Origin of the sequence: Pseudomonas sp. TH39(2020) (assembly GCF_016650715.1) — a bacterium.
Classification (GTDB): domain Bacteria; phylum Pseudomonadota; class Gammaproteobacteria; order Pseudomonadales; family Pseudomonadaceae; genus Aquipseudomonas; species Aquipseudomonas mandelii_C.
In genome coordinates, this window is sequence record NZ_JAEKFF010000007.1 from 5001 (window position 1) to 119051 (window position 114051).

Sequence of the window (114051 nt, forward strand, 5' to 3'; positions counted from 1 at the left end):
CAACGGATAAAAGGTACTCCGGGGATAACAGGCTGATACCGCCCAAGAGTTCATATCGACGGCGGTGTTTGGCACCTCGATGTCGGCTCATCACATCCTGGGGCTGAAGCCGGTCCCAAGGGTATGGCTGTTCGCCATTTAAAGTGGTACGCGAGCTGGGTTTAGAACGTCGTGAGACAGTTCGGTCCCTATCTGCCGTGGACGTTTGAGATTTGAGAGGGGCTGCTCCTAGTACGAGAGGACCGGAGTGGACGAACCTCTGGTGTTCCGGTTGTCACGCCAGTGGCATTGCCGGGTAGCTATGTTCGGAATAGATAACCGCTGAAAGCATCTAAGCGGGAAACTAGCCTCAAGATGAGATCTCACTGGGACCTTGAGTCCCCTGAAGGGCCGTCGAAGACTACGACGTTGATAGGTTGGGTGTGTAAGCGCTGTGAGGCGTTGAGCTAACCAATACTAATTGCCCGTGAGGCTTGACCATATAACACCCAAGCAATTTGTGAACTCGAAAGAGGCCAGATTGCGGTGTGTGAAGACGATACAAGTCGAAAATTCGAAACGAAACACACAAATCTATCGCATACCCATTCGCTGGAGCGTGAACCTGAAAAGGCCCACGACCTGGCTACCGAATTTCTTGACGACCATAGAGCATTGGAACCACCTGATCCCATCCCGAACTCAGCAGTGAAACGATGCATCGCCGATGGTAGTGTGGGGTTTCCCCATGTGAGAGTAGGTCATCGTCAAGATTAAATTCCGAAACCCCTATCTGCGTATGCAGGTAGGGGTTTTGTTTTGTCCGCAGGAAAACTGACCTGTAGGGTTTCTATGCAATGGCGCGGGGCATGGCTATCATGCGGCCTCATTGTGAGGCGAGACTTGCATGCTGACATTGTTAAAGCTTCTTAAAGATGGCCGATTCCATTCGGGTCAGGCCTTGGGCGTCGCCTTGGGTGTCAGTCGTAGTGCCGTTTGGAAGCAGCTTCAGCATTTAGAGGCTGAGCTGGGATTATCTATTCATAAGGTGCGGGGGCGCGGCTATCAACTGGCTGCGCCATTGACGCTGCTTGATCCTGTCGAGATAAGAGAGCTGGCGCCTTCTTGTGATTGGCCCATCCTGGTTTTCGATTCAATTGACTCCACTAATGCCGAGGCTTTGCGCGCCATAGAGCGAGGGCAGGCGGCACCCTTTCTGGTGCTTGCCGAACGGCAAACTGCAGGTCGTGGGCGGCGTGGACGTAAATGGGCGAGTCCATTCGCGGAAAACATCTATTACAGCCTCGTGCTGCGTATTGAAGGTGGAATGCGTCAGCTGGAAGGCTTGAGTCTTGTTGTTGGGCTTGCGGTCATGCAGGCCCTGCGTGAACTCGGTATTTCGGGGGCTGGATTGAAGTGGCCCAACGATGTTCTGGTTGGTCAGAAGAAGATTGCCGGGATATTGCTCGAGCTGGTGGGAGATCCTGCTGATGTGTGTCACGTTGTGCTGGGTGTGGGAATTAATGTGAACATGCAGATTACCGATGAGGTAGATCAGCAGTGGACGTCCATGCGGCTAGAGTCGGGCAAGGTGTTTGATCGAAATCACTTGGTCGGGGAGTTGGGCGCGATGCTCCAGGCATATCTGTGTCGTCATCAAGTCGACGGATTTTCAGCTATCCAGGAAGAGTGGGAGCAAAATCATCTCTGGCAGGGGCGGGCCGTGTCGTTGATCGCAGGTGTTAACCATATAGAAGGCGAAGTGCTGGGTATTGATAGTCAGGGTGCTCTGCGCTTGAAGGTGGGTGGTGTGGAAAAAGTCTTTAGTGGTGGTGAGCTCAGTCTGAGGTTGCGTGATGATTCTTGAGCTCGACTGCGGAAACAGTTTTATCAAGTGGCGTGTGCTCGACGCGGATGTTCGGCGGGTGGTTGGCGAGGGTGTCGTTGATTCGGATCTCGCTTTGTTGGAGAGTTTGAAAACGCTCAAGGGTCTCACGCTCAAGTTTTGTCGGTTGGTCAGTGTCAGGACCGCCGAAGAAACCAGTGCACTGATTTCTCTGCTGACAGAAGCTTTTGGTGTTTCGGTGGTATGTGCAGCGCCGTCCCGCGAAATGTCTGGGGTTCGCAATGGTTATGAGGAGTTCGAGCGGTTAGGGCTCGACCGTTGGCTGGCGATGCTTGGGGGATTCCAACTGGCTTCGGGTGCGTGCCTTGTGCTTGATTTTGGTACGGCTGTTACTGCGGACTTCATCTCTACAGATGGAGAGCACCTCGGAGGATTTATATGCCCAGGAATGCCTCTGATGCGTAACCAATTGCGTACCCACACCCGTAGAATTCGTTATGGCGATCTAGCAGCCGAGCGCGCACTGGAAAGTCTCGTTCCTGGTCGGACAACTGTCGAAGCGGTCGAGCGGGGATGCTCGTTGATGCTGAGAGGCTTTGTCCTGACACAGCTAGAGTTGGCGCGTAGTTATTGGGGGGATGATTTTGCTGTGTTCCTCACTGGAGGAGATGCAGACCTGGTTTCCGGGATCGTGCCTGAGGCCAGGGTGGTTCCAGATCTGGTGTTTGTAGGTTTGGCTATGGCGTGTCCCTTGTCGTGAGGTTTTTATGCGTTGGTTGTTTCTGCTGCTGCTTGTTCTCAATGTGTTCTATTACATCTGGCACCAACAAGAGGCTCCTCTGCGCGCAAAGGATGTAACCCCTTTGAGTTTGTATCGGGGTTCGCAGCAGGACATTCGCTTGTTGAGTGAAACGACTGACGCGGCTCGTGATAAAGGAAAGCCTGTCCAGGCAGACGATGGATGTCTCTATCTTGGCGGTTTTACTCGTCAGGAAGCGGCTCAGGCGGTTGAGCGGCGATTGAGTGGCATGGAAATCAAGTTCGAGTCCTTGCTGAGGGCCCCCGCCGGGTCTGATGGTTACTGGGTGCGTGTGGCACCAGAAAGCCGGCGTTGGCTAGATGACTCGCAGCTGAAAAACCTTTCTAGAGAATTCAATGAGTTAAAACATAAAATAATGCCGTGCGAGGGGGTTGCACCCGCCGAATAGTTTGCATAGAATGGCGCCCGCTTCGCAGTGAAGACCTTTGATGGTTGACACCGCAAAGTGATGTCAACGCAGCTAACCTCAGGTTTTTAATGAGAAAATGCTTGACAGAAGGCTGGCATGATATAGAATGCCGGCTCGCTTAGGAGGGGTTCCCGAGCGGCCAAAGGGATCAGACTGTAAATCTGACGTCTACGACTTCGAAGGTTCGAATCCTTCCCCCTCCACCATTTTTAGCGAGAGCTGCAAGCTCCGCGGGTATAGTTTAGTGGTAGAACCTCAGCCTTCCAAGCTGATGATGCGGGTTCGATTCCCGCTACCCGCTCCAAGTTTGCAGATCCTGCATAGCGTTACGCTCTTGTAGCTCAGTTGGTAGAGCACACCCTTGGTAAGGGTGAGGTCAGCGGTTCAAATCCGCTCAAGAGCTCCATATAACAAGGCAGATATGAAAATATCTGCCTTTGTTTTAATGGCTTGTTTGACCTGCTCAATTCTTCTCCTAGGGGTGATTTTGATGGCTAAGGAAAAGTTCGAACGTAATAAGCCTCACGTCAACGTTGGTACCATTGGTCACGTCGATCACGGTAAAACCACTCTGACTGCTGCTTTGACCCGTGTCTGCTCCGAAGTTTTCGGTTCGGCAAAGGTTGACTTCGACAAGATCGATAGCGCCCCTGAAGAAAAAGCTCGTGGTATCACCATCAACACCGCTCACGTTGAATACGATTCGGCCGTGCGTCACTACGCACATGTTGACTGTCCAGGTCACGCTGACTACGTAAAAAACATGATTACCGGTGCTGCCCAGATGGATGGTGCGATTCTGGTTTGCTCGGCCGCTGATGGTCCGATGCCGCAAACCCGTGAGCACATCTTGCTGTCCCGCCAGGTTGGCGTTCCGTACATCGTTGTCTTCCTGAACAAGGCTGACATGGTTGACGACGCTGAGCTGCTGGAACTGGTTGAGATGGAAGTGCGCGATCTGCTGAGCACTTATGATTTTCCAGGTGATGACACTCCCATCATCATTGGTTCTGCGCTGATGGCGTTGAACGGTCAAGACGACAACGAGATGGGTACTACTGCCGTCAAGAAGTTGGTTGAGACGCTGGATAGCTACATTCCGCAGCCTGAGCGTGCTATTGATAAGCCGTTCCTGATGCCGATCGAGGATGTTTTCTCGATCTCCGGTCGCGGTACTGTTGTGACTGGTCGTGTTGAGCGTGGCATTGTCCGCATTCAGGAAGAAGTTGAGATTGTTGGTCTTCGTGACACTGTCAAAACTACTTGCACTGGTGTTGAGATGTTCCGCAAGCTGCTCGATGAAGGTCGTGCTGGCGAGAACTGCGGCGTATTGCTGCGTGGTACCAAGCGTGATGATGTTGAGCGTGGCCAGGTTCTGGTCAAGCCGGGCACTGTCAAGCCGCATACCAAGTTCACTGCAGAGGTTTACGTTCTGAGCAAGGAAGAAGGCGGTCGTCATACTCCGTTCTTCAAGGGTTACCGTCCACAGTTCTACTTCCGTACCACGGACGTGACCGGTAACTGCGAATTGCCAGAAGGCGTTGAAATGGTAATGCCGGGTGATAACGTTCAGATGACTGTCACCCTGATCAAAACCATCGCGATGGAAGATGGGCTTCGCTTCGCTATCCGTGAGGGCGGTCGTACCGTCGGCGCCGGTGTCGTAGCTAAAGTCATCGAGTAAGTTGTTGTAATGTCTTTTTCGGGCCGGCATAATGGTCGGCCTGATTTTGTTTTAGGTCAGTAGCTCAATTGGCAGAGCGACGGTCTCCAAAACCGTAGGTTGGGGGTTCGATTCCCTCCTGACCTGCCAGATTCACTTGGTGTGTCTGGCTTTCTTTTCACAGGATCTTCATAGATGACTCCTAAAGCTGAAGCTCAAGGCTCTCGCTTCGATCTGCTCAAGTGGCTAGTAGTAGTCGCTTTGGTGGTTGTTGGCGTTGTTGGCAATCAGTATTACTCTGCTTCGCCGATCCTGTACCGCGTACTAGCTTTGCTCGCCATTGCTGCTGTAGCTGCCTTTGTAGGCCTGCAAACAGTCAAGGGCAAGTCTTTCTTTGTACTGGTTAAGGAAGCTCGCACCGAGATTCGTAAAGTCGTATGGCCAACTCGCCAAGAAACCACGCAGACCACGTTGATCGTTGTGGCTGTTGTACTGGTTATGGCGTTGCTGTTGTGGGGGCTTGATTCCCTGCTCGGCTGGCTTGTTTCCTTGATTGTCGGCTAAGGGTGTCCCGTGGCTAAGCGTTGGTACGTTGTGCATGCTTACTCCGGTTACGAGAAGCATGTCATGCGCTCGTTGGTAGAGCGCGTAAAGCTGGCTGGCATGGAAGATGGCTTTGGCGAAATTCTGGTTCCCACTGAAGAAGTGGTTGAAATGCGTAATGGCCAGAAACGCAAAAGCGAGCGCAAGTTCTTCCCAGGTTATGTGCTGGTTCAGATGGACATGAATGAGGGTACTTGGCACTTAGTCAAGGATACTCCTCGGGTGATGGGTTTTATCGGCGGTACTGCTGATAAGCCTGCACCTATCACAGATAAAGAGGCAGAAGCGATTCTGCGTCGCGTTGCTGATGGTAGCGACAAGCCGAAGCCGAAGACGTTGTTCGAGCCAGGTGAGTCGGTACGTGTCAATGACGGTCCGTTTGCCGACTTTACTGGCACGGTCGAAGAAGTTAACTACGAAAAGAGCCGGATCCAAGTGGCAGTGCTCATTTTCGGTCGCTCTACTCCGGTAGAGCTAGAGTTCAGCCAGGTCGAAAAAGTCTAGCTGAACAAGCATCCCAACCCCGCAGCCCTAGGCTGTGGGGTTTTGTCGTCACTGGGATAAACGCGCAAGTAACCGGGGAGCCTTTCGAGGCGTTTGAACCCGTAATTGGAGTGCCTCATGGCCAAGAAAATTACCGCTTACATCAAGCTGCAAGTGAAGGCCGCTCAGGCTAACCCAAGCCCACCTGTTGGTCCTGCTCTGGGTCAGCATGGCGTGAACATCATGGAATTCTGCAAGGCTTTCAACGCCCGTACTCAGGGTATTGAGCCAGGTCTGCCGACTCCAGTGATCATCACTGTCTACAGCGACCGTAGCTTCACTTTCGAAACCAAATCCACACCTGCTTCGGTTCTGCTGAAGAAAGCTGCTGGTCTGACTAGCGGTTCCGCTCGTCCGAACACCGTTAAGGTTGGCACCGTTACCCGTGCTCAGCTGGAAGAAATCGCGAAAACCAAAAACGCGGATCTGACTGCAGCTGATATGGACGCGGCCGTGCGTACTATCGCCGGTTCTGCTCGTAGCATGGGCCTTAACGTGGAGGGTGTGTAATGGCTAAGTTGACCAAGCGTCAAAAGGCTATCGCCGGCAAAATTGAAGCAGGCAAGTCCTACAACTTTGTAGACGCGGCTGCTCTGCTGGCTGAGCTGTCGACCGTCAAGTTCAGCGAGTCGTTTGACGTTGCTGTAAACTTGGGTGTTGACCCGCGTAAATCCGACCAGGTCGTTCGTAGCGCTACTGTGCTGCCACACGGCACTGGCAAGACCGTTCGCGTTGCTGTGTTCACCCAAGGTCCAGCTGCTGAGGCCGCTTTGGCTGCCGGCGCTGACCGTGTAGGTATGGACGATCTGGCTGCCGAAATGAAAGGCGGCGACCTGAACTATGACGTAGTTATCGCATCCCCGGATGCAATGCGCGTTGTTGGTCAGTTGGGTCAGATCCTGGGCCCGCGTGGCCTGATGCCTAACCCTAAAGTCGGCACCGTAACGCCAGACGTAGCTACCGCGGTTAAGAACGCCAAGGCTGGTCAGGTTCGTTATCGCACCGACAAAAACGGCATCATCCACACCTCCGTTGGCAAGGTTGGCTTCGACGCCGTCAAGCTGAAGGAAAACGTTGAAGCCCTGATCGCTGATCTGAAGCGTATCAAGCCAGCTTCCTCGAAAGGTATTTACGTCAAGCGCGTTACCCTGAGCACCACCATGGGTCCAGGCCTGGTCATCGACCAAGGCTCGCTCGACGCGTAAGACGCAGGTTGGCGCAAGCGATTGCGCCAATTGAAAGATTGGGGTCCCTGCCTGGCGGGGGCTATCCAAGACCGTAGGCGACGCAAGTCTTAAACCTCAAGCCTACGCAGATGGTGCTCCCGGTTCCTTACCGAATCAGACACCAAAACGACATCTGGCCTCGGTTGGATGAAACGGTAACAAGCAGGAGTTTTTCCCGTGGCAATTAAACTTGAAGACAAGAAGGCCATCGTCGCTGAAGTCAACAAGGCTGCCCAAGTTGCTCTGTCCGCTGTCGTGGCTGATGCCCGTGGCGTAACAGTAGGCGCTATGACCGGACTCCGTAAAGAGGCTCGTGAAGCTGGCGTTTACGTACGTGTTGTACGTAACACCCTGCTCAAGCGCGCCGTTGCTGGCACTCAATATGACGTGCTCAACGACGTGTTCACCGGCCCGACCTTGATTGCATTCTCCAAAGAACATCCGGGCGCTGCTGCTCGTATCTTCAAAGAGTTCGCAAAAGGTCAGGATAAGTTCGAGATCAAGGCAGCTGCGTTCGAGGGCAAGTTCCTCGCAGCTAATCAGATCGACGTACTGGCAAGCCTGCCGACCCGTGACGAAGCAATTTCTCAGCTGATGAGCGTGATTCAAGGCGCAACCAGCAAATTGGCTCGTACTCTGGCGGCTCTTCGCGACCAGAAAGAAGCTGCCGCAGCCTAAGGCTGAGCGACTCCTTTCAGCGTTTATTGTTTATTTCGATGGCCGCGTAGGCTGTCACCCCAATACAGGAATTTATAGTCATGTCTCTGACTAACGACCAAATCATCGAAGCAATCGGCGAAAAATCCGTTCTGGAAATCGTTGAGCTGATCAAGGCCATGGAAGAGAAGTTCGGCGTTTCCGCTGCCGCTGCTTCCGCTGGTCCAGCTGCTGTCGCTGCCGTTGTTGAAGAACAAACTGAATTCAACGTCATGCTGCTGGAAGCTGGCGAGAAGAAAGTTAACGTGATCAAGGCAGTACGTGAACTGACCGGTCTGGGCCTGAAAGAAGCCAAGGCTGTAGTTGACGGCGCTCCTGGCGTTGTTCTGGAAGCTGTTTCGAAAGACGCAGCTGACAAAGCAAAAGCCACTCTGGAAGAAGCAGGCGCTAAAGTCGAGCTGAAGTAAGCATCGACTTTGCGTCTCCAGCCCGAGCGTTAAGCGAAAGGCTGATGGCTGGTGGCTCTTGCCACCGGCCTTTTTCCGTTATTGGCAGCCGACTGGGTCGGTGCTGATAACGAGCTGTAACCACCCGATGCGGTGGCGCAAACCATGGGGTTTGCACGATTTTCTGGCTGCTCCCGTCGGGAGGGGCCAAACAAGCAGGTGACCAAGCTGGGGAACGCTGATGGCTTACTCATATACTGAGAAAAAACGTATCCGCAAGGACTTTAGCAAGTTGCCGGACGTCATGGATGTGCCGTACCTCCTGGCCATCCAGCTGGATTCGTATCGTGAATTCTTGCAAGCGGGAGCGACTAAAGATCAGTTCCGCGACGTGGGCCTGCATGCGGCCTTCAAATCCGTTTTCCCGATCATCAGCTACTCCGGCAATGCTGCGCTGGAGTACGTCGGTTATCGCCTGGGCGAACCGGCATTTGATGTCAAAGAATGCGTATTGCGCGGTGTAACTTACGCCGTACCTTTGCGGGTAAAAGTGCGCCTGATCATTTTCGACAAAGAATCGTCGAACAAAGCGATCAAGGACATCAAAGAGCAAGAAGTCTACATGGGTGAAATCCCCCTGATGACTGAGAACGGTACCTTTGTAATCAACGGTACCGAGCGTGTAATCGTTTCCCAGCTGCACCGTTCCCCGGGCGTGTTCTTCGACCACGACCGTGGCAAGACGCACAGCTCCGGCAAACTGTTGTACTCGGCGCGTATCATTCCTTACCGCGGTTCGTGGTTGGACTTCGAGTTCGACCCGAAAGACTGCGTATTCGTGCGTATCGACCGTCGTCGCAAGCTGCCTGCATCGGTACTGCTGCGCGCGCTCGGCTATACCACTGAAGAAGTGCTCGACGCGTTCTACACCACCAACGTCTTCCACGTGCAAGGTGAAAACCTCAGCCTGGAACTGGTGCCTCACCGCCTGCGTGGTGAAATTGCTGTCCTGGATATCCTGGATGACAAAGGCAAGGTTATTGTCGAGCAAGGTCGTCGTATCACTGCTCGCCACATCAACCAGCTGGAAAAAGCCGGGATCAAAGAGCTGCAAGTGCCTCTGGACTACGTCCTGGGTCGCACTACCGCCAAGGTCATCGTGCATCCGGCAACCGGCGAAATCCTGGCAGAGTGCAACACCGAGCTGAACACCGAGATCCTGGCAAAAATCGCCAAGTCCCAGGTTGTTCGCATCGAAACTCTGTACACCAACGATATCGACTGCGGTCCGTTCGTCTCCGACACTCTGAAGATCGACTCCACCAGCAACCAATTGGAAGCGCTGGTCGAGATCTATCGCATGATGCGTCCAGGCGAGCCGCCAACCAAAGACGCTGCCGAGACTCTGTTCAACAACCTGTTCTTCAGTCCTGAGCGCTATGACCTGTCTGCGGTCGGCCGGATGAAGTTCAACCGTCGTATCGGTCGTACCGAGATCGAAGGTTCGGGCGTGTTGTGCAAAGAAGACATCGTTGCGGTGCTGAAGACTCTGGTCGACATCCGTAACGGTAAAGGCATCGTCGATGACATCGACCACCTGGGTAACCGTCGTGTTCGCTGCGTAGGCGAAATGGCTGAGAACCAGTTCCGCGTTGGCCTGGTACGTGTTGAGCGTGCGGTCAAAGAGCGTCTGTCGATGGCTGAAAGCGAAGGCTTGATGCCACAAGACCTGATCAACGCCAAGCCAGTGGCTGCGGCGGTGAAAGAGTTCTTCGGTTCCAGCCAGCTTTCCCAGTTCATGGACCAGAACAACCCGCTGTCCGAGATCACCCACAAGCGTCGTGTTTCTGCACTCGGCCCTGGCGGTTTGACTCGTGAGCGTGCTGGCTTTGAAGTTCGTGACGTACACCCGACTCACTATGGTCGTGTATGCCCGATTGAAACGCCGGAAGGTCCGAACATCGGTCTGATCAACTCCCTGGCCGCCTATGCGCGCACCAACCAGTACGGCTTCCTCGAAAGCCCGTACCGTGTGGTGAAAGACGCTCTGGTCACCGACGAGATCGTATTCCTGTCCGCCATCGAAGAAGCTGATCATGTGATCGCTCAGGCTTCGGCCACGATGAACGACAAGAAAATGCTGATCGACGAGCTGGTAGCTGTTCGTCACTTGAACGAGTTCACCGTCAAGGCGCCGGAAGACGTCACCTTGATGGACGTTTCTCCGAAGCAGGTAGTTTCGGTTGCAGCGTCGCTGATCCCGTTCCTCGAGCACGATGACGCCAACCGTGCGTTGATGGGTTCGAACATGCAGCGTCAAGCTGTACCAACCCTGCGCGCTGACAAGCCGCTGGTCGGTACTGGCATGGAGCGTAACGTAGCTCGTGACTCCGGCGTTTGCGTCGTGGCTCGTCGTGGTGGCGTTATCGATTCCGTCGACGCCAGCCGTATCGTGGTTCGTGTTGCTGATGATGAAGTTGAAACCGGTGAAGCTGGTGTCGACATCTACAACCTGACCAAATACACCCGCTCCAACCAGAACACCTGCATCAACCAGCGTCCGCTGGTGCGTAAAGGTGATCGGGTTCAGCGTAGCGACATCATGGCTGACGGCCCGTCCACCGACATGGGTGAACTGGCGCTGGGTCAGAACATGCGCATCGCGTTCATGGCCTGGAACGGTTACAACTTCGAAGACTCCATCTGCCTGTCGGAACGAGTTGTTCAAGAAGACCGCTTTACCACGATCCACATTCAGGAACTGACCTGTGTGGCACGTGACACCAAGCTTGGGCCAGAGGAAATCACTGCAGACATCCCGAACGTGGGTGAGGCTGCACTGAACAAACTGGACGAAGCCGGTATCGTTTACGTAGGTGCTGAAGTTGGCGCAGGCGACATCCTGGTTGGTAAGGTCACTCCGAAAGGCGAGACTCAACTGACTCCGGAAGAAAAACTGCTGCGTGCCATCTTCGGTGAAAAAGCCAGCGACGTTAAAGACACGTCCCTGCGTGTGCCTACCGGCACCAAGGGTACCGTCATCGACGTACAGGTCTTCACCCGCGACGGCGTTGAGCGTGATGCTCGTGCACTGTCGATCGAGAAGACTCAACTCGACGAGATCCGCAAGGATCTGAACGAAGAGTTCCGTATCGTAGAAGGCGCAACTTTCGAACGTCTGCGTTCCGCTTTGGTCGGCCACAAAGCCGAAGGCGGCGCCGGTCTGAAGAAAGGTCAGGACATCACCGACGAAGTTCTCGACGGTCTTGAGCATGGTCAGTGGTTCAAACTGCGCATGGCTGAAGATGCGCTGAACGAGCAGCTCGAGAAGGCTCAGGCCTACATCGTTGATCGCCGCCGTCTGCTGGACGACAAGTTCGAAGACAAGAAACGCAAACTGCAGCAGGGCGATGACCTGGCTCCAGGCGTGCTGAAAATCGTCAAGGTTTACCTGGCAATCCGTCGCCGCATCCAGCCGGGCGACAAGATGGCCGGTCGTCACGGTAACAAAGGTGTGGTCTCCGTGATCATGCCGGTTGAAGACATGCCGCACGATGCCAATGGCACCCCGGTCGACGTCGTCCTCAACCCGTTGGGCGTACCTTCGCGTATGAACGTTGGTCAGATCCTTGAAACCCACCTGGGCCTCGCGGCTAAAGGTTTGGGCGAGAAGATCAATCGGATGATCGAAGAGCAGCGCAAAGTCGCTGAGCTTCGTAAATTCCTCGACGAGATATACAACCAGATTGGCGGTCGTAACGAAGATCTGGATAGCTTCTCTGACCAGGAAATCCTGGATCTGGCGAAGAACCTGCGTGGCGGCGTTCCAATGGCCACTCCAGTGTTCGACGGCGCCAAGGAAAGCGAAATCAAGGCCATGCTGAAACTGGCTGACCTGCCAGAAAGCGGCCAGATGCAGCTGACCGACGGCCGTACCGGCAACAAGTTCGAGCGCCCGGTTACTGTTGGCTACATGTACATGCTGAAGCTGAACCACTTGGTAGACGACAAGATGCACGCTCGTTCTACCGGTTCGTACAGCCTGGTTACCCAGCAGCCGCTGGGTGGTAAGGCGCAGTTCGGTGGTCAGCGTTTCGGGGAGATGGAGGTCTGGGCACTGGAAGCATACGGTGCCGCTTACACTCTGCAAGAAATGCTCACAGTGAAGTCGGACGATGTGAACGGCCGTACCAAGATGTACAAAAACATCGTGGATGGCGATCACCGTATGGAGCCGGGCATGCCCGAGTCTTTCAACGTGTTGATCAAGGAAATTCGTTCCCTCGGCATCGATATCGATCTGGAAACCGAATAACACGTGACGCGAATCGAGAGCGGGGCAGGATTGCCCGCTCTCTGCTCCGCCAGGAGGAAAGGCCTTGAAAGACCTACTGAATTTGCTGAAAAACCAGGGTCAAGTCGAAGAGTTCGACGCCATCCGTATTGGATTGGCATCGCCTGAGATGATCCGTTCGTGGTCGTTCGGTGAAGTTAAAAAGCCGGAAACCATCAACTACCGTACGTTCAAACCAGAGCGTGACGGCCTGTTCTGCGCCAAGATTTTTGGCCCGGTAAAGGATTACGAGTGCCTGTGCGGTAAGTACAAGCGCTTGAAGCACCGCGGTGTGATCTGCGAGAAGTGCGGCGTTGAAGTCGCACTGGCAAAAGTTCGTCGTGAGCGCATGGCGCACATCGAACTGGCCTCGCCAGTTGCCCACATCTGGTTCCTGAAATCGCTGCCGTCCCGTATCGGCTTGCTGATGGACATGACCCTGCGTGATATCGAACGCGTTCTCTACTTCGAGAGCTATGTCGTTATCGATCCAGGCATGACCACCCTTGAAAAAGGTCAGCTGCTGAACGACGAGCAGTACTTCGAAGCGCTGGAAGAGTTCGGCGACGATTTCGATGCCCGCATGGGTGCCGAAGCTGTCCGTGAACTGCTGCACGCTATCGACCTGGAACACGAGATTGGCCGTCTGCGTGAAGAAATTCCGCAAACCAACTCCGAAACCAAAATCAAGAAGCTGTCCAAGCGTCTGAAGTTGATGGAGGCCTTCCAGGGTTCCGGCAACCTTCCAGAATGGATGGTGCTGACCGTTCTGCCGGTTCTGCCGCCAGATCTGCGTCCACTGGTCCCGCTGGATGGCGGTCGCTTCGCGACTTCCGACCTCAACGATCTGTATCGTCGAGTGATCAACCGTAACAACCGCTTGAAGCGTCTGCTCGATCTGTCCGCTCCGGACATCATCGTGCGCAACGAAAAGCGTATGTTGCAGGAAGCCGTCGATGCACTGCTCGACAACGGTCGTCGTGGCCGCGCTATCACTGGTTCCAACAAGCGTCCTCTGAAATCCCTGGCTGACATGATCAAGGGTAAACAAGGTCGTTTCCGTCAGAACTTGCTCGGTAAGCGTGTTGACTACTCCGGCCGTTCGGTAATTACCGTAGGTCCGACCCTGCGTCTGCACCAGTGCGGTCTGCCGAAGAAAATGGCTCTCGAGCTGTTCAAGCCGTTCATTTTCGGCAAGCTGGAAATGCGTGGTCTCGCGACCACCATCAAAGCTGCCAAGAAGATGGTCGAGCGCGAGCTGCCTGAGGTTTGGGACGTTCTCGCTGAAGTGATCCGTGAACACCCGGTTCTCCTCAACCGTGCACCGACCCTTCACCGTCTGGGTATCCAGGCGTTTGAACCGGTACTGATCGAAGGTAAGGCTATCCAGCTGCACCCGTTGGTCTGTGCTGCGTACAACGCCGACTTCGACGGCGACCAAATGGCCGTGCACGTACCGCTGACACTGGAAGCCCAGTTGGAAGCGCGTGCGTTGATGATGTCGACCAACAACATTCTGTCGCCAGCCAACGGTGAGCCAATCATCGTTCCTTCGCAGGACGTTGTATTGGGTCTGTACTACATGACTCGTGAAGCGATCAACGCCAAAGGCGAAGGTCGTGTGTTCGCGGATCTGCAAGAAGTTGACCGTGTGTTCCGTGCAGGCGAAGCCGCACTGCACGCTAAAGTCAAAGTGCGGATCCACGAAACCGTTAACGATCGTGATGGCGGCAGCGTCAAGAACACCCGTATCGTCGACACCACTGTCGGCCGTGCGCTGCTGTTCCAGGTTGTTCCACCTGGCCTGTCGTACGACGTCGTCAACCAGCCGATGAAGAAAAAAGCGATCTCCAAGCTGATCAACCAGTGCTACCGCGTGGTTGGTTTGAAAGAGACCGTGATCTTCGCTGACCAGTTGATGTACACCGGTTTTGCCTATTCGACCATTTCCGGCGTTTCCATCGGCGTTAACGACTTCGTTATCCCTGATGAAAAAGCCCGCATCATCAATGCTGCTACTGATGAAGTGAAAGAGATCGAAAGTCAGTACGCCTCCGGCCTGGTAACCCAGGGCGAGAAGTACAACAAAGTGATCGACCTTTGGTCCAAGGCGAACGACGAAGTTTCCAAGGCGATGATGGCCAACCTCTCGAAAGAGAAAGTCATCGATCGTCATGGCGTCGAAGTCGACCAGGAATCCTTCAACTCGATGTACATGATGGCCGACTCGGGCGCACGGGGTTCTGCTGCGCAGATCCGTCAGCTCGCCGGTATGCGTGGCCTGATGGCCAAGCCGGACGGTTCCATCATTGAAACGCCGATTACTGCGAACTTCCGTGAAGGTTTGAGCGTACTTCAGTACTTCATTTCCACTCACGGTGCTCGTAAAGGTTTGGCGGATACCGCGTTGAAAACTGCGAACTCCGGTTACCTGACTCGTCGTCTGGTAGACGTGGCGCAGGATCTGGTAGTAACCGAGATCGACTGCGGCACCGAACATGGCCTGGTAATGACTCCGCACATTGAAGGCGGTGACGTTGTTGAGCCGCTGGGTGAGCGCGTATTGGGTCGTGTCATTGCCCGTGACGTGTTCAAGCCAGGTACCGAAGAAATCATCGTTCCTGCCGGCACATTGGTAGACGAGAAGTGGGTCGAGTTCATCGAGCTGAACAGCATCGATGAAGTGATCGTGCGTTCGCCGATCAGCTGCGAAACCCGCTACGGCATTTGCGCCAAGTGCTACGGCCGTGACTTGGCTCGTGGTCACCAGGTGAACATCGGTGAAGCGGTCGGCGTTATCGCTGCCCAGTCCATCGGTGAGCCGGGTACCCAGCTGACCATGCGTACGTTCCACATCGGTGGTGCGGCAAGCCGGACCTCCGCAGCCGACAGCGTTCAGGTGAAGAATGGCGGTACCGTCCGTCTGCACAACCTGAAGCACGTTGAGCGAGTGGATGGTTGCCTGGTTGCTGTGTCCCGTTCCGGTGAGCTGGCGATCGCTGATGACTTCGGTCGTGAGCGCGAGCGTTACAAGCTGCCGTACGGTGCTGTGATTTCGGTTAAAGAAGGTGACAAGGTCGACGCTGGCGCAATCGTGGCCAAGTGGGATCCGCACACTCACCCAATCGTTACCGAAATGAAAGGTACCGTGACCTACGTGGGCATGGAAGAAGGCATCACGATCAAGCGTCAGACTGACGAATTGACCGGTATGACCAACATTGAAGTACTCGACGCCAAAGACCGTCCAGCTGCCGGTAAAGATATCCGTCCTGCTGTGAAGATGGTTGATGACAACGGCAAGGATCTCTTGCTGCCGGGTACCGACGTAATTGCTCAGTACTTCCTGCCTGCTAACGCCCTGGTCGGTGTAGCGGACGGTGCGAAAATCGCGATCGGTGATGTTATCGCTCGTATCCCGCAAGAAACTTCGAAAACTCGCGACATCACCGGTGGTCTGCCGCGTGTTGCCGACTTGTTCGAAGCCCGTCGTCCGAAAGAAGCCTCGATCCTGGCTGAAGTCAGCGGCACCATCGCGTTCGGTAAAGAGACCAAAGGCAAGCGCCGTCTGGTCATTACCCCGAACGACGGTAGCGATCCGTACGAAGAGCTGATTCCGAAGTGGCGTCACCTGAACGTCTTCGAAGGCGAACAGGTAAACCGCGGCGAAGTTATCTCCGACGGCCCGAGTGATCCACACGACATCCTGCGTCTGCTGGGTGTGAGTGCGCTGGCCAAGTACATCGTGAACGAGATCCAGGACGTTTATCGTCTGCAAGGCGTGAAGATCAACGACAAGCACATCGAGACCATCCTGCGTCAGATGTTGCGTAAGGTTGAAATCGCTGAGTCCGGCGATTCAACTTTCATCAAGGGCGACCAGATGGAATTGACTCACGTTCTGGTAGAGAACGAGCGTCTGGCTGGCGACGAGAAATTCGTTTCCAAGTTCACTCGCGTGCTGTTGGGTATCACCAAGGCGTCGTTGTCCACCGAATCGTTCATCTCGGCGGCTTCCTTCCAGGAAACCACTCGCGTACTGACCGAAGCGGCGGTAACCGGCAAGCGCGATTACCTGCGCGGCCTGAAAGAAAACGTGGTCGTGGGTCGTTTGATCCCGGCGGGTACCGGTCTGGCTTATCACAGCGAGCGTAAGCGCCGCCGTGATGCTGACAAACCGTTGCGCGTAAGCGCCAGTGAAGTGGAAGCTGCACTGACCGAAGCATTGAACTCGAGCGGTAACTGAGTTCTGCGGTAAATGAGCGTGGGGCCCCGGCCGTTCCGTTCATCGAATCGAGACAAATTGTCGAGGTTGGATGAGCGGGGAGGTCGGGGCCTTGCCTTGACTGGGGACAAGATCCTCTTTAGACTCTTGTACCCCTAAATTTGGCGGGAATTCGTTCCTGCCATTTTGCTTTTCTTGCAAGACAATAGCGTCGCAAGACAACAGTGGAGCTAGTAGATGGCAACTATCAACCAGCTGGTACGTCAGCCGCGTAAGCGTATCGTCGAGAAATCCGACGTGCCTGCGCTGCAGAACTGCCCGCAACGTCGTGGCGTATGCACCCGTGTGTATACCACCACGCCGAAAAAACCTAACTCGGCACTGCGTAAAGTATGCCGTGTGCGTCTGACCAACGGTTTCGAGGTTTCCTCGTACATCGGCGGTGAAGGCCACAACCTGCAAGAGCACAGCGTGGTACTGATCCGCGGCGGTCGTGTAAAAGACTTGCCAGGTGTTCGTTACCACACCGTACGCGGTTCTTTGGATACTTCCGGCGTTAAAGGTCGTAACCAGGGTCGTTCGAAGTACGGTACCAAGAAGCCTAAGTAGTAGCGGCTTTTTGTAAAAACTGATTTTCTATTTTTCTGAGTCGATAAGAGTAAGGTCGGAGGCGTCCCGAAAGGGCACCGATTCCGAGCGAACCTGAAGACCGTTTGAGGGCTTATCCATGCCAAGAAGACGCGTAGCAGCCAAGCGCGAAGTGCTTGACGATCCAAAATACGGAAGCCAAATCCTGGCCAAGTTCATGAACCACGTGATGGAAAGCGGCAAAAAAGCCGTTGCCGAGCGTATCGTTTATGGCGCGCTGGAGAAGGTTAAAGAACGCAAGAACAGCGACCCCCTGGAAATCTTCGAGAAAGCTCTCGACGCCATCGCTCCGCTGGTCGAAGTAAAGTCGCGCCGTGTAGGCGGTGCTACTTACCAGGTTCCGGTTGAAGTTCGTCCGTCCCGTCGTAACGCCCTGGCAATGCGCTGGTTGGTAGACTTCGCCCGCAAGCGCGGCGAGAAGTCTATGGCTCTGCGTTTGGCTGGCGAACTGTTGGACGCTGCCGAAGGTAAAGGTGCTGCAGTTAAGAAGCGTGAAGACGTGCACCGTATGGCTGAAGCCAACAAGGCTTTCTCGCACTACCGCTTCTAATTTTAGCGTCACTAATTTTGCGAGGGCTTTATGGCTCGTACTACACCGATTAATCGCTACCGTAACATTGGTATCGTTGCTCACGTGGATGCTGGTAAAACCACCACCACCGAGCGCGTCCTTTTTTACACTGGCAAAAGTCACAAGATGGGCGAGGTGCATGACGGCGCCGCGACCACAGACTGGATGGTGCAGGAGCAGGAGCGTGGTATTACCATTACTTCTGCTGCTATTACCGCCTTCTGGCAGGGTTCCGAGAAGCAGCACAAAGACCAATACCGCTTCAACGTTATTGATACCCCGGGCCACGTTGACTTCACTATTGAAGTTGAACGTTCCCTGCGTGTACTCGATGGCGCGGTCGTTGTGTTCTGCGGCACCTCGGGTGTTGAGCCTCAGTCGGAAACCGTATGGCGTCAAGCCAACAAGTACGGCGTTCCACGTCTTGTTTACGTAAACAAGATGGACCGTGCTGGCGCCAACTTCCTGCGCGTGATCGGTCAGATCAAGCAGCGTCTGGGTCACACTCCGGTTCCAATCCAGTTGGCTATCGGTTCCGAAGACAACTTCCAGGGTCAGATCGATCTGATGGCCATGGAAGCTGTTTACTGGAATGACGCTGACAAAGGCATGGTTCCAGTTCGCAAGCCTATCCCTGCTGAACTGCAGGAACTGGCTGACGAGTGGCGCGGCAACATGGTTGAGGCTGCGGCCGAAGCCAGCGAAGAGCTGATGAACAAGTACCTCGAAGGTGAAGAACTCACCAACGACGAAATCAAGGCCGCTCTGCGTCAGCGTACTATCGCTGGTGAGATCGTTCTGGCTGTTTGCGGTTCTTCCTTCAAGAACAAGGGTGTTCCCCTGGTTCTCGATGCCGTTATCGACTACCTGCCTGCTCCAAGCGACATTCCTGCCATCAAGGGTACTGACCCGGATGATGAGACCCAGGAAATGGAGCGTCACGCAGACGACAGCGAGCCGTTCTCGGCTCTGGCGTTCAAGATCGCTACTGACCCATTCGTGGGTACCTTGACCTTTGTTCGAGTTTACTCGGGCGTGTTGGCATCCGGCGACGGCGTGATCAACTCGGTTAAAGGCAAGAAAGAGCGCGTGGGTCGTATGGTGCAAATGCACGCAAACGCCCGTGAAGAAATCAAGGAAGTTCGCGCTGGTGACATCGCGGCCTTGATCGGCATGAAGGACGTCACCACTGGTGAAACTTTGTGCAACGCTGACAAGCCAATTATCCTGGTTCGCATGGACTTCCCGGAGCCGGTTATTTCGGTTGCCGTAGAGCCTAAGACCAAGGACGACCAGGAAAAAATGGGTATCGCTCTGGGCAAACTTGCTCAGGAAGACCCGTCTTTCCGCGTCAAGACTGATGAAGAGACTGGTCAAACGATCATCTCCGGCATGGGCGAGTTGCACCTGGACATCCTGGTTGACCGGATGCGCCGTGAGTTCAACGTCGAAGCCAACATCGGTAAGCCTCAAGTTTCGTACCGTGAGCGCATCACGAAGAGCTGCGAAATTGAAGGCAAATTCGTTCGCCAATCCGGCGGTCGTGGCCAGTTCGGTCATTGCTGGATTCGTTTTGCTCCTGCTGACGAAGGTCAAGAAGGTCTGCAATTCGTGAACGAAGTAGTGGGTGGTGTGGTTCCTAAGGAATACATCCCGGCTATCCAGAAGGGTATCGAAGAGCAGATGAAGAACGGCGTTGTGGCCGGCTATCCGCTGATCGGCCTGAAGGCTACCGTGTTTGATGGTTCCTACCACGACGTCGACTCCAACGAGATGGCGTTTAAGGTGGCTGCTTCCATGGCGACCAAGCAACTGGCCCAGAAGGGTGGTGGTGAGTTGCTTGAGCCGATCATGGCGGTAGAGGTTGTTACGCCTGAAGACTATATGGGTGACGTGATGGGCGACCTTAACCGTCGTCGCGGCATGATCCTGGGTATGGAAGACACGGTTTCCGGCAAGGTGATTCGCGCCGAGGTTCCGCTGGGTGAGATGTTCGGTTATGCGACCGACGTCCGTTCCATGTCCCAAGGTCGCGCAAGCTACTCTATGGAATTCAAAAAATACAATACGGCTCCGTCGCACATCGTCGAAACCGTTACCAAAAAACAAGGCTGATTCAGCCCCTTTAGGCTAGGAGTTAATTGTCGTGGCTAAAGAAAAATTTGACCGTACCCTCCCGCACGTCAACGTTGGCACCATCGGTCACGTCGACCACGGTAAAACCACGCTGACCGCTGCTCTGACTCGCGTCTGCTCCGAAGTTTTCGGTTCGGCTGCTGTTGCTTTCGATAAAATCGACAGCGCTCCAGAAGAAAAGGCTCGTGGTATCACCATCAACACCGCACACGTTGAATACAACTCGCTGATCCGTCACTACGCTCACGTTGACTGCCCAGGTCACGCTGACTATGTGAAGAACATGATCACCGGTGCTGCTCAAATGGACGGCGCCATCCTGGTTTGTTCGGCCGCTGATGGTCCGATGCCACAAACCCGTGAGCACATCCTGCTGTCCCGTCAGGTTGGCGTTCCGTACATCGTTGTCTTCCTGAACAAGGCTGACATGGTTGACGACGCTGAGCTGCTGGAACTGGTTGAGATGGAAGTGCGCGACCTGCTGAGCACTTACGACTTCCCGGGTGACGACACTCCGATCATCATCGGTTCGGCTCTGATGGCTCTGAACGGCCAAGACGACAACGAAATGGGCACCACTGCCGTTCGTAAACTGGTTGAGACTCTGGACAGCTACATCCCAGATCCAGTCCGTGTTATCGACAAGCCGTTCCTGATGCCAATCGAAGACGTATTCTCGATCTCCGGTCGCGGTACTGTTGTAACTGGCCGTATCGAGCGCGGTATCGTCAAGGTTCAGGATTCGCTGGAAATCGTTGGTCTGCGTGACACTGTTGTCACCACCTGCACTGGCGTTGAAATGTTCCGTAAGCTGCTCGACGAAGGTCGTGCTGGCGAGAACTGCGGCGTGCTGCTGCGCGGCACCAAGCGTGACGACGTTGAGCGTGGCCAGGTTCTGGTCAAGCCAGGTTCGGTTAAGCCGCACACTACCTTCGAAGCTGAAGTGTACGTGTTGAGCAAAGAAGAAGGCGGTCGCCACACTCCGTTCTTCAAAGGCTACCGTCCACAGTTCTACTTCCGGACCACTGACGTGACCGGTAACTGCGAACTGCCGGAAGGCGTTGAAATGGTAATGCCGGGCGACAACATCAAAATGGTTGTCACCCTGATCAAAACCATCGCAATGGAAGATGGTCTGCGTTTCGCTATTCGTGAAGGCGGTCGTACCGTCGGCGCTGGCGTCGTAGCCAAAATCATCGCTTAATAAGTGATGACTTGAAAAAGCCCCCGCCTAGCGGGGGCTTTTTTATTGGGTTGACACTGTAGTAGCCCGTCTATAGAATTGCGCCTCCTTTTAACGGGCGTATTGCGCTCGCTGGGAATAGCAGCCGGAGTCTGAAATCCAATGCAAAATCAGCAAATCCGTATCAGGTTGAAGGCTTTTGACCATCGCCTGATCGACCAATCCACCCAGGAAATCGTGGAAACCGCGAAACGTACTGGTGCTCAAGTGCGTGGTCCAATTCCACTGCCTACCCGTAAAGAGCGGTTCACCGTTCTGGTCTCCCCGCACGTCAACAAAGACGCGCGTGACCAGTATGAGATCCGTACTCATAAGCGCGTTCTGGACATCGTCCAGCCAACGGATAAAACCGTTGATGCTCTTATGAAGCTTGATCTTGCGGCCGGTGTGGAAGTGCAGATCAGCCTCGGCTAAGACTCGGTCTTAGTCGTGTAACGCTCTGAAATGGGCGGCCATAGCGGGTGAAAGCCCCGTACACTCATGAGGTTTACAACATGACTATTGGTGTAGTCGGTCGTAAATGCGGTATGACCCGTATTTTCACCGAAGAAGGTGTCTCCATTCCGGTCACGGTCATTGAGATCGAACCGAATCGCGTCACCCAGTTCAAAACTGAAGAGACCGATGGCTATCGTGCAGTGCAAGTCACTGTAGGCGAGCGTCGTGCTTCGCGTGTTACAGCTGCTCAAGCTGGCCACTTCGCTAAAGCGAACGTTGCCGCTGGTCGTACCGTAATGGAATTCCGCCTTGAAGAAGGCGAGTACCAGGCCGGCGATCTGATCAACGCTGAAATCTTCGCCGCTGGTCAACTGGTTGATGTAACCGGTCAGTCCAAAGGTAAAGGCTTCCAGGGTACGATCAAGCGTTGGAATTTCCGCGGGCAAGATAATACCCACGGTAACTCCGTATCCCACCGCGTTCCAGGTTCTATCGGCCAGTGCCAGACTCCTGGTCGTGTATTCAAGGGCAAAAAAATGTCCGGTCATATGGGCGCTGAGCGCGTGACCGTGCAGTCCCTCGAAGTAGTGCGCGTGGACGCTGAACGCAATCTGTTGTTGGTCAAGGGCGCTGTTCCTGGCGCTACTGGCGGCAACTTGGTTGTACGTCCAGCAGCCAAGGCTCGCGGTTAAGGGGAAGCTGACATGCAATTAAATGTAAATGACGCTCAAGCGATCGAAGTTTCCGAACTGACATTTGGCGGCGAATTCAACGAGACGCTGGTTCACCAAGCAGTCGTGGCCTACATGGCCGGCGGCCGTCAAGGTAGCAAGCAGCAAAAGACCCGTTCCGACGTTCGTGGTGGCGGTAAGCGCCCATGGCGTCAGAAAGGTACTGGCCGTGCTCGTGCCGGTACTATCCGTAGCCCAATCTGGCGTGGCGGCGGTACCACTTTCGCAGCTCGTCCTCAGGATCACACCCAGAAGCTGAACAAGAAGATGTATCGCGCAGCAATGCGTTCCATCCTTGCTGAGCTGGTGCGTACTGATCGTCTGGTTGTGGTTCAGGACTTCGCTGTTGATGCACCGAAGACCAAAGATCTGCTGAACAAACTGACCGGCATGGGCCTGACTGACGTCTTGATCGTGTCTGAAGTAGTTGATCAGAACCTGTACCTGGCTGCTCGTAACCTGCCACACGTTGATGTACGTGACGTGCAAGGTTCCGATCCAGTTAGTCTGATCGCATACGACAAGGTGTTGATCACCGTGTCGGCCGTGAAGAAATTCGAGGAGCTGCTGGGATGAACCAGGAACGCGTATTTAAAGTTCTGCTTGGCCCGCACGTTTCCGAGAAGGCTACGGTTCTGGCTGACAAGAAAGGCCAGTTCGTTTTCAAGGTTGCAACTGACGCAACCAAGCTGGAAATCAAGAAGGCCGTCGAAAGCCTGTTCAGCGTGAAAGTAGAGCGTGTTACTACCCTGAATGTTCTGGGTAAGAGCAAGCGCACTGCTCGCGGTCTGGGCAAGCGTAATGACTGGAAGAAGGCAGTTATCTCCCTTCAGCCAGGCCAAGATCTCGATTTCAGCAGCAGTGCTGAGTAAGGAAGGGGTGCATCATGGCAATCGTTAAATGCAAACCGACTTCCCCTGGCCGCCGTTTTGTGGTCAAGGTGGTCAACCAGGAGCTGCATAAAGGCGCTCCTCACGCACCGCTGCTCGAGAAAAAATCGAAGACTGGTGGTCGTAACAACAATGGTCGTATTACCACTCGTCACATCGGTGGTGGCCATAAGCAGCATTATCGTCTGGTCGATTTCCGTCGCAACGACAAAGATGGCATCTCTGCCACTGTCGAGCGTATTGAATACGATCCCAACCGTACTGCTCACATCGCTCTGCTGCTGTACGCAGATGGCGAGCGTCGCTACATCATCGCCCCTAAAGGCGTGAGTGCTGGCGACCAGCTGATCGCAGGTGCTCTGGCACCGATCAAGCCGGGCAACGCTCTGCAACTGCGTAACATTCCAGTTGGTAGCACCGTACACGGCATCGAATTGAAGCCAGGTAAAGGCGCGCAAATCGCTCGTTCCGCTGGTGCTTCGGCTCAGCTGATCGCTCGTGAAGGTGTCTACGTGACCCTGCGTCTGCGTTCTGGTGAGATGCGTAAAGTGCTGGCTGAATGCCGCGCGACCTTGGGTGAAGTCTCGAACTCCGAGCACAGCCTGCGTTCGCTGGGTAAAGCTGGTGCCAAACGCTGGCGTGGCGTTCGCCCAACCGTTCGTGGTGTTGCCATGAACCCGGTTGACCACCCACATGGTGGTGGTGAAGGTCGTACCTCTGGTGGTCGTCATCCGGTATCGCCATGGGGCTTCCCGACTAAGGGCGCGAAGACTCGTGGTAATAAGCGTACCGACAAAATGATCGTCCGTCGTCGCAAGTAAATAGAGGGATACGACAGTGCCACGTTCTCTGAAAAAAGGTCCTTTTATTGATCTTCACCTACTGAAGAAGATCGAAGTGGCGGCGGAAAAGAACGATCGCAAACCAGTTAAAACCTGGTCGCGTCGTTCGATGATCCTGCCACAAATGGTCGGTTTGACCATTGCAGTGCATAACGGTCGTCAACATGTTCCAGTTCTCGTGAACGAAGACATGGTCGGCCACAAACTAGGCGAGTTTGCCGGTACCCGCACATATCGTGGGCACGTGGCAGACAAGAAAGCCAAGCGTTAAGGGGTAAGGAACGATGGAAGTAGCCGCTAAGTTGTCGGGCGCTCGAATCTCCGCCCAGAAAGCCCGCTTGGTCGCCGACCAGATCCGCGGGAAGAAGGTGGGCGAAGCGCTCAACCTGTTGGCTTTCAGCAGTAAGAAAGCCGCCGAGATCATGAAGAAAGTGCTGGAGTCGGCCGTAGCCAACGCCGAGCATAACGAAGGCGCAGACGTTGATGACCTTAAAGTCAGCACCGTTTTCGTCAACGAAGGGCGTTCGCTGAAGCGAATCATGCCACGTGCCAAAGGCCGTGCTGATCGCATCGTCAAGCGGTCTTGCCATATCACTGTCAAGGTTGCTGACAAGTAACGGAGTCGAAGAGATGGGTCAGAAAGTACATCCCATTGGCATTCGCCTGGGAATCGTCAAGGAGCACACCTCCGTCTGGTACGCAGACGGTCGGACTTATGCGGACTATTTGTTCGCTGATCTGAAGGTGCGTGAGTATCTCCAAGACAAACTAAAAAGCGCGTCCGTAAGCCGTATCGATATCCATCGTCCGGCTCAGACTGCACGTATCACCATCCACACCGCTCGTCCAGGTATTGTTATCGGGAAGAAAGGTGAAGATGTTGAGAAACTGCGTCAGGACCTGACCAAACAAATGGGTGTGCCTGTGCACATCAATATCGAAGAAATCCGCAAGCCGGAACTCGACGGTATGTTGGTTGCGCAGAGCGTAGCTCAGCAGCTGGAGCGTCGCGTAATGTTCCGTCGCGCTATGAAGCGCGCTGTACAGAACGCCATGCGCATTGGTGCCAAAGGCATCAAAATCCAAGTGAGCGGTCGTCTCGGCGGTGCTGAAATCGCACGTACTGAATGGTATCGCGAAGGTCGTGTGCCACTGCACACCCTGCGTGCCGACATCGACTATGCCAACTACGAAGCTCACACCACTTACGGTGTGATCGGTGTAAAGGTTTGGATCTTCAAAGGCGAAGTAATTGGTGGTCGCCAAGAAGAACTGAAACCACAAGCACCAGCGCCTCGTAAAAAAGCTGCTAAGTAAGGGGTACGCCAAATGTTGCAACCAAAGCGTACGAAGTTCCGCAAGCAGATGACAGGCCACAACCGTGGTCTGGCACAGCGCGGTAGCAAAGTCAGCTTCGGCGAGTTCGCGCTGAAGTCTGTAGCTCGTGGTCGTCTCACCGCTCGTCAGATCGAGTCAGCGCGTCGTGCTCTGACCCGTCACGTTAAACGTGGCGGCAAGATCTGGATCCGTGTATTCCCGGACAAGCCTATTTCCAAAAAGCCACTCGAAGTTCGGATGGGTAAAGGTAAGGGTAGTGTGGAGTACTGGGTTGCCCAGATTCAGCCAGGTAAAGTCCTGTATGAAATCGAGGGTGTTACTGAAGAGCTGGCGCGTGAGGCTTTTGCCTTGGCTGCTGCAAAGCTGCCGCTCGCCACTGCCTTCGTTAAACGGACGGTGATGTGATGAAAGCGAACGAACTTCGTGAAAAAGACGCGCCGCAGCTTAACGAGCAACTGCTCGGCCTGCTGCGCGACCAGTTCAATCTGCGCATGCAGAAAGCAACTGGCCAGTTGGGGCAGTCTCACCTGCTCCGGCAAGTTAAGCGTGACATCGCTCGCGTGAAGACTGTGCTCAAACAGCAGGCAGGTAAGTAATCATGGCTGAAGCCGAAAAAACCGTCCGTACGCTGACTGGCCGTGTTGTCAGCGACAAAATGGACAAGACCATCACCGTTCTGATCGAGCGTCGCGTTAAGCACCCGATCTACGGTAAATACGTTAAGCGTTCGACTAAGCTGCACGCGCACGACGAAACCAATCAGTGCCACATCGGCGACAAAGTCACTATTCGTGAAACTCGTCCTTTGGCCAAGACAAAGTCTTGGGCGCTGGTTGATGTTCTCGAACGCGCTGTGGAAGTCTAAGGACTAGGGGTCGGAGAAATTATATGATTCAGACTCAATCCATGCTCGATGTGGCCGATAACAGCGGCGCTCGCCGTGTTATGTGCATCAAGGTGCTGGGTGGCTCCCATCGTCGTTACGCTGGTATCGGTGACATCATCAAAGTTACCGTGAAGGAAGCAATTCCTCGCGGTAAAGTGAAAAAAGGCCAAGTGATGACTGCTGTTGTAGTCCGCACTCGTCACGGCGTACGTCGTGCTGATGGCTCCATTATCCGCTTTGATGGCAACGCTGCTGTTCTTCTGAACAACAAGCAAGAGCCGATCGGCACCCGTATCTTTGGGCCAGTGACCCGTGAACTTCGTACTGAGAAGTTCATGAAGATCGTCTCGCTCGCCCCAGAAGTGCTGTAAGGAGATCCGACATGCAAAAGATTCGTCGTGACGACGAGATCATCGTGATCGCCGGCAAAGACAAAGGTAAGCGCGGTAAGGTGCTTAAGGTTCTCGCTAATAACCGTCTGGTTATTGGTGGTCTGAACCTGGTTAAGCGTCATACCAAGCCTAACCCGGCGTCGGGCGTACAAGGCGGTATCGTCGAAAAAGAAGCTCCACTGGACGCTTCTAACGTCGCCATTTTCAACGGCGAAACCAACAAGGCTGACCGCGTTGGTTTCAAAGTAGAAGACGGCAAGAAAATTCGTGTCTTCAAGTCGACCCAAAAAGCGGTTGATGCTTGAACACTGCTAGGTAGAAGACCATGGCACGACTAAAAGAGATTTACTGGAAGGAAATCGCACCGAAGCTTAAGGAAGAACTTAAGCTTTCGAACGTGATGGAAGTTCCACGCGTTACAAAAATCACCCTGAACATGGGTCTGGGCGAAGCGGTCGGTGACAAGAAAGTCATCGAGCACGCTGTTGCCGACCTGGAAAAGATCACCGGTCAGAAAGTCGTTGTGACTTACGCTCGGAAATCCATCGCTGGCTTTAAAGTCCGTGAAGGTTGGCCGATCGGCGTCAAAGTGACTCTGCGCCGTGAGCGTATGTACGAATTCCTGGATCGTCTGCTGTCGATCTCCCTGCCTCGGGTCCGCGACTTCCGCGGCCTGAATGCCAAGTCCTTCGATGGTCGTGGTAACTACAGCATGGGCGTTAAAGAGCAGATCATCTTCCCGGAAATCGACTACGACAAGATCGATGCTCTCCGCGGTCTGGACATTACCCTGACCACCACTGCCAAGAACGATGATGAAGGTCGCGCGCTGCTGCGTGCTTTCAAATTCCCGTTCCGCAACTGATTGGAGTAGGAAAATGGCCAAGATGAGCATGAAAAACCGCGAGCTGAAGCGTCAGCTCACGGTTGCCAAGTACGCCAAAAAGCGTGCAGCACTGAAAGCTATCATCGTTGATCTGAACGCAAGTCCAGAAGCGCGTTGGGAAGCTACAGTAGCTCTGCAGAAGCAGCCACGTGACGCAAGCGCTTCGCGCATGCGTAACCGCTGCCGCCTGACCGGTCGTCCACACGGCGTTTACCGCAAGTTCGGCCTCGGCCGTAACAAATTGCGTGAAGCTGCAATGCGTGGTGACGTACCTGGTCTGGTTAAAGCCAGCTGGTAAGCACTATCAAAGTCTCGGTGCTCGGGATCGCAAGATCCTGACCACCGGTGACCTTGAACTTGAATCAAGCCCCTTTTGGGGCTTGATTCATTTGTGGGGTGTGTCTAGAATACCCGGCTCGCCTGAGCCCGTGCTTTTTCCGCATGGATGAGCTCGGCGACAAGTAGTAGCCGCAAGGCTAATTTTTTTGTATTAGGAGCGTCTAGCCCATGAGTATGCAGGACCCGTTAGCGGACATGCTAACTCGAATCCGTAATGCCCAGATGGCTGAAAAGTCCGTCGTAAGCATGCCATCTTCTACTTTGAAGGTAGCTGTTGCCAAAGTCCTGAAGGACGAAGGTTACATTGCGGGTTATCAGATCAGCAGCGAAATCAAACCACTGCTGTCCATCGAGCTGAAGTACTTCGAAGGCCGTCCGGTTATCGAAGAAGTGAAGCGCGTTAGCCGTCCAGGCCTGCGTCAGTACAAGTCCGTCGATGATCTGCCAAAAGTTCGTGGCGGTCTCGGTGTGTCTATCGTCTCCACCAACAAAGGTGTGATGACGGATCGTGCTGCGCGCGCTGCCGGTGTCGGCGGCGAAGTTCTTTGCACTGTGTTCTAAGGGGGGATAAGCATGTCACGCGTCGCTAAGAACCCCGTTAAGCTGCCAGCCGGTGTCGAAGTAAAATTCGCAGGCCAACAGCTTTCGGTGAAGGGTGCCAAGGGCACTCTCGAACTGAACATCCATTCGTCCGTTGAGATCGTTGAAGAAGCTGGTGAGCTGCGTTTCGCTGCTCGCAATGGCGATCAACAAACTCGCGCAATGGCTGGTACCACTCGTGCGTTGGTAAACAACATGGTCCAAGGCGTAAGCCAAGGCTTCGAGCGCAAGCTCCAGCTGGTCGGTGTTGGTTACAAAGCGCAAGCAAAAGGCACAGTGCTGAACCTGGCTCTTGGCTTCTCGCACCCAGTGGATTATGAACTGCCGGAAGGCATCACCGCTGAGACTCCTAGCCAGACCGACATCCTGATCCGGGGTATCGATAAGCAGCTGGTAGGTCAAGTGGCCGCCGAGATCCGCGACTTCCGTCCACCAGAGCCGTACAAAGGCAAAGGTGTGCGCTACGCGGACGAAGTCGTCCGTCGTAAAGAAGCCAAGAAGAAGTAGGGCATAGCAAATGACCGACAAAAAAGTTACTCGACTGCGTCGCGCTCGCAAAGCACGCCTGAAAATGCACGAACTCGAAGTCGTGCGTCTCTGCGTGTTCCGCTCGTCGCAGCACATCTACGCCCAGGTCATTTCGGCCGACGGCAACAAAGTCCTGGCATCTGCCTCGACTTTGGATAAAGAACTGCGTGATGGCGCCACTGGCAACATCGACGCGGCCACTAAGGTTGGCCAGCTGGTCGCTACGCGTGCTAAAGCCGCTGGCGTCTCGCAGGTGGCTTTCGACCGCTCTGGCTTCAAGTACCATGGCCGCGTCAAGGCGCTGGCTGATGCTGCTCGTGAAGCTGGGCTGGAGTTCTAAGTTATGTCAAATAACGACCAAAAGCGCGACGAAGGCTACATTGAGAAGCTGGTTCAAGTTAACCGCGTAGCCAAAACCGTTAAAGGCGGCCGTATCTTCACTTTCACCGCGTTGACCGTGGTGGGTGATGGTAAAGGGCGTGTTGGCTTCGGCCGTGGCAAGTCACGTGAAGTGCCTGCTGCGATCCAGAAGGCAATGGAAGCTGCTCGTCGCAATATGATCCAAGTTGATCTGAACGGCACCACTCTGCAGTACGCAATGAAGTCCGGTCACGGCGCTTCGAAGGTGTACATGCAGCCTGCTTCTGAAGGTACCGGTATCATCGCTGGCGGCGCTATGCGTGCTGTCCTCGAAGTTGCTGGCGTTCAGAACGTTCTGGCCAAGTGCTACGGCTCGACTAACCCGGTAAACGTGGTTCACGCCACTTTCAAAGGTTTGAAAGCTATGCAGTCTCCTGAATCCATTGCCGCCAAGCGTGGCAAAAGCGTCAAGGAGATCTTCTGATCATGGCTACCGTTAAAGTTACGCTGATCAAAAGCATGACCGGCCGCATCCCTAACCACAAACTGTGCGTTAAGGGTTTGGGTCTGCGTCGCATCGGTCACACTGTAGAAGTACTTGATACTCCCGAGAATCGCGGGATGATCAATAAGGCTTACTACATGCTGCGTGTCGAGGGTTAATCGATGAAACTCAATGATCTGAGTCCAGCGCCGGGTTCCCGTCGCGAAAAGCATCGTCCGGGCCGTGGTATCGGTAGCGGTTTGGGTAAGACCGGTGGCCGTGGCCACAAAGGTCAGTCCTCCCGCTCCGGTGGCACCATTGCTCCAGGCTTTGAAGGCGGTCAACAGCCGCTGCATCGTCGCCTGCCGAAATTCGGTTTCGTTTCCCTGAAAGCCATGGATCGCGCAGAAGTGCGTTTGTCCGAGCTGGCTAAAGTGGAAGGCGACATCGTCACCGTGCAGTCCTTGAAAGATGCCAACGTGATCAACGTCAACGTTCAGCGTGTGAAAATCATGCTGTCCGGCGAAGTTACTCGCGCTGTCACCATCGGAAAGGGAATCGGCGCCACCAAAGGTGCGCGTGCGGCTATCGAAGCAGCTGGCGGCAAGTTCGAGGAATAAATGGCTAAGCAAGGTGCTCTCTCTGCGCTCGGCAAAGGCGGTATGTCTGAACTCTGGGCTCGTCTGCGTTTTCTGTTCCTGGCGATTATCGTCTACCGAATAGGCGCACACATCCCGGTTCCAGGTATTAACCCGGACCGACTCGCGGACCTGTTTCGACAGAATGAGGGGACCATTCTTAGCTTGTTCAACATGTTTTCCGGCGGCGCGCTGGAACGGATGAGCATCTTTGCACTGGGGATCATGCCGTACATTTCGGCATCGATCATCATGCAGCTGATGACCGCCGTGAGCCCGCAGCTGGAACAGTTGAAGAAGGAAGGTGAAGCTGGCCGTCGCAAGATTAGCCAGTACACCCGCTACGGCACTGTCGTCCTCGCTCTCGTTCAGGCAATTGGCATGTCCATTGGTCTGGCGGGGCAGGGCGTTGCGTTCACTGGTGACTTTGGCTTCCATTTCGTCGCGGTATCCACTTTTGTGGCTGGTGCGATGTTCATGATGTGGCTGGGTGAGCAGATTACTGAGCGTGGTGTTGGCAACGGTATCTCGATGTTGATTTTTTCGGGTATCGTCGCCGGTCTTCCGAGAGCGATCGGGCAGTCTTTCGAGTCTGCGCGTCAGGGTGATATCAACATCTTCGCCCTGGTTGCCATCGGTTTGCTGGCAGTAGCGATTATCGGTTTCGTGGTGTTCATTGAGCGTGGTCAGCGTCGTATTGCTGTTCACTACGCCAAGCGTCAGCAGGGCCGCAAGGTCTTCGCTGCGCAGACTAGCCACTTGCCGCTGAAGGTGAACATGGCCGGTGTTATTCCGGCCATTTTCGCGAGCAGCATTTTGCTGTTCCCGGCTTCGTTGGGTGCCTGGTTCGGCCAGTCTGAAGGTATGGGCTGGTTACAGGACATCTCGCAGTCGATCGCTCCTGGTCAGCCGTTGAATATTCTGCTGTTTAGTGCAGGGATTATTTTCTTCTGCTTCTTCTATACGGCGTTGATGTTCAATCCGAAAGACGTAGCGGAAAACCTGAAGAAGTCCGGTGCCTTTATTCCGGGCATCCGTCCAGGTGAGCAGTCTGCGCGCTATATTGATGGCGTTCTGACTCGCTTGACCATGTTCGGTGCTCTTTACATGACGGCCGTGTGCTTGCTGCCCCAGTTCCTGGTGGTTGCAGCAAACGTACCGTTCTACCTTGGCGGGACCTCGTTGCTGATCGTCGTCGTGGTTGTGATGGACTTCATGTCCCAAGTACAATCGCACCTCGTTTCGCACCAGTACGAATCCCTGATGAAGAAAGCCAACCTGAAGGGTTACGGCAGCGGCATGTTGCGCTGAGTACCCATAAGGTTCGAGGAGTTGGTGATGAAAGTTCGTGCATCGGTGAAAAAGCTGTGCCGTAACTGCAAGATTATTCGCCGCGAAGGTGTTGTTCGAGTAATTTGCAGCGCGGAACCGCGTCACAAACAGCGCCAAGGCTGAGTGTGATTGTGCTTCAAGCCCGGTAGCTAGTGCGCTACCGGGTTGATTATTTGTTATTACAGCGATATTATCTCGCGCCCTATTTCTTGGCTTCCGGGGCGTAGGTAGCTGTCAATTGGAGTCCCACTGAATGGCCCGTATTGCAGGCGTTAACATTCCAGATAACAAGCATACTGTTATCTCGCTGACCTACATCTATGGTGTTGGTCGCACTACTGCACAGAAGATCTGTGCAGTGACTGGGGTAAACCCAGCCGCAAAGATCAAAGATCTGAGCGACGAGCAGATTGAACAGCTGCGTGGCGAAGTGGCGAAGTTCACCACTGAAGGTGACCTGCGTCGCGAAATCAACATGAAAATCAAGCGTTTGATGGACCTCGGTTGCTATCGCGGTCTGCGTCATCGTCGTGGTCTTCCAGTGCGCGGTCAGCGTACCAAGACTAACGCGCGTACCCGTAAAGGTCCGCGTAAGCCGATCCGCAAGTAATCGCCCCAGCGAATCGACAGGAAATTAATCATGGCTAAACCTGCTGCTCGTCCTCGTAAAAAAGTCAAAAAGACAGTGGTTGATGGCATCGCCCACATCCACGCGTCTTTTAACAACACAATCGTGACCATCACCGACCGTCAAGGTAACGCTCTTTCCTGGGCTACCTCCGGTGGTTCGGGTTTCCGCGGTTCCCGCAAGTCCACCCCGTTTGCTGCTCAAGTAGCTGCTGAACGTGCTGGTCAAGCTGCGCTGGAATACGGCCTGAAAAACCTCGACGTCAACGTCAAAGGTCCAGGCCCAGGTCGTGAATCTGCAGTCCGCGCTTTGAACGGCTGTGGCTACAAGATCGCCAGCATCACCGACGTGACGCCAATCCCGCACAACGGGTGCCGTCCGCCGAAGAAGCGCCGCGTGTAATCCAGGAGATTGTAAAGAATGGCTCGTTACATTGGTCCAAAATGCAAACTCGCTCGTCGCGAAGGCACCGATCTCTTCTTGAAGAGCGGCGTGCGCGCGATCGAATCGAAGTGCAACATTGAAGCAGCACCTGGTATCCACGGCCAACGCCGCGGTCGCCAATCCGATTACGGCACCCAACTGCGTGAAAAGCAGAAGGTCCGTCGTATCTACGGCGTTCTCGAGCGTCAATTCAGCGGCTACTACAAAGAAGCTGCTGGCAAGAAAGGTGCAACTGGCGAAAACCTGTTGCAACTGCTCGAATGCCGTCTGGACAACGTTGTATACCGTATGGGTTTTGGCTCTACTCGTGCCGAATCCCGTCAGCTGGTATCGCACAAATCCGTAAGCGTTAACGGTCAGACCGTAAACGTGCCGTCGTACCAGGTTCGTGCTGGTGACGTGGTCGCGATTCGCGAGAAAGCAAAGAACCAACTTCGCATTGTCCAAGCTCTCGATCTGTGTGCCCAACGTGGCCGCGTAGAATGGGTAGAAGTAGACACTGAGAAGAAGTCGGGCGTTTTCAAGAACGTTCCAGCTCGCAGTGATCTGTCCGCCGACATCAACGAAAGCCTGATTGTCGAGCTCTACTCCAAGTAAGGGCTAGAAAATAGGTGCATCCATGCAGATTTCGGTAAATGAGTTCCTGACACCCCGCCATATTGATGTGCAGGTTGTCAGTCCAACCCGCGCCAAGATCACTCTCGAGCCTCTCGAGCGTGGTTTCGGCCACACCCTGGGCAACGCGCTGCGACGCATCCTGTTGTCCTCAATGCCCGGCTGCGCAGTAGTCGAGGCCGAGATTGACGGTGTGCTCCATGAGTACAGCGCCATCGAAGGTGTACAGGAAGACGTAATTGAAATCCTGTTGAACCTTAAAGGTCTGGCTATCAAGCTGCACGGCCGTGACGAAGTTACGCTGACCTTGTCGAAGAAGGGTTCGGGGGTGGTTACCGCTGCCGATATTCAGCTGGATCATGATGTCGAGATCGTTAACCCCGATCACGTAATCGCTAACCTGGCGTCTAACGGCGCCCTGAACATGAAGCTCACCGTAGCTCGTGGTCGTGGTTATGAACCGGCAGACTCGCGTCAGAGCGATGAAGACGAAAGCCGCAGCATCGGTCGCTTGCAGCTTGACTCTTCGTTCAGCCCGGTTCGCCGTATCGCATACGTGGTGGAAAACGCCCGTGTCGAACAGCGTACTAACCTGGACAAGCTGGTTATTGATCTGGAAACCAACGGTACTCTGGATCCTGAAGAGGCAATTCGCCGCGCTGCAACCATTCTGCAACAGCAGTTGGCTGCGTTCGTCGACCTCAAAGGTGACAGTGAGCCAGTGGTTGTCGAGCAGGAAGACGAGATCGATCCGATCCTGCTTCGCCCGGTTGACGATCTGGAACTGACTGTACGTTCGGCTAACTGCCTTAAGGCGGAAAACATCTACTACATCGGTGACCTGATTCAGCGTACCGAAGTAGAGCTGTTGAAGACTCCGAACCTTGGCAAGAAATCCTTGACTGAAATCAAGGACGTTCTGGCCTCCCGCGGTCTGTCCCTCGGCATGCGCCTCGACAACTGGCCGCCTGCAAGTCTTAAGAAGGACGACAAGGCGACTGCCTGATCGTCGTAATCACCGAACGTTGTGTTTGGTAAGGAATGAACCATGCGTCATCGTAAAAGTGGTCGTCACCTGAGCCGCACTAGCTCGCACCGCAAGGCCATGTTTCAAAACATGGCAGTGTCGCTGTTCGAGCACGAGCTGATCAAAACTACACTGCCGAAAGCTAAAGAACTGCGTCGCGTTGCTGAGCCGCTGATCACTTTGGCCAAGACAGACAGCCTGGCTAACCGCCGTCTGGCTTTCGACCGTACTCGTTCGAAGGCTATCGTTGGTAAGCTCTTCAACGACCTGGGCAAGCGTTACGCTACCCGTGAGGGTGGCTACCTGCGCATCCTCAAGTGCGGTTTCCGCACTGGCGACAACGCGCCTATGGCGTACGTCGAGTTGGTTGATCGTCCTGCCGGTGGTGAAGCTGTATCCGCTGAGTAAGACGTCAGTCTGAAACGAAGAACCGGGCCTAGTGCCCGGTTTTTTGTGCCTGTAAGAAAACGCACTGTTTATACAAGCTTCCCTGCGGTTCATGCCGTCATGATGCGAACGGGATTGTTGGTAGTATTTTTCTATTGATCTCCACAAATTAATGAATTTGTAGCCTTCCTGATCAATGGTCAATACTCCGTCCCAAGCCGATTAGCCGGCAGTTCCAAAACTGACAGAGGAAGAAGATCGCATGAGCCAAAATAAAACGCTTACGACCGCCAGTGGCGCTCCTGTCGCCGACAACCAGAATTCCCGTTCCGCCGGTCCTCGTGGCCCGCTGCTGCTCGACGACTTTCACCTGATCGAGAAGCTTGCCCACTTCAACCGTGAAAACATTCCTGAGCGCCGCGTACACGCCAAAGGTTCGGGTGCTTTCGGTACGTTCACCGTAACTCGGGACATCACCGAGTACTCCAGTGCCAAACTGTTTGAATCTGTTGGTAAGCAAACCCCAACCTTCCTGCGGTTTTCCACCGTGGGCGGTGAGCGTGGTTCGGCCGACACCGAGCGCGATCCACGTGGCTTTGCCCTGAAGTTCTACACCGAAGAAGGTAACTGGGACATCGTCGGCAACAACACGCCAGTGTTCTTCATTCGCGATCCGCTCAAATTCCCGGACTTTATTCACACCCAAAAACGTCTTCCGCAAAGCAATCTGAAAAGCGCACAAATGATGTGGGACTTCTGGTCGCACTCACCTGAGGCGTTGCATCAGGTCACTATTCTGTTCTCGGACCGTGGCATCCCCGATGGCTACCGTCACATGCACGGCTTCGGCAGCCACACCTACAGCCTGATCAACGCCAATGGCGAACGTCACTGGGTGAAATGGCACTACAAGACCAAGCAAGGGATCAAAAACCTGGCGCCAGCAGAAGCGGCGCGCCTGGCTGGTACCGATCCAGATTACGCACAGCGTGATCTGTTCGGCGCGATCGAGCGCGGTGATTTCCCGAAATGGCGCGTGTGCATCCAGATCATGACCGAGGCTCAGGCCGCAGCGCACTACGAGAACCCGTTTGACGTGACCAAAACCTGGTCGCAGAAAGAGTTTCCGCTGATCGAAGTGGGCGAGTTGGAGCTTAACCGCAACCCGCAGAACTATTTTGCTGAAGTCGAGCAAGCGGCGTTCGGGCCAAGCAACATGGTTCCGGGTGTCGGTTTGTCGCCGGATCGCATGCTGCAAGGTCGAGTGTTCGCTTACGCCGATGCTCACCGCTACCGTATTGGCACCAACCACCAGCAATTGCCGGTGAACGCGCCTCGCAGCCCGGTGAACAGCTATCAGCGCGACGGTTCGATGGCGTTTGGCAGCAATGGCGGTGCGACACCTAACTATGAGCCGAACAGCTACGTTGACTCGCCGAAACAAGCGCCTCGCTACGCAGAGCCAGCGCTCGCGCTGAGTGGTGCAGCTGATCGTTACGATCATCGCGAAGATACTGACTACTACAGTCACGCGGGTGCGCTGTTCCGTCTGATGAGCGATGCGCAGAAAACGCTGCTGATCAACAACATTGCCGGCGCCATGGCAGGGGTTTCCAGCGACGTGATTGATCGTCAATTGCAGCATTTTTTCAGGGCCGACCCGGCGTACGGAGAAGCAATCGCAACGGCGTTGGACGTACAGCTTAACGAAGTCTAAACGAGAAGCAGAACCGCCCTTATTTGGGCGGTTTTTGCGTTATTTAAGCCACATTTCTCAGGATTTCTTCGCTTTTATCGCGCAAACGAAGTGACCAGGCAGCCGGCTTGGTTCAAACTGCTGACTTTCAAGCAGGGAGATGTAGGGCGATGCAAGGTCACCCAGACGTAATCGATTACCTCAACACGTTGCTGACCGGCGAACTGGCGGCGCGTGATCAATATTTCATCCATTCGCGGATGTACGAGGACTGGGGTTTCACTGAGCTCTACGAACGTATCAACCACGAAATGGAAGAAGAGGCGCAGCACGCTGACGCCCTGATGCGCCGGATCCTCATGCTCGAAGGCACGCCGCGGATGCGTCCGGACGACCTGGATGTCGGCACCACCGTGCCTGAGATGCTCGCCGCTGACCTACGCCTGGAATACAAAGTCCGCGCCGCACTCTGCAAGGGCATCGAGCTCTGCGAGCTGCACAAGGACTACGTCAGCCGCGAGATGCTGCGTATTCAGCTGAACGACACCGAAGAAGATCACACCTACTGGCTCGAGAAACAGTTGGGTCTGATCAAGTTGATCGGTCTGGAGAATTACCTGCAATCGCAGTTCTAATTCCGGCGGCTACAAAAAAGCCCCTGTCACCGATGAAGTGACAGGGGCTTTTTCGTGGGCCTGATTCAGGCTTTGTCGCGAGCCAGCAGCGGCTTGAGGTAGAAGCCCGTGTGAGATTGCTTCATTTCCGACACTTCTTCCGGCGTACCAACTGCAATGATCTGGCCACCCTTGGAACCACCTTCCGGTCCCAGGTCCACCAACCAGTCAGCGGTTTTGATCACATCGAGGTTGTGTTCGATCACCACCACGGTGTTGCCGTGGTCGCGCAGGCGATGCAGCACGTCGAGCAGTTGCTGAATATCCGCGAAGTGCAGGCCGGTCGTCGGCTCATCGAGGATATACAGCGTCTTGCCGGTATCGCGCTTGGACAGTTCACGGGACAGTTTCACCCGCTGGGCTTCACCACCCGACAGCGTGGTCGCTGATTGCCCGAGCTTGATGTACGACAGGCCGACATCCATCAGCGTCTGAAGCTTGCGCGCCAGGGCCGGAACTGCGTCGAAGAACACTCGCGCCTCCTCGATCGTCATCTCGAGGGTTTCGTGGATGCTCTTGCCCTTGTACTTGATCTCCAGGGTTTCGCGGTTATAGCGCTTGCTCTTGCAGACGTCACACGGGACATAGATGTCCGGCAGGAAGTGCATTTCCACCTTGATCAGACCATCGCCCTGACAAGCTTCGCAACGTCCGCCCTTCACGTTGAAGGAGAAGCGTCCAGGACCATAACCGCGGGAGCGGGACTCCGGCACACCGGCGAACAGTTCGCGAATCGGAGTGAATAACCCGGTGTAGGTCGCCGGGTTGGAGCGTGGCGTTCGACCGATCGGGCTTTGGTCGATGTCGACAACCTTGTCCAGATGCTCCAGACCTTTGATGCTGTCGTGAGCGGCCGCTTCGAGCGTCGTCGCACCGTTCAAAGCTGTAGCGCTAAGCGGGAACAAAGTGTTGTTGATCAGCGTCGACTTGCCCGAGCCGGACACGCCGGTTACACAGGTCAGCAGGCCGATCGGAATATCCAGATCGACATCGCGCAAGTTGTTGCCACGAGCGCCCTTGAGGGACAGCGACAATTTCTTGTTACGCGGCGTGCGTTTGGCTGGGACTGCAATCTTCACCCGGCCCGACAAGTATTTGCCGGTCAGCGAATCCGGGTGAGCCATGACCTCGGCCGGCGTACCTTCAGCGACGATATGCCCGCCGTGTACACCCGCGCCCGGACCGATGTCCACCACGTAGTCAGCCAGGCGAATCGCATCTTCGTCGTGCTCGACCACGATCACCGTGTTGCCGATATCCCGAAGGTGCTTGAGCGTACCGAGCAGCCGGTCGTTGTCCCGCTGGTGCAAACCAATCGACGGTTCGTCGAGAATGTACAGAACGCCAACCAGGCCTGCGCCGATCTGGCTGGCCAGACGGATACGCTGCGCTTCACCACCGGACAACGTGTCGGCACTGCGATCCAGCGACAAATAGTCCAGGCCAACGTTGACCAGGAACTGCAGTCGCTCGCGAATTTCCTTGAGAATCTTGTCGGCAATTTCACCGCGACGGCCGGTGAGTTTCAGCACGCCAAAATATTCACAGGCATCGCCAATCGGCAGATTGGTCACCGCCGGCAGCGTCTTCTCGCCCACCCACACATGCCGCGCCTCACGCCGCAGGCGAGTACCTCGGCAATCCGGGCAAGGTTGTGTGCTGAGGAACTTGGCCAGCTCTTCACGCACCGAGGCGGATTCGGTTTCGCGGTAGCGTCGTTCCAGGTTCGGCACGATGCCTTCGAACGGGTGCGAACGTTTGACGATGTCGCCACGGTCGTTCAGGTATTTGAAGTCGACGTTCTGCGACCCGCTGCCGTGCAAGATGAACTTCTGCTGATCGGCCGGCAGTTCGTTGAACGGCACTTCCAGGCTGAACTTGTAGTGCGAAGCCAACGAGCCGAGCATCTGGAAGTAATAGACGTTGCGCCGGTCCCAGCCACGAATCGCGCCTTCCGCGAGCGTCAGTTCGCCATTGACCAATCGCTTGATGTCGAAGAACTGCTTAACACCCAGTCCATCGCAAGTCGGGCAAGCGCCAGCCGGGTTGTTGAAGGAGAACAGCTTGGGTTCCAGCTCGCTGATGGCATGACCGCAGATCGGGCAGGCGAAGCGCGCGGAGAAGATGATTTCTTCGCCGGGCTCGTCGTCCATCGGCGCGACCAGGGCGATGCCGTCTGCCAGCTTCAGCGCGGTCTCGAACGACTCGGCCAGACGCTGTTGCAGGTCGGCGCGCACCTTGAAGCGGTCGACTACCACATCGATCGAGTGCTTCTTCTGCTTATCCAGCTTCGGCAATTCGTCCAGCTCACAGAGCCTGCCGTTGACCCGGGCTCGCACAAAGCCCTGGGCGCGCAGTTCTTCGAAGACCGAAAGGTGTTCGCCTTTACGCTCGCGGATCACCGGGGCCAGCAGCATGAGTTTGCTGCCCTCCGGTTGGGCGAGGACCAGGTCGACCATTTGGCTGACGGTCTGCGCTTCCAGCGGAATGTCGTGATCTGGGCAACGCGGAATACCCACGCGGGCATAAAGCAGGCGCAGGTAGTCGTAGATTTCGGTGATGGTGCCGACCGTCGAGCGCGGGTTGTGCGAGGTCGACTTCTGTTCGATGGAAATGGCTGGCGACAGACCTTCGATGGTGTCGACGTCAGGCTTTTCCATCATCGACAGGAACTGCCGGGCATAGGCCGACAGCGATTCGACGTAGCGGCGCTGGCCTTCGGCGTACAGCGTGTCGAACGCCAGGGACGATTTGCCGGATCCGGACAGGCCGGTGATGACGATCAGTTTGTCCCGTGGCAGGGTCAGGTCGATGTTCTTCAGGTTGTGGGTTCGGGCCCCACGAATCAGGATCTTGTCCAAAGTGGCCTCGCTTGGCGGGCGTCGAAAACGTAGGAGTATACGGCCAAATACTGGATGGATGCACACTATCAAACGAGCGGATGGGTGTCTTACATGAAGAGTCTGTCAGCGGAGCGCGTCAAAGCGTCGCGATATACCCCGTCAATCGATGGGACTGGTAGAATCGCCGCCGGTTCACATGAGGTTTTTCCATGCACGATCCCCACAGCGAACGCATGAGTGGCAGCGAGACCCGCGCAGCAAGCGGTCTGGCCCTGGTGTTCGCCTTCCGTATGCTTGGCATGTTCATGGTGTTGCCGGTACTGGCGACCTATGGGATGGATCTGGCAGGAGCGACCCCGGCCCTCATCGGGCTGGCGATTGGCGCTTACGGCCTGACCCAGGCGATCTTCCAGATTCCTTTCGGCTTCATTTCCGACCGCATCGGTCGTCGTCCGGTGATTTACCTGGGGCTGATCGTCTTCGCCCTCGGTAGCGTGCTGGCGGCCAACGCCGACTCGATCTGGGGCGTGATCGCCGGACGAATCCTGCAAGGCGCCGGAGCGATTTCCGCGGCGGTGATGGCATTGCTGTCAGACCTGACCCGCGAACAGCACCGGACCAAAGCCATGGCCATGATCGGCATGACGATCGGTCTGTCGTTCGCTGTCGCCATGGTTGTAGGACCGTTGCTGACTCGTGCGTTCGGTCTGTCCGGGTTGTTCCTCGCCACGGGTGGCATGGCGTTGTTCGGCATCGTGATCGTCATGTTCATGGTGCCGCGCTCGACAGGGCCGTTGCAGCACCGTGAGTCCGGCGTCGCCCGTTCGGCGCTGATGCCGACGCTCAAGCATCCGGACCTGCTGCGCCTGGACCTGGGCATTTTTGTGTTGCACGCGATGTTGATGTCGAGCTTCGTTGCATTGCCCCTGGCCCTGGTCGAAAAAGCCGGGCTGCCCAAAGAACAGCACTGGTGGGTCTACCTCACCGCGCTGCTGATCTCCTTCTTCGCCATGATCCCGTTCATCATCTACGGCGAGAAGAAACGCAAAATGAAACGAGTTTTACTCGGCGCCGTCGCGACGCTGATGCTCACTGAGCTATTCTTCTGGCAGTTCGGCGATAGCCTGCGGGCTCTGGTGATCGGGACGGTGGTGTTCTTTACCGCGTTCAACTTGCTGGAAGCTTCATTGCCATCGCTGATCAGCAAGGTTTCACCGGCAGGCGGCAAGGGCACGGCGATGGGGGTTTATTCCACCAGCCAGTTCCTCGGTTCGGCGCTCGGAGGGATCCTCGGCGGCTGGATGTTCCAGCACGGCGGTTTGTCGGTTGTATTCCTCGGATGCGCCGGCCTGGCTGCCCTCTGGCTGGCCTTTGCTGTTACCATGCGTGAACCACCTTATGTCACGAGCCTGCGCTTGCCGTTGTCGCCCGAGGCGATCCGCGAAGCGGGTCTGGTTGAGCGCCTGAAGGCCGTCGTAGGGGTAACAGATGCGGTAATCGTTGCTGATGAGGCGGCGATTTACATCAAATTGGACACAGAACTATTGGATCGCACCACCCTTGAGCGCCTGGTGAACAACCCGGCCGGGGCAGCGTGCGTAGCCTAGGAGAACGTTATGGCCCGTGGGGTTAACAAAGTCATATTGGTCGGCACTTGCGGCCAGGATCCCGAAGTTCGCTACTTGCCTAACGGTAACGCCGTGACCAACCTGAGTCTGGCGACCAGCGAACAATGGACCGACAAGCAAACCGGTCAGAAGGTCGAGAAGACCGAATGGCACCGTGTGTCGATGTTCGGCAAGGTGGCCGAGATCGCCGGTGAATACCTGCGTAAAGGTTCGCAGGTCTACATCGAAGGAAAGCTGCAGACCCGCGAGTGGGAAAAAGACGGTATCAAGCGTTACACCACTGAAATCGTGGTCGACATGCAAGGCACCATGCAACTGCTCGGCGGCCGTCCACAGCAGGGCGACCAACAAGGCGGGGGCAATAACTACCAGCAGTCCGCCCCGGCTCCACGCCAGCAGGCTCCGCGCCCGCAGCAGTCGGCACCGCAGCAGTCGCGTCAGGCTCCAGCTCCACAGCAGGCCGCTCCGCAGCCGGCTCCGGATTTCGACAGCTTTGATGACGATATCCCGTTCTAAAAAGCAGCTATCCAGTCAGTAACAAAAAAGCGAAGCCATCTGGCTTCGCTTTTTTGTGGGCGCTATTAACTGGATAACGTCGTCACGTTGGCCCGCGCCACGTGCAGTTTTTTGTAGCTGTCGATCAGGCGCAGATGTCTATCGAGGCCTTCCAGTTTGATGCTGGTCGGCGTCAAGCCATGGAAGCGCACGCTGCCGTCCACCGAGCCGATCACTGCATCCATCCGCTCGTTGCCGAACATCCGGCGGAAATTGGCCTCGTAGTCTTCCAGCTCCAGGTCTTCGTCCAGCTTCATCTCCAGCACCGCGTTGACGGCTTGGTAGAACAAGCCACGTTCAACGGTGTTGTCGTTGTACTGCAGGAACATTTCTACCGCCTCTTTCGCCTCTTCATATTGTTGCAACGCGAGATAGATCAGCAGCTTCAGCTCCAGGATCGTCAACTGACCCCAAGCCGTATTGTCATCAAACTCGATGCCGATCAGGCTGGTGATGTCGGTGTAGTCATCCAGCTCACTTTCCACCAGCCGCTCAACCAGTGCTTGCAGTTCGTCGTCGTCCAGGCGATGCAGGTTCAGGATATCGGCGCGGAAGAACAGCGCTTTGTTGGTGTTATCCCAGATCAGGTCGTCCACGGGATAGATTTCCGAATAGTCCGGCACCAGGATGCGGCATGCCGTCGCGCCGATATGCTCGTAGACCGCCATGTACACTTCCTTGCCCATGCCTTCGAGAATGCCGAACAAGGTCGCGGCTTCCTCGGCATTCGAGTTTTCACCCTGGCCGGAGAAGTCCCACTCCACGAATTCGTAATCGGACTTGGAGCTGAAGAAGCGCCACGACACCACGCCGCTGGAATCGATGAAGTGCTCGACGAAGTTATTTGGCTCGGTCACCGCATGGCCTTCAAACGTCGGCTGGGGCAAGTCGTTGAGGCCTTCGAAGCTGCGGCCCTGGAGCAATTCGGTCAGGCTGCGTTCCAGCGCCACTTCCAGGCTCGGGTGCGCGCCGAACGAGGCGAATACACCGCCGGTACGCGGGTTCATCAACGTGACGCACATCACCGGGAATTCACCCCCCAGGGACGCATCCTTCACCAATACGGGGAACCCTTGCTCTTCCAGCGCCTGAATACCGGCCAGTATCCCGGGGTACTTCGCCAGCACGTTGGCCGGCACGTCCGGCAGGGCAAATTCACCTTCGATGATTTCGCGTTTGACCGCGCGCTCGAAGATCTCCGACAGGCACTGCACCTGGGCTTCGGCCAGCGTGTTGCCGGCACTCATGCCGTTGCTCAGGAACAGGTTTTCAATCAGGTTGGACGGGAAATACACCACTTCGCCGTCCGACTGGCGCACGTAGGGCAGCGAGCAGATGCCGCGCTCTTCATTGCCCGAGTTGGTGTCGATCAGGTGGGAACCACGCAACTCGCCGTCGCGGTTGTAAATCTTCAGGCAGTGCGCGTCGAGTATTTCGGCCGGCAGTTCATCTTTACGGCCAGGCTTGAACCAGCGTTCGTCCGGGTAATGCACAAACGGCGCGTTGGCGATCTCTTCGCCCCAGAACTGGTCGTTGTAGAAGAAGTTGCAGTTGAGTCGCTCGATAAACTCGCCCAGCGCCGACGCCAGCGCGCCTTCCTTGGTTGCGCCCTTGCCGTTGGTAAAACACATTGGCGAGTGCGCATCGCGGATATGCAGCGACCACACGTTGGGCACGATATTGCGCCACGAGGCGATTTCAATCTTCATGCTCAAGTCCGCCAGAATGGCCGACATATTGGCGATGGTCTGCTCCAGCGGCAGATCCTTGCCCGCAATATACGTGCTCGCCTCTGAGGTAGAAGCAGGCATCAGCAACGCTTGGGCATCGGCGTCGAGGTTTTCCACCTCTTCGATCACAAACTCAGGCCCGGCTTGCACGACTTTTTTCACGGTGCAACGGTCGATGGAACGCAGGATGCCTTGGCGGTCCTTGTCGGAGATGTCCGCCGGCAACTCGACCTGGATCTTGAAAATCTGGTTGTAGCGGTTTTCCGGGTCAACAATGTTGTTCTGCGACAGGCGGATGTTTTCGGTGGGAATACTGCGAGTGTCGCAGTACAGCTTCACGAAATAAGCCGCACACAACGCCGACGAAGCCAGGAAGTAGTCGAACGGACCCGGTGCCGAGCCATCGCCCTTGTAGCGGATAGGTTGATCGGCCACCACCGTGAAGTCGTCGAACTTGGCTTCAAGTCGAAGGTTGTCGAGAAAGTTGACCTTGATTTCCATGGGGGATTACCAGAATAACGGCTAGACGATTTGGCCGCCATTATCCGGCATTTCAGCCATAAGTCTTGCGGGCGTCTGTCGATATGTCCACACAGGGTCTTTTTAGTGGGCGACGGAGGGCTCAGTCGAGTATCAGATGCGGCAAGAACCGGCTCGAATCCTTGGTGATCAAGCTGTTGTCCTCACGCACGCCGATCCCCGCCGCTTGATCGCCGATTACCCAGGAGCCAATCAAAGTAAAGCTGTCGCCGAACTGCGGAAGCGGCGCGAACTCCTGAAGGATAAACGGTGCATCGGTGTAGGGCCCGTCCTCTTTCACGATCAGACCGTTAGCGGTTTGCAACTCGATGTTGGCGCCTTCCCGCGAGAAGAACGGCTTGCGCACCCAGCCTTTCGGCACCGCTTTCCCCGGGTCAGTATCGAGGTGCGCCGCGAGCAGGTTCGGGTGACCTTTGTTGAACTCCCACAACAGCGGCAGGATGCCTTTGTTGGAAATGATGGATTTCCAGGCCGGTTCGAAAAACTGCGTATCACTCTGGGCAATCGCGGCACCAAAGGGCTCGTGGAAGATGAACTCCCAGGCGTGCAGCTTGAACAGGTGAGGAATCCAGCGATCCTCCAGGTCGACGAAACGTCCGTCACTGGTCAGGCCGATGTCTTCGATGTCGATATGGCGTGACTCGATGCCGACCTTTTCCGCCACCAGCCGCAGATAATCGGTGGTGCCCTTGTCTTCGACCGAGTCTTTCATCGAGGCGAAGTAGAAGGGCTGCTTGAGCTGCAATTGAGCGAAGGCCTGATGCAGTTTGGTGTCGATGCTGTTGAACTGGTCGGCATGCTTGGGCAGCAAACCGCGTTCGATGCATTGTTCCAGCCAGCCCCACTGAAACGCCGCGGCTTCATACAGGCTGGTTGGCGTGTCGTAGTTGAGTTCCAGCAACTTGGCGGGTCCGGTGCCGTTGTAGGAAAAGTCCATGCGCCCGTAAAGGTGCGGGTGACCTTCGAGCCAGGAGGTGCGAACCATGTCGAAGAATGGCGCGGGAATGCTCAGGCGCTCCAGCAACTCCTCGCTCTGAACCACGCGGGCCGCCAGGTCCATGCACATATCATGGATCTCGGTGGTCGGGTCTTCGAGATCGTTCTCGATCTGCTTGAGCGAGAACTGGTAATACGCGCTCTCGTCCCAGTAGGGTTCGTTGTCGATGGTGTGGAACAGAAAGCCGAGACTCTCGGCGGTCTGTTTCCAGTCAGCACGCTCTGCACAATGGATTTTCTTCATGGCCCGGTTTCCTTAACTGCTCGACCCGCCGCCGCCCCAGCCGCTGCGTGCGCTGGCCTTGCTACCGAAGCCGCCACGGGAAGTGGACGAGGCAACGGAGACCGGCTTGCTGGAAGAAGAGCGGACCGAGTCGGCGTAATTGCTGCTGCCGTATCTCGCCTGATTGGACTTGGTAAACGTCGAGCCCTTGGCAATCCGCTGGCTGAGCGTCGAGTTCGAATAGCTGCCACGATCATCGCGATAGCGGTACACCGGCTCGGAGTAGTAGCTGTTGCGGTTGCTGCTCAGCATGTTGCCGATCAGCAGGCCGGTCAGCAGGCTGCTGGTGGAGAAACCCGAGCCGCCACTGTTCGCTTCCGAGGCCGGTAATTGCGCCTTGGCTGCGTCTACCTGGGATTGCGTGACCTGGCCATCGGCGGTCAGTTCGAAACCGCCCAGCTTGGGGATGAACTTGCCAGCGGAGTCCTGCTGGCACCAGTCGGCGACAAAGTCGGCATCGCAATCGGCCTGGTTGTCGTACACCGGCGCTATGCGGCGGTGCTCGGCCATGGCCGTCATGTAGGCGTCCGAGCAGACATCCACCGGGAGCTTTTCATCGGCACATTGCTGGACGGACTGGAAGTTGTACTTCTTCTGCACCGCGTAGGTTTTTTCCGTCGGCCCGCAGCCTGATATCGCCATGGCGACCGACGCTGCCAGCGAAAGCTGAACGTACTTGCTTCGTTTCATCGGGAGCTCCGGGCGCAATCAGTTCTGGGAAGGAGTCATGCACGCGGCGTTCAACATGCCGACGCTGATGGCCACGGCTGCCACGTAGATGCCGGCCGCGATTTCACCTTTTTTGATGCGCTCGGAGGTGCCTTTGAGCACCAGGCTGGTCACCAGGAACGCCAGCAGTTGTACAAGGGCGGCGATCACCGCCCAGACGACGAAGTCGAGGATACTGATCGAGTAGGCAATCACATTGCTGGCCGGAATGGCGAAACCGATGATGGCGCCGCCCAGGGCGATCGCAGCGGCAACGTTGCCGGAACGGATCAGTTCGAATTCCTTGTGCGGCGTGATGCGGGTGTAGATGAACTGGAACAGGGCGAACAACACGGCAGCGCCGAGGAGGTACGTGACAAACCCGAACACGGCGGCTTTGTTCAGGGAGATGGAGAGTGCTTCTAGCATGGACTTCTTCCTTTTTTAAAACGTGTTCAGGTCGGTTGTGTACAGCGAGATGCCCAGCGACGTGCTCAAACTGATGGTGCCTTCGGCGTCTTCTTCGACGGAAAACAGCAGGAATTCCCGGCGATCGGTCAGGCCGGTTTCGCGAGCGTACAGCATCGAACGGTGCTCGATACTGTAGGACTCGTCCGGATTTTTCAGCTGTTCGCTCAGCGCCACCAACTCTGTCTGGCCATTCTCGGTGCCCCATTCCCGGGTGTATTCGACGCCGTTATGGGTGTAGGTCGGCAGCCCGATCAGGCTTTGCGGACCGGCCAACCGGCGCAGCTCCGCTTCACTGCTGATGGTGATGTAACTGAGGTAATTGAACAGGATCACCGACTCGACCTGCCCGGCAATGTCCCCGGTGGTGTGCACCTGCAGCCAGTAGTCTTCGTCGTTCATGTAATAACGCGACAGCCAGGTCGACTGCCCGAGATCAACGGTGCCGTTGCTCCAGATCTGCTGGGAGCCCGGGATGGTCACCGTGGTATTTCCGTCGAGCAACAATTTCAGGGTGGTGTCGAACATCACGCCTTTGCCCAATCCCAGGCCCAATGGGCCAGTGGCCGCTGGCGGAGTTTCGCTGGCGGTCCATTTCGATTCGGTCGTCGCGTTCGGGGCCTCAAGCCCCATCAACTGTTTAAACCATCCCATTGGAGATTTCCTTGAGGCGAGTGGAGGCGATGTAGAAGAGTTCGCCGCCCTCAACGCGGGTGGCGCTGGGCGGGTTGATCGACGGTTGTGTGGCACCTTTGGCGCGATAGCCAATGAGGGTGGCGTTGTGGTGTTCTTTCATCCGCGCGTACAGGTCGCCGAACGTGGCTTCGAACGCCTCAGGCAGTTTCATCAGGTATTGAGTGGCGCCCTGGCCCACGCACAGCAGTTCATTGATGACCACTGAGGAGCCCGGATCCTGAGAGGCGCGCACCAACATCTCGATGGCCATGCTGGAAGTGCATTCCAGGCTGGGCGCGTAGGCGCTGGCGAGCGCAGCGATTTCACTGTCATTGAAGTGGGCGACCACATGCCCGACAGGCTTCAGTTGATTGACCGCCAGCACGGTGGCCAGGGTCAGGTCGTCTGAATGGGTTCGCACCAGAACGCGTTCGGCACCGGGAACCCCTGCGCGCAGCAGCAAGGCCACAGAGGACAGGCTTTCACCTTTGATGAAGCTCGCTTTGCCCGGCATCGGATTTTCTTCGAGGGTGCAATCGCAAATGACGATCAGGTTGTCGCTCGAGGTTTCGTCCTGAAGCAACAACTCAATGACCCGTTCACTGGACGCGCCTTCCCAGCCGATGAGAACCGTATGGCCGACCTTGCCGGTGAAATCGCCTTTGCCCTTCATGCCTTTTCTCCATGCATCAATGACGCTGCTGGTGGTTTTGCCGATGGCTGCCGTCAGCAGCGCGATGCCCCCGAGCATGACCCAGGTGGCCACGAAAATCCGTCCCGCCGCTGTCTGCGGCGCGAGATCGCCATAGCCGACGGTGAGTGTGGTGGTGAGATAGAAGTAAGTAAACGTGGCGGGATCGGTGAGGTGTTGTTCGCCCAGAAGCACCAGGCCCAGGTAAGCGGTGATCAGGTGTACGCCCAAGGCAATGACCAGGCCTGCCCAACCGAATCGGTGGAAGAGGGAGGAAGCGTACAGGCGCAATAAAAGGAAAATCGACATTTCGTCCCTGACTCCGTGGGTACTTGTTCCTGGCGACTTCATCGCCTCGGCGTCTGAATGCGCAAGTGCGTTTAACCGGCGGCATTAAACCTGCTGCGCGGCGCCGAGAAAAGAACCTTGGCTGCAATAAATCCAGCGAGCGCACCAAACAGATGGCCTTCGAAGGAAACGCCCTGGCGAGGCAGGAAGCCAAAAATCAGACCGCCGTAGAGCAGGGCCACGACGCCGGCCGTTATCAGGTTGCCCCAGCTCCTGTGGAACCAGGCGCGGGACAGGAGGTACGCCCATAACCCGAATACCCAGCCGCTGGCGCCGATGTGTACACCTGTAAAACCGAACAGCCAGACCAGTGAGCCGCCCAGCAGAATAATGATCGCACTGACGGCAATGAACCGGTTGAGCCCTTCGACAATGACCAGGGTGCCCAGGATCAAGAAGGCAACCAGGTTCGCGCTCAGGTGTGCAAAGGACGCGTGCAGGAAAGGCGAGGTGATGATGCCGAGCAGTCCGTGCACGGTTCTCGGGATCAGGCCGAAGGACATGAGGCTGTAGCCGGTCGCTACATTGAACAGTTGCAGCGCGACCATGAAAAGGGCCAGGCCTGCGATTGTCTTGAAACCCTTCAGGGCATCCATCCTTGACCTCGACAGTTGAATGTCCGTCAGTTGAGCGCATTCCATGTGGGAGCGAGCCTGCTCGCGAAGAGGGAGTGTCAGTCGACATCAATGTTGTCTGACATACCGCTTTCGCGAGCAGGCTCGCTCCCACAGGTTATGCGTCCGGCAAAGTTACTCGGCCGATTTTTGCTTCAGGCGTTCCAGTATCGCGTTGGCGCTTCCCGAGTCCGGCGTGATGCCGGCTTCGCGCAGTTTGCGTTCCAGGTCAGTGCCCGTCGACGCATCGGCCAATTGGTCCTGAGCTTCCAGTTCAGCCGCGCGTTGCTGCTGCTTGGCCTGAAGGCGGTTCAGCGTACCGACGGCGGTTTCCAGCTTGCCATTGGCGCCGCCACTGGCGATGGACGCGCTGACCTGGGCTTTCTGTACGCTTTCGCGCGCCTTGGCCATGTCCACTTGCTGACGCAGGCTTTTGATGCGGTTTTCAGCCTTGGTGATGTCTTTGCGCATATTGTCCGCATAACCGCCAAACTCGGTGGCCTGCTTTTGCTCGACGTCCAGCTCATTGGTCAGGGTCGAAATGGCTTCGGCCACTTCCATGGCCAGGTCTTCGCGGTTGGCCTGGATTGCGGCCAGGGCCTTGGATTCCAGGTCCTTGATCTTGGCGTTGTACTCGCTGACGCGGTCAGCCGAGAGTTTGTGCTTGGCCATGATGGTGACCAGCTCACGCTTGGCGTTGGCCAGGGCGCTGTCAGCATCGCGAATTTCCTGGTCGAGGATGCGCAGGGCCTGTTGGTCGACGATCGATTCGCCGACTTCATTGGCACCGCCACGCAGCGCGGTGAACAATTTGCTCCAGATGGACTGAGTCATTGGATATTTCCTGATCCCGAGTAATTAATTGAAGAAACGTTCGAAGGCTTCGCTGGCGCGCTGGACGTTGTCGACGAGGGTTTTGACCTCGGTCACGATGTTCGTCAGGCTGGAGTCGGAGCTCAGAGCGCCGAACATGTTGTAGACAATCTGCCCGTTCGGCATGGACTCGATACCGATCGAGGACAGCGGGAACATCTCCCGGCTGCGCAGCACGGCGTCGTTGAAAGCCGGAATGTCGTTGATGGACTCAACGTCGACCAGAACGGTATCGACGATGATTTGTTCGCCCACCACCGCGATGTAAATCGGCAAGCCACCGAAATCGTTCATTTCCAGCTTGATGCTGGATTCAGAGCCTTGAACGAGAGAAAGCGTAATGTCGTTCGAAACCACTTCGTCCAGGGCCTGGAGGGCGCTGTAGAGGCGATCGATGTTCCAGTTAGTACCTGCGCTCATGTAATTCTCCGACATGAATGAGCCAGCCAGAATCGGTTGGCGAAGCTGTTTCTCCATCTGCTTGAGCAGGCTTCGGTTTTCGGGAAGCACCCAAGTCTCGTGTTTCACATAACCGGCGGCACCCAGGCCCGCGCGCATCTGCTTCATGTAAAAGCTCGATGGCTTCTTCGCGGACGGTTTCGAGCGCTCTCCCTTGCGGCTTGCCGAATCGTTATCGGGCCCCGTGGGAGGACTCGATGGAGAGCTGCTTTTCATGGGGCTGACCTCGTTGTGAAAAACTCACGCGTGAGAAACACTACAGGCAATTTTTGTCACGCTCAATAGCTCACGCGTGAGATTTTTTGTCATACATTTTTCGCCCCACGAAAAAGGCCCGCAGCGCTCAAACGCGGCGGGCCTTTTTGGAATTTGATCAATGCGTTAAGTGGTTAATGGGTGGCCGCCAGGAATTCGTCAGTGGAAATCACGCTCGCATAGGCGAAGCCCAGGGCCGACATAAAGGCGGCGTGAACGTGGGCGGCGGGCACCGTGACGCCGTTGAATTCCAGGTCGCGAGAGGCGCAAGCGTCGTGGATTACGGTGACGGTGTAGCCGAAATCAGCCGCGGCGCGGGTAATGCCGTCGACGCACATGTGGCTCATGCTGCCGACGACCACCAGTTCCTTGATGCCTTGTTCGTCGAGGATCGATTTCAGTTGTGTTTCACGGAACGAGTTGACGAAATGCTTGAGCACCACAGGCTCATCGGCGCGATTCAGGACTTTGGAGTGCAGCTTCGCGCCTTCCGAACCCGGGGTGAAGAACGGGGCGTCGTCGGAGGTGAATTCGTGGCGGATGTGCACCACCGAATCACCGGCATCGCGGAAGGCTTTGATCAACCGTGCTGCGTTGTCCGCCGCGGCATCGGCGCCGACCAGCGGCCACTTGCCTTGGGGGAAGTAGTCGTTTTGGATATCAACTACGATGAGTGCTTGCTTGGCCATGACTGTATCCTCGAAGTGCTTGTTGGAGTGGAATGAAGTATTGGGTCTGGCAGGCCGTCCGAGGATTGGCCGCACCGACAATAGAAGGGGGAAAACTGACAATGGACGCAGAAAGGCCAATCGTCGAACTGGGCGTGCTGATCTATCCCGGTGCGCAGATGGCGGCGGTGCATGGGTTGACGGACTTGTTCGGGGTGGCGAACCGGATTGCCGCCGAGCATCAGGCGGCGCAGTTGCCGTTGCTGCGGGTCAGCCATTGGCAGGTTGATGGCGAACAGACGCCCGAGCGGGTCTACGACAGTCATCCCGCTGCGGACGGCGCGTTGGTGGCGGTGTTGATCCCGCCGTCGATTGCCGGTTTTTCCGAAGGTCAGGCACCGCACGCGCTGATTCGCTGGCTGCGTCAGCAACATGCCAATGGCGCGACACTCGGCGGGGTTTGTGTGGGGTCGATTCTGTTGGCCGAAAGCGGGCTGCTCGACGGTCGCAGCGCCACCACCCACTGGACCTCGGCCAAAACCTTCGCCGAGCGTTACCCGGCGATCAAGCTCAAGGCCGACACACCCATCGTTGACGACGGCGACCTGATCACCACTGCGGGGCTGATGGCCTGGTCCGAACTGGGCTTGCGCCTGGTCAACCGCCTGCTGGGGCCGAGCATCGCCACCAGTACCGCACGGTTTCTGGTGGTGGAACACAGCGACAGCGCAAGTGAATGCGGCAGCAATTTTTCACCCATTCTCAGCCATGGCGACGCCTCGATTCTCAAGGTCCAGCATTGGCTGCAAAGCACCGGAGCGACCGATGTGTCGGTGGCGACGATGGCCGAGCGGGCAGGGTTGGAAGAGCGCACGTTCCTGCGTCGATTTCGCGCGGCAACCGGACTCAAACCCACCGAGTACTGCCAGCACCTGCGGGTCGGCAAGGCCCGGGAAATGCTCGAGTTCACCAACGGCACCATTGATCACATTGCCTGGACGGTGGGTTATCAGGATCCGAGTGCATTTCGGGCGACGTTCAAGAAGATTACCGGGTTGGCGCCCAGTGATTACCGGACACGGTTCGGGGTGGGAGCGAGTCAGGGATGAGCGTCAGTCGTGCAAAATGCCAGAGTTGAAACCCTTGTCGTGCAGAATCAAGCAGGCACGGTGCCATCATGTTTTTCGTAACTGGCTGATTTGAAAAACGTTTGTCTTTGGCCCCCCTTGGCCTGATCTCTGCACCCCTTCTACTACATTCATCAAGCGCAGATTGAAGGGGGACGCATGACCCCAGCAAGCCGCAAAAAACTGGTGGTCGCCCACTCCGTGCGCCCCGAGGCTCCGTTGCACGAAGTGGAAACCAATCGTGCGCTGGCCCGTTGGCTGGCACAGGTCCTGGGGCTTAAATACGGCGGCAGTTACGACCCGGAACTGCACAACGGTCGAGACCTGTATCTGTTGCCAACCCAGACGCTTGTTGGCGTCGCTGCTGCCCGGCGATTGGGCGTCAAAGGGCCGGAGGATTTGTGGGGCGGTTACGTCGACCATGATTTCATCTGCACCAAAGCCATCAGTCACGGGTTACGCAACAAAAATGCTCATGCACCGGAAGGCTGGTCACCGTTGTTTTCCGAACGTGTGCGCAGCGTGGTGCTCGATGGTCTCAGTGTTTTTTCCATGGACGATGCGCGGCCCGCGGCAGAACACCTGCTCTACAGCGGCCCGATCCGCATCAAACCGATTCATGCCTGCGCCGGCCGTGGTCAGGAAGTGATCAAAAGCCTCGACCAGTTTGATGCCATCCTCGCCAGACCCGATGCCAAAGCGCTGTTCACTGAAGGCGTGGTGCTGGAGCAGGACCTGGACCAAGTGATCACCCACAGCGTCGGTCAGAGCTTTATCGGCGACCAGGTGCTGAGTTATTGCGGTGATCAATACTTGACCGAAGACGGTCAGGGCGAGCAGGTTTATGGAGGGTCCAACCTGCTGGTGGTGCAGGGGGACTACGACGATCTGCTCGAACTGGATCTGCCGGACGATGTACGGCTGGCGATCCACCAGGCGCAAGTGTTCGACAGTGCCGCGGACGAGGCTTATCCCGGTTTTTACGCCTCCCGCCGCAACTACGACATCGCCCAAGGTGTGGACAGTAACGGCAAACAGCGCAGCGGCGTGCTCGAGCAGTCCTGGCGGATGGGCGGTGCCAGCAGCGCCGAAGTCGCCGCCTTGCAGAGCTTCGTCAACGACCCCGGGATGCGCGCGATTCGCGTGTCTTCGGTCGAGACTTACATCGACCAGCCGCTGCCGGCGGACGCCATCGAGGTGTATCGCGGGCCGGCGCAAAACAGTGACTTTCTTCTCAAGTACGTAACGGTTAAATCCTATGACGGCTAGAAGCGAAACCATTCAGATCGACATCGACGATGAACAGATGATTGGGACCTTTCTCAGTCCCAAATCGAAAGTCCCCGGCGTGCTCTTTGTGCACGGTTGGGGCGGCAGTCAGGAGCGAGACCTGGAGCGGGCGAAAGGCATCGCCGGTCTGGGTTGTGTTTGCCTGACGTTCGACTTGCGCGGACACACCGGCGGGGCCGGAATTGCGCTGAATCGAGTCACGCGCGAAGACAACCTGCGCGACCTGCTGGCGGCGTATGACCGCTTGCTCGCGCACCCGGCGCTCGATACATCGGCGATTGCCGTGGTCGGCACCAGTTATGGCGGTTACCTGGCCTCGATCCTGACGTCATTGCGTCCGGTGCGCTGGCTGGCGCTGCGGGTGCCGGCGCTGTATCGCGATGATCAATGGCACACGCCCAAACGTGATCTGGACAAGCTCGATTTGCGTGATTACCGCCGCACGTTAGTCCGCGCCGACAGCAATCGTGCGCTGCATGCATGTTCGCAATTTACCGGGGATGTGCTGTTGGTCGAGTCAGAGACTGACGACTATGTGCCCCACGCCACCATCATGAGTTACCGCGCGGCCTGTCAGCAGACTCACTCGCTGACCCACCGGATTATCGACGGCGCCGATCACGCCTTGAGCGAGCCCGTTTCGCAGCAGGCGTACACCTCGATCCTGGTGGGCTGGATCACCGAAATGGTGGTGGGCGAGCGGTTGAGTATTATTCAGTCATCATGAAAACCGATAGATAAAGAACAACACAATCTGTAGCAGCTGGCGAAGCCTGCGTTCGGCTGCGAAGCAGTCGTGAAATCAGACGATGCGGTGTTTCAGGAAGACTACAAACTCAGGTTTTACGACTGCTGCGCAGCCGAACGCAGGCTTCGCCAGCTGCTACAGATTGTGTCGTTCCTTAACTGATCGGCATTAGGCTGTTAGTTCCTAGGTTTCTTCTCAATCCGCAACGACTTGGCCTTGGCTTCCACGATCAGGTACATCACCAGGGTAATCAGTAGCGGCAGGATGAAATAGATCGCCCGATAGGCCAGCAATCCGGCCACCAGGCTGCCTCGGGACGCTTCGTGTTGCAGCAGCGCCACGAACACCGCTTCAAGCACGCCGAGCCCTGCCGGGATGTGCGTAATGACCCCGGCAATCGCGCTGATCAACAACACCCCAAGCACCAGCGGATAATCCAGCTTGCTCGGCAGCAAGGTGAAAATCACCGCCGCCATCAGCGACCAGTTCAGCGCCCCGAGGGCCAGTTGCAGCACCGCCATGCGCAGGGACGGCAGGTCGATTTCTATCCCGCGTATTGCCCACTCCCGTCGCTTGGAAAACTGACACGCTGCCAGATACCCCGCACTCACCAGCAGCAACAACACACCCACACCTTGCAAGGCATCGGTGCTCAGCTTCCAGCCTGGCGGCATTCGCACCAATCCGCTGCTGAACACAGCACCGGCAATCACCATGTAACCGAACCAGTTGGTCGCCAGGCTCAGCCCGAGAATTTTCGCGATGTTGCCCTTGCTCACACCGAGTCGCGAATACAGCCGATAACGCATGGCAATACCGCCGACCCAAGCGCTCAGGTTGAGGTTGAAGGCATAGCTGATAATCCCCACCGGCAGGATCTGTTTCCACGTCAGGTCCTGGCGAATGTAGGTACGGCCGATCAGGTCGAAGCAGGCATAGACCAGAAAACTCACCAAAGTCAGAGCGGACGCGATGATCAGCGTGCGCACTTTGAAATCTGCGAGGTTGTCGAACACTTCATCCCATTCGATGCGCTGGGCAAGCATCGTGAACAGTACGATCAGCGCCAGGAAAAACAGCATTGTCAGCGGCCGTTTCCAGCGGTTCCAGCGGGATTTGGTCGGGTTGTCGGCGTGGGTCGCCGGTTGTGTATCAGAGTGGCTCATCGGGTGTCACTCCCGGCGGAATGGGAAAAGGGTTTCAGGCGCGGCTTGTGCGCCGGCAGCCAACCGGCCCAGGCCGGGAAGTGCCGCAGAAAGTGAAACACCAGAAAGCCGACGGTCATGTGCCAAACCCGTCCGCGCGGGGACTTGTCTGCGGACATGACCTTGCAATGGTTGTTACTCAGGTCTTCGAGGCGCTCGAACAGGTCGCGGTTGAAGGCGCGATCGCGGATCAACACATTGGCTTCCAGGTTCAAGGACAGGCTCAACGGGTCGAGGTTGCTCGAACCGACCGTGCTCCAATCCTCATCCACCAGCGCGACTTTGCCGTGCAGCGGACGGTCGCAATATTCGTAAATCTGCACGCCGGATTTGAGCAGGTAGTCATAGGTCATGCGCGCGGCGAGTTTGGCCGCCAGCATGTCTGGCTGACCTTGCAGGATCAGTCGCACATCGACGCCACGGCGCGCCGCGTTACGGATCTCGCGCAGCAGGCGATAGCCCGGAAAGAAGTAGGCATTGGCGATCACCACCCGGCGCTGGGCACTGCGCAGCACCTGTCGGTAAACCTCTTCGATGTCAGTCGGATGCTCGCCGTTGTCGCGGTACACCAGGCGAACCTGGCCGTCATGATCGGTGAACGCCAGTTCCGAGCGCCGTTGCCTGCGGCGTTGCCACCAATATTTGGCCCGGGCCGGGCGACCGCATTGCAGCAAGGCGAAGTGATGGATATCGGTCACCGCCGGGCCTTGTACTTCCACGGAATAATCCTGCTTGGCCTCAGGGCCGAAGTCAGCCAGATGGTCGGCCGAAAAGTTGATGCCGCCGATAAACGCAATCGTGCCATCGACCACCACGATCTTGCGGTGCAGGCGGCGGAACCAGTTGGTGCGGATGCCCAGATGTTTGGGCGCCGGGTCGAAAATCTGGATGCGCACGCCGGCCTCGCTCAGGGCGGTGAGGTATCCCGTACTCAGCTCACCGCAGCCAAAGCCATCGAGACTGGCAGTGATCCGCACACCGCGTTGAGCGGCGGCGATCAGGACTTCCTGCAGCTCATCACCGACCTTGTCCTCAAACACAATGAAGGTTTCCAGCAGGATTTCAGTCTTGGCCTGACGCATGGCCTCGAACACCCGAGGGAAATACGCTTCGCCGTTTTCCAGCAGCTCTAAGCGGTTGTTGCCTTGCCAGCCATATTCGATGTCGACCACGCCCGGTTCACGGATCGGCGGGGTTGTGGATAAGTGCTCCACCTCGGTTTTATCCATCGACGGGCTGCTCATAGCTCGATCTCCACCGATAGCGGTGCATGGTCGGAAAGGTGTGACCAGGGTCGCGCGGCCAGCACTTGCGGCTGACTGGCCTTGAGGTTGCGCACATAGATGCGGTCAAGGCGCAACGCCGGCAAGCGCGCTGGAAAACTGCGCGCCGGTTTGCCGTGGAGTTCGGCGAAAACCTCCCGTAGACCGCTGGGTTTGAGCAGTGCGTCGGCACGCTGGCGCCAGTCATTGAAGTCTCCGGCAACGATCACCGGGGCATCGTTGGGCAGTTCTTCAAGGCGCTGGGCCAACAACTTGAGTTGCTCGGTCCGGTGAGTTTCGCGAAGCCCCAGATGCACACAAATGGCATGCACTTCCTGGCCGTCACCCGGCAGGCGTAGCACGCAATGCAGAATGCCGCGGTTCTCGTGGCCGCTGATGGAGACATCGAGGTTGTCGTGGCGAATGATCTGGAATTTCGACAGCAGTGCATTGCCATGATCGCCCGCCGGATAGACCGCATTGCGCCCATAGGCGAACTGCGGCCACAGGGTGTCGGCGAGGAATTCGTATTGCGGCATCGCCGGCCAATTGCTGTAGCGCTGGGGGTGATGCTCGTGGGTGCCGTGGACTTCCTGCAAAAACACCACGTCGGCGGACACGCTGCGCACCGCTTCGCGCAATTCGGGCAGGATGAAACGCCGGTTGAGCGCGGTGAACCCCTTGTGCGTATTGACCGTCAGCACGGTAAAGCGGCGCACGGCGGTGATGATGGGTTGCTGTTCGTCGGTGGTGCCGACCGGTTCGGAAATGCTCATGACAGCACTCCTTCGGCGGCCCGTTCACCGGGTCGGGTAGCGAGGTCTTTATCCAGATGAAAGCGCTCCAGCAAGCGGCGGGCATCGAAGGGCGCGCGGACTTTGATGTCGTTGTCGAAATAGCAGAACACCTCACGGGACTTGCGTGCCTTGGGCTTTTGCCGGGGGGCGATCAGCTGCGGGTCGGGCGGTTGCTGGCCGTGGTACCAGGCTTCGATCCGGTCACCCCAACGCTTCAGCGCCTCGGGGGTGTAACCGCTGGCATAGAGTTCTTCGGCACCGTGCAGGCGCAGGTAAACGAAGTCGCTGGTGAGGTCTTCGCGGTACGGCCATTTACCGGCGGTGTCGGCGATAACCAGCGCAGCATTGTGGCGTTTGAGCAGGCGGATGAAGGCGGGGTCGACGAAGCTCTCGTTTCTGATTTCTACGGCATGACGTAAAGGTTTTTTCCCGTAGGCCTTCAGGCTGGCGTGACCGTTCACGTGGGAATCATGCTGGCGGGCGAGGGCGGCAGCCTCTTCGGTGTTGTGGGGTAACTGCTCCAGAAAGGTCTCGAACAACTCGGCATCGAATTTGAAGTTGGGCGGGAATTGCCAGAGGATCGGGCCGAGTTTTTCTTTGAGTTCAAGCACCCCGGAGGCGAAGAAATTTGCCAAAGGTTTACGGATGTCTCGCAGTCGCCTGATGTGGGTGATGAAACGCGGGGCTTTGACGCTGAAAACGAAGCCCCTTGGGGTTTCGGCGTACCACTGGGCATAACGTTCGGGCCGTTGCAGGGCGTAAAACGATCCATTGATTTCGATGCTGTTGACCGCCCGAGAGGCGAATTGCAATTCGCGCTTGTGGGTCAGCCCCTTTGGGTAGAAATCCCCCCGCCAGGGCGTGTAGCGCCAGCCTGAAATGCCAATGTGGATCGCCGCCATGTCGCCTCCCGTCTAATGGTCTTCGGACTGCCCCTGTCTTTTGATGACTGCGGGGCGGACGAGAAAGTTTCGACGGGACTACGGACGGTTAATGCTCAATAGACCACACAAATCAAATGTGGGAGCGAGCCTGCTCGCGATGACGGAGTGTCAGTCAGCATCTCAATCGACTGAAAGTCCGCTATCGCGAGCAAGCTCGCTCCCACAGGGTTCATCAGTGGCCTGTGACTACTCGGGTTAAACCTTCAGCGGGTTCGGCATACACCGGACCCAACCGATCAAGACGACCGCTCCACATGGTCAATGCCAACGCGACCAACACCACCAAACCACCAATCCATGCGGTGTGAATCAGGCCCATGTGAGCAACGATCAAGCCACCGCCCCACGCGCCACCAGCAATACCGAGGTTGAACGCGGCAATGTTCAGGCCCGACGCCACGTCCACCGCATGCGGGGTGTGATGTTCGGCCTGACGCACCACGTAAACCTGCAGGCCCGGCACGTTGCCGAACGCAACCGCACCCCAGACCAGCACGGTGGCCAGGGCCAGCCATGGATTGCCGGCGGTGAAGGTCAGTACGAACAACACGGCAGCGAGCAGGGCGAAGATGATTTTCAGGGCGCTGATCGGGCCGCGTTTGTCCGCCAGTTTGCCGCCCCAGATGTTACCGACGGCCACCGAGATGCCGTAGACCAACAACACCAGGCTGACGGTGCTGGCGCTGAAGCCGGAAATGTCCTGAAGAATCGGTGCCAGGAAGGTGAACGCAATGAACGAGCCGCCGTAACCGACCGCGGTCATGGCGTACACCAGCAGCAGACGGGGTTGCTTGAGCACCTGCAATTGCTGCAACAGTGAAGCTGGTTTGCTGTGGGCAATGTTTTTCGGCACGTAAAGCAGGCTGCCGATGAACGCGATCACACCCAGTGCAGACACCGCGAGGAAGGTTTCACGCCAGCCGAAATGCTGACCGATAAAGGTCCCCAGCGGCACGCCGGTGACCAGTGCCACGGTCAGGCCGGTGAACATGATGGCGATCGCGCTGGCGGCTTTTTCCTTCGGCACAAGGCTGGTGGCGATGGTCGAGCCAATCGAGAAAAACACCCCATGGGCCAGGCCGGTGACGATCCGCGCAATGATCAGCGACTCGTAACTCGGCGCTTTCCAGGCCAGCAGGTTGCCGAGGGTGAACAGCACCATCAGCGACAACAGCAGCATTTTGCGTGGGACTTTTCCGGTGAGGGCGGTCAGCACCGGGGCGCCAATGGCAACGCCCAATGCGTAGAGGCTGACCAGCAGGCCGGCGGACGGCAGGCTGACGCCAAGGTCGGCGCCGATGGTGGGTAACAGGCCAACGATGACGAACTCGGTCGTCCCGATGGCGAAGGCGCTGAGGGTCAGCGCGAGCAAGGCAATGGGCATGGCTGCAACTCCGGTGGATTGATTGATGGAGCGCAGTGTCCGGGTTTGGGCTGTGTGGAAAAATAGAGGGATGGGCATTTGATATTTGCGTATAGATCAAATATCGAAAGGGTTAAAGGTTTTTCAGCTGCAACGCAGACCCTGTAGCAGCTGGCGAAGCCTGCGTCCGGCTGCGCAGCAGTCGTGAACCCTGAGTGCACGGTGAATCTGACACACCGCAGTGTCTGACTTTACGACTGCTGCGCAGCCGGACGCAGGCTTCGCCAGCTGCTACACGGATTGCGTTATGGCCGCGTTAGCTGGTTATCTCCAGGCCAAAACCGAACTTGCCTACAATTCCCCGATCAGTTCCTTACAGACCCTTATGCAGGAGCGCCGCGTTTGTTCAAGTTCAAGACCGCGATACTACTGGGGGCATTGCTGATTCTGGGTAGCAACGAGCTGGAGGCTGCCGCACTGCCGGGTGTGCCGGCCACCGCCACGACCCCACTGGCCCACCCCGAACCGCTGGTACAGGGTGGTTTGCTGGGGGCCATCAGTTCGAGCATTGATCAAGTCCAGGGAAAACTCGATCTCAACGAGGACCTGTTGGACGCCTGGCGTCTGCGTGCAGACCGGGCGGCCGTTGAGGTGGATCAACTGGTCAATCATCCGTCGTCCCGCTCGAGCTGGAGCGTGGCGGGGGATTTCCTGCTGTTGTCCGGTGTGTGGATCGGCGTTTTCGCGCTGCTCTGGTTGCTTGGCGGACTGCTCGCCAAACGTCTGTGCCAGAACCGCCTGCTGCTCACTCGCGAGCGCGGTCAGGCATTACTGGGTTATGTGTTGCCCTACACGGTTCCGGCGCTGATCAGTCTGCCGCTGACGCTGTATGTCAGCCACTTCCTGCAAGTCTCCGCCGGCCGGGCGCTGGCATTGTGTTTCGCCTATGCCACCAGCAGCGGCATTTTCGCCGCGTCGTTGCTGTTGTCGGTGGTGGTGCTGTTCAATGCCGGCCACAAGCGCCGGGCGGTGCAGATTATTCGTCAGTACAGCCCACGCCCACTCTTTTTGATGGGTTTCCTCGTGGCCCTGAGCGACGCCTTGACCAGCCCGCAGATCGCCCGCCTGCTCGGAGGCAATCTCACCAGCAGCGTCGCGGTGTTCACCGGGGTGGCGGCCTCGGTCACCTTTGGCTTTTTGGTGATCAAGATGCGCCGTCCGGTCGCCCATCTGATCCGCATTTTGCCGTCATCCCAGCGCCTCAGTCAGCCGGCCTTGCGTGAAATGCTGCGGATCTTTTCCGGGCTCTGGTACTGGCCGATTTTGTTGATGGTGCTGGTGTCGGTGATCAACCTGATCGGCATTGGCGATGACAACCAGAAAGTACTGCGCTGTGCGCTGTTTACCACGGTGTTGCTGATTGCGACGGTGTTTCTCAGCACGTCGCTGCATCACCTGTTCAAGTCGCGCAGTGAGTTGGCCGTGCGCCGCAGCAGTGCCTACAAAGAACGCTTTCTCAGCCTTTCGCACGCGTTGCTGCGGATCGCCCTGGCAATCGTGTTCATCGATGTCCTGGGGCGCATCTGGGGCGTGTCGCTGTTCGAGTTTGCGGTGAGCAATTCGGTCGGCCGGGCGATCAGTGATTCCCTGAGCCGTATCGGTTTGATTTTCCTGGTGACCTGGATGGGCTGGGTGGTGTTGGACACGGCGATTCAGGAAGCCCTGAAACCACCCGTTAACAAACGCTCGGCGCGCCAACCCAGTACCCGAACCAAAACCATCCTGCCGCTGCTGCGCAACGCGATCAAAATCATTCTGGTGGTGATCTGCGCCATCACCACCATGGCGAACCTCGGGATCAACGTTGCACCCTTTCTGGCCGGTGCCGGTGTGGTGGGGCTGGCGATCGGTTTCGGTTCCCAGCAGCTGGTGCAGGACGTGATCACCGGGTTGTTCATCATCATCGAAGACACATTGTCGATTGGCGATTGGGTGGTGCTCGACTCTGGCCACGCCGGCACCGTTGAAGGCCTGACTATTCGCACCTTGCGCCTGCGCGACGGCAAGGGGTTTGTGCACTCGGTGCCGTTCGGTCAGATCAAGGCCGTGACCAATCAATCGCGGCAATTCGCCTATGCGTTCTTTTCGGTGCAATTCACCTACGACACCGATGTCGACAAGGCTATCGAGTTGATCCGCGAGGCAGGGGATTCCATCCGCGACGATGCGTTCCTCAAGTACAACCTGCAAGGGCCGCTGGATGTGTTCGGTGTCGACAAGATGGACCTCAACGGCGTGGTGCTGACGGCACAGTTCCGCACCGTGTCGGGTGGGCAATACGCGGTGAGTCGGGCGTTCAACCAGCGTTTGAAAAAGCTTGTGGATAACAGCCCGTGGGTGCATTTCGCGCAGACTTATCCACAGCAGGTCTTGATGCCCAGGCAGGCTGTTGAGCCACCGCAAAGCGATGGGCTTGCATCGGAGCATTCATCGGTGTTCTTGCCGGATCAGCCGCGCACTCAATAATTTTGGTGCGCTTACTGGCCTCTTCGCGAGCAGGCTCGCTCCCACATTTGAGCGCATTCCCCTGTGGGAGCGAGCCTGCTCGCGAAGAGGCCGGTGCCGACAACATCAATGCCGGATCAGTTTGTTATGCAGTTCGGCACTGTCTTGCTGATCCAGCTTCAGCCAGAAAATCTGCTTACCGGCAATCTCGGCAGCGGCCGGCAATCCATCGCGATACACCAGCCGATTGCTCGCTAGCGCCGGCACCTTCGCGCCCGGTAGAAGCGTCCCGGCGAGGTTCAGCGGATCAACTCCGCACACGGCAATCAAACTCCCGTCATGCGGCCGTCGTCGCACCTCACGCAGTAACGGTATGGCCTCGGGCAACGCAAACTGTTCACCGGCCAAGCCACTGACAAACCGCCCGCCGCGAATCTCGCCTCGAGCTTCCAGGCGATGGAACGTGCGCAGCAATTCTCGCCAGCTCGGCAACCACTCCGCTTCACGTTCCAGCAGGCGCCAGAACACCACGCCGTAGCGCCGGAGCAAGGTCATGGCGATATGTTCAAGGGTGTCAGTCGGCGTGGGCGCCGGTCGTTTGTTATCCACAACCGGTGCAGGCGCCCCGCGTCGCAGCAAGGCCCAGCGCCCGGCATCGTCCATCCCGCCGACAAACGCCCCGCGCCCGCGTCGGCTGCTGCGATTCTGGCGTTTGCTGGCCGGGGTGATCAGCGCTCGCAGACCGGCGAAGCTGTCGGCGTTCACCAGCCCGGCGCCTACCAATTCCTGCAGGGCGATTTCCAGCTCCGAGCGCAGCAGGTGGGCTTCGTGAGTCAGCTCATCGAAAAACAGCGCGCCGTGTTGGCTGAGGGCTTCGTAGACTTTTTGCGTTTTGGGTGACAGTTCGCTGACCGGCGTCTGCTCGGTCAACCCGCTCCACAACCCGACCTGACTGCGCGGCAGCAGCAGAATCGGTGTGCTGCGCAATGCCGTGCTGGCGCTCTTGTTGCGTGCGGTCAGGCGAGTCCAGACCAGTTTGCCGCTGCGACACAGGTCATCCAGCCAACTCGCTGAATAGTCTTTTATTCGCGCCGGCAAAATATCGCTGTCCCAGGCTGAAGCGGCGGCGGGGTAGCCTTCGAACTGACCGACTATCGCGGGCAATATTGCGCTGCCCTGACCTTGGGTCGCGGTGGACAGATGCTGCCAGTCGAACAGGAAACGCATGAAATCCTGCAACGCCACCGGCTCGATTTCCCGCCGCAGACGCTTGACGGTGTAGCGGTGAATCCGCGCCAGCAGGTGCCGCTCGCACCATTCTTCCTCACCCGTGCCGGGCGTGAATTGACCGCGCAGCACATAGCCTTCGCGCTCCAGTTGCGCCAACGCCTGGGTGACTTGAGTCGCCGCTAAACCGAGCGGTTCGGCAATCGCGTTCAGCGGCAACGGACCGAACGCGCTGAGCCGCGCACGAATCACTTCCAGCACCGCTTCGTCCGCCGTCCAGACTTCATCGAATCCGGGCAACGCCTCCAGCGGTGGCTGCAAAATCGCGTGTGGATAAATCGCGTTCAGGCAAGTCAGCCGCTCCAGTGCCAACCATAGCGCTTGCCCGGCATTGACTTGCAAGCGGCTGGCGCGACCGCTGTCAGCCAGGGCGTTTAGCCAATCGAGCCAGTCTGGATTAGCCAGGGCCTCGGCGTCGGAGATGCAGGCGAGGCTCATCAACGCCTCATGCATTTCATCGACACCAGTCGGCGTTGGCCAAGCTTCCTCACGCACCGCTTGAATCGCGTCTGCATCCAGCGCACCGAGGTCGTCGGTGGACTGGGGATCGCTCCAGCGGCGATTGAGCACTGCTTGAGTGCGGCGCTCTTCCAGCGGCGCATCATCGAGAAAAGTGTAGGGGCGGGCACTGAGAATTTCCGCTGCCAGCGGCGAGGGGCGGGTAAGTCGCGGCTGATCAAGCGGATGTCGCCACGTTCCATGCGTCGCAACAACGCCAGCCAGCCTTCGCTGTCCATGGCTTCGTGCAGGCAGTCGTCGAGGGTTTGCTCCACCAGTGGATGGTCGGGAATTTCCCGTTCGCCGCCGAGGTTTTCCACGCAGGCCATCTGGTCGGGAAATACGCTGGCGATCAGGTCTTCGCTTTTCATTCGCTGGATCTGCGGCGGGACTTTGCGTCCGCCACTGTAGCGTGGCAGCGCCAGCGCGACCCCGGCATTCCAGCGCCAGCGCACACCGAACAGCGGCGCATCGAGCACGGCTTGAATCAGGGTGTGCTCGGCGCTGTTGCTGTGCAGGTAGCGCCAGACATCATCGAGTTCAAAACTGTGGCTGGTCGACAGCGACAGGACGATGGCGTCTTCGCTGGCGGCGGCCTGCAATTCGAAGTTGAAGGTGCGGCAGAAGCGCTTACGCAGGGCCAGGCCCCAGGCGCGGTTGATGCGGCTGCCGAACGGCGTGTGGATGATTAATTGCGTGCCGCCGGACTCGTCGAAAAAACGCTCCATCAGCAGCGTGTCTTGTGACGGCAGGGCGCCCAATGTCAGGCGCGCACGGGCCAGGTAATCGACCAATTGTTCGGCACTGGCCAGGTTCAGACCGAGGGTGTCGGTCAGCCAGTCGATCGCGGGCTGCAAGTGACCGGGTGTGGCGCCGAGCAGCTCATCGAGTTGCGCTTGCAGGCGGGCCACGGCGAATGACAGTTCCGCACTGCGGCCCGGCGCTTCGCCGAGCCAGAATGGAATGGTCGGCGGTTGGCCCTGAGCGTCTTCGACCCGGACCTTGCCGGTTTCGACCCGCAGAATTCGGTAGGAGGTGTTGCCCAATTGGAAGACATCCCCGGCGATGCTTTCCACTGCAAAGTCTTCGTTGACGCTGCCGATGTTCAGCCCTTGGGGTTCGAGCAAAACGCTGTAGTCGGCGTTGTCCGGGATCGTCCCGCCGCTGGTCACGGCCGTCAGCTTGGCGCCCCGACGACCGCGCAAGGTGCGGGTCACGGCGTCGCGGTGCAGGTAAGCGCTGCGGATGCCCAGGCGACCGTTGTAGCCTTCGGCGAGCATCTGCAGCAGCGCTTGATAGTGTTTTTCGTCGAGTTCGCTGTAAGGCGAGGCGTTGCGGAACATCTCCAGCAATGCCTGCTCCTGCCATTCCTGGCAGCTGACCTCGGCGATGATTTGTTGCGCGAGTACGTCTAGCGGTGCCTTGGGGATCAGTAACGTGTCGAGTTCGCCGCGCCGCACGCAGTCGAGCAGGGCGGCGCATTCGATCAGGTCGTCGCGGGTGGTGGCGAACAAACGGCCCTTGGGCGTGCCGCCGACCTGGTGCCCGGAACGGCCGACCCGTTGCAGAAACCCGGCGATCGAGCGTGGCGAGGCAATCTGGCAGACCAGGTCGACATCGCCGATATCAATCCCCAGTTCCAGGGACGCCGTGGCAATCAATACTTGCAGCTCACCGCGCTTGAGCCGCTGTTCGGCGTCGAGACGAAACTCCTTCGCCAGACTGCCGTGATGGGCGGCCACCGCGTCTTTGCCGAGGCGTTCGCTCAAGTGACGGCTCAGGCGTTCGGCGAGGCGTCGGGTGTTGACGAAAATCAGCGTGGTGCGGTGTTCGCGGGCGAGGGCGGCGAGGCGGTCGTAGACCAGTTCCCAGATGTCGTTGGCCATCACCGCCGACAACGGCACGGGCGGCACTTCGATGTCCAGATCCCGCGGGCGGGCGTGGCCGATGTCGATGATTTCGCACGCGCGATCACGGCCAACCAGAAATTGCGAGACGGCCTCAATGGGTTTTTGCGTGGCAGACAGGCCGATCCGCATCAGCGGTTGCACGCACAACGCTTGCAGTCGCTCGAGGCTCAGGGCCAGGTGACTGCCGCGCTTGCTGGCGGCGATCGCGTGAATTTCGTCGACGATCACCGTGCGGGCGGTACTGAGCATTTGCCGACCGGAGTCGGAGCCGAGCAGCACGTAAAGGGATTCCGGGGTGGTCACCAGAATGTGCGGGGCGGTCTTGCGCATCGCCGAGCGGTCTTTTTGCGGCGTATCACCGGTGCGCACGGCGGTGTTGATCTGCAGTTCGGGCAGGCCCATCACGCGTAACTGCTCGGTGATGCCGGCCAGCGGGTTTTGCAGGTTGATCTGGATGTCGTTGGACAAGGCCTTCAGCGGCGAAACGTAGACCACCAGGGTTTCATCCGGCAGATGGCCGCCGTTGGCCATTGCGCGGTGGACCAGGTCGTCGATGACCGCGAGGAACGCGGTGAGGGTCTTGCCGGAGCCCGTGGGTGCGGCGACCAGGGTCGAACGGTGCTGGCGGATCAACGGCCACGCCCGGGCCTGGGCGGCGGTGACCGTCGGGAAGGTGCTGCTGAACCAGGCGCTGACGGCGGGGTGGAAGCCTGCCAGGGCACTGTCCGTCGGGATTGGCAGATTCATGTCCTGATTTATGCGGGCGAGTCGGGGAAGTTGCAAGTACCACTCGGGATCTGCGTCGATCCTTATGGCCCCTTCGCCGGCAAGCCGGTCTCGCTCCCACAAGGGATTTGTGTGCGCCCTGGATCTAATGTGGGAGCGAGACCGGCTTGCCGGCGATGAGGCCAGTAGCAGCGCCACAATTCCCGAGGATCTACACTTTACGGATGACGGTTGCGCACTAAACCCGCAAAATGCAACGATTCCGGCAACTATCGACGGCATCGCCCGCGAGCGGTGTCGATAAAGCCATTGTTTCAATCAGACTGGGCCTGCTGACTCTATGCGAATGCGCCTTATGTTACTGGGCGGCGGAAATGCCCTTGGGCAGGCGCTGATTCGCCTCGGTGCGGAGGAAGACATCGGCTTCCTCGCCCCCCGCCCACCGCAAGACGGCTGGGATGCCGCGAGCCTGACGCAACTGCTCGACGACACTCGTCCAGACGCGTTGATCAACCTCGCCTATTACTTCGACTGGTTTCAGGCGGAGACGGTCAGCGAACAACGTCTGGCCGGGCAGGAGCGGGCGATCGAGCGTCTGGCCGAACTGTGCCAGCATCACAACATCGTGCTGCTGCAACCGTCGAGCTATCGCGTGTTCGATGGCTCCCGGGCGACGGCCTACAGCGAAAAGGACGAACCGGTGCCCTTGGGCCTGCGCGGTCAGGCCTTGTGGCGGATCGAACAAAGCGTGCGCGCCACCTGCCCGCAACACGTGTTGCTGCGCTTTGGCTGGCTGCTGGATGACAGCCCCGACGGCACCCTCGGGCGTTTCCTCGGCCGCGCCGAACTGCCTGAAGAATTGCTGATGGCTGATGACCGTCGGGGCAATCCGACGCCGGTGGATGACGCCGCGCGGGTGATTATCTCGGTCCTCAAGCAACTCGATTGCTCGGCGCCGCTGTGGGGTACCTACCATTACGCCGGGCATGAGGCGACCACGCCGCTGGCACTTGGGCAGGCGATCCTCACCGAAGCACGCGCGCTGCACCCGCTGGCCATCGAAGCGCCGACCGCCCAGGCTCACGCCGCCCGGCCCGACGCCGCCGAAGAACCGCAACACGCGGTGCTGGCCTGCAAGAAAATTCTGCACACTTTCGGGATCAAGCCCCGCGCCTGGCGTGCGGCACTCCCGGGCTTACTGGATAGGTTTTATCGCCATGGCTGACGGCCCTGTTTTAATCACCGGCGGCGCCGGTTTCATCGGCTCGCACCTCACCGATGCCTTACTCGCCAAGGGCCATTCGGTGCGCATTCTCGATGACCTCTCCACCGGCAAGCGCAGCAATTTGCCGCTGGACAATCCCGGCGTCGAACTGATCGTGGGCGATGTCGCCGACGCCGCGCTGGTAGCGCGGGCGATGGTCGGTTGCAGCGCTGTGGCGCACCTGGCCGCGGTGGCGTCGGTGCAGGCGTCGGTGGATGATCCGGTGAAGACCCACCAGAGCAATTTCATTGGTTCGCTGAATGTCTGTGAAGCCATGCGCCAGGGCGGCGTCAAGCGGGTGCTGTATGCGTCCAGTGCAGCGGTCTACGGCAACAATGGCGAAGGCGAGTCGATCGACGAAGACACGCCCAAGGCACCGTTGACGCCCTACGCGTCGGATAAATTGGCGAGCGAGCATTACTTCGATTTTTACCGTCGCCAGCATGGTCTGGAGCCGGTGGTGTTCCGCTTCTTCAACATCTTCGGCCCACGCCAGGATCCGTCCTCGCCGTACTCCGGGGTGATCAGCATTTTCAGCGAGCGTGCGCAGAAGGGCCTGCCGATCACGGTATTCGGTGACGGTGAGCAGACTCGCGATTTCGTTTACGTCGAAGACCTGGTCGACTTGCTGGTGCAAGCGATCGAGAAACCGCAGGTCGAAGTCGGCGCGGTGAACGTCGGCTGGAACCAGGCCACGACCCTCAAGCAAATGCTTGAAGCCCTTGAAACGGTGGTCGGTCAATTGCCACCGGTGAGCTATGGCCCGGCGCGCTCCGGTGACATCCGCCACTCGCGAGCGAACAATCAGCGTTTGCTGGAGCGCTTTACCTACCCGGAGCAGACACCGATGCATGTCGGCCTGGCGCGGTTGTTGGGGCGTTGAGGTTTCCGTGGGCATGAAAAAGGCGCCTTTCGAGGCGCCTTTTTTGTGTGGCAATTTTAGAACTTGTAACCCAGGCCAACCATGTAGATGAACGGGTCCACGTCCACATCGACCTTGGCGCGAGTGCCCGGAGCCACTGCGTTATTGTCCACCGTCGCGGTGGTGTCAATGTCGATGTAGCGTACCTGGGCGTTGATCAGGATGTTGTCGGTCAGCATGTAGTCGGCGCCGACCTGGAACGCCATGCCCCAGGAGTTATCCGCCTTGAAATTGCTGAAGCCGTTGGCGCTGGCTTCGCTGCCAACGTGTTCGTCGTAGATCCAGGTGTAGTTGATACCGGCGCCGACATACGGCTGGAATGCGGACTTCGCGTCCAATGGGTAGTACACAACGCTCAAGGTCGGCGGCAGGTGTTTCAGGGAACCGAGTTTGCCGTTGGCCGCGGGCAGGGCGGTGCCTTTGATCTTCACGTCATGCTCGAACGGGGTGGCCGCGAGCAGCTCAATCCCCCAGTGGCTGTCGAGCATGTAAGCGAAGTTCAGACCCAGCTGCGTGTCGCTGCTCATGGTGGCCTTGCCACCCAGGTCCGTACCGGCCAGCGGGCCTTGATCAACCTTGACGCTGGAACTGTCGGCTTCTGGGTTGACGGTGATTGCACCGGCGCGAAGGATGATGTCACCCGCTTCGTGGGCGTAAGCGAGTGGGGCTGCGAGCGCGAGGGCAAACAGCGAAGCGCTGAGCAAGGACTTGTGCATGGAGGCTCCAAAGGACGTTAAAAATTTTTGATGTCCAATGGTACGGAGGCGTCTGATACGGTCTTTTGACTCAGCTCAATGAAACAGTGATGGCCCCAAAAGATCGCAACCTTCGGTAGTTCCTACAGGATCGGGTTTGCACGCGGTCAAGGTAGGAGCTGCCGAAGGCTGCGATCTTGGCGATATCAACGGTAAGAATAACTACCGGTTTCACTCCGGCAGTTCATACACATAAATCTTGTCCGCCTCCATCTGATACCCGGCATCCGCCAACTCGCTGGTCGAGGCCTTGACCTGCAACGCACCCTCGATCCAGTACGGCTGATACAACTCGTCGAGCTTCACACCCACCTCGCTTTTGACGTGCACGATCTGGTTCGACGGCGGTGGCGGCACGTGGATGCAGGCGCCGAAATAAGGCACCAGCAGAAACTCGGTGGTGCGACCTTCTTCACTCACTTCCAGCGGCACGATGTAGCCCGGTAAACGAATGTGCTGACCGTCGAGGCTTTTCACCACCGGTGCATTGGGCATGTCTTGCTTGGCCGCGGGCGCCGATTCGGCGGCCAATGCGCTGCCCATTTGCGACAGGTCGTGCAGCGGCGTCATGTTCGGCACTTCCGGTGCGGCGTCCGGCGGGATCATTTCCGACCACGTCAGGTCTTTCGGCTCAGCCGCCCATAGGGGCAAGGCGACCAGCATCAACAGCGCAAGTACAGCGCGGGGCATGTTCAACGTCCTCATAAACGGATCGACAGGCCATCGGCCAGGGATTGGCGATACGCACGCCAGGCCGGCACGCTGCCCATCAGCAACGCGGCGATCAGGATGCCACCGAGCAGCGTCCATTCATATTCGCTCGGCCAGGCCAGCGGCAGGTACAAGCCGTAATTGGCTTGCACATAACCTTGGGCCAGGGCGATGCCCACATACAAAAGACCCACCCCGGCAATCACGCCCGACAGCGCCAAGGCAAACGCCTCCAGCACCAGCAACGTCGCGATGTGCCACGGCCGGGCACCCACCGAACGCAGAATCGCCATCTCCCGACGTCGTTCGTTGAGGCTGGTGAGGATCGCCGTGAGCATGCCGATCAACCCGGTCAGCACCACGAACAGCGAGACCACGAACAAGGCCTTTTCTGCCGTGCTCATCAAACTCCACAGCTCTTGCAGCGCCACGCCCGGCAGGATCGCCAGCATCGGTTCACCCCGAAATTCGTTGATCTCACGCTGCAGCGCGAAGGTCGAAATCTTGCTGTTGAGGCCGAGCATGAACGCGGTGATCGCTTGCGGCGTCAGGTCCATGTTGCGTGCCTGATCGGCGCTGATCCGACCGTTGCCGCGTGCCGGCACGCCGTTGTGCCAGTCGATGTGAATCGCTTCCATACCGCCGAGGCTGATGTGCAACGTGCGGTCCACCGGGGTGCCGGTGCGTTTGAGAATGCCGACCACGGTGAAGGGCTTGTCGTCGTGCTTGACCAGGCTGATCACCGCCACGCCGTGGGCCAGCACCAGTTTGTCGCCGAGTTTGTAGTGCAGCGCATCGGCCACTTCGGCACCGAGCACTACTTCAAACGGATCGGTGGCGAAGGCGCGGCCGTCGGCCAGTTCCAGGTGTTGCTGATGACCGTATTGGTAATGCTCGAAGTACGCCTCGGTGGTGCCCATCACCCGGTAACCGCGATGGGAGTCGCCGAGGGACATCGGGATTGCCCACTTCACTTTCGGGTTGTTGGCGAAGTGTTCGAAGCTGTCCCAACGAATGTTGTTGGTGGCATTGCCGATGCGGAACACCGAGTACAGCAACAGGTTCACTGAGCCGGAACGTGCGCCGACGATCAGGTCGGTGCCGCTGATGGTGCTGGCGAAACTGGCCTTGGCTTCGGTGCGCACCCGTTCCACGGCCAGTAGAAGGCAGACCGACAGGGCAATGGCGAACGCGGTGAGGATCGCGGTGAAGCGGCGGTTAGCCAGGCTGGCCATGGCTAGACGAAACAAATACATCTCAGACCTCGGACGGGGTGGCGGCGCGATTGAGATCGGCCAGCGACAGGTGGCGATCGAAAAGCGGTGCCAGGCTCTGGTCATGGCTGACGAACAGCAGGCTCGACCCGGCTTCGCGGCATTCAGCGAACAGCAAGCGAATGAAATTCTCGCGGGCGTCGTAGTCCAGGGCCGAGGTCGGTTCGTCGGCAATCACCAATTCAGGCTGACCGATCAACGCGCGCGCAGCGGCCACCCGTTGCTGTTGGCCGATGGACAACGAATCGGCGCGGCGGCCGAGCAGGTTTTGGTCTTTCAAACCCAAGTGGGCGAGGAGGGTGGCCGCCGCCTGATCGACGCTGCCGTGACGCTGGATCGCCCGTTCAGCGCGCAGTTTGGAAAAGTGGCAAGGCAACTCAACGTTCTCGCGCACCGAGAGAAACGGCAGCAAGTTGAACTGCTGGAAGATGTAGCCGGTGTGATCGACCCGGAAGCGGTCGCGAGCACCGGCCGAGAGTTCGGTCAGTTCCTGGCCCAGCAATCGGATGCTGCCGCGATTGGGCTTCTGCACACCGCCGAGCAGGCCGAGCAGGGTGGTCTTGCCGCTGCCGCTGGGGCCTTTGAGGAACAGGGTTTCGCCGGGCTCCAGGCGAAACGCCGGGATATCCAGCAGCGGCGGATGACCGGGCCAACTGAAGCCCAGGTCGGACAGTTCGATGAGTGCTTGGGTCATGTGAAACCGGTCAGATTGGTGGTGAACCCTGTGGGAGCGAGCCTGCTCGCGAAGGGGCCGTCAGCCGCAACATCTGTATCGACTGTCAGACCGCATTCGCGAGCAGGCTCGCTCCCACAAGGGTTCTGCGGTGGGTTTAGAATTTCAGGGCTGCCGCCTTGGCCGTCACTTCAACCCCTTGCTGCCCGCTCGGGCTGATCAGTTGTACCTGAATCTTCTGGGTCGCCGGGAACGTGTTGAAGATGTTCGCCAGGTCCAGGGTCTTCAGCGCCCCCGGTGCCGAGCAGCTGAATTGATAATGGGCGTGGATTTCGCTGTGGTCGTGGTGATGTTCGCCATTGGCCACTTCGTCGTGATCATCATCGGCACCGGGCTTGTCGCCGAACAGCGGACTTTCCAGTTCCTGAGTCGCGACCACGCAGCCGGCGGCTTTGGGCAGGTTGAACAACACCAATGGTTTTTCCAGCTGCGCACGAACGGCGGCGACTTTGGCTTTGTCGGCGTCGGTGGTGGCGGCGTGTTCGAAACCTACAAGGTTCATCGCCGGGCTTTCCAGTTCCAGCTCCAGGGTTTGACCATCCAATGCTGCGTTCAGGCGACCGACACCATGTTCGTGAGCGCCGAGGCTGCCGTGCTCGTGATCATGTTCATCAACGGCATGGGCGACAGCCAGCGGCAACAGGGCAAACGGCAGAGCGAGCAGCAGACGACGCATGGCGGGTCTCCGAAAAGTAAAATGAAGAATGTGTTATGTAATCTTATAACGAAAGTGCCGAGAGTTTGACCGGCTACTTGGCGTTGCACAAGCCCCATGGGAGCATGCGAATCAGAAATGTGCAGGAGCAGAATTATGTTGCGTATACGCGGAAGCATCGGCGACTGGCCGGTGGATTTGACGCTGGAGATGGATGACAGCGACTGGGCACGGCTCGGTGCGCAGTTGCAGGTGGTGAACCCCGAGGCCAGTGCCACGCCGGCAAAACCGATCAATCAGGATGATGCGCTGTGGCAGATCGCCAAGGATTTGCTGCGCAAGGCCGGGCAATTGAGCGGGCCGGACTTGCTCGATCAGTTGGAAGGTTTGACTGGCAGCGCGGCGTCGGGAAAACGCCTGTTGGTGCGCCTGCGTCATTGCACTGATGTGAAGGTGACGAGCGGCGGAGATACACCGCTCTACAGCTGGATCGAGCCAGCGTAGGAGCTGCCGAAGGCTGCGATCTTTTGTTCTTCAGGCCGTTTCAGCGTTGCAGAAACAAGATCAAAAGATAGCAGCGTGCCGCAGCTCCTACGGATTGGGTTCGCACGGCCCGATCCGATCAGTACAGCGCGGCAAACAACTTGCGGCGGTACGTGGTCACCAGTGGGTGATCGTTGCCCAGCAGTTCGAACACCTGCAGCAAGGTCTTGTGCGGCAGGCCTTCGCTGTAGCTGCGATTGCGCACGAACAGCTTGAGCAATGCATCCAGCGCCGCCTCGTACTGCTGACGGGCCAGTTGCTGGATCGCCAGCTGATAAACCGCTTCATCGTCCTGCGGATTTTTTGCCAGACGCGCTTTCAGGTCTGCCGCATCCGGCAGGTCCTTGGCCTGACCGAGGAACTGGATCTGCGCCTTGGCGCCGGCGAGGGCGGCCTTGTGCTCGTCGCTCTTGACCGCGTCGAGCACGGTTTGCGCTTCACCCAGCTCGCCACGTTCGGTGAGGCAGCGGGCGTAGAGAATCAGCGCCTTGGCATTGGTGTTGTCTTCGCCCAGCAGCACTTTCAGTGTGGTTTCTGCGTCGGCAAAGCGGTTGTCATCGAACAACGCCTGAGCCTGTTCGAACGGGTCGGAAGCAGCCGGCGGCGGCATTTGCACGTGAGGTTCGAGCATTGCGCGTACCGCAGATTCAGGCTGCGCACCGGCGAAACCATCCACCGGCTGACCGTCCTTGAACAGCACCACCGTCGGCAGGCTGCGAATGCCGAAGCGCGAAACGATGTCCGGCTCGACGTCGCAGTTGACCTTGGCCAGCAGCAACTCGCCCTGATAGCTCTCGGCGATGGTTTGCAGCATCGGCATCAAGGCCTTGCACGGCGCACACCATTCGGCCCAGAAATCCACCAGCACCGGTTTGTGGAAAGAGTTCTCGATCACCGACTGCTCGAAATCGGCAGTCGTGGCGTCGAAGATGTACGGCGTTTCCTGACTCATGGGGGATCTCGTAAAAGCGTTAATGGGGCAACTATACGACTTGGCGGGGGTGGCCGGAAGCCAGAGTACCGATCGTTCCCACGCTCTGCGTGGGAATGCCTCAATGGACGCTCTGCGTCCGCTTTGGGACGCGGAGCGTCCCGGGCTGCATTCCCACGCGGAGCGTGGGAATGATCAGGCTCGGGTGGCGTGGTAGAGGCTCACATGCCGAAACTCTTCGGGCTCGGCCAGGTCGGGCAAGGTCATTGCTTCCAGCATCTCGATGCGTTGATAAAGCGGGTGCCTGAAATCCCTCACTCGGGAATCCGCCACCAACGCTTCCTGGCCGCGACTCAAGAATTCATCGAGCAACGGCAGATTCGCCCGGTCGTACAGCACGTCGGCCACCAGAATCAGATCAAACCGATCCGCCTCGGCAAAAAAATCCGTCGAGTAGTTGAGGTGTACGTCATTGAGTTCGGCATTCGCCCGACACGCGGCAATCGCCAGCGGGTCCAGGTCACAAGCCACCACTTCCAGCGCTCCGGCCTTGACGGCTGCGATCCCCGCCACCCCGGAACCGGCGCCGAAATCCAGTACCCGTTTGCCTTTGACCCACTCAGGGAATTCGGCGAGATAACGGGCGACCGCCAGGCCGCTGGCCCAGCAGAAACCCCAATAGGGCGGCTCATGGAGAATCCGCCGGGTTTCTTCCGGGCTGAACGCGCGGTCCATGTTGTCGCCGTCGATCAGCCATAGCTTCAGGTCGGTGTCCGGCAATTCGCAGGCAACCAGCTGTGCGTCACCAAGCAGTTCGCCTAACGCCTGTTGCAGGTCGAGCGGTGCAATCATGGCGCTTTGACGAATTGCAGTTGACCCAGCACCTGCGTCGTTGGCTGCGTGACGACCTGCGACGGCAGATGCAAAATCAGCTGGCCGGACTGGCTGGCGCGGCCACGCAGTTCAACGCGGGCACCGACCGGAAAGGATTCCGGGTTGAATCGCAGGTGAAACGGCAGAATCTGATTGGAACCGATCAGGCTGGAGCTGGCCAACAATTGTTGCGGGCGGCCCTTGTCATCGATCACCAGCAGCGCCAGTTCGACTTCGGCGCCGGCCGGCACGCCTTGCAGGGTGCCACTCAACTCACGCTGATAGGCGGGTAGCGGGCCGAGGTTGGCCGATTCCCTGGCTTTTTTCTGTGCCGCCTGCGGGGCAGGCCCTGGCGTCGGCGGCTGGGGCTTGGGCGCATCGCTGCTGCAGGCCACCAACAGGCTGAAAAGACTGAGCAAAACGAGCGGTCTTAGGGACATTTTCGGCTCCAGCAAGGTGAAATCCATGGATCTAGCTCTATAGCCCGTCTGTATACCGCAAACCCTATGGCTTGTCTTGCCACGGGGATGCGCTACCATGGCCCTCCCTTTTTTTGTTGCCTGCCACCATGCACTGTCCCTTCTGCGGTGCCAACGACACCAAGGTCATCGACTCGCGTCTGGTCGCCGAGGGCGAACAGGTGCGCCGCCGGCGCGAATGCCTGGCCTGCGGCGAGCGTTTCACGACGTTCGAGACGGCCGAACTGGTGTTGCCGCGCCTGATCAAAACCGACGGCAGCCGCCAGCCGTTCGACGAAGAAAAACTCCGCGCCGGCATGCAGCGTGCGCTGGAGAAGCGCCCGGTGAGTGTCGAGCGCCTGGAATCGTCGCTGGTGCACATCAAACACAAACTGCGCGCCACCGGTGAGCGAGAGGTTAAGTCCCTCGTCGTCGGTGAACTGGTGATGGCCGAGCTGCAAAAGCTCGACGAAGTCGCCTACATTCGTTTCGCCTCCGTGTATCGGCGCTTCCAGGACCTCAACGAGTTCCGCGAAGAGATCGATCGCCTGGCCAGAGAGCCGGTGAAAGAATGACCACCTCTGTAGAACTTGCCATCCTCGATGCCCATTACATGGCCCGTGCCCTGGAACTGGCGCGCAAAGGTCATTACACGACACACCCCAACCCTCGGGTGGGCTGCGTGATCGTGCGTGACGGGCAAATTGTCGGCGAAGGCTGGCACGTGCGCACCGGCGAACCCCACGCCGAAGTCCACGCCCTGCGCGCCGCCGGCGATAAGGCGCGAGGCGCCACCGCTTACGTGACCCTCGAACCTTGCAGCCACCACGGACGTACGCCGCCTTGTGCGGATGCGCTGGTAAATGCGGGTGTGGCTCGGGTAGTGGCGGCGATGCAAGACCCGAACCCGTCGGTTGCCGGTCGTGGCATGCAGCGCCTGGCTCAGGCCGGCATCGCTACCGAAAGCGGCGTGCTGGAAGGCGAAGCGCGCAAGCTCAATGAAGGTTTCCTCAAGCGCATGGAGCACGGCTTGCCGTTCGTGCGGGTCAAGTTGGCCATGAGCCTCGACGGTCGCACGGCGATGGAAAGCGGCGAAAGCCAATGGATCACCGGTCCTGCGGCGCGTTCGGCGGTGCAACGCCTGCGCGCTCAGGCCAGCGTAGTGTTGACCGGCGCCGACACGGTGCTGGCAGACAACGCCCGTCTCACCGTGCGTGCCGATGAGTTGGGCCTGGATCCTGAGCAAACTGCCTTGGCCATGAGCCGTCCGCCGCTGCGTGTGTTGATCGACGGTCGTCTGCGAGTGCCGCTGGACGCGCCGTTCTTCAAGGCTGGCCCGGCGCTGGTCGCCACGTGCATGGCGATCGAAGAGCAATACGCCCATGGCCCGGAATGCTTGATTGTGGCGGGCGAGGATGGCTTGGTCGACCTGCGCAAACTGCTGGTCGAACTCGCCGCCCGTGGGGTCAACGAGGTGCTGGTTGAAGCGGGGCCGCGTCTGGCCGGGGCTTTCGCTCAGCAAGGGCTGGTGGACGAGTTCCAGATTTTCATCGCTGGCAAGTTTTTAGGTTCGTCTGCGCGTCCGTTGCTGGATTGGCCGCTCGCGCAAATGAAGGATGCGCCTGAACTCAAAATCACCGAAATTCGCGCTGTTGGCGATGACTGGCGAGTCATCGCCATTCCTTCGCCAGCGGCGAGCGTATAATTCCGGGCCTGCGCCACGCGACGGCCCTGTTCTCGAGGAGGACTCCATGTTTACCGGCATCATCGAATCCATCGGCAGTATTCGTGCATTGACCCCAAAAGGCGGAGATGTGCGGGTACACGTAGAAACCGGCAAGCTCGACCTGAGCGACGTCAAACTGGGCGACAGCATCGCGGTCAACGGCGTGTGCCTGACCGCAGTTGAGTTGCCAGGCAACGGCTTTGCGGCGGACGTCAGTCGCGAAACCCTCGACTGCACCGCCATGAATGATCTGAAAAGCGGCAGTCCGGTCAACCTGGAAAAAGCCCTGACCCCGACCACTCGCCTCGGCGGGCATCTGGTCAGCGGTCACGTCGATGGCGTGGGCGAAGTGGTTTCCCGCACCGAGAATGCTCGCGCGGTGGAGTTCCGCATCCGCGCCCCCAAAGAGCTGGCCAAGTACATCGCCCATAAAGGCTCGATCACCGTCGACGGCACCAGCCTGACCGTGAACGCGGTCGATGGCGCCGAGTTCTTGCTGACGATCATTCCGCACACCCTGAGCGAAACCATCATGGCGTCTTACCAGCCAGGTCGCCGGGTGAATCTCGAAGTTGACTTGCTGGCACGTTATCTGGAACGCCTGTTGTTGGGCGACAAGGCCGCAGAGCCGACTTCTGGAAACATCACCGAAAGCTTTCTAGCCGCCAACGGCTACCTCAAATCCTGACCCAAGGGGGTGCCTTGTGGCGCTCAATAGCATCGAAGAACTGGTTGAAGACATCCGCCAAGGCAAGATGGTCATCCTCATGGATGACGAAGATCGCGAGAACGAAGGCGACCTGATCATGGCCGCCGAGTGCTGCCAGCCTGAACACATCAACTTCATGGCCAAGCACGCCCGTGGCCTGATCTGCATGCCAATGAGCCGCGAGCGCTGCGAACTGCTGAAGCTGCCCTTGATGGCGCCGCGCAACGGTTCCGGTTTCGGCACCAAGTTCACCGTGTCCATCGAAGCAGCCACCGGCGTGACCACCGGCATTTCCGCTGCCGACCGCGCGCGCACTGTGCAAGCGGCCGCCGCGAAAGACGCCAAGGCTGAAGACATCGTCAGCCCCGGCCACATCTTCCCGCTGATGGCCCAGGCTGGTGGCACCCTGGCTCGCGCCGGTCACACTGAAGCCGCCTGCGACCTGGCGCGCATGGCCGGTTTCGAGCCGAGCGGCGTAATCTGCGAAGTGATGAACGACGACGGCACCATGTCCCGCCGCGCGGAACTGGAAGCGTTTGCTGCCGAACACAACATCAAGATCGGCACCATCGCCGATCTGATTCACTACCGGATGATCCACGAACGTACCGTTCAGCGGATTGCCGAGCAGCCACTGGACAGCGAACTGGGCCAATTCAACCTGGTGACCTATCGTGATTCCGTGGAAGGCGACGTGCACATGGCCCTGACCCTGGGCACCGTGTGCGCCGAAGAGCCGACCCTGGTTCGGGTGCACAACATGGACCCGCTGCGCGACCTGTTGATGGTCAAGCAGCCTGGCCGCTGGAGCCTGCGCGCCGCGATGGCCGCGGTTGCCGAGGCGGGTAGCGGCGTGGTGCTGTTGCTCGGTCACCCGCTCGATGGCGACGTGTTGCTGGCGCACATCCGCGAAACCGCGGAGCACGTACCAGCGAAAAAACCGACCACCTACAGCATCGTCGGTGCGGGTTCACAGATCCTTCGGGACCTGGGCGTGCGCAAAATGCGCCTGATGAGTGCGCCGATGAAATTTAATGCGATATCCGGTTTCGATCTGGAAGTTGTAGAATACGTGCCCTCCGAATAATGACCGGTTGTTTCCAGTCCTTGATTCGCGGTTAACACATCACTGAGGGACGCGTAGAAAGCGCGTCCCGGCTCTTTAAGAGATCTAACGAATGACCCTGAAGACCATCGAAGGTACCTTCATCGCCCCTAAAGGCCGCTACGCTTTGGTAGTAGGCCGTTTCAACAGCTTCGTCGTTGAAAGTCTGGTCAGCGGTGCAGTTGATGCCCTGGTTCGCCACGGCGTGAGCGAAAGCGACATCACCATCATCCGCGCACCTGGCGCCTTCGAAATCCCGCTGGTTGCGCAGAAAGTCGCTCAGAAGGGCGAGTACGCGGCAATCATCGCCCTGGGCGCGGTCATTCGTGGCGGTACTCCGCACTTCGAATACGTGGCTGGCGAATGCACCAAAGGCCTGTCCCAGGTGTCCATGGAGTTCGGCGTTCCAGTCGCATTTGGCGTGCTGACCGTTGATTCCATTGAGCAAGCCATCGAACGTTCCGGCACCAAGGCCGGTAACAAAGGTGCTGAAGCTGCCCTGTCCGCTCTGGAAATGGTCAGCCTGCTGGCGCAGTTGGAGGCCAAGTGATTAGCGACGAAAGTGATCGTTTCAACCCGCGCGATCCAAAGCCTGCGGATGCCGGCAAGCCATCGAAAAGCGTCAAGCGTCGCGAAGCCCGTCAGCTCGCGACTCAGGCGCTGTACCAATGGCACATGGCCAAGCAATCTTTGAACGAGATCGAAGCGCAGTTTCGGGTCGATAACGATTTCAGCGATGTCGATGCCGCTTACTTTCACGACATCCTGCACGGCGTTCCGGCTCACAAGCCGGAAATCGACGCTGCACTGACGCCGTGCCTGGACATCACCATCGAAGAGCTGGACCCGGTTGAACTGGCCGTTCTGCGCCTGTCGACCTGGGAACTGCTCAAGCGCGTCGACGTGCCGTACCGCGTTGTGATCAACGAAGGTATCGAGCTGGCGAAAGTCTTCGGTTCCACCGACGGCCACAAGTTCGTCAACGGTGTACTCGACAAGCTGGCCCCGCGTCTGCGTGAAGCTGAAGTGAAGGCGTTCAAGCGCTAACCTGCGCTTGGAGATGCCATGGGCGAGTTTGAGCTGATCCGCAATTTCTTCGCCGCCGCGCCCTGTGCGCAAGGCGGCGAGGGCGTTGCCCTTGGGATCGGCGATGATTGCGCCTTGCTGGCTGTTCCCCTCGGGGAGCAGTTGGCCATTTCCACCGACACACTGGTTGCCGGTGTGCATTTCGCAGATCCTTGCGACCCGTTTCTGCTCGGTCAGCGCTCGCTGGCCGTGGCCGTCAGCGATCTGGCTGCCATGGGCGCCACCCCCATTGCCTTTACCCTTGCCCTGACCTTACCGACGGTGACCGCCGATTGGCTGGACGCCTACGCCCGTGGTTTGAACCTCATGGCGCAGCGCTGCGGTGTGGCGCTGGTGGGCGGTGATACCTCCCGCGGACCATTGAGCCTGACGATGACCGTGTTCGGTCGTGTGCCGGCGGGTTTGGCGTTGACCCGCAGCGGTGCGCAGCCAGGCGATTTGCTGTGCGTTGGCGGTGAGCTTGGCAACGCGGCGGGGGCATTGCCGCTGGTGCTCGGTCAGCGGACGGCTGAAGCCGCCATCGCCGATCCGCTGCTGGCACATTACTGGTCGCCGCAGCCGCAACTCGCGTTGGGCCAGGCGCTGCGCGGTAAAGCCACCTCGGCGCTGGACATCTCCGACGGCCTGCTCGCGGACTGCGGGCATATTGCCCTTGCGTCACAGGTCGGCATTCAGGTTGAACGGGACACGCTGCCGTTGTCGAACGCGTTGGTCGCCTTCCTCGGTCAATCGGGCGCAGAAATCGCGGCCCTGAGCGGCGGTGATGATTACGTGCTGGCCTTTACCCTGCCGTCCGTCGAGTTGCCGCAATTGTTGAGCGACGGCTGGCCGATCCATGTGGTTGGGCGTGTAGTGACGGGGCAGGGCGTGGTGCTGCTGGACGCCGATGGACAAGACATCACCCCGCAAACCCGGGGCTATCAACATTTTCGGGAGACACCGTGACAGATCATCCCAAACAGGTTCCGGCGGAATTCGTACCGCCGTCGGTCTGGCGCAATCCGTGGCACTTCCTGGCGTTCGGCTTCGGCTCGGGCACTTTGCCAAAAGCACCGGGCACCTGGGGTTCGTTAGTTGCGCTACCCTTTATCCCGTTGTGGCAGATGCTGCCCGATTGGGGTTACTGGCTGATGCTCGGCATCACCATGCTGTTTGGCTTCTGGCTGTGCGGCAAGGTCGCCGACGATTTGCGGGTGCACGACCACGAAGGCATCGTCTGGGATGAAATGGTCGGGATGTGGATCACCTTGTGGCTGGTGCCAGAAGGTTGGTACTGGTTGCTGGCGGGATTTTTGATGTTCCGCTTCTTCGACATCCTCAAGCCGTGGCCGATTCGCTGGATCGACCGGCATGTGCATGGCGGCGTCGGGATCATGCTCGATGACGTGTTGGCCGGGGTGTTTGCGTGGTTGGCGATGCAGGGGCTGGTATGGATTTTTGCCTGACGGGCAAAATAGGGGACTAGGGATGGCTCGACGCTGGTTGACTGTGATGGTTTTCGCGATATTTTGCTCGCTCGCCCAGGCGAGTGACGAGAGTACAACGCCGTCGGTGATTCATCTGGCCAGCGAAGACTGGGAAGACTACACCGCCGCCGATGGCCACGGTCTGGGCTGGGACGTATTGCGGGAAGTCTTCGAGCCGGCGGGGGTCAAGCTGGACATCCGCAGCGAACCGTACGTGCGCTCCATGGGCCTGGCCCAGCGCGGCGAAGTGGATGCCTGTGTCGGCTCCTATCTTGATGAGTCCAGCGATCTGCTCTATCCGCGCTGGAACTTCGATACCGATCACATCTATGCCCTAGGGCTGGCCAGCAACCCCGCACCGACCCCGGAAACCCTGGGCAACTATCGACTGGCCTGGGTTCGCGGCTACGACTACCAGGATTACCTGCCCAACGTGCGCCGTTATAACGAAGTGCTGCGGCGTACCGGGATTTTGTCGATGTTGACCCGCAACCGCGCCGACTTTTACATCGACGCACTGACCGAGGTCGACTATGTCCTCAAATGGGCCAAGGATCCGTCGCAGTTCCGTCGCACTCACATCGCGGAATTGCCGCTGTATCTGTGCTTTGCCAAGACCCCCAAGGCCCGGACACTGATGGCGCTTTTCGACCAACGCATGGAGCAACTGGTGAAAAACGGCCAGCTGAAACCGATCTTCGAGCGCTGGAAACAACCCTATCCGTTTGACCCGAACTAAGCGCAAACCCTGTAGCGCTTGATTAACCTTGTGGGAGCGAGCCTGCTCGCGATGACGGTGTATCAGTCGACATCAATGGTTCAAGACAGACCGCTATCGCGAGCAGGCTCACTCCCACAGGGGGGCTGTGGTGGCTTGAGATCTAACTTTTTGATTGTTATGCCCCATAATTCAGCCTAAGCGTCTGTCGGAACGTGCTGTTACAATGCCGCGTCTGCGAATCTCCAGTACTTATTGATCAGGAGCACACCGGTGCCTGTCGTTTTTGTCGCCGCTTCCAAGCTGCCAACGCCTTTTGCGCAATTCACCATGCACGGCTTTCTCGATGAAGAAAACGGGCGCGAGCACGTAGTGCTGAGCCTGGGTGAGTTCGTCGACGGTGCCCCGGTACTCGGCCGGTTGCATTCCGAATGCCTGACCGGCGATGCCTTGTTCAGCCAGCGTTGCGACTGCGGCTCGCAACTCGAGGCCGCCTTGCAGGCTATCGCCCGTGAAGGTCGTGGCGTGTTGCTGTACTTGCGTCAGGAAGGTCGCGGCATTGGCCTGCTGAACAAGATTCGCGCCTATGAATTGCAGGATGGCGGCGCCGATACCGTTGAAGCCAACGAACAGTTGGGTTTTGCCGCCGATCAGCGCGACTACGCCATGTGCCTGCCGATGCTGGAGCATCTGGGCGTGAAATCCCTGCGATTGATGACCAACAACCCACGCAAGGTCAAAGCCTTGACCGACATGGGCATCGTGGTCGCCGAGCGCGTGCCGCTGCACACCGGCCATAATCCGCACAACAAACTCTACCTGGCCACCAAGGCCAGCAAGCTCGACCACATGATGGGCAATGAGCATCAGGGTGAGGCAGACCGGGCGTGACTCGCGGTCAGGTGCGGCGGCGACTGTCCGTCAACTGGTGGCAATACCTGGCGCTGGCCTTGGTGCCGCTGTTTGTGATCAACGGCGTATTTGGCCAGAGCGAGGCGATCCTGCCGGTGCTGGCGATGCCGTTGTTCATTGCGGGTGTGGCGTCGATGTTTGTCAGCCTGAAATTCTTTGGCGGCTACAAACACGCACTGATCGCCACTCAAAAAGCCCTCGACACCCCTGAAGAACCTGCTGCCTGGATCGCCTTGGCTGCCAGGCGCCGCACGGCGTTCCTGGCTGCCGGCTTGCCGGCCTGGGTCGGTGCGCTGGCGGTATTCGTCGGCCTCGAAGCCGTACCGTTGATGCTGCTGGCGTTGTCGACCCTGGTGCTTTTCTACCTCTATCGTATTCCGCGTCAACTCGGCTGATGCGACCCGTCTGGCTGGCGGTTTTGCTGCTGGCCGTCAGTGTCCCGGCGGCTGCGGTCGAACGCGTTGTCAGCCTGGCGCCGTCCCTTTCTGAAATCGTTGTAGAGCTGGGTTCAGCCGACTTGTTGGTCGGTGTGCTGGATGCGGGCGAGCGTCCTGCCGCGCTAAAGGATCTTCCTTCCGTTGGCCGCTACGGTCAGTTGGACATGGAGCGTTTGCTGAGCCTCAAGCCCGATCTGTTGCTGCTCTGGCCCGGCAGCGTCGGCCCGGCCCAGCGTGAGCAGCTTAAACGGTTGAATATGCCCACCTACGTGGTCGAACCTCACAGCCTCGAACAACTCACTGCGCAGATTGAAGCGATTGCCATCCAGCTTGGACGGCCAGAGCGGGGCGTAACGTTGGCGGCTGATTTACGCCAGAAACTGGATAACCTGCGCCAGCGCTATCGACGGGACAAGCCATTGCAGGTGTTTTATCAGGTCTGGGATCGGCCGCTGTACACCGTTGGTGGCGGGCAGATCATCAGCGATGCGCTTGAAGTGTGCGGAGCGCGCAATGTGTTTGCCGACCTGACCCTGCCAGCACCCCAGGTCAGCGTCGAAGCGGTGTTGCAGCGTAATCCCGAGGTGATTCTGGCCAGTGATCAGGCGCAGCTCGACGCCTGGAAAGCCTGGCCGCAGGTGGCGGCGGTGGCGCAGGGGCGTTTGTTGTTGGTAACGGATAAAGGGTTGGAGCGGCCGAGTGGGCAGATGGTCGAGGCGACAGCCAAGTTGTGCCAGCTGATCGCGCCTGAGCGCTGAGACCGAGGTGTGGCCTTCGCGAGCAGGCTCGCTCCCACATTGGATCTTTGTGCGACACACCCCCCCTGTGGGAGCGAGCCTGCTCGCGAAGAGGCCAGCCCAAACACCGCTGGTTTCAGATCAGAGCTCCGGCGTCCAGGTCACCCCGAACATCCACGCCCGACCTTCCTCACGATACCCATACTGACTGTCGTCATGGCTGTACAGCGCCCGGCTGTAACCCTTGTCCAGCAGGTTATCGACCTTCAGCTCAAGCTTGATCTCACGATTCAATTCCCAGCTGCTGCGCAACCCCAGCAACGCGTACCCGCCCAACGGCTGCAGATTGTTCTCATCGTCATAGCTGCTGCTCACCGCTTGCCAGCTGGCGCCGAGCCCTAGCCGGTCGAACTGGCGATCCATATCCAGGCTCAAGGTCCGCCGCGCACGCCGAGCCAGGGTATGGCCGCTGTCGCGATCCCGCGGGTCGATGATCGCCACGCCGAGGTTGCTCTGCCAGCCGAACAGTTCCTGTTTCAATGCCGCTTCGAACCCGTTGATTCGTGCCGAGGCGACGTTCTGCGGCCGTGAGTTGCTACCGAAAATAATCGCGTCTTCCAGGTCCGTTCGGTACAGAGAAGCTTCCAGGCGAGCGGTGTCGGTCAGTTGACTGCGCCATTGCAGCTCATAGCTTTTCGACGTCTCGGGTTTCAGGTCTGGATTACTGAAGTCGGGGTAATACAGATCATTGAACGTCGGCGCGCGGAAGCCTTCGCTGTAGGTCAGCAGCACATCGTTGTCCGGATTCAGCGGCAGGGTGAAGGTGCCGCTCCAGCTGTTCTGGCCGCCGAACTGCTGGTTTTGATCACGGCGCAGGCCCAGCTCGGTGGAGAAGCTCTCCGCCTGGTAATGATGTTGAATGAACGCCGCACGGTTCCAGCGGCTGTCCTCGTCGAATGGCGTGCTGCTGTTGATCCGGTCCTCGTACCAGTCGCCGCCGAGGATCAGGCTGTTGCGCTCGTCGAGGGTCAGGTCGTTCTGCCAGTTCACCGAGTCGCGATAGGTGTTGAACACACTGCGCTCCGCGCTGAGCTTGTCGAGCGTCTTCTCGCGGTTTTCGCTGTGGCCGAACTCGACGCGGGTTTTCCACAGGTCATTGATACGTGCATCGACGTAGCTGCTGACGCTGCTCACCGCAAAGTCGCTGTAGGGCTGCTGCTGGACTGACTCGAACGTGTCCATGTCGAAGCGGCCAAACGGATTGTCGAACTCACTTTTGCCACGGTTATCCAGCAGGTTGGCGCCGATTTCGATGTCGTCGGTGAGGGCGTGACTCAGGCTCAAACTCATCGATTTGTTGCGGTATTCGTCATGATCGCCGTCGCTGGGATAGGACTCGTGAGTGCGATTGATTCCGGCGGTTTCATCAAGGCTGGCGCCGAGGTTGAATCGGGTCTGCTCGTCGCCGCCAGACAGCCCGAGGCTGCGTTCCCAGGTCTGGTTGCTGCCAAAGCCCACGTGCATTCGCGGTTGCAGGCCTTGCTCGCCGCCGCGACGCGTGAAGATCTGGATCACCCCGCCAATCGCGTCGCTGCCATAAATCACCGAGCGGGAGCCGCGTAACACTTCCACGCGCTCGACCTGTTCGATGTTGATGTGTTGCAGATTGCTGTCGCCGGAGGTGGAGTTGCCGATGCGCTGGCCGTCGACCAACACCAGGCTTTGGGCTGATTTGGTACCGCGAATGGAAATCCCCGGCAGACTCCCGCGCCCACCGGTTTGCCCGACCTGTACGCCCGGCACGCGACGTAGCAAGTCAGTGACGCTGCTCGGTTGCAGACGATCAATGTCTTCGCGGGTGAACACGGTGTTGGCGGCGCTGCTGTCATTGCGCGCTTCGACCTGACGGTTGGCGCTGATCAGCACGTCGGGAAGCTTCAGGGCCTGATCGCGTTCGAAGGTGTCGGCCAGCAGTTGGCCGGCCGGCAGCAGGGTCAGCGTCAGGGCGAGGGGGGAGAGTTTCATGGGTAACCCGTTGGCGCTTTGAAGCGAACAAAATTTTGAAAGGCACAAATACCATTGTGGGAGCGAGCCTGCTCGCGATGGCAGTGTGTCAGTCAACATCTAAATTGACTGTCAGACCGCATTCGCGAGCAGGCTCGCTCCCACAGGGTTTTGTATGTAGCCAGAAGGTCAGATGTTGAGCAGTTGCAAACGCTCACGCACCGAAGCTTCGATCCCGGCCTCATCCAGCCCGCATTCGGCCAGCATTTGCGCAGGCTTGGCGTGCTCGACGTAACTGTCCGGCAAGCCCAGGTGCAGCATCGACTTGAGGATGTTTTCGCGAGCAAGAAATTCGCTGACTGCGCCACCGGCACCGCCCATGATCGCGTTCTCTTCGATGGTCACCAGCAGCTCGTGGCTGCCGGCGATATCGCGAACCAGTGCTTCATCAAGCGGTTTGACGAAACGCATGTCGACCACGGTTGCATCCAGCGTCTCGGCGACTTTCAGCGCCTCGGCCAGTTGCACGCCGAACACCAGCAGGGCGACTTTGCTGCCCTGACGACGAACCACACCCTTGCCGATTTCGATCGGCTCGAGGTTTTTCTCGATCGTCGCGTTCGGGCCAGAGCCGCGTGGATAACGCACCGCCGCCGGGCCGTTGAACAGGTGGCCGGTGGTGAGCATTTTGCGCAGTTCGTTTTCGTCGCTCGGGGTCATCACCAGCATGCCGGGGATGCAGCGCAGGAACGACAGGTCGAAGCTACCCGCGTGAGTCGGGCCGTCTTCGCCCACCAGACCCGCGCGGTCGATGGCGAACAGTACGTCGAGGTTTTGCACCGCGACGTCATGAATCAATTGGTCGTAGCCACGTTGCAGGAACGTCGAATAAATCGCCACCACCGGTTTCGCGCCTTCGCAGGCCATGCCGGCAGCGAGGGTCACAGCGTGTTGCTCGGCAATCGCCACGTCGAAGTAGCGCAGCGGGAAGCGTTCGCTGAAGGCCACCAGATCGGAGCCTTCCTTCATCGCCGGGGTGATCCCGACCAAGCGCGGATCAGCAGCGGCCATGTCGCACAGCCATTCACCGAACACACCGGAATACTTCGGTCCGCCAGCTTTCTTCGGCGCGGCGGCCGGAGCGTTCAGCGGTTCGAGTTTGGTGATCGCGTGGTAACCGATCGGGTCGACTTCCGCCGGGGCGAAGCCTTTGCCTTTCTTGGTGACGACGTGCAGGAACTGCGGGCCTTTCAGATCGCGCATGTTGCGCAGGGTGGCGATCAGGGTCGGCAGGTCGTGGCCATCGATCGGGCCGATGTAGTTCCAGCCCAGCTCTTCAAACAGCGTGCCGGGAACCAGCATGCCTTTGGCGTATTCTTCGGTGCGACGGGCGATTTCCCAGGCGCCGGGCAGGCGCGACAGGACCTTTTTGCTGCCTTCGCGCATGCTCGCGTAAGTGCGGCTGGAAAGGATTTTCGCCAGATAGTTCGACAGCCCGCCGACGTTGCGCGAGATCGACATGTCATTGTCGTTGAGGATAACCAGCATGTTGGCGTTCACTTCCGGCGCATGGTTCAGCGCCTCGAAGGCCATGCCGGCAGTCAATGCGCCGTCGCCGATCACGGCAATCGCCTTGCGATCACTGTTCTGCAGGCGGGCGGCAATGGCCATGCCCAGCGCTGCGCTGATCGAGGTGCTGGAGTGGCCGACACCAAAGGTGTCGTACTCGCTCTCGGAACGACGCGGGAAGGCCGCGACGCCGTCCTTCTGGCGCAGGGTGCCCATGCGCTCACGACGGCCGGTGAGGATTTTGTGCGGATAAGCCTGATGACCCACGTCCCACACCAGCCGGTCGTCCGGGGTGTCAAAGACGTAATGCAGCGCGATGGTCAGCTCGATGACGCCCAGGCCGGCACCGAAATGCCCGCCGGTCTGACCGACCGTGTAGAGCAATTCCTGGCGCAACTCATCGGCCAGGGTTTCCAGCTCGGCTTCGCCTAACCGCCGCAGCCCATCCGGCGTGTTGGCACGGTCGAGCAGGGGCGTGGTCGGGCGTTTGCGGGGAATCTCATGAAACGTCGTGGGCATCAGGCGAATCGTTATAGGTATAAAAGATGCGGCAGTTTACCTGATGCATCGTCCCCTGCCCACGCGTTGGTTTTTTGGCAGATACGCCGTCAGTTGCGCCGGTCGACGATATAACGGGCCAGATCGCGCAACGGCTCGGCTGCCGCGTCAAACGGTCGCAGCGCATGCAGGGCCTGATCGCGCAGTTCCAGGGCGTAGGCCTTGGCTGCATCGAGTCCGAGCAGGGCCGGATAGGTCGGCTTGTCGCGTGCGATATCGGCGCCTTGGCGTTTGCCGAGGGTTTCGGTATCGCTTTCGACGTCGAGAATGTCGTCCTGCACCTGGAACGCCAGACCGATGGCCTGTGCATAAGTCTGCAAGGACTTGAGTTCGTCTTTTTCGGCACGACCACTGGCCAGGGCCCCGAGTTTGACGCTGACCTCGATCAGCGCGCCGGTCTTGTGCCGGTGCATGGTTTCGAGGGCTTTTTGATCGAGTTTCAGACCGACCGAACCGAGGTCAATGGCTTGACCGCCGACCATGCCTGCCGGGCCTGCGGCCAATGCGAGAGCTCTGACCATTTGCAGGCGGATTTCAGCGTCAGAGTTGCTCAGACGCGGATCAAGCAGGGCGCTGAAGGCCAGGCTCTGCAAGCCGTCACCGGCGAGGATCGCGCAAGCTTCATCGAATTTTTTGTGAGTGGTCGGCTGGCCGCGGCGCAGATCGTCGTCGTCCATGGCCGGCAAATCGTCATGCACCAGGGAATAAGCGTGAATCAGCTCCACCGCGCACGCCGCGCCGTTGGCGTCCTCGGCCTTGCCGCCCAGCGCTTCGCACGCGGCGTAGGCCAGCAGCGGACGGACCCGTTTGCCGCCGTTCATCACGCTGTAGCGCATGGCTTCGTATAGACGCGCGAGCTCCGGGCTCGGCGCGTTGAACAGGGTTTCCAATGCAGCATTGACGCGGGCCTGGCTGGTCGCTGAATACGCTGCAATCATTCTGGCTGATCCGCGTCGAAGGGTTCCTCGGCCAGTTCGCCATCACGCTCGAGCAGCACCTGAACCTTTTGCTCGGCCTGGGCCAGCGCCGCCTGGCAATCGCGGGTCAGACCGATGCCTTGCTCGAAAGCCGTCAGCGAGTCTTCCAGCGACAATTCGCCGTTCTCCAGACGCTCCACCAGCGTTTGCAGGTCAGCGAGAGATTGTTCGAAATCCAGTGCAGCTTTTTTGCGGGCCATGGCGGCTATTTCCGGTTGACGTTAAACCGGCGCGACACTAGCAGACATGGGGGGTATGGGCAAATCAGCGGGTCCGTAAACCCCCGTCGCTCCCCCGGAAAATTCAGGTTCAAGACGCTGCTTCGTCGGGATAACTGATCTGGTAACGGGTACTGCGCCCACCACCGGGCAAGCGTTTCAGACAGCCCTTCTCCAGCAATTCGGCCAGATGACGAGTAGCGGTGGCCTTGGACACTTTCGCCACAGTTTGATACTGAGCCGCGCTGATCCCGTCCTTGAAACCTCGCACTCCACCATCGAGCAAGCGATTCAGCACTTTGCTCTGTTCGTTCGACAGCTCGGATTCCCGGTGTGCCTGCCAGAAACGCGCCTTCCCCAATACTGACTCAATCCGCGTCATGGCTTGCTGCAAACTGCGTAGCAGGGTTTGCAGAAACCATTCCAGCCATTCGGTGATATCCAGCGTGGCTTTCTGGCTGGTTTCCAATACTTGGTAATAGCCTGAACGGTCATCAAGAATGCTCGCCGACATCGCGTAGAAGCGGATGGCCTGGGCCTCACCCTGAGCCAGGGCTAAATCGGTGATCGTTCTCGTCAGTCGCCCGTTACCATCGTCGAAAGGGTGCAATGTTACGAACCAGAAATGCGCGATGCCGGCCCTTAGCAGTGGGTCGAGGCCTGCCTGGTTCTGGCTGGCTTCAAACCAGGTGAGGAACGTGTCCAGTTGCTGCTCAAGGCCTTGGCGGGGCGGTGCTTCGAAGTGTACGGTCGGCCTGTCGAGACGCCCTGACACAACTTGCATCGGCTCATCGCCGCGTAATGCACCGACATGGATCAAGCGAGCAGTGAGGTCCGTGTCCTGATCCGGAAACAGCCATTTATGCCATTCCAGCAATCGTTCAAATGTCAGGGGTTGCGCAAAATGCTGAGTGGCATCGAGCATCAACTTCGCCAGTCCTTCGCTGCGTTGGCTGACTTGGTCGCCATTGACCGCTTCCAGGCCCAGACGCCGCGCCAACGAAGAGCGGACCGAGCCTGCATTCAGCTGCTCACCCTCAATGGCGGATGAGGTCACGATGTTCTGCAACAGAGCATCCAGTTCGCTCTGAGCACTCAGCGAACTGCCCACTGAGCTGGCCATGCCCATCAATCGCCCTTGAGCTTGAACGCACTCGCGCAAAAACGGCCCCAACCGCTCCGCTTGCCAGTTGAAATTGGGCCAATCGGGCTGCTGCCAGATCCAGTGAGGTGCCATGAACAAGGTGCTCTTGGAGTGGGTGAGCCGAATAGAATCGTTATTCGGCTCATATAGTGAGCCGAATATGACGCCTATTCGGCTCACCGTCCACCCACCAGCGTGATCCTCACCGCAAATTCAGATGTATCCGATTGTTAAAAAACCGCCGAATGGCTAATCTTCGCGCCTTCTACGACCCGATAGTCATGGGTCTTTCTGACGAAACGCAGTTTTTGGATCTGTAACGCGCCGAGGATCGGGCGCAAGGTTTCGTTATGCATGGCAGGAGGCGTCACATGCGTTCATTTCTTCTATTGCTGATGGGGCTCGTCTGCGCGACCTCTGCCTGGGCCGAGCCTTCGGCCGAGGTGTCGGAACCGGTGGGTGGGTGGCGTTATTCCGGCCTGCTGGACCGCAGTGAAAACCCTCAAGTTGCCTATCCCACGCCACCGATCGATCGCGGTGTGCAGCGCAATCGCACCATGATCCAGGGCCAGCTCAAGGACATCGGCACTCAGCGAGGGCCGCACACCCTGGCCGTCAACGGCAATCCTCTGAATCTGTACACCGACGACCAAGGGCGTTTCGCCCGGCCGTATGCGTTCGGCGCCGGCTCCAACAGCGTTGAAGTACGCAGCTCCGAAGGCCAATCGCTCAAGCGCGTTCAATTCTATGAAGCCAACAACCTGCGCACCCCGGCGCGGATTCGCGTGGTGCTGGGCTGGGATGACCCGAAAGCCGAACTCGATCTGCACATCATTACCCCCGACGGCCAACACGCGTTCTGGGCTCACTCGGCGCTGACCAACGGTGGCGGTCTGGACCCGGACGGCGTTGATGGCCCCGGACCGGAAATGTTCACCATGACCGCGCCGATGCATGGCACCTATCTGGTTTACGTGAACTATTGGGGCAACTTCGGCAGTGGCGGCTATAACTTCGATGAGACCAGCAACCAGAACGAGGTGATCACCTCGCAGATCAACCTGGTGCTCAACGAAAACACCGTCGACGAAAAACGCGAGACCTTCATCGTGCCCCTGCGGGCCATCGGTGACCTGCTGCTGGTCAAGACTTTCAACTATTAAGCATCCCGCTCCACGGATGACATCGGGTTTTGTGAACATGAGCGATAACACTGTTTCTCCGGCCGCCGAAACGCCTGCAGCCAAAACTCCTCGCCGCTGGCCGGCGCTGCTGGTCGGGCTGGTCCTGGTGGCTGGCGTCGCGGCCGGGTTGGGCTGGTTCATGCACAAACCCAAGGCGCCGCCGGCGGAGTTGGCCAGCGACAAACTGGGCATGAGCCGCCCGGACGGTCTGCTTGAAACCCACTCCTTGAGCCAGTTGCCCAAGGACTTGCTGGCGGTGCCGTTCCTCAAGGAAACCCTGACCGAAGATTTCGTCTTCTATTACGAAGCGCATGCCGATCGCCTCGGCTTGATCGGCAGTCTGCGGCGGATCATTTACGAACATGACCTGAAGTTGCAGGACAGTTTGATCGAGCAGATCTTCGATCAACCGGCAGACGTGGCGCTGTGGCGTGGGGCGGATGGTCGGCTCAAGGATTTCCTGTTGGTGATGGATCGTGGTGGACTGGCCAAGGTGCTGGAGCCGCTGGCGAAAGTAGCGCTGGATGATTCGCAGCTGACCACCGTCGCCACAGTGAAAGTCGGCGCCGATGACGTGGCGCTCTATCAACTGACCTATAACAACAGCAAGGCGCTGCTGTTCGCCTCCCATGGCGACAAACTGGTGGTGCTGTCCAACCCGACCAAACTCTACGATCCGGAAAGCGGCTTATCGGAAGAGCCGGGCAGCGTTTCGACCAAGGCCATCGCCGCCTTGCTCAACGGCGACAAACTGTTCCCCGAAGCCTTCGGCCTGCAACCGCGCATGCCTGAGGTGAAACAACGCCTGTCGGTCAATTCCAGCGTTCTGGCCATGGGGTATCAGCGTTTCATCCCGAACTTCGCCGGGCTGCGTTTCGACATGGACGACAAGGGCTGGCACAGCTTCCTTGCCATGGACGAACTGGACAACCAGCCGGACTTCGATTTCAAGCCGATCTGGCAAGCCATGCCGATGGGCGCCAGTGCCTGTGTCGCCTTGCCGCTCGCCGCCGAACAACAAAAACCGCTGCTGGTGAAACTCGGTGCCGAAGAGTCGGTGGCTCAGGCCCTGACCGAACACATGGCCGGTGTCGCGGGCCTGTGCTGGTACGCTGATTCGCGGTTGTACACGCCGCTGTTGGTGGCCAGCCTGAACGATGACGACAGCGCCAAACTCGACGGCGACCTGGGCAACCTGTTCGGCTCGATGGTCGGCGCCTACGAAGGCAACGTCGAAGAGCACGCGTTCCCGGTGATCGAGAAACAGGAAGGCCCAACCCACCAATGGCAGCGTCAGGTCAGCTCCAACTTCGGTCCTTACAAGGCCAAGGATGCCGAGCAACCGGACGCGATCACCGGCAAGGCGTTCATGAAAGTTAGCCTCGCGCGCCACGGTTCGACGCTGCTGTTTTCCCTCGACGACAAGCTCGTCGACAAAGCCCTCGGCACCCTCGACAAACGCTTCCCGCCGATGGCCGATGTGGTACCGAAAGACCTGCTGATGCCGGTCTACTTCGGCCCGGATTCCATGGCGCAGCTGATGCAACAGGAAACCCTCGACAGCCTGCCGCAGGACATGGAGCCGGTGTTCTACAACGCCGCGCAGACCTACCTGATCCCGAAACTGCGCAAGCTCGGCGGCTACGGCAAATACGCCCTGACCTTGCCGGAAGGCAGCGAACCCGACGGCCACTGGCAGTGGCTGCCGCTGGAATGGAAAGCCCTGTGACAGCACTTATCCGAGGCCTCGGCCTGCTGGCGTTGCTGCTGGGCACCCGGGCATTTGCCACTGAGGCGCCGCCGCTGGACGTGCAGCAATCCCAGGTGTTCCGCGCCTGGTTCGTACGCATTGCCCAGGAACAATTGACCCAAGGCCCGAGCCCGCGCTGGTATCAGCAGGACTGCGCCGGCCTGGTCCGTTTCGCCGCCAACGAAGCGCTGAAAGTCCACGACGACAAATGGCTGCGCAGCAATGGCCTGTCCAACCGATATCTGCCGCCAGAGCTGCAACTGAGCGAGGCCCAACGCGGCCTCGCCCAGCAATGGCAGCAGGGCGGCGGCAAGGTCGGGCCGTACGTCAACGCAATCAAACTGATTCAGTTCAATAGCCATCTGGTCGGCCGCGATCTGGCGCAAGCCCGGCCCGGCGACCTGATGTTTTTCGATCAGGGCGACGACCAGCACCTGATGATCTGGATGGGCCGCTACATCGCCTATCACACCGGCACCACCACCCCGACTGACAACGGCATGCGCTCCGCAAGCCTGCAGCAACTCATGACATGGAAGGACACCCGATGGATACCCGACGCAGCCAACCCCAACTTCATCGGCGTCTATCGACTGAATTTTCTCTCCCAATGATCGGTGCCCGCATGCTGCGCTTTCTGTCTCTGCTGTTGGTCTTGGTGCTGCCTGTTTCGGCGGTCAACGCCGAAGACACCGTCGAGCCGAGTGGCTACACGCCGGTGGCCGGTGAAAGCTTTTTCCTGCTGGCCGACAGCAGTTTTGCCAGCGACGAACAGGCGATGGTTCGCCTCGAAGCGCCGGGTCGCGATTATCGTCGGTTCCGCATGGAGCCTTACGGCGGCGCCGACATTCGCGTGTACCGTATCGACAAGCCGCTGGATTTCCTCAAGCGTCAGAAGAACCTGCACCGCGTGGTCAGCGACGGCCAGTTCAAGGGTGAAGGCCTGTCGAACACCCTCGCGTACCTGTGGGACAACTGGTACCGCAAATCCCGTCGGGTGATGCAGCGAGCGTTCTCCTATGAATCGCGTAAGCAAGTCACCGAAGAAGTGCCTGAGCTGAAGATGGGCACCGCGATGGTCGCGCCAACGCCCTACGATGCTCAGCCGCAATTCGCGCTGATTCCGGGCTTGCCGGTGGTCAGCCAGTTCCGCTATCCGCTGTGGCAAGCCAAACCGATCCAGCCACCGGAAGGCGTGAACCTGGCCGGATCTTCCAGTGAGTTCGTCAGTGTTGCTCCGGGCAACGTGTACATCCCGTTGGGCAATCTGAAACCGGGTCTGTACCTGGTGGAAGCGCTGATCGGTAAGTACCGTGCGACCACCATGGTCTTCGTCTCCAACACCGTGGCCGTGAGCAAGATTGCCGGTGATGAATTGCTGGTGTGGGCCGCGCGCAAACACGAAGGCAGTTCGGTGCCGAAGGTGAATGTGTTGTGGACCGATGGCCTCGGCGTGATGAGCAGTGGCGCCACCGATGCCGATGGTTTGCTGCGTCTGAAACACGTCAGCCCGGAGCGTTCGTTCGTGATCGGCGAGGACGAAGAGGGCGGGGTGTTTGTCTCCGAAAACTTCTATTACGACAGCGAAATCTACGACACCAAACTCTATGCCTTCACCGACCGGCCGCTGTATCGGCCGGGGGATTGGGTGTCGCTGAAGATCGTCGGTCGCGAGTTCAAGAACGCCCGCGACTCTGTGCTGCCGACTGCAGCCGACGTCAACGTGACCGTGCTCGATGCCACCGGCACGGCGCTGCAATCGCTGGCGCTGAAACTCGATTCCAAGGCGGGCACTCAAGGCCGTTTCCAGTTGCCGGATAACGCTGTAGCGGGCGGTTACGAGCTGCGTTTCAGCTACAAGGATCAGGCCTACAGCAGCGCCTTCCGTGTCGCCGAATACATCAAGCCGCACTTCGAGATTTCCCTGAACCTGGCCAAGCAGGATTACCGCACCGGCGAACCCGTGAAGGGCAGCCTCGTGCTGCTGTACCCGGACGGTAAACCGGTGGCCAATGCCAAGTTGAGCCTGAGCCTGCGCGCCCAACAACTGTCGATGGTCGACAACGAACTGCAATACCTCGGGCAATTCCCGGTGGAGCTGACCAGCACCGAACTGACCACCGACGCCAAGGGCAACGCGACGCTGGATCTGCCGGCGGCCGAGAAGCCGAGTCGCTACATGCTCACCGTGTTCGCCAGCGATGGCGCGGCGTATCGGGTCAAGACCACCAAGGAAATCCTCATCGATCGCGGCGCGGCGAGTTTCAGCCTGCGCGCGCCTCAGCGTTTTAGCGCGGTGGGCGACAAGGTTGCGTTCAGTTATTTGAATGAAGGCGGCAGCGAGCAAAGCAAAGCGGTCACGCCGAGCAGTTATAGCTGGGTGCGCCTGGAAGACCAGAGCATCGGCGAAGGCAAACTCGCCGCGAAAGACAAAGGCTTCACCTTGGCCTTCGACCGTCCGGGTACTTACAACCTGACGTTGAAGGATGACCATGGCCGCGTGGTGGGCGCCACCGGTCATTCGGTCACGGGCGACGGCGTCAAAGCCGTGCCGGGCACCGTGGAAATCGTCCTCGATAAACCCGAGTACAAGGCGGGCGACGAAGCCCTGGCATTGATCACGTTCCCTGAGCCGATCAGCGATGCACTGCTGTCGCTGGAGCGCGACAAGGTCGAGGCCACAGCGCTGCTGTCCAAGGGCGGCGACTGGCTGAAGATGGAAAAACTCAGCGAGACCCAATACCGCGCGCGGATCCCGGTGAAGGACAATTTTGCGCCGAACCTGACGTTCTCCGTGCTCTACACCAAGGGCGGTCAGTACAGCTTCCAGAACGCCGGCATCAAGGTGATCGCGCCGCAAATCGACGTGGCGATTGCCACAGACAAAGAGGCGTATCAGCCGGGCGATACCGTGTCGGTGGACTTGACCACGCAGTTCGCTGGCAAGCCTGTTCCAGCGCACCTGACGGTCAGCGTGGTGGACGAAATGGTCTACGCGCTGCAACCGGAAGTCGCGCCGACCATCGACCAGTTTTTCTACCACCCGCGCCGCAACAACGTGCGCACCAGCGCCAGTCTGTCGTTCATCAGCTACGACGTGGCATTGCCGGGCAGCCCTGGCGCGCCGGGCAAAGCCAATCGCAGCGAGCGGGGCGTGAAAGTGCTGGAGCGGCCGCGTCGTGAAGACGTCGACACTGCCGCGTGGCAGCCGGAATTGATCACCGACGCCAGCGGCAAAACCCGTTTCACCTTCAAGATGCCGGACTCGCTGACCCGCTGGCGCATCACCGCCCGGGCCATCGCCGATGACGGTCAGGTCGGGCAGAAGAAGCAATTCGTACGCTCGGAAAAACCGCTGTACCTGAAGTGGAGCGGCCCGACCAAATTCCGCACAGGCGACAAACCGGATCTCGGCGTGTTCGCTTTCAGTCAGGCCGAGAAACCGGTCAAGGCTGAGCTGGTGATTCATTACGCTGGCGCCGAACAACGCGTCCCCGTGACGCTGAACAACGGCATCAACTACATCGCGCTGCCAGCGTTCGCGTTGGCCAGTGGCGAGTGGGCGGCTGAGCTGGTGCAGGACGGTAAAACGGCTGATGCCTTGGCTGTGCGGCTGACCGCGACCGGCGAAGGTTGGCAAGTGACCCAAAGTCAAAGCCTGGACGTGGCCAGCGGTGATACGCCGCTGACCTTGCCGGCGGACGCGACGGATATTCGCCTGCGTCTGGACGACAGTCCGCAAGCGCTGTTCCGCTCGGCACTCGACGATCTGTTGAGCTATCCATACGGCGGCGTCGAACAAACGGCCAGTCGTTTGCTGCCGCTGAGCATCGCGTATCCGACCTTGTCGTCGAATCCGCAGATTCGCGATCGCTTGCGCCTGATCATGCAGAACAGCCGTCTGCGCCTGGTGCAAATGGCCGGGCCTTCGGCGAGCTTCACCTGGTGGGGCATGGACGGTGAACCGGATGCGTTCCTCACCGCTTACGCTTATTACGCCGACTGGCACGCCAGCAAAGCCTTGGATTTGAGCCTGCCGCCGGAGCATTGGCAGCGAGTGCTGGAAGTCTATTCGAAGCAGGCCCAAAACACGCCGCTGTTGCAGCGGGCGCTGATTCTGTCGTTCGCCAAACAGATGCAATTGCCGGTCAACACCTTGCTCAGCGGTTTGATGGAGGATCTGTCGAAAGCGGGCGAAGGCAATGCGGCGAACCTGATGGACGATGGCGAAGACAGCATCGTCATGAGCGATCCGGATTCGGCGTTGGGTCTGGCGGCCGCTCGTGCGCTGACGGCGTCGTTGGCGAAGCAATCGAAGGTGATTCTGCCGGACGCATTCAATCGTCAATTGCCGGATGCGCAACAACGTTTGGCCGTGAGCTCGCAGCCGTTTGCCGAAGCGTTAAACCTGTCGTTGCAAGCCTTCGATCAGGCTCACGCGCAAGCATTGTTGCAACGACTGTTGCCACAGCAATCGACCCTGGAACGCGCATTGGCGCTGACCTGGTTGCAGCGCAGCATCGAGCAGGCTTCGCCCACCGTCGCACTGGCACCGGGTGAAGACTGGAAGAAAAAATACGGTGATACCGGGGAGACTTATTGGACGTGGCAGGGTGCTGCGCCAGTGCCTGCGGTGCTGTCGCTGACCGGAGTGCAAGAGCGTCCGTTGCGAGCGGCTTTGAGCTTCCAGACCAAACAACCGCTGGTTGATCCGATGGCCGTGACCATCACCCGTCGCCTGTCGCGTCTGGTGCCGGGCGACGAAGCCTTCACCTTCAAACTGGAAGCGGTCGGCACCAAGCCGTTGTCCAGCGACAGCCTGTATCTGGACGAAGTGATCATCACCAGCAAAGCCGCGAAACCGCTGCGCTACGGCATGCTCGAAGTGCCGCTGCCACCGGGCGCCGATGTCGAGCGCACCACGTGGGGCATGAAGCTCATGGGCAAGGCCGGCACTGAACCGTCCGCTTTGGAGAAGGCGCGTTTCGAGCCGGGGCAGATGGCTTACGCCATTCCGGTCGATGCCTTGAGTGGTGAATTGCGTCTGCGTCATTTGGTGCGCTTCTCGCAGAAGGGCCAGTTCAACCTGCCGCCGGTGCGTTTCACTCAGGTCTATGCGCCACAGCATCAGGCGCAAGAGCAAAAACCGGCCCTCGGCCAGGTCACGGTCAACTGACATGACCCGACCTCTGGTCTGGTGGCTGCTGTGCTTGATCCCTGCGCTGGCGACAGCGCAGGAGGAGCCGCTGCGGCTGGCTTTTAAAGGTGAGTTACTGTCCTTGAGCCGGACTCAGGTGATCGCGCGCGAGCCGTTGCCTGCTGATGTGCAGACTCCGCTGGGCAGTGTGTGGAAGTTGTTTGTGTACGGCTGGCTGGTGGATACCAATGCCCATGAGCCGGCTTACGAATGTCGCGGTCAATCGAAAGACGAAATTTACTGCTGCACGGCGGGCGGCAAGATTGAGCGCGATCAGGCCTTGGTGAAGTCGTGCGGGTTGTACTTTGAGCCGCAGCGGTTGGGCATTGCTGGCGCTGACTGGCGCACGTATTGGCAGGCGCGGCGGGCACCGGAGTGGTTGCTGGATTTGGCTTCGTTGCAGCCTTCCACGCGAGTTTCAGTGACTGAGTTGCTGCGAATGCTGGCCGTGATGCCGGCGCAGGATCAAGCGCGGCGGGTGTTGCTGGATGTGGTGTTGAATGCGGCTGACGGCAATGTTGTGGGCGAACTCGGTGGCCGGTTGCGGGTGAAAACCTGGAGCTGGTTGGGGGATCAGGACCCTTCGTCGCGTCAGGGTGGTTTTGCCGGGTGGACAGTGGATGGCACGCCGGTTTGGGCGGGTGGGCGTGGGACCAGTCAAATGGTCCTGCGTCACTACGGTGGGGCGTTGGCTTCGGTGTTGCCGGTGGATTGGCCTTTGGATGCGGGACGGTGTGTCGAGGTGGGGCTGTTTTCACGCTATCCCATCGGGCGCGTTCTGGCGGGGGATCGTGTTGTTGAGTCCGGGCCCTTGCTGGGCGATTACCGCGTCGAATTCACCAACGGCAACCAACTCGATATCCACAGCGACGGCGAACTGTTTTTGCTGAAAGACACACTGATCGCCCGTCTGGACCGCGAAGAATACGTCGCCCGCGTCCTGCAACGCGAAGCCAGACCCGAACCCGCCGAAGCCGCCAAAGCTTTGGCCATCGCCATCCGCACGTATCTGCTGCAAAACGCTACCCGCAACGGCGACTGCCTGAGCATCGACGACAGCAGCAGCCGGCAACGCGTCGCACCACGTCCAGCCACGGCCGAATCACGCCACATCGCCGCCTGGACCAGGGACCTGGTCCTCGCCGGCAGCACCGTCACCTACCACTCCGACCAGCCCGGCCCGGACAAGCTCTCCTGGCAGCAAGCCGTCGAACAAGCCAACGCCGGCCAACGCTACGATGCCATCCTGCTCCACGCCTACCCCCGCGCCAGCCTCAGCCGCTGGGACAATCCAGTCGCTTCCTGCGAAGCGCTCCCCGCCGCGCAAGACTGGCTGCTGAACCAACGCCGCGGCTGGCGTCCGCGGTTGGAAAATGAGGTTGGCTACAACGAAGTCAGCACCTTCGCCGTCTGCCGCCTGGCCTTCGGCCGCCCCTATGTCGACCGCGAACGCCAACGCATCTACGTGCGCGGCGTGCTGTCGCTACAAGACCGCCTCGACCTGACCCACGAATACCTGCACCTGGCCTTCGAAGCACACCCCAACGGCCAGGATGAAACCTACATCGAAGGGCTCGCCCGCCACCTCTTGCTGGAATAGGCCATGAAACTCCGTTATCCACAGGTCTTCCTGTTCCTTTGCTCTTTTTGCGTATGGCCGACGACGTTCGCCGCCGAAAGCGCCGCCAAACTCGATACACCCGTTGGCGGCTGGCGCACCGGTGCGCCTGAAGGCGAAGGCGAAAACTTTCGCCAGATCGTCAACTACCCGGCCTCTTCGGTGAACACCCCGGTGGGGCAGGCCAACACTGCACGCATCACTGGGCAAATCAACGCGACGCCCAAGTCTGGTGAGCCGGGCCGGTTGATCGTCAACGGCGTCAGCATGCCGCTGAAAATCGACCCCGCGGGCCGCTTTGATCGTCCGTTCTCATTCCCCAATGGCAGCAACAGCGTTGAAGTCCGCAGCCCCGACGGCCAGCAACGGCATCGCACGCAATTCCTCAACGCCAGCGGCGGAGCCACTCCGGCGAAGTTGCGGGTGCTACTGGCTTGGGACAGTGACGGCACCGACCTCGACTTGCACCTCATCACCCCCGACGGCGCGCACATCTGGTACGGCGATCGTGTTGCGCCCAATGGCGCGGCGCTCGATGTTGACGTGACGACGGGCTACGGCCCGGAAATATTCGCCATGCCGGCGCCGATCAAGGGCCAATACCTCGTCTATGTGAACTACTTTGGGGGCGGGTATCGCAGTGATGATGAGGGGCAGGAGGAGGCGGTTCAGCCGCTGACGACCGCACAGGTCACGGTGATTACGGAGGAAGGGACGCCGAACGAGAAGATGGAGACGTTTCTGGTGCCGATGCGGGCGGTGGGGGAGTTGACGTTGGTTAAGGGGTTTAGTTATCCGTGAGGGGCCAATCGGGCAGCAGGTTGCTGCCAATTTGATTAATCAGTGCCCATTTGCTAGATACTTGAAAATTGATGCACAGGGGCTACAGATTCAATGAGTTAAGCTTTATTTGTGGCTCTTGGGCTACGAAATGGCGTTCTCTGAAGCGATTGCTAGCCTTGCAGCGTTGTGCCTCTAGGGCTACATTAATCGTCGTTCTGGCGATTTTTGATGCTTGAGGGCTACAAATGACCACCTTGTTTGATGTGGCTGAAATGCTGAAACGCGCCCGGCGCGAGGCTCATTTGAGCCAAGGTGTCTTGGCCACCCGCGCCGGGGTCTCACGGTCGACAGTGGCGCGCATGGAAACCATGGCGAAAGGCGATATGAGCGTATCGGCTTTGGTGCGCCTATTGGACGCTGCCGGATATGACTTGAAACTGGTGAAGGCTGGTCACGGGCGCACGGTCGAGGACATCCTCGCAGAACAGCGTTCCGGAGTTTCAGACTCATGATTTTAGATGTCCACGTCAGCGGGAAAATGGTCGCCCGGCTCTATCGAGAGCGCGATGAGTATGTTTTGAAATATCTCCCCGGCACGGCAGTAACAGACTTCGTCAGCTTGGCATTGCCTGTCCGTGAAGAGCCGTGGCGCTGGCCCCGAGATCTTTTCCCGTTTTTTCGCCAGAACCTGCCGGAGGGATACTTGCTTGGAGTCATTCGTGAAGAGTTTGGTGCATTGCTGGACGGCACCGACTTATCTCTACTTGCTGTGATCGGTGGCGCGGGGATTGGTCGGGTAGCGGTGACACCTGAAGGCGTTCTACCCGGGGGCGAACTAGAGCCTTTGGAAATAGGCCAACTGCTGAAGGCTGAAAATACCAGCGAACATTTTGCGACGCTGGTGCGTCGTTACGCACGCGCCGCTGTCTCCGGTGTCGTTCCGAAGTTCATTGCAAACGATGTTGAACATGACGCTATTCCTCTGGGAAAACCCACGCTGCGTACCGGTTTTCACATCATCAAAGGTTCGGACGATACGACACCCTTCCTGGGCTTCAACGAGTTTTACACCCTGCAGGTATTGGAGCGGCTACAGGTCGTACCGGTAGCCACCTGCCGGATGTCTGAGGATGGTCGCGTCTTGGTCGTAGATCGTTTTGATGTGGATGAAAACGGCCAGCCGAGCTGCGGGCTGGAAGATGCCTGCGGGCTGTTGGGGTTACCGCCCCACGAGAAATATGCAACCACCACCGAACGTGTGTGGAACGCCACCCGGCCCTACATACCTGGAGACCGGTTACGTGAGCAGCGTGAGCACTTAGGCTGGCACGTTTTGGCTAACTACGTGGTGCGAAACGCTGACTGTCACGCCAAAAACATCGCGCTCTATTACACCTCGCGAGCCGACGTCGCCTTCACACCGATCTATGACTTGGTGACCACTCAGGCTTATCCCCGTTTCGCTTCAAACCCCCCAGGTTTATCTGTGGGAGGCAGGCAGACCTGGACGCCGGGCCGCACGCTTGAGATCTTCTTCAATGGTGTTTTGGGTATTCCCCCGCGTCAGTACGCCACGATGGTCGAGCAACTGTGCGAGTCGGCTGTCACCGTGGGAAAAGAGGTGATCGAAGCCGCGAAAAACGAGCCCGCCTGGCGTGATGTGGCCAAACATATGGTGCATGCCTGGAACGAAGGTATGGAAACATTACGTAGTCCGAAAGCGGCTCCGCATTTTCGAGGATTGGATACCGCCATTACGGAGGCGGGTTTTTCAGGGCCGCGAGCGGAAGAGAGCAGTCGAGTGCAGATTGGCCGTTCAGAGTTGTTGGCACCGAGAAAACGCAAGTAACCAAGCATCGCTCAGCGATCTGTTAACTCGATTCTTGGCACAAAAAACTGTGCTCGATAAATATGTCTTCCAAAGTTGAGAATAGCTTTCTCTCAGACATTAAAAAGCCGGCTTGTGGCCGGCTTCTCGGGGACTGGCTTGGTTCATTTTTGGTAAACCGCGCCAGCCTTCAAAACGTACACCCGGATCTTGCGTCCGGCTGTGGGACTCGGCGAGAAAATCATCTGCCTTGTCGGTGCGATCTGACGCCATGGGGCGGGTCGATGCGCAAATGTGGGGCGCAGCATACTGATTTTTTGGGGGAATTCCCAGCATGGTGTGCGACCTAGAGCGATTGCGGTTACGTGTAGCAGCTGGCGGAGCCTGCGTCCGGCTGCGCAGCAGTCGTGAATCCAGTATCTGCGGTGTATCTGAAACACCGGGTTAGATGGTTTTACGACTGCTCCGCAGCCGAACGCAGGCTTCGCCAGCTGCTACAAAGTTATTTGATTACAGAAAAGGTACGGGCGGCCTGCGTTTATTCAGGGTCGACCACCAGAACACCCATCCCAGCACCCTTATGTTTTGTTCTTCGATTTGCGGAGGTCTGAAGACTTCATCCGGGTATTCGGAGCTGTTGTGGCTGCGCATGCGTATCGCGTTGCCTGGTACCCGGCTCAGGTATTTGATGCGCAACATGCCGTCGTGCTCGATTGCGTAAATCTCTCCGTCGACGATTTGCGTGAGCCCGCGGTCAATGGCGACGATGGAGCCATCTTCAATTCTTTCGGCCATGCTGTTGCCAACCATGCGGGCGCAGATGGCATCGGCGTGGTTGATTTCCAGGGAGTCAAGATCGCTGCGCGGCAGGCGGATCGATTCGCTGGGGTCTTTGATGACATGGGTTTTGTCGGAGCCGGGGGCAGTTGCCGCTTCTTTGAAAAAGGGTAGTTCGATATCGACCGGGTCGATGACCCGATAGGTGCCCCGGATTGACTGGGCGTCGAAGGTGTTGCCGGATGCGTCGATCAGATGCAATTCCCTGGCGTCTTGCGGTCCTTCGCCGGTTTTCAGCCATTCAGTGTTCACGGACAGCCTTCTGGCGACATCTTCCATGCGGTAGTCAGGAACTCCGCGGGTATACCAGTTATGGACAGTTTGAGGGTCGGAAATACCCAGGAATTCGGCAAATCTCGTTGTCGTGATTTTTAACTCTTTCAGGAGCATTCTGAATCGTGGGCCGCAGGTTTTGTTCTTTTTCATAAACACGAGTCTAGCCGTGCGGCATAAGGCTTTGATTCAACAAAACGTTCAAATCTGGCGTGAAATTTAAGTCCTGATGTAAGACGTCTTTTGTAAAAATTAAACAAGAAAAAACCGGTTTGCCTGCCAGTTAAATGTGCTGTTGAACATGATATTCAAACGCCCACAAAAAACCCCGGATCAACCGGGGTTCTTCGTTATAGCCGCTCGAGAGAAGCGGTTATCAGCCTTTATAGGCAGCAACCGACTTCATGATCTCGGTGCGAGCGGCTTCTGAGTCGCCCCAACCTTCGATCTTCACCCATTTGCCTTTTTCGAGGTCTTTGTAGTTCGCGAAGAAGTGCTCGATTTGCTGAATCAGCAATGGAGGCAGGTCGCTGCACTCTTTCACGTCGACGTACAGCTGGGACAGCTTGTCGTGTGGTACTGCAACCACTTTAGCATCGCCGCCGCCGTCGTCAGTCATGTGCAGGATGCCGATTGGACGGGCGCGGATGACCGAACCCGGAGCGACCGGGTAAGGGGTCACGACCAGCACGTCGAGGGGGTCACCGTCGTCAGCCAGGGTGTTCGGGATGAAACCGTAGTTGGCCGGGTAGAACATCGGGGTGGCCATGAAACGGTCAACGAACAGGCAATCGCTGTCTTTGTCGATTTCGTATTTGATCGGGGCGTGGTTGGCCGGAATCTCGATCGCGACGTAGATGTCGTTCGGCAGGTCTTTGCCAGCCGGAATCTTGCTGTAGCTCATTGGGCGGTGCCCCCGTTAGTTGACCAAAAACACTTGGCCGGATTGACCAAAAAGTGGCGGCGATTATAGGCATATTCTGCCGCCGATGCCACGATCCAAGGGTCGTAGAGACCTTAGTCGCGTGCCTGATAGACCGGGTCTTCGGCTAGAAGTTGCCGCAGCCTGGTTAGCGGGTCCTGACGATAAAACAGCTTCAGTTGCTCATAGACCTGAGGATACGCCTCGTGCAGCAAATCCGGGGCACTGAAGAAGTATTCGCTGGTGACCGCGAAGAATTCGGCCGGGTTTTCCGCAGCGTACGGGTCGATGGCGGTGTCAGCGTCGGGATTGCGGTCCAGTTGCCGATCAAGGTCGTCGTAGGCCTCTTGCATGACCTTGGCCCAGTCGCTGACCCGCATGTCGGCGTGCAGCGGCGGCAGGCCGTTGGCGTCGCCGTTGAGCATGTCGAGTTTATGCGCGAGTTCATGGATCACCAGGTTGTAGCCTTCCCAGCCACCACTGGCCATCACGCCGGGCCACGCGAGGATGATCGGACCTTGCTGCCAGGCTTCGCCGCTGTGTTCGCCGTCCCATTCGTGCTCGACACCGCTGGCGTCGCGATGGCGCTGAGGGCTGAGAAAGTCGTCGGGATAGAGGACGATTTCGTGGAAACCCTGATACCAGTTCAGATCGCCCAGATGTAGCAACGGCAATTGCGCCTGGGCGGCAAGCAGCAGGCGTTGCTCCTGGTGGAGTTCGACACCGGGCAGGGCGGTCAGGTGTTTGTCCTGGAGGAACAGCACGCTGGCTTCGCGCAGCCACCGGTCTTCAGCGGCGCTGAGGCCATCGAGAAAACTCAAGTGATGACGCACCCGCTGCCACATGTCGTCGGCAATCGGGTGTTTGGCCAAGGTGCGCCGGCGATGCCAGGCGCTCAGGGACCACATCGTGAGTCAGCGCGATTGGGCTTTGGACGCGGCGTTAGCAAGGCGACTGCGGATCATGCCGATGATCATCGGTACCAGCGACAGCAGGATGATGCCCACTACCAGCAGCGACAGGTTCTTTTTGATGAACGGTACGTTGCCGAAGAAGTAACCGAGGGTCACCAGACCGCCCACCCAGAGGATCGTGCCAAAAACACTGAAGGCGAAGAAACGCGGGTAGGGCATTTTGGCCACGCCGGCGACAAACGGTGCAAAGGTGCGAATGATCGGCATGAAACGCGCCAGCGTCACCGTTTTGCCGCCGTGCTTGTCGTAGAAGTCGTGGGTTTGTTGCAGGTAGTCGCGGCGGAAGATTTTCGAGTTCGGGTTACTGAATAAACGCTCGCCGGCCGTTCGTCCGATCAGGTAGTTGGTGCTGTCGCCAAGGATTGCCGCCAGCATCAGCAGGCCACCCAGTAGCACCGGGTCCATGCCGCCGCCGGCGGCTACTGCGCCAGCGATGAACAGCAGGGAATCGCCCGGCAGGAATGGCATCACCACCAGGCCGGTTTCGCAGAAGATCACCAGGAACAAAATGGCGTAAATCCATGGCCCGTAGTTGTTTACCAGCAAATCGAGGTACACATCGAGATGCAGAATAATGTCGAGCGGGTTGAAATCCATGGAGAGCACCTGTGGTGACGGCCCGACTCGGCAGGCCTGTGCGGATGACTTCGCGAAAGCCTACAGACGGGTGTAGTTTTTCTTACGAGCCGGAAAGGTCCGCATTATACGAGCTGAGAGGTGAAAAGCTCGTTGAGTTTGTAGCGAGGAATTTCGGAACGCAGTGAGAAGACAATCGCAGCCACAGGGCCTTACCCATAAGGGCTGCGATCTTTTCGGCTTACAGCTCGTCGCTGATCGGCAACACGTAGTTCTTGAACTCGGTGTCTTCCTTGAATCCGATGGATTCGTAGGTTTTGCGCGCGACTTCGTTATTGGTGCTGGTGGAAACGCGCATGCGTACCGCGTTGGTTTCCTTGGCCATTTTTTTCGCGGTGCGGATGAGATTGTCGGCGACCAACTGGCGGCGGGCCTCTTCGGCGACGTAGATGTCGTTGAGGATCCACACACGCTTCAGCGAAAGGGACGAAAAGCTCGGATACAACTGACAGAAACCCATCAGTTTGTTGCTGTCGTCATCGGCCAGGGCCAGGTAGATCACCGACTCCTTGCGACGCAGGCGCTTTTCAAGGAACGCCCGGGACGAGTCCGGATAAGCCAGGGAGCCATAAAACTCGCGATATTTGACGAACAACGGGGTCAACAGGTCCAGGTGTTCGAGGGTCGCTTGAATAATCCGCATGGTAGGTCTCGTCTTCAAGTGGCTGTCTTCACGTACTGTGACGGCGAACGGTTCTCACTCGGGCAGCCGTGTTTCGATCCTGCCTGAAACTGAATCAGAAACGCAATGCGGAAACGGTTCAGGCATCCGGCAGACTCAGTAGGAAATTACCTTTCATGTCCGCTCCTGCGTCCGACTCCAGTGTCAGAACCTGGGCTTCGTCCTTCAGATTGACCCCTGACAACTGCCGCCGACAGGCCTCGCGCATCAAATACAGCAAACGGTGTGCCGCCATGCCGTAACTCAGGCCTTCGAGTCGGACGTTGGAGATGCAGTTGCGATAGGCATCCGTCAGCCCGACCTTTGGATTGTAGGTGAAATACAGCCCCAGGCTGTCCGGGGAACTGAGGCCAGGGCGCTCGCCGATCAGGATGACCACCATTTTCGCACCCAGCAGCTCACCGATCTCGTCGGCTACGGCGACCCGGCCCTGTTCCACCAGAATGACCGGTGAGACGGACCAGCCGTCATTCACAATCTGATCTTCCATCCGCGTCAGAAACGGCAGGGTATGGCGATGAACGGCCAGGGCCGACAACCCATCGGCAACGACAATTGCCAGATCGACACCGCCAGGATTGGCCAATGCGTAATCGCGCAGTGTCTGAGCCGACTCATCATTGAGCTTTCGCCCCAAATCGGGGCGTTGCAAATAACTGTTCCGGTCCGTAGCGGCGCTGTGTAGCAGCAAACTGGCACGCCCGCGTTCAGCCAGTTGTGAGCTGAGCCCCGTATGGTCGAACGGCAAGTGCACCGCATCCCGTGCCTGAGCGTGGGCGTACTGGAAATCCAGCTGCGCGCTGGTCGGCATGCTGGTGCCGGTTCTACCCAAAGCGATCCGTGCCGGTGTCAGGCGACGCAGTTCCAGTAACGGGTTCTCTGGATCAGCAGGTGGTTTATCCATTTCAACACTCATCCCAGTTGCCACATCGCTTGGCGGAAGGCCGGTGGCAGGCTGTCGCCGAAGTGAATCTTGCCGTCTGCCTGGGTGAAAATGCCCATTCTCGCCAGCCATTGTTCGAATTCCGGCGCAGGTTTCAGGCCCAGCGTCTGGCGGGCGTAAAGCGCGTCGTGGAACGACGTGGTCTGGTAGTTGAGCATGATGTCGTCGGAGCCGGGGATGCCCATGATGAAGTTGATCCCGGCCACGCCCAACAGGGTCAGCAGGGTGTCCATATCGTCCTGGTCGGCTTCGGCGTGGTTGGTGTAACAGATGTCGCAACCCATGGGCACGCCCAGGAGCTTGCCGCAGAAGTGGTCTTCGAGGCCGGCGCGGATGATCTGTTTACCGTTGTAGAGGTATTCCGGGCCGATGAATCCTACGACGGTGTTCACCAGGAACGGTTTGAAATGTCGCGCAACGGCGTAGGCGCGGGTTTCGCAGGTCTGTTGATCGATGCCGTGGTGGGCGTTGGCTGACAAAGCGCTGCCCTGACCGGTTTCGAAATACATCAGGTTCTGCCCCAGCGTGCCGCGATTCAGGCTCAAACCGGCGTCGTAGCCTTCTTGCAACACGTTCAGGTTGATACCAAAACTGGCGTTCGCCGCTTCGGTGCCGGCGATCGACTGGAACACCAGGTCCAGTGGAACACCGCGATTGATCGCCTCGATGGAGGTCGTGACGTGGGTCAGCACGCAAGCCTGGGTCGGAATCTCGTAGCGCTGGATGATCGCGTCGAGCATTTCCAGCATGGCGCAGATCGAGGCGATGCTATCGGTGGCCGGGTTGATGCCGATCATCGCGTCACCGTTACCGTACAGCAGGCCGTCGAGAATGCTCGCGGCGATACCGGCCGGTTCGTCGGTGGGGTGGTTGGGTTGCAGGCGGGTGGATAGCCGGCCGCGCAGGCCCATCGTGCCGCGGAACTGGGTGACCACGCGGATTTTCTGCGCGACCAGCACCAGATCCTGCACGCGCATGATCTTCGACACGGCGGCGGCCATTTCCGGGGTCAGGCCTGGCGCGAGGGCGCGCAGGCTCTGTTCGTCGGCCGCATCGCTGAGCAACCAGTCGCGAAAGCCGCCGACGGTGAGGTGGCTGACGGCGGCGAAGGCTTGTTTGTCGTGAGTGTCGATGATCAGTCGGGTGACTTCATCGGACTCATAAGGAATGAGTACTTCTTGCAGGAAGTGGCTGAGCGGGATGTTGGCGAGGGCCATCTGCGCGGCCACACGCTCGCCATCGTTGAGGGCGGCGACGCCGGCGAGAAAGTCCCCGGAGCGCGCCGGACTGGCCTTGGCCATGACGTCCTTGAGACTCTCGAAGCGATAGGTCTGGGCGCCGACGGAATGGGCAAATGCGGCCATGGGACGGGGTCCTCCTGATTCTATAAACAACTCAAATACACCACCGAACCCTGTGGGAGCGAGCTTGCTCCGGGCGGCGTTCCGACGATGGCGGTCTTACATCCGACAAATATGCTGAATGACACACCGCTATCGTCGGAACGCCGCCCGGAGCAAGCTCGCTCCCACAGGGGATTGTTGTGCACTTCAATATGGCAGGCGCCGGGCAACAGGCCCGGCGCCGGTGCAACTCAGACGCCTTCGAGCATCGCATCCGCCGGCGCGTCGAAGCGCTGTTTGGCGGTCAATTGGAAATACAAGTAACCGACCGCCATGAAGCCGAGGAACACGCACCCGATCAGCGTATTGAACCAGGCCATCGCCACCAGGCACACCACCGCCAGAAACAGCGCAATCCCCGGCACGATCGGATAGCCCGGCGCGCGGAAGGTGCGCTCAAGGTTCGGCTCGGTTTTACGCAGTTTGAACAGGCTCAGCATACTGATGATGTACATCACGATGGCACCGAATACCGACATGGTGATCATTGCTGCCGTCAGGGTCATGCCTTGCAGGTTGACCAGACCGTCGCTGTAGATCGCCGCGATGCCGATCACGCCGCCGGCCAGGATCGCCCGGTGCGGAGTCTGGAAACGCGAGAGCTTGGCCAGACTGCGAGGCAGGTAACCGGCCCGGGCCAGCGCAAAGAACTGCCGCGAGTAGCCGAGAATGATCCCGTGGAAACTCGCCACCAGACCGAACAGGCCGATCCACACCAGCATGTGCATCCAGCTCGAATTGTTGCCGACTACGGCTTTCATTGCCTGAGGCAACGGATCGTTGATGTTCGACAGTTGACGCCAGTCGCCAACGCCGCCCGCCATCACCATTACGCCGATGGCCAGGAACACCAGGGTCAGAATGCCACTGACATAAGCCCTGGGAATCGTACGTTTCGGGTCCTTGGCTTCTTCGGCCGCCATCGCCGCGCCTTCAATCGCAAGGAAAAACCAGATCGCGAAGGGAATCGCCGCAAAGATGCCGGGAATCGAGCCCATGGTGAACTCGTTGGCGCCCGACCAGCCGTTAAGCGCGAAATTACTGAAGCTGAAGCCCGGCGCAACGACGCCCATGAACACCAGCAACTCGGCAACCGCCAGCACGGTGACTACCAGTTCAAACGTCGCGGCGATGCTGACGCCGAGGATATTCAAGCCCATGAACACGAAATAGGCACCAACGGCGGCGATCTTGGGGTCCAGTTCCGGGTATTGCACGTTGAGATAGGCGCCGATGGCCATGGCAATCGCCGGGGGCGCAAAGACGAACTCAATCAGGGTGGCGATGCCGGCGATCAGTCCGCCTTTCTCACCGAAGGCCCGCCGGCTGTAGGCAAACGGCCCGCCCGCGTGGGGAATCGCGGTAGTCAATTCGGTGAAGCTGAAGATGAAACAGGTGTACATCGTCGCCACCATTAACGCGGTGACGAGGAACCCCAGGGTCCCTGCGGTGCCCCAGCCGTAACTCCAGCCGAAATACTCGCCGGAAATCACCAGGCCGACGGCAATGCCCCATAAATGCAGGGTGCCGAGTGTGGGTTTGAGCTGTGTAGTAGAAGTCATAAGTCCTCGCTGTCTTTATTATTTTTTGATCTGTTGGACTTTCGGGTACGACGTTTTCGTGTAAAGCGGGCACGCAAAGCCCGTGCCAGAGCGGCAGGGCGATGTTTGGTGTGTCATTGAGGACGCCATCGCGAGCAGGCTCGCTCCCACAGAGTTAGGTAGTGAATCCACTTTTGGGGGCTGACCCAAATTCAATGTGGGAGCGAGCCTGCTCGCGATGGCCATCTGAAGGGCGACGCAGAGACATCTGCATCGCCCACGCTTTTTAGAAGAAGCCCAACGGATTGATGTCGTAGCTCACCAGCAGGTTTTTGGTCTGCTGATAGTGATCGAGCATCATCTTGTGGGTTTCACGACCGACGCCGGACTTCTTGTAGCCACCGAACGCGGCGTGCGCCGGGTACAGGTGATAGCAGTTGGTCCACACACGACCGGCCTTGATGGCGCGGCCCATGCGGTAGGCGCGGTTGATGTCGCGGGTCCAGAGGCCGGCACCCAGGCCGAACTCGGTGTCGTTGGCAATGGCCAGGGCTTCAGCTTCGTCCTTGAAGGTGGTGATGCTCACCACCGGGCCAAAGATTTCTTCCTGGAACACGCGCATTTTGTTGGTGCCCTTGAGCAGGGTCGGCTGGATGTAATACCCGGTCGACAGATTGCCCTCGAGTTTTTCCACCTTGCCGCCGGTCAACAGCTCGGCGCCTTCGCCCTTGGCGATTTCCAGGTACGAAAGGATTTTGTCGAATTGCTGCTCGGACGCCTGGGCGCCGACCATGGTGTCGGTGTCCAGCGGGTCGCCACGTTTGATCGACAGGACTTTCTTCATCACGACTTTCATGAAGTCGTCGTAGATCGACTCTTGCACCAAGGCGCGGGATGGGCAGGTGCAGACTTCGCCCTGATTGAAGAACGCCAGCACCAGGCCTTCGGCGGCTTTTTCAATGAAGCTTGGCTCGGCCTTCATGATGTCTTCGAAGAAGATGTTCGGCGATTTGCCTCCCAGCTCCACGGTGGACGGAATGATGTTTTCGGCGGCGCATTTCATGATGTGTGAGCCGACCGGGGTCGAGCCGGTGAAGGCGATCTTGGCGATGCGTTTGCTGGTGGCCAGCGCTTCGCCGGCTTCTTTGCCGAAGCCTTGCACCACGTTCAGCACGCCCGGCGGCAGCAGGTCGCCGATCAGCTCCATCAGCACAGTAATGCCCAGCGGCGTTTGCTCGGCAGGCTTGAGCACCACGCAGTTACCGGCCGCCAGGGCCGGGGCGAGTTTCCAGGCGGCCATCAGGATCGGGAAGTTCCACGGAATGATCTGCCCGACCACGCCCAGTGGTTCATGGATGTGATAGGCCACGGTGTTGCCATCGATCTCGGCGGCGCTGCCTTCCTGGGCGCGGATGCAACCGGCGAAGTAGCGGAAATGGTCGGCCGCCAGCGGGATGTCGGCGTTGAGGGTTTCACGCACGGCTTTGCCGTTGTCC

The 114051-nt window shown here is 58.3% G+C and carries 113 protein-coding genes, 4 tRNA genes, 2 rRNA genes and 1 pseudogene (2 of these 120 running past the window's edge); 81 read left to right on the forward strand and 39 right to left on the reverse strand.

All coding sequences use genetic code 11. From position 1 onward, the window contains the following. From JFU47_RS20310 to bfr, 52 genes are all read left to right on the forward strand, one after another. Window positions 1–481 (forward strand): 23S ribosomal RNA (locus JFU47_RS20310) (it extends 2411 nt beyond the left edge of the window). 155 nt (window positions 482–636) lie between these two features. Further along, window positions 637–752 (forward strand): 5S ribosomal RNA (gene rrf, locus JFU47_RS20315). Window positions 753–886: 134 nt separating this feature from the next. Next, a complete protein-coding gene (gene birA, locus JFU47_RS20320; RefSeq protein ID WP_201185296.1) occupies window positions 887–1846 on the forward strand; it encodes a bifunctional biotin--[acetyl-CoA-carboxylase] ligase/biotin operon repressor BirA in 960 nt (319 codons plus the stop codon). Beyond that, on the forward strand, window positions 1836–2585 hold the full coding sequence (locus tag JFU47_RS20325) for a pantothenate kinase (RefSeq protein WP_201185298.1): 750 nt from the start codon (window positions 1836–1838) through the stop codon (window positions 2583–2585). Before birA ends, JFU47_RS20325 begins: the two co-directional genes overlap by 11 nt. A 7-nt stretch (window positions 2586–2592) precedes the next feature. After that, window positions 2593–3033: a hypothetical protein gene (locus JFU47_RS20330; RefSeq protein ID WP_201185301.1), complete on the forward strand. Its 441-nt coding sequence runs from the start codon at window positions 2593–2595 to the stop codon at window positions 3031–3033. A gap of 142 nt (window positions 3034–3175) precedes the next feature. Beyond that, a tRNA-Tyr gene (locus JFU47_RS20335) sits at window positions 3176–3260 on the forward strand. Between the two features lie 24 nt (window positions 3261–3284). Beyond that, a tRNA-Gly gene (locus tag JFU47_RS20340) sits at window positions 3285–3358 on the forward strand. Between the two features lie 26 nt (window positions 3359–3384). After that, window positions 3385–3460 (forward strand) — tRNA-Thr (locus JFU47_RS20345). Window positions 3461–3544: 84 nt separating this feature from the next. After that, window positions 3545–4738, forward strand: coding sequence for an elongation factor Tu (gene tuf, locus JFU47_RS20350; RefSeq protein ID WP_007896619.1), 1194 nt, complete (start codon window positions 3545–3547; stop codon window positions 4736–4738). A 53-nt stretch (window positions 4739–4791) separates the two neighbouring features. After that, window positions 4792–4867 (forward strand) — tRNA-Trp (locus tag JFU47_RS20355). Window positions 4868–4912: 45 nt separating this feature from the next. After that, window positions 4913–5281 carry a preprotein translocase subunit SecE gene (gene secE / locus JFU47_RS20360; RefSeq protein WP_008145488.1) on the forward strand — a complete coding sequence of 123 codons (369 nt, stop codon included), beginning with the start codon at window positions 4913–4915 and terminating at the stop codon, window positions 5279–5281. Between the two features lie 9 nt (window positions 5282–5290). Then, window positions 5291–5824 carry a transcription termination/antitermination protein NusG gene (gene nusG, locus JFU47_RS20365; protein ID WP_007896622.1) on the forward strand — a complete coding sequence of 178 codons (534 nt, stop codon included), beginning with the start codon at window positions 5291–5293 and terminating at the stop codon, window positions 5822–5824. A 117-nt stretch (window positions 5825–5941) separates the two neighbouring features. Further along, window positions 5942–6373: a 50S ribosomal protein L11 gene (gene rplK, locus JFU47_RS20370; protein WP_003210097.1), complete on the forward strand. Its 432-nt coding sequence runs from the start codon at window positions 5942–5944 to the stop codon at window positions 6371–6373. After that, the gene (rplA, locus tag JFU47_RS20375) at window positions 6373–7068 is read left to right on the forward strand and encodes a 50S ribosomal protein L1 (protein ID WP_007896626.1); all 696 of its coding nucleotides are present in this window, start codon (window positions 6373–6375) and stop codon (window positions 7066–7068) included. The genes rplK and rplA overlap by 1 nt, the downstream gene beginning before the upstream one ends. A gap of 198 nt (window positions 7069–7266) precedes the next feature. Beyond that, window positions 7267–7767: a 50S ribosomal protein L10 gene (rplJ, locus tag JFU47_RS20380; protein ID WP_010467255.1), complete on the forward strand. Its 501-nt coding sequence runs from the start codon at window positions 7267–7269 to the stop codon at window positions 7765–7767. Between the two features lie 80 nt (window positions 7768–7847). Beyond that, window positions 7848–8213 (forward strand): 50S ribosomal protein L7/L12, encoded by a 366-nt coding sequence (rplL, locus tag JFU47_RS20385; RefSeq protein WP_008145490.1) that lies wholly within the window; start codon window positions 7848–7850, stop codon window positions 8211–8213. A 220-nt stretch (window positions 8214–8433) separates the two neighbouring features. Continuing rightward, on the forward strand, window positions 8434–12507 hold the full coding sequence (rpoB, locus tag JFU47_RS20390; protein WP_008145491.1) for a DNA-directed RNA polymerase subunit beta: 4074 nt from the start codon (window positions 8434–8436) through the stop codon (window positions 12505–12507). Between the two features lie 64 nt (window positions 12508–12571). Further along, window positions 12572–16771: a DNA-directed RNA polymerase subunit beta' gene (gene rpoC / locus JFU47_RS20395; RefSeq protein ID WP_123365583.1), complete on the forward strand. Its 4200-nt coding sequence runs from the start codon at window positions 12572–12574 to the stop codon at window positions 16769–16771. 216 nt (window positions 16772–16987) lie between these two features. Beyond that, window positions 16988–17359, forward strand: a complete 372-nt coding sequence (gene rpsL, locus JFU47_RS20400) for a 30S ribosomal protein S12 (RefSeq protein WP_002555494.1) — start codon at window positions 16988–16990, stop codon at window positions 17357–17359. Between the two features lie 118 nt (window positions 17360–17477). Continuing rightward, window positions 17478–17948, forward strand: a complete 471-nt coding sequence (gene rpsG / locus JFU47_RS20405; RefSeq protein ID WP_002555493.1) for a 30S ribosomal protein S7 — start codon at window positions 17478–17480, stop codon at window positions 17946–17948. 30 nt (window positions 17949–17978) lie between these two features. Then, window positions 17979–20084 carry an elongation factor G gene (gene fusA / locus JFU47_RS20410; RefSeq protein WP_201185304.1) on the forward strand — a complete coding sequence of 702 codons (2106 nt, stop codon included), beginning with the start codon at window positions 17979–17981 and terminating at the stop codon, window positions 20082–20084. A gap of 31 nt (window positions 20085–20115) precedes the next feature. Beyond that, window positions 20116–21309: an elongation factor Tu gene (gene tuf / locus JFU47_RS20415; protein WP_201185306.1), complete on the forward strand. Its 1194-nt coding sequence runs from the start codon at window positions 20116–20118 to the stop codon at window positions 21307–21309. Between the two features lie 141 nt (window positions 21310–21450). Continuing rightward, window positions 21451–21762 (forward strand): 30S ribosomal protein S10, encoded by a 312-nt coding sequence (rpsJ, locus tag JFU47_RS20420; protein WP_003186070.1) that lies wholly within the window; start codon window positions 21451–21453, stop codon window positions 21760–21762. Between the two features lie 80 nt (window positions 21763–21842). Further along, on the forward strand, window positions 21843–22478 hold the full coding sequence (rplC, locus tag JFU47_RS20425) for a 50S ribosomal protein L3 (RefSeq protein WP_003186059.1): 636 nt from the start codon (window positions 21843–21845) through the stop codon (window positions 22476–22478). 12 nt (window positions 22479–22490) lie between these two features. Then, window positions 22491–23093 carry a 50S ribosomal protein L4 gene (gene rplD / locus JFU47_RS20430; RefSeq protein WP_007896707.1) on the forward strand — a complete coding sequence of 201 codons (603 nt, stop codon included), beginning with the start codon at window positions 22491–22493 and terminating at the stop codon, window positions 23091–23093. Further along, window positions 23090–23389: a 50S ribosomal protein L23 gene (gene rplW / locus JFU47_RS20435; RefSeq protein ID WP_002555488.1), complete on the forward strand. Its 300-nt coding sequence runs from the start codon at window positions 23090–23092 to the stop codon at window positions 23387–23389. The genes rplD and rplW overlap by 4 nt, the downstream gene beginning before the upstream one ends. Before the next feature lie 14 nt (window positions 23390–23403). Beyond that, window positions 23404–24228 (forward strand): 50S ribosomal protein L2, encoded by an 825-nt coding sequence (gene rplB, locus JFU47_RS20440; RefSeq protein WP_003176423.1) that lies wholly within the window; start codon window positions 23404–23406, stop codon window positions 24226–24228. A gap of 16 nt (window positions 24229–24244) precedes the next feature. Beyond that, window positions 24245–24520: a 30S ribosomal protein S19 gene (rpsS, locus tag JFU47_RS20445; RefSeq protein ID WP_002555486.1), complete on the forward strand. Its 276-nt coding sequence runs from the start codon at window positions 24245–24247 to the stop codon at window positions 24518–24520. A gap of 13 nt (window positions 24521–24533) precedes the next feature. Then, on the forward strand, window positions 24534–24866 hold the full coding sequence (rplV, locus tag JFU47_RS20450) for a 50S ribosomal protein L22 (protein ID WP_003103908.1): 333 nt from the start codon (window positions 24534–24536) through the stop codon (window positions 24864–24866). 13 nt (window positions 24867–24879) lie between these two features. Further along, on the forward strand, window positions 24880–25566 hold the full coding sequence (gene rpsC / locus JFU47_RS20455) for a 30S ribosomal protein S3 (RefSeq protein ID WP_003176422.1): 687 nt from the start codon (window positions 24880–24882) through the stop codon (window positions 25564–25566). Window positions 25567–25578: 12 nt separating this feature from the next. Continuing rightward, on the forward strand, window positions 25579–25992 hold the full coding sequence (rplP, locus tag JFU47_RS20460; protein WP_008145497.1) for a 50S ribosomal protein L16: 414 nt from the start codon (window positions 25579–25581) through the stop codon (window positions 25990–25992). Further along, window positions 25992–26183, forward strand: a complete 192-nt coding sequence (gene rpmC / locus JFU47_RS20465) for a 50S ribosomal protein L29 (protein WP_008030901.1) — start codon at window positions 25992–25994, stop codon at window positions 26181–26183. Before rplP ends, rpmC begins: the two co-directional genes overlap by 1 nt. Window positions 26184–26185: 2 nt before the next feature. Further along, the gene (rpsQ, locus tag JFU47_RS20470) at window positions 26186–26452 is read left to right on the forward strand and encodes a 30S ribosomal protein S17 (protein WP_003176419.1); all 267 of its coding nucleotides are present in this window, start codon (window positions 26186–26188) and stop codon (window positions 26450–26452) included. A gap of 23 nt (window positions 26453–26475) precedes the next feature. After that, complete coding sequence (rplN, locus tag JFU47_RS20475; protein ID WP_002555479.1) at window positions 26476–26844, forward strand: 50S ribosomal protein L14; 369 nt, start codon at window positions 26476–26478, stop codon at window positions 26842–26844. 11 nt (window positions 26845–26855) lie between these two features. Next, entirely contained in the window at window positions 26856–27170 is a 315-nt protein-coding gene (rplX, locus tag JFU47_RS20480; protein WP_008145498.1) for a 50S ribosomal protein L24, read from the forward strand. Between the two features lie 20 nt (window positions 27171–27190). After that, window positions 27191–27730 carry a 50S ribosomal protein L5 gene (gene rplE, locus JFU47_RS20485; protein WP_003176415.1) on the forward strand — a complete coding sequence of 180 codons (540 nt, stop codon included), beginning with the start codon at window positions 27191–27193 and terminating at the stop codon, window positions 27728–27730. Window positions 27731–27743: 13 nt separating this feature from the next. Next, complete coding sequence (rpsN, locus tag JFU47_RS20490; protein ID WP_003176414.1) at window positions 27744–28049, forward strand: 30S ribosomal protein S14; 306 nt, start codon at window positions 27744–27746, stop codon at window positions 28047–28049. A 209-nt stretch (window positions 28050–28258) separates the two neighbouring features. Continuing rightward, entirely contained in the window at window positions 28259–28651 is a 393-nt protein-coding gene (gene rpsH / locus JFU47_RS20495; protein ID WP_003186040.1) for a 30S ribosomal protein S8, read from the forward strand. A gap of 12 nt (window positions 28652–28663) precedes the next feature. Continuing rightward, window positions 28664–29197, forward strand: a complete 534-nt coding sequence (rplF, locus tag JFU47_RS20500) for a 50S ribosomal protein L6 (RefSeq protein ID WP_007896774.1) — start codon at window positions 28664–28666, stop codon at window positions 29195–29197. Between the two features lie 10 nt (window positions 29198–29207). Further along, window positions 29208–29558 carry a 50S ribosomal protein L18 gene (gene rplR, locus JFU47_RS20505; protein ID WP_003186037.1) on the forward strand — a complete coding sequence of 117 codons (351 nt, stop codon included), beginning with the start codon at window positions 29208–29210 and terminating at the stop codon, window positions 29556–29558. Between the two features lie 3 nt (window positions 29559–29561). Further along, window positions 29562–30062 (forward strand): 30S ribosomal protein S5, encoded by a 501-nt coding sequence (rpsE, locus tag JFU47_RS20510; protein ID WP_007943782.1) that lies wholly within the window; start codon window positions 29562–29564, stop codon window positions 30060–30062. A 2-nt stretch (window positions 30063–30064) separates the two neighbouring features. Next, on the forward strand, window positions 30065–30241 hold the full coding sequence (gene rpmD, locus JFU47_RS20515; protein WP_003186033.1) for a 50S ribosomal protein L30: 177 nt from the start codon (window positions 30065–30067) through the stop codon (window positions 30239–30241). A 3-nt stretch (window positions 30242–30244) separates the two neighbouring features. Then, entirely contained in the window at window positions 30245–30682 is a 438-nt protein-coding gene (gene rplO, locus JFU47_RS20520) for a 50S ribosomal protein L15 (RefSeq protein ID WP_007896782.1), read from the forward strand. After that, a complete protein-coding gene (secY, locus tag JFU47_RS20525; protein ID WP_003228718.1) occupies window positions 30683–32011 on the forward strand; it encodes a preprotein translocase subunit SecY in 1329 nt (442 codons plus the stop codon). A gap of 27 nt (window positions 32012–32038) precedes the next feature. Next, on the forward strand, window positions 32039–32155 hold the full coding sequence (gene rpmJ / locus JFU47_RS20530) for a 50S ribosomal protein L36 (RefSeq protein ID WP_002555468.1): 117 nt from the start codon (window positions 32039–32041) through the stop codon (window positions 32153–32155). Window positions 32156–32285: 130 nt separating this feature from the next. Then, on the forward strand, window positions 32286–32642 hold the full coding sequence (gene rpsM / locus JFU47_RS20535; protein ID WP_003186020.1) for a 30S ribosomal protein S13: 357 nt from the start codon (window positions 32286–32288) through the stop codon (window positions 32640–32642). A gap of 30 nt (window positions 32643–32672) precedes the next feature. After that, the gene (gene rpsK, locus JFU47_RS20540; RefSeq protein ID WP_002555466.1) at window positions 32673–33062 is read left to right on the forward strand and encodes a 30S ribosomal protein S11; all 390 of its coding nucleotides are present in this window, start codon (window positions 32673–32675) and stop codon (window positions 33060–33062) included. 18 nt (window positions 33063–33080) lie between these two features. Beyond that, window positions 33081–33701, forward strand: coding sequence for a 30S ribosomal protein S4 (rpsD, locus tag JFU47_RS20545; RefSeq protein WP_003210056.1), 621 nt, complete (start codon window positions 33081–33083; stop codon window positions 33699–33701). A 22-nt stretch (window positions 33702–33723) separates the two neighbouring features. Next, a complete protein-coding gene (locus JFU47_RS20550) occupies window positions 33724–34725 on the forward strand; it encodes a DNA-directed RNA polymerase subunit alpha (protein ID WP_003186012.1) in 1002 nt (333 codons plus the stop codon). A gap of 42 nt (window positions 34726–34767) precedes the next feature. Next, complete coding sequence (gene rplQ / locus JFU47_RS20555) at window positions 34768–35154, forward strand: 50S ribosomal protein L17 (protein WP_008145500.1); 387 nt, start codon at window positions 34768–34770, stop codon at window positions 35152–35154. 241 nt (window positions 35155–35395) lie between these two features. Then, entirely contained in the window at window positions 35396–36850 is a 1455-nt protein-coding gene (locus tag JFU47_RS20560) for a catalase (protein WP_201185309.1), read from the forward strand. Between the two features lie 149 nt (window positions 36851–36999). Next, window positions 37000–37464, forward strand: a complete 465-nt coding sequence (gene bfr, locus JFU47_RS20565) for a bacterioferritin (RefSeq protein WP_140680771.1) — start codon at window positions 37000–37002, stop codon at window positions 37462–37464. A gap of 65 nt (window positions 37465–37529) precedes the next feature. Here the strand turns inward: bfr and uvrA are convergent, their stop codons facing one another. Next, a complete protein-coding gene (gene uvrA / locus JFU47_RS20570) occupies window positions 37530–40364 on the reverse strand; it encodes an excinuclease ABC subunit UvrA (protein WP_123365586.1) in 2835 nt (944 codons plus the stop codon). Between the two features lie 191 nt (window positions 40365–40555). Here uvrA and JFU47_RS20575 point away from each other — a divergent pair, with 191 nt between their 5' ends. After that, entirely contained in the window at window positions 40556–41953 is a 1398-nt protein-coding gene (locus JFU47_RS20575) for an MFS transporter (protein ID WP_140680775.1), read from the forward strand. Window positions 41954–41962: 9 nt separating this feature from the next. Then, a complete protein-coding gene (locus tag JFU47_RS20580) occupies window positions 41963–42490 on the forward strand; it encodes a single-stranded DNA-binding protein (RefSeq protein WP_016969466.1) in 528 nt (175 codons plus the stop codon). 65 nt (window positions 42491–42555) lie between these two features. On the opposite strand, the gene JFU47_RS20585 is transcribed toward JFU47_RS20580, so the two are convergent. The 10 genes from JFU47_RS20585 to JFU47_RS20630 form a co-directional block, all read right to left on the reverse strand. Continuing rightward, on the reverse strand, window positions 42556–44760 hold the full coding sequence (locus tag JFU47_RS20585; protein WP_201185311.1) for an OsmC domain/YcaO domain-containing protein: 2205 nt from the start codon (window positions 44758–44760) through the stop codon (window positions 42556–42558). A 121-nt stretch (window positions 44761–44881) separates the two neighbouring features. After that, window positions 44882–46039: a glutathionylspermidine synthase family protein gene (locus JFU47_RS20590; RefSeq protein ID WP_201185313.1), complete on the reverse strand. Its 1158-nt coding sequence runs from the start codon at window positions 46037–46039 to the stop codon at window positions 44882–44884. Window positions 46040–46051: 12 nt separating this feature from the next. Further along, on the reverse strand, window positions 46052–46768 hold the full coding sequence (locus JFU47_RS20595) for a DUF1190 domain-containing protein (RefSeq protein WP_140680779.1): 717 nt from the start codon (window positions 46766–46768) through the stop codon (window positions 46052–46054). Window positions 46769–46786: 18 nt separating this feature from the next. Beyond that, window positions 46787–47215 carry a DUF350 domain-containing protein gene (locus JFU47_RS20600; protein ID WP_123365591.1) on the reverse strand — a complete coding sequence of 143 codons (429 nt, stop codon included), beginning with the start codon at window positions 47213–47215 and terminating at the stop codon, window positions 46787–46789. Between the two features lie 15 nt (window positions 47216–47230). After that, a complete protein-coding gene (locus JFU47_RS20605) occupies window positions 47231–47908 on the reverse strand; it encodes a DUF2491 family protein (RefSeq protein ID WP_201185315.1) in 678 nt (225 codons plus the stop codon). Continuing rightward, the gene (locus JFU47_RS20610; protein ID WP_201185317.1) at window positions 47895–48929 is read right to left on the reverse strand and encodes an ion channel; all 1035 of its coding nucleotides are present in this window, start codon (window positions 48927–48929) and stop codon (window positions 47895–47897) included. The genes JFU47_RS20605 and JFU47_RS20610 overlap by 14 nt, the downstream gene beginning before the upstream one ends. Window positions 48930–49000: 71 nt before the next feature. Further along, window positions 49001–49564 carry a rhomboid family intramembrane serine protease gene (locus JFU47_RS20615; RefSeq protein ID WP_201185326.1) on the reverse strand — a complete coding sequence of 188 codons (564 nt, stop codon included), beginning with the start codon at window positions 49562–49564 and terminating at the stop codon, window positions 49001–49003. Between the two features lie 153 nt (window positions 49565–49717). Continuing rightward, complete coding sequence (locus tag JFU47_RS20620) at window positions 49718–50416, reverse strand: PspA/IM30 family protein (protein WP_123365595.1); 699 nt, start codon at window positions 50414–50416, stop codon at window positions 49718–49720. A 24-nt stretch (window positions 50417–50440) separates the two neighbouring features. Continuing rightward, the gene (locus JFU47_RS20625) at window positions 50441–51022 is read right to left on the reverse strand and encodes a YjfI family protein (RefSeq protein ID WP_123365596.1); all 582 of its coding nucleotides are present in this window, start codon (window positions 51020–51022) and stop codon (window positions 50441–50443) included. 281 nt (window positions 51023–51303) lie between these two features. Beyond that, window positions 51304–51858 (reverse strand): cysteine hydrolase family protein, encoded by a 555-nt coding sequence (locus JFU47_RS20630; RefSeq protein WP_201185328.1) that lies wholly within the window; start codon window positions 51856–51858, stop codon window positions 51304–51306. A 101-nt stretch (window positions 51859–51959) separates the two neighbouring features. Here JFU47_RS20630 and JFU47_RS20635 point away from each other — a divergent pair, with 101 nt between their 5' ends. The 3 genes from JFU47_RS20635 to JFU47_RS20645 all read left to right on the forward strand — a co-directional run bounded on the left by JFU47_RS20635 (window position 51960) and on the right by JFU47_RS20645 (window position 54981). Beyond that, the gene (locus tag JFU47_RS20635) at window positions 51960–52946 is read left to right on the forward strand and encodes a GlxA family transcriptional regulator (RefSeq protein WP_201185330.1); all 987 of its coding nucleotides are present in this window, start codon (window positions 51960–51962) and stop codon (window positions 52944–52946) included. A gap of 177 nt (window positions 52947–53123) precedes the next feature. Next, window positions 53124–54233 carry a DUF3182 family protein gene (locus tag JFU47_RS20640; protein WP_201185332.1) on the forward strand — a complete coding sequence of 370 codons (1110 nt, stop codon included), beginning with the start codon at window positions 53124–53126 and terminating at the stop codon, window positions 54231–54233. After that, window positions 54223–54981: an alpha/beta hydrolase family protein gene (locus JFU47_RS20645; protein ID WP_123365600.1), complete on the forward strand. Its 759-nt coding sequence runs from the start codon at window positions 54223–54225 to the stop codon at window positions 54979–54981. The genes JFU47_RS20640 and JFU47_RS20645 overlap by 11 nt, the downstream gene beginning before the upstream one ends. 197 nt (window positions 54982–55178) lie before the next feature. On the opposite strand, the gene JFU47_RS20650 is transcribed toward JFU47_RS20645, so the two are convergent. The 5 genes from JFU47_RS20650 to JFU47_RS20670 form a co-directional block, all read right to left on the reverse strand. Beyond that, entirely contained in the window at window positions 55179–56168 is a 990-nt protein-coding gene (locus tag JFU47_RS20650) for a lysylphosphatidylglycerol synthase domain-containing protein (RefSeq protein ID WP_201185334.1), read from the reverse strand. Next, window positions 56165–57451: a cardiolipin synthase ClsB gene (gene clsB, locus JFU47_RS20655; protein ID WP_201185336.1), complete on the reverse strand. Its 1287-nt coding sequence runs from the start codon at window positions 57449–57451 to the stop codon at window positions 56165–56167. The genes JFU47_RS20650 and clsB overlap by 4 nt, the downstream gene beginning before the upstream one ends. Then, the gene (locus JFU47_RS20660) at window positions 57448–58245 is read right to left on the reverse strand and encodes an endonuclease/exonuclease/phosphatase family protein (protein WP_201185338.1); all 798 of its coding nucleotides are present in this window, start codon (window positions 58243–58245) and stop codon (window positions 57448–57450) included. Before JFU47_RS20660 ends, clsB begins: the two co-directional genes overlap by 4 nt. Beyond that, window positions 58242–59168 carry a DUF72 domain-containing protein gene (locus tag JFU47_RS20665; RefSeq protein ID WP_140680801.1) on the reverse strand — a complete coding sequence of 309 codons (927 nt, stop codon included), beginning with the start codon at window positions 59166–59168 and terminating at the stop codon, window positions 58242–58244. The genes JFU47_RS20660 and JFU47_RS20665 overlap by 4 nt, the downstream gene beginning before the upstream one ends. 214 nt (window positions 59169–59382) lie before the next feature. Next, window positions 59383–60594: an MFS transporter gene (locus JFU47_RS20670; RefSeq protein ID WP_201185340.1), complete on the reverse strand. Its 1212-nt coding sequence runs from the start codon at window positions 60592–60594 to the stop codon at window positions 59383–59385. Window positions 60595–60975: 381 nt separating this feature from the next. Between JFU47_RS20670 and JFU47_RS20675 the strand changes: the two genes are divergently transcribed. After that, entirely contained in the window at window positions 60976–63099 is a 2124-nt protein-coding gene (locus tag JFU47_RS20675; RefSeq protein WP_201185350.1) for a mechanosensitive ion channel family protein, read from the forward strand. A 105-nt stretch (window positions 63100–63204) separates the two neighbouring features. Here the strand turns inward: JFU47_RS20675 and JFU47_RS20680 are convergent. Continuing rightward, window positions 63205–67520: pseudogene (locus tag JFU47_RS20680) on the reverse strand (DEAD/DEAH box helicase). A 319-nt stretch (window positions 67521–67839) separates the two neighbouring features. Here JFU47_RS20680 and JFU47_RS20685 point away from each other — a divergent pair. Together JFU47_RS20685 and JFU47_RS20690 are read left to right on the forward strand one after the other, a co-directional pair. After that, window positions 67840–68724 carry a sugar nucleotide-binding protein gene (locus tag JFU47_RS20685; protein WP_046047341.1) on the forward strand — a complete coding sequence of 295 codons (885 nt, stop codon included), beginning with the start codon at window positions 67840–67842 and terminating at the stop codon, window positions 68722–68724. Next, on the forward strand, window positions 68717–69646 hold the full coding sequence (locus tag JFU47_RS20690) for an NAD-dependent epimerase/dehydratase family protein (protein ID WP_201185352.1): 930 nt from the start codon (window positions 68717–68719) through the stop codon (window positions 69644–69646). The genes JFU47_RS20685 and JFU47_RS20690 overlap by 8 nt, the downstream gene beginning before the upstream one ends. Before the next feature lie 56 nt (window positions 69647–69702). On the opposite strand, the gene JFU47_RS20695 is transcribed toward JFU47_RS20690, so the two are convergent. From JFU47_RS20695 to JFU47_RS20715, 5 genes are all read right to left on the reverse strand, one after another. Then, entirely contained in the window at window positions 69703–70401 is a 699-nt protein-coding gene (locus JFU47_RS20695; protein ID WP_201185354.1) for an OmpW/AlkL family protein, read from the reverse strand. A 210-nt stretch (window positions 70402–70611) separates the two neighbouring features. Next, on the reverse strand, window positions 70612–71130 hold the full coding sequence (locus tag JFU47_RS20700; protein WP_201185356.1) for a DUF3299 domain-containing protein: 519 nt from the start codon (window positions 71128–71130) through the stop codon (window positions 70612–70614). A gap of 11 nt (window positions 71131–71141) precedes the next feature. After that, window positions 71142–72407 (reverse strand): ABC transporter permease, encoded by a 1266-nt coding sequence (locus JFU47_RS20705; protein ID WP_140680815.1) that lies wholly within the window; start codon window positions 72405–72407, stop codon window positions 71142–71144. A 1-nt stretch (window position 72408) separates the two neighbouring features. After that, window positions 72409–73119, reverse strand: a complete 711-nt coding sequence (locus tag JFU47_RS20710; RefSeq protein ID WP_140680817.1) for an ABC transporter ATP-binding protein — start codon at window positions 73117–73119, stop codon at window positions 72409–72411. A gap of 136 nt (window positions 73120–73255) precedes the next feature. Beyond that, window positions 73256–73834, reverse strand: a complete 579-nt coding sequence (locus JFU47_RS20715) for a DUF2796 domain-containing protein (RefSeq protein WP_201185358.1) — start codon at window positions 73832–73834, stop codon at window positions 73256–73258. A gap of 135 nt (window positions 73835–73969) precedes the next feature. Between JFU47_RS20715 and JFU47_RS20720 the strand changes: the two genes are divergently transcribed. Then, a complete protein-coding gene (locus JFU47_RS20720) occupies window positions 73970–74317 on the forward strand; it encodes a hypothetical protein (protein WP_201185360.1) in 348 nt (115 codons plus the stop codon). A gap of 118 nt (window positions 74318–74435) precedes the next feature. On the opposite strand, the gene trxA is transcribed toward JFU47_RS20720, so the two are convergent. The 3 genes from trxA to JFU47_RS20735 all read right to left on the reverse strand — a co-directional run bounded on the left by trxA (window position 74436) and on the right by JFU47_RS20735 (window position 76600). Beyond that, entirely contained in the window at window positions 74436–75308 is an 873-nt protein-coding gene (trxA, locus tag JFU47_RS20725) for a thioredoxin (RefSeq protein ID WP_201185362.1), read from the reverse strand. Window positions 75309–75482: 174 nt separating this feature from the next. After that, window positions 75483–76139 carry a class I SAM-dependent methyltransferase gene (locus JFU47_RS20730; protein ID WP_201185364.1) on the reverse strand — a complete coding sequence of 219 codons (657 nt, stop codon included), beginning with the start codon at window positions 76137–76139 and terminating at the stop codon, window positions 75483–75485. Continuing rightward, the gene (locus JFU47_RS20735; RefSeq protein WP_201185366.1) at window positions 76136–76600 is read right to left on the reverse strand and encodes a hypothetical protein; all 465 of its coding nucleotides are present in this window, start codon (window positions 76598–76600) and stop codon (window positions 76136–76138) included. Before JFU47_RS20735 ends, JFU47_RS20730 begins: the two co-directional genes overlap by 4 nt. A 128-nt stretch (window positions 76601–76728) precedes the next feature. Here JFU47_RS20735 and nrdR point away from each other — a divergent pair, with 128 nt between their 5' ends. From nrdR to JFU47_RS20795, 12 genes are all read left to right on the forward strand, one after another. After that, a complete protein-coding gene (gene nrdR / locus JFU47_RS20740) occupies window positions 76729–77193 on the forward strand; it encodes a transcriptional regulator NrdR (RefSeq protein ID WP_003228656.1) in 465 nt (154 codons plus the stop codon). Next, window positions 77190–78323 carry a bifunctional diaminohydroxyphosphoribosylaminopyrimidine deaminase/5-amino-6-(5-phosphoribosylamino)uracil reductase RibD gene (gene ribD / locus JFU47_RS20745; RefSeq protein WP_201185368.1) on the forward strand — a complete coding sequence of 378 codons (1134 nt, stop codon included), beginning with the start codon at window positions 77190–77192 and terminating at the stop codon, window positions 78321–78323. The genes nrdR and ribD overlap by 4 nt, the downstream gene beginning before the upstream one ends. A gap of 46 nt (window positions 78324–78369) precedes the next feature. Continuing rightward, window positions 78370–79032, forward strand: coding sequence for a riboflavin synthase (locus tag JFU47_RS20750; RefSeq protein ID WP_201185370.1), 663 nt, complete (start codon window positions 78370–78372; stop codon window positions 79030–79032). A 16-nt stretch (window positions 79033–79048) separates the two neighbouring features. Then, window positions 79049–80140, forward strand: coding sequence for a bifunctional 3,4-dihydroxy-2-butanone-4-phosphate synthase/GTP cyclohydrolase II (ribBA, locus tag JFU47_RS20755; RefSeq protein ID WP_033059428.1), 1092 nt, complete (start codon window positions 79049–79051; stop codon window positions 80138–80140). Between the two features lie 91 nt (window positions 80141–80231). Continuing rightward, window positions 80232–80708, forward strand: coding sequence for a 6,7-dimethyl-8-ribityllumazine synthase (gene ribH, locus JFU47_RS20760; protein WP_074871273.1), 477 nt, complete (start codon window positions 80232–80234; stop codon window positions 80706–80708). Further along, complete coding sequence (gene nusB, locus JFU47_RS20765; protein ID WP_008153530.1) at window positions 80705–81205, forward strand: transcription antitermination factor NusB; 501 nt, start codon at window positions 80705–80707, stop codon at window positions 81203–81205. The genes ribH and nusB overlap by 4 nt, the downstream gene beginning before the upstream one ends. Window positions 81206–81223: 18 nt before the next feature. Next, window positions 81224–82189: a thiamine-phosphate kinase gene (gene thiL / locus JFU47_RS20770; RefSeq protein ID WP_201185372.1), complete on the forward strand. Its 966-nt coding sequence runs from the start codon at window positions 81224–81226 to the stop codon at window positions 82187–82189. After that, a complete protein-coding gene (locus JFU47_RS20775) occupies window positions 82186–82689 on the forward strand; it encodes a phosphatidylglycerophosphatase A family protein (RefSeq protein ID WP_003228639.1) in 504 nt (167 codons plus the stop codon). The genes thiL and JFU47_RS20775 overlap by 4 nt, the downstream gene beginning before the upstream one ends. 22 nt (window positions 82690–82711) lie before the next feature. Continuing rightward, on the forward strand, window positions 82712–83449 hold the full coding sequence (locus JFU47_RS20780) for a substrate-binding periplasmic protein (RefSeq protein ID WP_201185374.1): 738 nt from the start codon (window positions 82712–82714) through the stop codon (window positions 83447–83449). A gap of 252 nt (window positions 83450–83701) precedes the next feature. Then, complete coding sequence (gene ribA, locus JFU47_RS20785; RefSeq protein WP_123367655.1) at window positions 83702–84319, forward strand: GTP cyclohydrolase II; 618 nt, start codon at window positions 83702–83704, stop codon at window positions 84317–84319. Then, window positions 84316–84735: an MFS transporter gene (locus JFU47_RS20790; RefSeq protein WP_201185376.1), complete on the forward strand. Its 420-nt coding sequence runs from the start codon at window positions 84316–84318 to the stop codon at window positions 84733–84735. The genes ribA and JFU47_RS20790 overlap by 4 nt, the downstream gene beginning before the upstream one ends. Continuing rightward, entirely contained in the window at window positions 84735–85535 is an 801-nt protein-coding gene (locus tag JFU47_RS20795; RefSeq protein WP_201185378.1) for a cobalamin-binding protein, read from the forward strand. The genes JFU47_RS20790 and JFU47_RS20795 overlap by 1 nt, the downstream gene beginning before the upstream one ends. A gap of 120 nt (window positions 85536–85655) precedes the next feature. On the opposite strand, the gene JFU47_RS20800 is transcribed toward JFU47_RS20795, so the two are convergent. From JFU47_RS20800 to JFU47_RS20820, 5 genes are all read right to left on the reverse strand, one after another. Then, window positions 85656–87539: a TonB-dependent receptor domain-containing protein gene (locus tag JFU47_RS20800; protein WP_201185380.1), complete on the reverse strand. Its 1884-nt coding sequence runs from the start codon at window positions 87537–87539 to the stop codon at window positions 85656–85658. A gap of 168 nt (window positions 87540–87707) precedes the next feature. Next, window positions 87708–89606 carry a 1-deoxy-D-xylulose-5-phosphate synthase gene (dxs, locus tag JFU47_RS20805; protein ID WP_201185382.1) on the reverse strand — a complete coding sequence of 633 codons (1899 nt, stop codon included), beginning with the start codon at window positions 89604–89606 and terminating at the stop codon, window positions 87708–87710. An 89-nt stretch (window positions 89607–89695) separates the two neighbouring features. Beyond that, a complete protein-coding gene (gene ispA / locus JFU47_RS20810; protein ID WP_140893717.1) occupies window positions 89696–90583 on the reverse strand; it encodes a (2E,6E)-farnesyl diphosphate synthase in 888 nt (295 codons plus the stop codon). After that, window positions 90580–90822 carry an exodeoxyribonuclease VII small subunit gene (locus tag JFU47_RS20815; protein ID WP_007894317.1) on the reverse strand — a complete coding sequence of 81 codons (243 nt, stop codon included), beginning with the start codon at window positions 90820–90822 and terminating at the stop codon, window positions 90580–90582. Before JFU47_RS20815 ends, ispA begins: the two co-directional genes overlap by 4 nt. A 109-nt stretch (window positions 90823–90931) precedes the next feature. After that, window positions 90932–92077 (reverse strand): Fic family protein, encoded by a 1146-nt coding sequence (locus JFU47_RS20820; protein ID WP_201185384.1) that lies wholly within the window; start codon window positions 92075–92077, stop codon window positions 90932–90934. A 278-nt stretch (window positions 92078–92355) separates the two neighbouring features. Here JFU47_RS20820 and JFU47_RS20825 point away from each other — a divergent pair, with 278 nt between their 5' ends. From JFU47_RS20825 to JFU47_RS20860, 8 genes are all read left to right on the forward strand, one after another. After that, on the forward strand, window positions 92356–93147 hold the full coding sequence (locus tag JFU47_RS20825; RefSeq protein WP_140680843.1) for a YfaP family protein: 792 nt from the start codon (window positions 92356–92358) through the stop codon (window positions 93145–93147). Between the two features lie 37 nt (window positions 93148–93184). Beyond that, a complete protein-coding gene (locus tag JFU47_RS20830; protein ID WP_201185386.1) occupies window positions 93185–94897 on the forward strand; it encodes a DUF2138 domain-containing protein in 1713 nt (570 codons plus the stop codon). Then, window positions 94882–95532: a DUF1175 domain-containing protein gene (locus JFU47_RS20835; RefSeq protein ID WP_095131398.1), complete on the forward strand. Its 651-nt coding sequence runs from the start codon at window positions 94882–94884 to the stop codon at window positions 95530–95532. The genes JFU47_RS20830 and JFU47_RS20835 overlap by 16 nt, the downstream gene beginning before the upstream one ends. Beyond that, entirely contained in the window at window positions 95529–100094 is a 4566-nt protein-coding gene (locus JFU47_RS20840) for an alpha-2-macroglobulin family protein (RefSeq protein WP_201187298.1), read from the forward strand. The genes JFU47_RS20835 and JFU47_RS20840 overlap by 4 nt, the downstream gene beginning before the upstream one ends. Window position 100095: 1 nt before the next feature. Next, a complete protein-coding gene (locus JFU47_RS20845) occupies window positions 100096–101715 on the forward strand; it encodes a DUF2300 domain-containing protein (protein ID WP_201185388.1) in 1620 nt (539 codons plus the stop codon). 3 nt (window positions 101716–101718) lie between these two features. Beyond that, window positions 101719–102534 (forward strand): YfaP family protein, encoded by an 816-nt coding sequence (locus JFU47_RS20850; protein ID WP_033054117.1) that lies wholly within the window; start codon window positions 101719–101721, stop codon window positions 102532–102534. Between the two features lie 227 nt (window positions 102535–102761). After that, on the forward strand, window positions 102762–103028 hold the full coding sequence (locus JFU47_RS20855) for a helix-turn-helix domain-containing protein (RefSeq protein ID WP_201185390.1): 267 nt from the start codon (window positions 102762–102764) through the stop codon (window positions 103026–103028). Then, window positions 103025–104365: a type II toxin-antitoxin system HipA family toxin gene (locus JFU47_RS20860; protein WP_201185392.1), complete on the forward strand. Its 1341-nt coding sequence runs from the start codon at window positions 103025–103027 to the stop codon at window positions 104363–104365. Before JFU47_RS20855 ends, JFU47_RS20860 begins: the two co-directional genes overlap by 4 nt. Window positions 104366–104854: 489 nt before the next feature. On the opposite strand, the gene JFU47_RS20865 is transcribed toward JFU47_RS20860, so the two are convergent. The 9 genes from JFU47_RS20865 to exaC all read right to left on the reverse strand — a co-directional run. Then, entirely contained in the window at window positions 104855–105607 is a 753-nt protein-coding gene (locus JFU47_RS20865) for a S24 family peptidase (RefSeq protein WP_140893725.1), read from the reverse strand. Between the two features lie 223 nt (window positions 105608–105830). Further along, window positions 105831–106358 carry an inorganic diphosphatase gene (gene ppa, locus JFU47_RS20870; protein WP_123367670.1) on the reverse strand — a complete coding sequence of 176 codons (528 nt, stop codon included), beginning with the start codon at window positions 106356–106358 and terminating at the stop codon, window positions 105831–105833. 113 nt (window positions 106359–106471) lie between these two features. Next, entirely contained in the window at window positions 106472–107284 is an 813-nt protein-coding gene (locus JFU47_RS20875; protein ID WP_201185394.1) for a M90 family metallopeptidase, read from the reverse strand. 6 nt (window positions 107285–107290) lie between these two features. Then, window positions 107291–107947 carry a DedA family protein gene (locus JFU47_RS20880; RefSeq protein WP_056743613.1) on the reverse strand — a complete coding sequence of 219 codons (657 nt, stop codon included), beginning with the start codon at window positions 107945–107947 and terminating at the stop codon, window positions 107291–107293. Window positions 107948–108167: 220 nt separating this feature from the next. Beyond that, the gene (locus tag JFU47_RS20885; protein ID WP_201185396.1) at window positions 108168–108629 is read right to left on the reverse strand and encodes a GNAT family N-acetyltransferase; all 462 of its coding nucleotides are present in this window, start codon (window positions 108627–108629) and stop codon (window positions 108168–108170) included. Window positions 108630–108747: 118 nt separating this feature from the next. After that, window positions 108748–109572, reverse strand: a complete 825-nt coding sequence (gene eutC / locus JFU47_RS20890) for an ethanolamine ammonia-lyase subunit EutC (RefSeq protein WP_170206213.1) — start codon at window positions 109570–109572, stop codon at window positions 108748–108750. 8 nt (window positions 109573–109580) lie between these two features. Continuing rightward, a complete protein-coding gene (locus JFU47_RS20895; protein WP_201185398.1) occupies window positions 109581–110975 on the reverse strand; it encodes an ethanolamine ammonia-lyase subunit EutB in 1395 nt (464 codons plus the stop codon). Between the two features lie 230 nt (window positions 110976–111205). After that, window positions 111206–112576: an ethanolamine permease gene (eat, locus tag JFU47_RS20900; protein WP_123367675.1), complete on the reverse strand. Its 1371-nt coding sequence runs from the start codon at window positions 112574–112576 to the stop codon at window positions 111206–111208. 265 nt (window positions 112577–112841) lie between these two features. Next, window positions 112842–114051 carry the 3' portion of an acetaldehyde dehydrogenase ExaC gene (gene exaC, locus JFU47_RS20905; RefSeq protein ID WP_201185400.1) on the reverse strand. Its footprint extends 311 nt past the window's final position, so 1210 of the gene's 1521 nt are visible here — the last part of the coding sequence; its start codon lies beyond the right edge, outside the window; the stop codon is at window positions 112842–112844.

Coding starts and splice junctions, on each gene's coding strand:
- rplW (WP_002555488.1), top strand. CDS start 23,090: ATGAACCAGGAACGCGTATTTAAAGTTCTGCTTGGCCCGCACGTTTCC.
- JFU47_RS20730 (WP_201185364.1), bottom strand. CDS start 76,139: ATGATTGCACCGCTCGACCTGCAACAGGCGTTAGGCGAACTGCTTGGT.
- JFU47_RS20650 (WP_201185334.1), bottom strand. CDS start 56,168: ATGAGCCACTCTGATACACAACCGGCGACCCACGCCGACAACCCGACC.
- rplE (WP_003176415.1), top strand. CDS start 27,191: ATGGCACGACTAAAAGAGATTTACTGGAAGGAAATCGCACCGAAGCTT.
- JFU47_RS20635 (WP_201185330.1), top strand. CDS start 51,960: ATGGACGCAGAAAGGCCAATCGTCGAACTGGGCGTGCTGATCTATCCC.
- JFU47_RS20855 (WP_201185390.1), top strand. CDS start 102,762: ATGACCACCTTGTTTGATGTGGCTGAAATGCTGAAACGCGCCCGGCGC.
- JFU47_RS20880 (WP_056743613.1), bottom strand. CDS start 107,947: ATGGATTTCAACCCGCTCGACATTATTCTGCATCTCGATGTGTACCTC.
- rpoB (WP_008145491.1), top strand. CDS start 8,434: ATGGCTTACTCATATACTGAGAAAAAACGTATCCGCAAGGACTTTAGC.
- rpsM (WP_003186020.1), top strand. CDS start 32,286: ATGGCCCGTATTGCAGGCGTTAACATTCCAGATAACAAGCATACTGTT.
- JFU47_RS20575 (WP_140680775.1), top strand. CDS start 40,556: ATGCACGATCCCCACAGCGAACGCATGAGTGGCAGCGAGACCCGCGCA.
- JFU47_RS20595 (WP_140680779.1), bottom strand. CDS start 46,768: ATGAAACGAAGCAAGTACGTTCAGCTTTCGCTGGCAGCGTCGGTCGCC.
- trxA (WP_201185362.1), bottom strand. CDS start 75,308: ATGAGTCAGGAAACGCCGTACATCTTCGACGCCACGACTGCCGATTTC.
- fusA (WP_201185304.1), top strand. CDS start 17,979: ATGGCTCGTACTACACCGATTAATCGCTACCGTAACATTGGTATCGTT.
- JFU47_RS20630 (WP_201185328.1), bottom strand. CDS start 51,858: ATGGCCAAGCAAGCACTCATCGTAGTTGATATCCAAAACGACTACTTC.
- JFU47_RS20585 (WP_201185311.1), bottom strand. CDS start 44,760: ATGGAAATCAAGGTCAACTTTCTCGACAACCTTCGACTTGAAGCCAAG.
- JFU47_RS20865 (WP_140893725.1), bottom strand. CDS start 105,607: ATGAAAAAGAACAAAACCTGCGGCCCACGATTCAGAATGCTCCTGAAA.
- JFU47_RS20715 (WP_201185358.1), bottom strand. CDS start 73,834: ATGCGTCGTCTGCTGCTCGCTCTGCCGTTTGCCCTGTTGCCGCTGGCT.
- ribH (WP_074871273.1), top strand. CDS start 80,232: ATGACCCTGAAGACCATCGAAGGTACCTTCATCGCCCCTAAAGGCCGC.
- tuf (WP_007896619.1), top strand. CDS start 3,545: ATGGCTAAGGAAAAGTTCGAACGTAATAAGCCTCACGTCAACGTTGGT.
- JFU47_RS20590 (WP_201185313.1), bottom strand. CDS start 46,039: ATGAAGAAAATCCATTGTGCAGAGCGTGCTGACTGGAAACAGACCGCC.
- ispA (WP_140893717.1), bottom strand. CDS start 90,583: ATGATTGCAGCGTATTCAGCGACCAGCCAGGCCCGCGTCAATGCTGCA.
- ppa (WP_123367670.1), bottom strand. CDS start 106,358: ATGAGCTACAGCAAGATTCCGGCTGGCAAAGACCTGCCGAACGACATC.
- secE (WP_008145488.1), top strand. CDS start 4,913: ATGACTCCTAAAGCTGAAGCTCAAGGCTCTCGCTTCGATCTGCTCAAG.
- nrdR (WP_003228656.1), top strand. CDS start 76,729: ATGCACTGTCCCTTCTGCGGTGCCAACGACACCAAGGTCATCGACTCG.
- rplQ (WP_008145500.1), top strand. CDS start 34,768: ATGCGTCATCGTAAAAGTGGTCGTCACCTGAGCCGCACTAGCTCGCAC.
- JFU47_RS20550 (WP_003186012.1), top strand. CDS start 33,724: ATGCAGATTTCGGTAAATGAGTTCCTGACACCCCGCCATATTGATGTG.
- JFU47_RS20750 (WP_201185370.1), top strand. CDS start 78,370: ATGTTTACCGGCATCATCGAATCCATCGGCAGTATTCGTGCATTGACC.
- rplV (WP_003103908.1), top strand. CDS start 24,534: ATGGAAGTAGCCGCTAAGTTGTCGGGCGCTCGAATCTCCGCCCAGAAA.
- JFU47_RS20840 (WP_201187298.1), top strand. CDS start 95,529: ATGATCGGTGCCCGCATGCTGCGCTTTCTGTCTCTGCTGTTGGTCTTG.
- JFU47_RS20830 (WP_201185386.1), top strand. CDS start 93,185: ATGAGCGATAACACTGTTTCTCCGGCCGCCGAAACGCCTGCAGCCAAA.
- rplB (WP_003176423.1), top strand. CDS start 23,404: ATGGCAATCGTTAAATGCAAACCGACTTCCCCTGGCCGCCGTTTTGTG.
- dxs (WP_201185382.1), bottom strand. CDS start 89,606: ATGCCCACGACGTTTCATGAGATTCCCCGCAAACGCCCGACCACGCCC.
- rplA (WP_007896626.1), top strand. CDS start 6,373: ATGGCTAAGTTGACCAAGCGTCAAAAGGCTATCGCCGGCAAAATTGAA.
- rpsK (WP_002555466.1), top strand. CDS start 32,673: ATGGCTAAACCTGCTGCTCGTCCTCGTAAAAAAGTCAAAAAGACAGTG.
- ribD (WP_201185368.1), top strand. CDS start 77,190: ATGACCACCTCTGTAGAACTTGCCATCCTCGATGCCCATTACATGGCC.
- rpsG (WP_002555493.1), top strand. CDS start 17,478: ATGCCAAGAAGACGCGTAGCAGCCAAGCGCGAAGTGCTTGACGATCCA.
- rplK (WP_003210097.1), top strand. CDS start 5,942: ATGGCCAAGAAAATTACCGCTTACATCAAGCTGCAAGTGAAGGCCGCT.
- JFU47_RS20845 (WP_201185388.1), top strand. CDS start 100,096: ATGACCCGACCTCTGGTCTGGTGGCTGCTGTGCTTGATCCCTGCGCTG.
- JFU47_RS20670 (WP_201185340.1), bottom strand. CDS start 60,594: ATGCCCATTGCCTTGCTCGCGCTGACCCTCAGCGCCTTCGCCATCGGG.
- rpmC (WP_008030901.1), top strand. CDS start 25,992: ATGAAAGCGAACGAACTTCGTGAAAAAGACGCGCCGCAGCTTAACGAG.
- eat (WP_123367675.1), bottom strand. CDS start 112,576: ATGACTTCTACTACACAGCTCAAACCCACACTCGGCACCCTGCATTTA.
- rpsD (WP_003210056.1), top strand. CDS start 33,081: ATGGCTCGTTACATTGGTCCAAAATGCAAACTCGCTCGTCGCGAAGGC.
- JFU47_RS20660 (WP_201185338.1), bottom strand. CDS start 58,245: ATGAGCATTTCCGAACCGGTCGGCACCACCGACGAACAGCAACCCATC.
- bfr (WP_140680771.1), top strand. CDS start 37,000: ATGCAAGGTCACCCAGACGTAATCGATTACCTCAACACGTTGCTGACC.
- JFU47_RS20705 (WP_140680815.1), bottom strand. CDS start 72,407: ATGTATTTGTTTCGTCTAGCCATGGCCAGCCTGGCTAACCGCCGCTTC.
- secY (WP_003228718.1), top strand. CDS start 30,683: ATGGCTAAGCAAGGTGCTCTCTCTGCGCTCGGCAAAGGCGGTATGTCT.
- rpmJ (WP_002555468.1), top strand. CDS start 32,039: ATGAAAGTTCGTGCATCGGTGAAAAAGCTGTGCCGTAACTGCAAGATT.
- JFU47_RS20835 (WP_095131398.1), top strand. CDS start 94,882: ATGGAAAGCCCTGTGACAGCACTTATCCGAGGCCTCGGCCTGCTGGCG.
- JFU47_RS20735 (WP_201185366.1), bottom strand. CDS start 76,600: ATGTCCCTAAGACCGCTCGTTTTGCTCAGTCTTTTCAGCCTGTTGGTG.
- rplR (WP_003186037.1), top strand. CDS start 29,208: ATGACCGACAAAAAAGTTACTCGACTGCGTCGCGCTCGCAAAGCACGC.
- JFU47_RS20815 (WP_007894317.1), bottom strand. CDS start 90,822: ATGGCCCGCAAAAAAGCTGCACTGGATTTCGAACAATCTCTCGCTGAC.
- JFU47_RS20850 (WP_033054117.1), top strand. CDS start 101,719: ATGAAACTCCGTTATCCACAGGTCTTCCTGTTCCTTTGCTCTTTTTGC.
- JFU47_RS20710 (WP_140680817.1), bottom strand. CDS start 73,119: ATGACCCAAGCACTCATCGAACTGTCCGACCTGGGCTTCAGTTGGCCC.
- JFU47_RS20895 (WP_201185398.1), bottom strand. CDS start 110,975: ATGGCCGCATTTGCCCATTCCGTCGGCGCCCAGACCTATCGCTTCGAG.
- JFU47_RS20825 (WP_140680843.1), top strand. CDS start 92,356: ATGCGTTCATTTCTTCTATTGCTGATGGGGCTCGTCTGCGCGACCTCT.
- thiL (WP_201185372.1), top strand. CDS start 81,224: ATGGGCGAGTTTGAGCTGATCCGCAATTTCTTCGCCGCCGCGCCCTGT.
- rplP (WP_008145497.1), top strand. CDS start 25,579: ATGTTGCAACCAAAGCGTACGAAGTTCCGCAAGCAGATGACAGGCCAC.
- JFU47_RS20620 (WP_123365595.1), bottom strand. CDS start 50,416: ATGACTCAGTCCATCTGGAGCAAATTGTTCACCGCGCTGCGTGGCGGT.
- JFU47_RS20645 (WP_123365600.1), top strand. CDS start 54,223: ATGACGGCTAGAAGCGAAACCATTCAGATCGACATCGACGATGAACAG.
- JFU47_RS20885 (WP_201185396.1), bottom strand. CDS start 108,629: ATGCGGATTATTCAAGCGACCCTCGAACACCTGGACCTGTTGACCCCG.
- JFU47_RS20820 (WP_201185384.1), bottom strand. CDS start 92,077: ATGGCACCTCACTGGATCTGGCAGCAGCCCGATTGGCCCAATTTCAAC.
- rplN (WP_002555479.1), top strand. CDS start 26,476: ATGATTCAGACTCAATCCATGCTCGATGTGGCCGATAACAGCGGCGCT.
- JFU47_RS20720 (WP_201185360.1), top strand. CDS start 73,970: ATGTTGCGTATACGCGGAAGCATCGGCGACTGGCCGGTGGATTTGACG.
- JFU47_RS20610 (WP_201185317.1), bottom strand. CDS start 48,929: ATGTCGATTTTCCTTTTATTGCGCCTGTACGCTTCCTCCCTCTTCCAC.
- JFU47_RS20800 (WP_201185380.1), bottom strand. CDS start 87,539: ATGAAACTCTCCCCCCTCGCCCTGACGCTGACCCTGCTGCCGGCCGGC.
- eutC (WP_170206213.1), bottom strand. CDS start 109,572: ATGGATAAACCACCTGCTGATCCAGAGAACCCGTTACTGGAACTGCGT.
- JFU47_RS20695 (WP_201185354.1), bottom strand. CDS start 70,401: ATGCACAAGTCCTTGCTCAGCGCTTCGCTGTTTGCCCTCGCGCTCGCA.
- rpsN (WP_003176414.1), top strand. CDS start 27,744: ATGGCCAAGATGAGCATGAAAAACCGCGAGCTGAAGCGTCAGCTCACG.
- JFU47_RS20560 (WP_201185309.1), top strand. CDS start 35,396: ATGAGCCAAAATAAAACGCTTACGACCGCCAGTGGCGCTCCTGTCGCC.
- rplL (WP_008145490.1), top strand. CDS start 7,848: ATGTCTCTGACTAACGACCAAATCATCGAAGCAATCGGCGAAAAATCC.
- rpmD (WP_003186033.1), top strand. CDS start 30,065: ATGGCTACCGTTAAAGTTACGCTGATCAAAAGCATGACCGGCCGCATC.
- JFU47_RS20600 (WP_123365591.1), bottom strand. CDS start 47,215: ATGCTAGAAGCACTCTCCATCTCCCTGAACAAAGCCGCCGTGTTCGGG.
- JFU47_RS20700 (WP_201185356.1), bottom strand. CDS start 71,130: ATGCCCCGCGCTGTACTTGCGCTGTTGATGCTGGTCGCCTTGCCCCTA.
- JFU47_RS20860 (WP_201185392.1), top strand. CDS start 103,025: ATGATTTTAGATGTCCACGTCAGCGGGAAAATGGTCGCCCGGCTCTAT.
- birA (WP_201185296.1), top strand. CDS start 887: ATGCTGACATTGTTAAAGCTTCTTAAAGATGGCCGATTCCATTCGGGT.
- clsB (WP_201185336.1), bottom strand. CDS start 57,451: ATGAGCAGCCCGTCGATGGATAAAACCGAGGTGGAGCACTTATCCACA.
- JFU47_RS20605 (WP_201185315.1), bottom strand. CDS start 47,908: ATGGGATGGTTTAAACAGTTGATGGGGCTTGAGGCCCCGAACGCGACG.
- JFU47_RS20325 (WP_201185298.1), top strand. CDS start 1,836: ATGATTCTTGAGCTCGACTGCGGAAACAGTTTTATCAAGTGGCGTGTG.
- JFU47_RS20685 (WP_046047341.1), top strand. CDS start 67,840: ATGCGAATGCGCCTTATGTTACTGGGCGGCGGAAATGCCCTTGGGCAG.
- rplO (WP_007896782.1), top strand. CDS start 30,245: ATGAAACTCAATGATCTGAGTCCAGCGCCGGGTTCCCGTCGCGAAAAG.
- rpsC (WP_003176422.1), top strand. CDS start 24,880: ATGGGTCAGAAAGTACATCCCATTGGCATTCGCCTGGGAATCGTCAAG.
- rpsH (WP_003186040.1), top strand. CDS start 28,259: ATGAGTATGCAGGACCCGTTAGCGGACATGCTAACTCGAATCCGTAAT.
- JFU47_RS20580 (WP_016969466.1), top strand. CDS start 41,963: ATGGCCCGTGGGGTTAACAAAGTCATATTGGTCGGCACTTGCGGCCAG.
- JFU47_RS20795 (WP_201185378.1), top strand. CDS start 84,735: ATGCGACCCGTCTGGCTGGCGGTTTTGCTGCTGGCCGTCAGTGTCCCG.
- JFU47_RS20640 (WP_201185332.1), top strand. CDS start 53,124: ATGACCCCAGCAAGCCGCAAAAAACTGGTGGTCGCCCACTCCGTGCGC.
- JFU47_RS20690 (WP_201185352.1), top strand. CDS start 68,717: ATGGCTGACGGCCCTGTTTTAATCACCGGCGGCGCCGGTTTCATCGGC.
- rplD (WP_007896707.1), top strand. CDS start 22,491: ATGCAATTAAATGTAAATGACGCTCAAGCGATCGAAGTTTCCGAACTG.
- JFU47_RS20875 (WP_201185394.1), bottom strand. CDS start 107,284: ATGTGGTCCCTGAGCGCCTGGCATCGCCGGCGCACCTTGGCCAAACAC.
- JFU47_RS20780 (WP_201185374.1), top strand. CDS start 82,712: ATGGCTCGACGCTGGTTGACTGTGATGGTTTTCGCGATATTTTGCTCG.
- rpsL (WP_002555494.1), top strand. CDS start 16,988: ATGGCAACTATCAACCAGCTGGTACGTCAGCCGCGTAAGCGTATCGTC.
- JFU47_RS20615 (WP_201185326.1), bottom strand. CDS start 49,564: ATGGATGCCCTGAAGGGTTTCAAGACAATCGCAGGCCTGGCCCTTTTC.
- JFU47_RS20330 (WP_201185301.1), top strand. CDS start 2,593: ATGCGTTGGTTGTTTCTGCTGCTGCTTGTTCTCAATGTGTTCTATTAC.
- rplF (WP_007896774.1), top strand. CDS start 28,664: ATGTCACGCGTCGCTAAGAACCCCGTTAAGCTGCCAGCCGGTGTCGAA.
- rpsJ (WP_003186070.1), top strand. CDS start 21,451: ATGCAAAATCAGCAAATCCGTATCAGGTTGAAGGCTTTTGACCATCGC.
- rplX (WP_008145498.1), top strand. CDS start 26,856: ATGCAAAAGATTCGTCGTGACGACGAGATCATCGTGATCGCCGGCAAA.
- rpsQ (WP_003176419.1), top strand. CDS start 26,186: ATGGCTGAAGCCGAAAAAACCGTCCGTACGCTGACTGGCCGTGTTGTC.
- JFU47_RS20625 (WP_123365596.1), bottom strand. CDS start 51,022: ATGAAGCAGATGCGCGCGGGCCTGGGTGCCGCCGGTTATGTGAAACAC.
- rpsE (WP_007943782.1), top strand. CDS start 29,562: ATGTCAAATAACGACCAAAAGCGCGACGAAGGCTACATTGAGAAGCTG.
- rplC (WP_003186059.1), top strand. CDS start 21,843: ATGACTATTGGTGTAGTCGGTCGTAAATGCGGTATGACCCGTATTTTC.
- JFU47_RS20665 (WP_140680801.1), bottom strand. CDS start 59,168: ATGGCGGCGATCCACATTGGCATTTCAGGCTGGCGCTACACGCCCTGG.